Origin of the sequence: Paenibacillus sp. P36 (genome assembly GCF_045866505.1) — a bacterium.
Classification (GTDB): domain Bacteria; phylum Bacillota; class Bacilli; order Paenibacillales; family NBRC-103111; genus Paenibacillus_E; species Paenibacillus_E chondroitinus.
Genome location: NZ_AP038372.1, coordinates 1,817,672 through 1,933,014 on the forward strand (window position 1 = coordinate 1,817,672; position 115,343 = coordinate 1,933,014).

87 protein-coding genes and 1 pseudogene (2 of these 88 running past the window's edge) are annotated in these 115,343 nt (G+C 48.0%); 68 read left to right on the forward strand and 20 right to left on the reverse strand.

Annotated features, from left to right (window positions below; translation table 11 throughout):
* The 3 genes from ACKTT9_RS08385 to ACKTT9_RS08395 form a co-directional block, all read left to right on the forward strand.
* Window positions 1-950, forward strand: the 3' portion of a protein-coding gene (locus ACKTT9_RS08385) for an ABC transporter substrate-binding protein (protein ID WP_407871190.1). Its footprint begins 367 nt before the window's first position; 950 of the gene's 1,317 nt are visible here — the last part of the coding sequence; its start codon lies beyond the left edge, outside the window; it ends in the stop codon at window positions 948-950.
* Window positions 951-1,031: 81 nt separating this feature from the next.
* Window positions 1,032-1,823, forward strand: coding sequence for a Nif3-like dinuclear metal center hexameric protein (locus tag ACKTT9_RS08390; protein WP_407871191.1), 792 nt, complete (start codon window positions 1,032-1,034; stop codon window positions 1,821-1,823).
* Window positions 1,824-1,871: 48 nt separating this feature from the next.
* Window positions 1,872-3,938 carry an alpha-glucuronidase family glycosyl hydrolase gene (locus ACKTT9_RS08395; protein WP_407871192.1) on the forward strand — a complete coding sequence of 689 codons (2,067 nt, stop codon included), beginning with the start codon at window positions 1,872-1,874 and terminating at the stop codon, window positions 3,936-3,938.
* A gap of 82 nt (window positions 3,939-4,020) precedes the next feature.
* On the opposite strand, the gene ACKTT9_RS08400 is transcribed toward ACKTT9_RS08395, so the two are convergent.
* On the reverse strand, window positions 4,021-4,689 hold the full coding sequence (locus tag ACKTT9_RS08400) for a hypothetical protein (protein WP_407871193.1): 669 nt from the start codon (window positions 4,687-4,689) through the stop codon (window positions 4,021-4,023).
* Between the two features lie 526 nt (window positions 4,690-5,215).
* Here ACKTT9_RS08400 and ACKTT9_RS08405 point away from each other — a divergent pair.
* The 7 genes from ACKTT9_RS08405 to ACKTT9_RS08435 all read left to right on the forward strand — a co-directional run bounded on the left by ACKTT9_RS08405 (window position 5,216) and on the right by ACKTT9_RS08435 (window position 15,113).
* Window positions 5,216-6,178: a carbohydrate ABC transporter permease gene (locus ACKTT9_RS08405; RefSeq protein WP_407871194.1), complete on the forward strand. Its 963-nt coding sequence runs from the start codon at window positions 5,216-5,218 to the stop codon at window positions 6,176-6,178.
* Window positions 6,175-7,017 (forward strand): carbohydrate ABC transporter permease, encoded by an 843-nt coding sequence (locus ACKTT9_RS08410; protein WP_407871195.1) that lies wholly within the window; start codon window positions 6,175-6,177, stop codon window positions 7,015-7,017. The genes ACKTT9_RS08405 and ACKTT9_RS08410 overlap by 4 nt, the downstream gene beginning before the upstream one ends.
* 106 nt (window positions 7,018-7,123) lie before the next feature.
* Window positions 7,124-8,881: a sensor histidine kinase gene (locus ACKTT9_RS08415; RefSeq protein ID WP_407871196.1), complete on the forward strand. Its 1,758-nt coding sequence runs from the start codon at window positions 7,124-7,126 to the stop codon at window positions 8,879-8,881.
* 183 nt (window positions 8,882-9,064) lie between these two features.
* Window positions 9,065-10,684: a response regulator gene (locus ACKTT9_RS08420; RefSeq protein WP_407871197.1), complete on the forward strand. Its 1,620-nt coding sequence runs from the start codon at window positions 9,065-9,067 to the stop codon at window positions 10,682-10,684.
* A gap of 21 nt (window positions 10,685-10,705) precedes the next feature.
* The gene (locus ACKTT9_RS08425) at window positions 10,706-11,773 is read left to right on the forward strand and encodes an NAD(P)-dependent alcohol dehydrogenase (protein ID WP_407871198.1); all 1,068 of its coding nucleotides are present in this window, start codon (window positions 10,706-10,708) and stop codon (window positions 11,771-11,773) included.
* A gap of 21 nt (window positions 11,774-11,794) precedes the next feature.
* Window positions 11,795-12,883 carry a Gfo/Idh/MocA family protein gene (locus ACKTT9_RS08430; RefSeq protein ID WP_407871199.1) on the forward strand — a complete coding sequence of 363 codons (1,089 nt, stop codon included), beginning with the start codon at window positions 11,795-11,797 and terminating at the stop codon, window positions 12,881-12,883.
* Between the two features lie 16 nt (window positions 12,884-12,899).
* Complete coding sequence (locus ACKTT9_RS08435) at window positions 12,900-15,113, forward strand: glycoside hydrolase family 105 protein (RefSeq protein WP_407871200.1); 2,214 nt, start codon at window positions 12,900-12,902, stop codon at window positions 15,111-15,113.
* Here ACKTT9_RS08435 and ACKTT9_RS08440 read toward each other — a convergent pair.
* Genes ACKTT9_RS08440 through ACKTT9_RS08450 form a run of 3 tightly spaced genes read right to left on the reverse strand, consistent with a single transcriptional unit; the run spans window position 15,097 to window position 18,405 of the window.
* A complete protein-coding gene (locus ACKTT9_RS08440; protein WP_407871201.1) occupies window positions 15,097-15,960 on the reverse strand; it encodes a transglutaminase domain-containing protein in 864 nt (287 codons plus the stop codon). The genes ACKTT9_RS08435 and ACKTT9_RS08440 overlap by 17 nt on opposite strands.
* Window positions 15,957-16,916 (reverse strand): alpha-E domain-containing protein, encoded by a 960-nt coding sequence (locus ACKTT9_RS08445; RefSeq protein WP_407871202.1) that lies wholly within the window; start codon window positions 16,914-16,916, stop codon window positions 15,957-15,959. The genes ACKTT9_RS08440 and ACKTT9_RS08445 overlap by 4 nt, the downstream gene beginning before the upstream one ends.
* A 31-nt stretch (window positions 16,917-16,947) precedes the next feature.
* Complete coding sequence (locus ACKTT9_RS08450; RefSeq protein ID WP_407871203.1) at window positions 16,948-18,405, reverse strand: circularly permuted type 2 ATP-grasp protein; 1,458 nt, start codon at window positions 18,403-18,405, stop codon at window positions 16,948-16,950.
* A gap of 347 nt (window positions 18,406-18,752) precedes the next feature.
* Here ACKTT9_RS08450 and ACKTT9_RS08455 point away from each other — a divergent pair, with 347 nt between their 5' ends.
* The 7 genes from ACKTT9_RS08455 to ACKTT9_RS08485 all read left to right on the forward strand — a co-directional run bounded on the left by ACKTT9_RS08455 (window position 18,753) and on the right by ACKTT9_RS08485 (window position 32,032).
* Window positions 18,753-20,960, forward strand: a complete 2,208-nt coding sequence (locus tag ACKTT9_RS08455; protein ID WP_407871204.1) for a methyl-accepting chemotaxis protein — start codon at window positions 18,753-18,755, stop codon at window positions 20,958-20,960.
* 135 nt (window positions 20,961-21,095) lie between these two features.
* A complete protein-coding gene (locus tag ACKTT9_RS08460) occupies window positions 21,096-21,626 on the forward strand; it encodes a hemerythrin domain-containing protein (RefSeq protein ID WP_315955264.1) in 531 nt (176 codons plus the stop codon).
* A gap of 204 nt (window positions 21,627-21,830) precedes the next feature.
* Window positions 21,831-24,179 carry an AraC family transcriptional regulator gene (locus ACKTT9_RS08465; RefSeq protein WP_407871205.1) on the forward strand — a complete coding sequence of 783 codons (2,349 nt, stop codon included), beginning with the start codon at window positions 21,831-21,833 and terminating at the stop codon, window positions 24,177-24,179.
* Between the two features lie 225 nt (window positions 24,180-24,404).
* Window positions 24,405-25,325 (forward strand): ABC transporter permease, encoded by a 921-nt coding sequence (locus ACKTT9_RS08470; protein ID WP_407871206.1) that lies wholly within the window; start codon window positions 24,405-24,407, stop codon window positions 25,323-25,325.
* 19 nt (window positions 25,326-25,344) lie between these two features.
* Window positions 25,345-26,232, forward strand: coding sequence for a carbohydrate ABC transporter permease (locus ACKTT9_RS08475; RefSeq protein WP_407871207.1), 888 nt, complete (start codon window positions 25,345-25,347; stop codon window positions 26,230-26,232).
* Between the two features lie 62 nt (window positions 26,233-26,294).
* On the forward strand, window positions 26,295-27,848 hold the full coding sequence (locus ACKTT9_RS08480; RefSeq protein ID WP_407871208.1) for an ABC transporter substrate-binding protein: 1,554 nt from the start codon (window positions 26,295-26,297) through the stop codon (window positions 27,846-27,848).
* A gap of 194 nt (window positions 27,849-28,042) precedes the next feature.
* Entirely contained in the window at window positions 28,043-32,032 is a 3,990-nt protein-coding gene (locus ACKTT9_RS08485; RefSeq protein WP_407871209.1) for a discoidin domain-containing protein, read from the forward strand.
* Between the two features lie 552 nt (window positions 32,033-32,584).
* Here ACKTT9_RS08485 and ACKTT9_RS08490 read toward each other — a convergent pair.
* Both ACKTT9_RS08490 and ACKTT9_RS08495 read right to left on the reverse strand, forming a co-directional pair.
* Window positions 32,585-33,490 carry a rhodanese-related sulfurtransferase gene (locus ACKTT9_RS08490; protein WP_407871210.1) on the reverse strand — a complete coding sequence of 302 codons (906 nt, stop codon included), beginning with the start codon at window positions 33,488-33,490 and terminating at the stop codon, window positions 32,585-32,587.
* Between the two features lie 84 nt (window positions 33,491-33,574).
* Entirely contained in the window at window positions 33,575-37,333 is a 3,759-nt protein-coding gene (locus tag ACKTT9_RS08495; RefSeq protein WP_407871211.1) for a response regulator, read from the reverse strand.
* Between the two features lie 173 nt (window positions 37,334-37,506).
* On the opposite strand from ACKTT9_RS08495, the gene ACKTT9_RS08500 reads away from it, so the two are divergent.
* Entirely contained in the window at window positions 37,507-39,210 is a 1,704-nt protein-coding gene (locus tag ACKTT9_RS08500; protein WP_407871212.1) for a methyl-accepting chemotaxis protein, read from the forward strand.
* A 787-nt stretch (window positions 39,211-39,997) separates the two neighbouring features.
* Here the strand turns inward: ACKTT9_RS08500 and ACKTT9_RS08505 are convergent.
* Window positions 39,998-41,113, reverse strand: coding sequence for an IS110 family transposase (locus ACKTT9_RS08505; RefSeq protein WP_407869224.1), 1,116 nt, complete (start codon window positions 41,111-41,113; stop codon window positions 39,998-40,000).
* Window positions 41,114-41,541: 428 nt separating this feature from the next.
* On the opposite strand from ACKTT9_RS08505, the gene ACKTT9_RS08510 reads away from it, so the two are divergent.
* The 9 genes and pseudogenes from ACKTT9_RS08510 to ACKTT9_RS08550 all read left to right on the forward strand — a co-directional run bounded on the left by ACKTT9_RS08510 (window position 41,542) and on the right by ACKTT9_RS08550 (window position 50,614).
* Window positions 41,542-41,766 carry a hypothetical protein gene (locus ACKTT9_RS08510; RefSeq protein WP_407871213.1) on the forward strand — a complete coding sequence of 75 codons (225 nt, stop codon included), beginning with the start codon at window positions 41,542-41,544 and terminating at the stop codon, window positions 41,764-41,766.
* Between the two features lie 233 nt (window positions 41,767-41,999).
* On the forward strand, window positions 42,000-43,127 hold the full coding sequence (locus ACKTT9_RS08515; protein ID WP_407871214.1) for a stalk domain-containing protein: 1,128 nt from the start codon (window positions 42,000-42,002) through the stop codon (window positions 43,125-43,127).
* Between the two features lie 158 nt (window positions 43,128-43,285).
* The gene (locus tag ACKTT9_RS08520; RefSeq protein WP_127456706.1) at window positions 43,286-43,612 is read left to right on the forward strand and encodes an SPW repeat protein; all 327 of its coding nucleotides are present in this window, start codon (window positions 43,286-43,288) and stop codon (window positions 43,610-43,612) included.
* Window positions 43,613-43,664: 52 nt separating this feature from the next.
* Window positions 43,665-45,843 (forward strand): annotated as a pseudogene (locus ACKTT9_RS08525) (class I SAM-dependent methyltransferase).
* A gap of 113 nt (window positions 45,844-45,956) precedes the next feature.
* Window positions 45,957-46,724, forward strand: coding sequence for an NUDIX domain-containing protein (locus ACKTT9_RS08530; RefSeq protein WP_157323147.1), 768 nt, complete (start codon window positions 45,957-45,959; stop codon window positions 46,722-46,724).
* 70 nt (window positions 46,725-46,794) lie between these two features.
* A complete protein-coding gene (locus ACKTT9_RS08535) occupies window positions 46,795-47,337 on the forward strand; it encodes a cysteine hydrolase family protein (RefSeq protein WP_407871215.1) in 543 nt (180 codons plus the stop codon).
* A 63-nt stretch (window positions 47,338-47,400) separates the two neighbouring features.
* A complete protein-coding gene (nadE, locus tag ACKTT9_RS08540) occupies window positions 47,401-48,234 on the forward strand; it encodes an ammonia-dependent NAD(+) synthetase (RefSeq protein ID WP_407871216.1) in 834 nt (277 codons plus the stop codon).
* Between the two features lie 18 nt (window positions 48,235-48,252).
* Entirely contained in the window at window positions 48,253-49,698 is a 1,446-nt protein-coding gene (locus ACKTT9_RS08545; protein WP_407872990.1) for a nicotinate phosphoribosyltransferase, read from the forward strand.
* An 85-nt stretch (window positions 49,699-49,783) separates the two neighbouring features.
* Window positions 49,784-50,614: an aldo/keto reductase gene (locus ACKTT9_RS08550; protein ID WP_407871217.1), complete on the forward strand. Its 831-nt coding sequence runs from the start codon at window positions 49,784-49,786 to the stop codon at window positions 50,612-50,614.
* A gap of 333 nt (window positions 50,615-50,947) precedes the next feature.
* On the opposite strand, the gene ACKTT9_RS08555 is transcribed toward ACKTT9_RS08550, so the two are convergent.
* Window positions 50,948-51,739, reverse strand: a complete 792-nt coding sequence (locus tag ACKTT9_RS08555; protein ID WP_407871218.1) for a hypothetical protein — start codon at window positions 51,737-51,739, stop codon at window positions 50,948-50,950.
* A gap of 148 nt (window positions 51,740-51,887) precedes the next feature.
* Window positions 51,888-52,100, reverse strand: coding sequence for a hypothetical protein (locus ACKTT9_RS08560; RefSeq protein WP_157323138.1), 213 nt, complete (start codon window positions 52,098-52,100; stop codon window positions 51,888-51,890).
* Window positions 52,101-52,429: 329 nt separating this feature from the next.
* On the opposite strand from ACKTT9_RS08560, the gene ACKTT9_RS08565 reads away from it, so the two are divergent.
* The gene (locus tag ACKTT9_RS08565; RefSeq protein ID WP_407871219.1) at window positions 52,430-52,663 is read left to right on the forward strand and encodes a hypothetical protein; all 234 of its coding nucleotides are present in this window, start codon (window positions 52,430-52,432) and stop codon (window positions 52,661-52,663) included.
* A 76-nt stretch (window positions 52,664-52,739) separates the two neighbouring features.
* Here the strand turns inward: ACKTT9_RS08565 and ACKTT9_RS08570 are convergent, their stop codons facing one another.
* The 4 genes from ACKTT9_RS08570 to yhbH all read right to left on the reverse strand — a co-directional run bounded on the left by ACKTT9_RS08570 (window position 52,740) and on the right by yhbH (window position 56,154).
* Entirely contained in the window at window positions 52,740-53,150 is a 411-nt protein-coding gene (locus ACKTT9_RS08570) for an aspartyl protease family protein (protein WP_407871220.1), read from the reverse strand.
* Window positions 53,140-53,397, reverse strand: coding sequence for a hypothetical protein (locus ACKTT9_RS08575; protein WP_407871221.1), 258 nt, complete (start codon window positions 53,395-53,397; stop codon window positions 53,140-53,142). Before ACKTT9_RS08575 ends, ACKTT9_RS08570 begins: the two co-directional genes overlap by 11 nt.
* A gap of 169 nt (window positions 53,398-53,566) precedes the next feature.
* Window positions 53,567-55,000, reverse strand: coding sequence for a SpoVR family protein (locus ACKTT9_RS08580; RefSeq protein WP_407871222.1), 1,434 nt, complete (start codon window positions 54,998-55,000; stop codon window positions 53,567-53,569).
* The gene (gene yhbH, locus ACKTT9_RS08585; protein ID WP_127456711.1) at window positions 54,997-56,154 is read right to left on the reverse strand and encodes a sporulation protein YhbH; all 1,158 of its coding nucleotides are present in this window, start codon (window positions 56,152-56,154) and stop codon (window positions 54,997-54,999) included. Before yhbH ends, ACKTT9_RS08580 begins: the two co-directional genes overlap by 4 nt.
* 278 nt (window positions 56,155-56,432) lie before the next feature.
* Between yhbH and ACKTT9_RS08590 the strand changes: the two genes are divergently transcribed.
* The 6 genes from ACKTT9_RS08590 to ACKTT9_RS08615 all read left to right on the forward strand — a co-directional run bounded on the left by ACKTT9_RS08590 (window position 56,433) and on the right by ACKTT9_RS08615 (window position 61,059).
* Window positions 56,433-56,690, forward strand: coding sequence for a hypothetical protein (locus ACKTT9_RS08590; protein WP_407871223.1), 258 nt, complete (start codon window positions 56,433-56,435; stop codon window positions 56,688-56,690).
* A gap of 285 nt (window positions 56,691-56,975) precedes the next feature.
* Window positions 56,976-58,019: a FecCD family ABC transporter permease gene (locus tag ACKTT9_RS08595; RefSeq protein WP_407871224.1), complete on the forward strand. Its 1,044-nt coding sequence runs from the start codon at window positions 56,976-56,978 to the stop codon at window positions 58,017-58,019.
* Complete coding sequence (locus ACKTT9_RS08600; protein WP_407871225.1) at window positions 58,019-59,050, forward strand: FecCD family ABC transporter permease; 1,032 nt, start codon at window positions 58,019-58,021, stop codon at window positions 59,048-59,050. The genes ACKTT9_RS08595 and ACKTT9_RS08600 overlap by 1 nt, the downstream gene beginning before the upstream one ends.
* A gap of 29 nt (window positions 59,051-59,079) precedes the next feature.
* On the forward strand, window positions 59,080-59,931 hold the full coding sequence (locus ACKTT9_RS08605) for an ABC transporter ATP-binding protein (protein ID WP_407871226.1): 852 nt from the start codon (window positions 59,080-59,082) through the stop codon (window positions 59,929-59,931).
* Between the two features lie 21 nt (window positions 59,932-59,952).
* Entirely contained in the window at window positions 59,953-60,786 is an 834-nt protein-coding gene (locus ACKTT9_RS08610; RefSeq protein WP_407871227.1) for a hypothetical protein, read from the forward strand.
* Between the two features lie 51 nt (window positions 60,787-60,837).
* Complete coding sequence (locus ACKTT9_RS08615) at window positions 60,838-61,059, forward strand: hypothetical protein (RefSeq protein ID WP_407871228.1); 222 nt, start codon at window positions 60,838-60,840, stop codon at window positions 61,057-61,059.
* 106 nt (window positions 61,060-61,165) lie between these two features.
* Here ACKTT9_RS08615 and ACKTT9_RS08620 read toward each other — a convergent pair whose 3' ends face one another.
* Genes ACKTT9_RS08620 through ACKTT9_RS08630 form a run of 3 tightly spaced genes read right to left on the reverse strand, consistent with a single transcriptional unit; the run spans window position 61,166 to window position 65,054 of the window.
* Window positions 61,166-62,242 carry an aliphatic sulfonate ABC transporter substrate-binding protein gene (locus tag ACKTT9_RS08620; RefSeq protein ID WP_407871229.1) on the reverse strand — a complete coding sequence of 359 codons (1,077 nt, stop codon included), beginning with the start codon at window positions 62,240-62,242 and terminating at the stop codon, window positions 61,166-61,168.
* A 34-nt stretch (window positions 62,243-62,276) separates the two neighbouring features.
* Window positions 62,277-63,641, reverse strand: a complete 1,365-nt coding sequence (locus tag ACKTT9_RS08625; protein WP_407871230.1) for an LLM class flavin-dependent oxidoreductase — start codon at window positions 63,639-63,641, stop codon at window positions 62,277-62,279.
* A gap of 51 nt (window positions 63,642-63,692) precedes the next feature.
* On the reverse strand, window positions 63,693-65,054 hold the full coding sequence (locus ACKTT9_RS08630; protein WP_407871231.1) for an LLM class flavin-dependent oxidoreductase: 1,362 nt from the start codon (window positions 65,052-65,054) through the stop codon (window positions 63,693-63,695).
* A 357-nt stretch (window positions 65,055-65,411) separates the two neighbouring features.
* Between ACKTT9_RS08630 and ACKTT9_RS08635 the strand changes: the two genes are divergently transcribed.
* From ACKTT9_RS08635 to ACKTT9_RS08670, 8 genes are all read left to right on the forward strand, one after another.
* A complete protein-coding gene (locus tag ACKTT9_RS08635; RefSeq protein ID WP_157323111.1) occupies window positions 65,412-66,191 on the forward strand; it encodes an ABC transporter ATP-binding protein in 780 nt (259 codons plus the stop codon).
* 30 nt (window positions 66,192-66,221) lie between these two features.
* On the forward strand, window positions 66,222-67,097 hold the full coding sequence (locus ACKTT9_RS08640; RefSeq protein ID WP_407871232.1) for an ABC transporter permease: 876 nt from the start codon (window positions 66,222-66,224) through the stop codon (window positions 67,095-67,097).
* Window positions 67,098-67,335: 238 nt separating this feature from the next.
* Window positions 67,336-69,666, forward strand: coding sequence for a helix-turn-helix domain-containing protein (locus ACKTT9_RS08645; RefSeq protein ID WP_407872991.1), 2,331 nt, complete (start codon window positions 67,336-67,338; stop codon window positions 69,664-69,666).
* Window positions 69,667-69,779: 113 nt separating this feature from the next.
* On the forward strand, window positions 69,780-72,167 hold the full coding sequence (locus ACKTT9_RS08650) for a glycosyl hydrolase family 95 catalytic domain-containing protein (protein WP_407871233.1): 2,388 nt from the start codon (window positions 69,780-69,782) through the stop codon (window positions 72,165-72,167).
* Window positions 72,168-72,475: 308 nt separating this feature from the next.
* Entirely contained in the window at window positions 72,476-73,330 is an 855-nt protein-coding gene (locus ACKTT9_RS08655) for an ABC transporter permease subunit (RefSeq protein WP_127456771.1), read from the forward strand.
* 23 nt (window positions 73,331-73,353) lie between these two features.
* Entirely contained in the window at window positions 73,354-74,253 is a 900-nt protein-coding gene (locus ACKTT9_RS08660) for a carbohydrate ABC transporter permease (protein ID WP_407871234.1), read from the forward strand.
* Between the two features lie 114 nt (window positions 74,254-74,367).
* Window positions 74,368-76,029, forward strand: coding sequence for an ABC transporter substrate-binding protein (locus tag ACKTT9_RS08665; protein WP_407871235.1), 1,662 nt, complete (start codon window positions 74,368-74,370; stop codon window positions 76,027-76,029).
* Window positions 76,030-76,107: 78 nt separating this feature from the next.
* Complete coding sequence (locus tag ACKTT9_RS08670; protein WP_407871236.1) at window positions 76,108-78,489, forward strand: glycosyl hydrolase family 95 catalytic domain-containing protein; 2,382 nt, start codon at window positions 76,108-76,110, stop codon at window positions 78,487-78,489.
* A 186-nt stretch (window positions 78,490-78,675) separates the two neighbouring features.
* On the opposite strand, the gene ACKTT9_RS08675 is transcribed toward ACKTT9_RS08670, so the two are convergent.
* Complete coding sequence (locus ACKTT9_RS08675; RefSeq protein ID WP_407871237.1) at window positions 78,676-78,873, reverse strand: hypothetical protein; 198 nt, start codon at window positions 78,871-78,873, stop codon at window positions 78,676-78,678.
* A 230-nt stretch (window positions 78,874-79,103) separates the two neighbouring features.
* Here ACKTT9_RS08675 and ACKTT9_RS08680 point away from each other — a divergent pair, with 230 nt between their 5' ends.
* Together ACKTT9_RS08680 and ACKTT9_RS08685 are read left to right on the forward strand one after the other, a co-directional pair.
* A complete protein-coding gene (locus ACKTT9_RS08680) occupies window positions 79,104-80,045 on the forward strand; it encodes an aldo/keto reductase family protein (protein ID WP_407871238.1) in 942 nt (313 codons plus the stop codon).
* Between the two features lie 34 nt (window positions 80,046-80,079).
* On the forward strand, window positions 80,080-80,976 hold the full coding sequence (locus tag ACKTT9_RS08685; RefSeq protein WP_407872992.1) for an aldo/keto reductase: 897 nt from the start codon (window positions 80,080-80,082) through the stop codon (window positions 80,974-80,976).
* 101 nt (window positions 80,977-81,077) lie between these two features.
* Here the strand turns inward: ACKTT9_RS08685 and ACKTT9_RS08690 are convergent, their stop codons facing one another.
* Complete coding sequence (locus ACKTT9_RS08690) at window positions 81,078-81,920, reverse strand: WYL domain-containing protein (protein WP_407871239.1); 843 nt, start codon at window positions 81,918-81,920, stop codon at window positions 81,078-81,080.
* Entirely contained in the window at window positions 81,895-83,214 is a 1,320-nt protein-coding gene (locus ACKTT9_RS08695; RefSeq protein ID WP_407871240.1) for a helix-turn-helix transcriptional regulator, read from the reverse strand. The genes ACKTT9_RS08690 and ACKTT9_RS08695 overlap by 26 nt, the downstream gene beginning before the upstream one ends.
* 163 nt (window positions 83,215-83,377) lie before the next feature.
* Between ACKTT9_RS08695 and ACKTT9_RS08700 the strand changes: the two genes are divergently transcribed.
* The 13 genes from ACKTT9_RS08700 to ACKTT9_RS08760 all read left to right on the forward strand — a co-directional run bounded on the left by ACKTT9_RS08700 (window position 83,378) and on the right by ACKTT9_RS08760 (window position 101,022).
* The gene (locus ACKTT9_RS08700) at window positions 83,378-84,790 is read left to right on the forward strand and encodes an RtcB family protein (RefSeq protein WP_407872993.1); all 1,413 of its coding nucleotides are present in this window, start codon (window positions 83,378-83,380) and stop codon (window positions 84,788-84,790) included.
* Window positions 84,791-85,075: 285 nt separating this feature from the next.
* On the forward strand, window positions 85,076-85,867 hold the full coding sequence (locus ACKTT9_RS08705) for a nucleotidyltransferase domain-containing protein (protein WP_407871241.1): 792 nt from the start codon (window positions 85,076-85,078) through the stop codon (window positions 85,865-85,867).
* A 15-nt stretch (window positions 85,868-85,882) separates the two neighbouring features.
* A complete protein-coding gene (locus ACKTT9_RS08710; RefSeq protein WP_407871242.1) occupies window positions 85,883-87,304 on the forward strand; it encodes an RtcB family protein in 1,422 nt (473 codons plus the stop codon).
* A 14-nt stretch (window positions 87,305-87,318) separates the two neighbouring features.
* Window positions 87,319-88,614, forward strand: coding sequence for an AAA family ATPase (locus ACKTT9_RS08715; RefSeq protein ID WP_407871243.1), 1,296 nt, complete (start codon window positions 87,319-87,321; stop codon window positions 88,612-88,614).
* Between the two features lie 31 nt (window positions 88,615-88,645).
* A complete protein-coding gene (locus ACKTT9_RS08720) occupies window positions 88,646-89,218 on the forward strand; it encodes an RNA 2'-phosphotransferase (RefSeq protein ID WP_407871244.1) in 573 nt (190 codons plus the stop codon).
* On the forward strand, window positions 89,206-90,012 hold the full coding sequence (locus ACKTT9_RS08725) for a TatD family hydrolase (RefSeq protein ID WP_407871245.1): 807 nt from the start codon (window positions 89,206-89,208) through the stop codon (window positions 90,010-90,012). The genes ACKTT9_RS08720 and ACKTT9_RS08725 overlap by 13 nt, the downstream gene beginning before the upstream one ends.
* 373 nt (window positions 90,013-90,385) lie before the next feature.
* A complete protein-coding gene (locus tag ACKTT9_RS08730) occupies window positions 90,386-91,822 on the forward strand; it encodes an SWIM zinc finger family protein (protein ID WP_407871246.1) in 1,437 nt (478 codons plus the stop codon).
* A 24-nt stretch (window positions 91,823-91,846) separates the two neighbouring features.
* Complete coding sequence (locus ACKTT9_RS08735; RefSeq protein WP_407871247.1) at window positions 91,847-93,658, forward strand: HEAT repeat domain-containing protein; 1,812 nt, start codon at window positions 91,847-91,849, stop codon at window positions 93,656-93,658.
* Complete coding sequence (locus ACKTT9_RS08740; RefSeq protein ID WP_407871248.1) at window positions 93,634-94,725, forward strand: ATP-binding protein; 1,092 nt, start codon at window positions 93,634-93,636, stop codon at window positions 94,723-94,725. The genes ACKTT9_RS08735 and ACKTT9_RS08740 overlap by 25 nt, the downstream gene beginning before the upstream one ends.
* A complete protein-coding gene (locus ACKTT9_RS08745) occupies window positions 94,683-97,043 on the forward strand; it encodes a DUF5682 family protein (RefSeq protein ID WP_407871249.1) in 2,361 nt (786 codons plus the stop codon). Before ACKTT9_RS08740 ends, ACKTT9_RS08745 begins: the two co-directional genes overlap by 43 nt.
* Before the next feature lie 3 nt (window positions 97,044-97,046).
* Window positions 97,047-98,252, forward strand: a complete 1,206-nt coding sequence (locus ACKTT9_RS08750) for a VWA domain-containing protein (protein WP_407871250.1) — start codon at window positions 97,047-97,049, stop codon at window positions 98,250-98,252.
* A gap of 123 nt (window positions 98,253-98,375) precedes the next feature.
* Complete coding sequence (locus tag ACKTT9_RS08755) at window positions 98,376-99,332, forward strand: 3'-5' exoribonuclease YhaM family protein (RefSeq protein ID WP_407871251.1); 957 nt, start codon at window positions 98,376-98,378, stop codon at window positions 99,330-99,332.
* Between the two features lie 574 nt (window positions 99,333-99,906).
* Window positions 99,907-101,022, forward strand: coding sequence for an IS110 family transposase (locus tag ACKTT9_RS08760; RefSeq protein WP_407869224.1), 1,116 nt, complete (start codon window positions 99,907-99,909; stop codon window positions 101,020-101,022).
* Window positions 101,023-101,720: 698 nt separating this feature from the next.
* Here ACKTT9_RS08760 and ACKTT9_RS08765 read toward each other — a convergent pair.
* Window positions 101,721-102,182, reverse strand: a complete 462-nt coding sequence (locus tag ACKTT9_RS08765; RefSeq protein WP_407871252.1) for an Lrp/AsnC family transcriptional regulator — start codon at window positions 102,180-102,182, stop codon at window positions 101,721-101,723.
* Between the two features lie 273 nt (window positions 102,183-102,455).
* On the opposite strand from ACKTT9_RS08765, the gene ACKTT9_RS08770 reads away from it, so the two are divergent.
* From ACKTT9_RS08770 to ACKTT9_RS08820, 11 genes are all read left to right on the forward strand, one after another.
* Entirely contained in the window at window positions 102,456-103,841 is a 1,386-nt protein-coding gene (locus ACKTT9_RS08770) for an amidohydrolase family protein (RefSeq protein WP_407871253.1), read from the forward strand.
* A 50-nt stretch (window positions 103,842-103,891) separates the two neighbouring features.
* Window positions 103,892-104,887, forward strand: coding sequence for an aromatic ring-hydroxylating dioxygenase subunit alpha (locus tag ACKTT9_RS08775; RefSeq protein WP_246069242.1), 996 nt, complete (start codon window positions 103,892-103,894; stop codon window positions 104,885-104,887).
* Window positions 104,888-105,091: 204 nt separating this feature from the next.
* Window positions 105,092-106,186, forward strand: coding sequence for an ABC transporter substrate-binding protein (locus tag ACKTT9_RS08780; protein ID WP_407871254.1), 1,095 nt, complete (start codon window positions 105,092-105,094; stop codon window positions 106,184-106,186).
* Between the two features lie 23 nt (window positions 106,187-106,209).
* Window positions 106,210-107,589: an amidohydrolase family protein gene (locus ACKTT9_RS08785; RefSeq protein WP_407871255.1), complete on the forward strand. Its 1,380-nt coding sequence runs from the start codon at window positions 106,210-106,212 to the stop codon at window positions 107,587-107,589.
* A gap of 8 nt (window positions 107,590-107,597) precedes the next feature.
* Window positions 107,598-108,317 carry an NAD(P)H:quinone oxidoreductase gene (gene wrbA, locus ACKTT9_RS08790; protein WP_407871256.1) on the forward strand — a complete coding sequence of 240 codons (720 nt, stop codon included), beginning with the start codon at window positions 107,598-107,600 and terminating at the stop codon, window positions 108,315-108,317.
* A 94-nt stretch (window positions 108,318-108,411) separates the two neighbouring features.
* Window positions 108,412-109,224, forward strand: coding sequence for a creatininase family protein (locus ACKTT9_RS08795; RefSeq protein WP_407871257.1), 813 nt, complete (start codon window positions 108,412-108,414; stop codon window positions 109,222-109,224).
* A 39-nt stretch (window positions 109,225-109,263) separates the two neighbouring features.
* Window positions 109,264-110,067, forward strand: a complete 804-nt coding sequence (locus ACKTT9_RS08800) for an ABC transporter ATP-binding protein (protein ID WP_181646716.1) — start codon at window positions 109,264-109,266, stop codon at window positions 110,065-110,067.
* Window positions 110,068-110,085: 18 nt separating this feature from the next.
* Complete coding sequence (locus tag ACKTT9_RS08805) at window positions 110,086-111,423, forward strand: FAD-binding oxidoreductase (protein WP_407871258.1); 1,338 nt, start codon at window positions 110,086-110,088, stop codon at window positions 111,421-111,423.
* A 136-nt stretch (window positions 111,424-111,559) separates the two neighbouring features.
* Window positions 111,560-112,339 (forward strand): ABC transporter permease, encoded by a 780-nt coding sequence (locus ACKTT9_RS08810; protein ID WP_246239471.1) that lies wholly within the window; start codon window positions 111,560-111,562, stop codon window positions 112,337-112,339.
* Window positions 112,340-112,360: 21 nt separating this feature from the next.
* On the forward strand, window positions 112,361-113,608 hold the full coding sequence (locus ACKTT9_RS08815; RefSeq protein ID WP_407871259.1) for an amidohydrolase family protein: 1,248 nt from the start codon (window positions 112,361-112,363) through the stop codon (window positions 113,606-113,608).
* Between the two features lie 141 nt (window positions 113,609-113,749).
* Window positions 113,750-115,343, forward strand: the 5' portion of a protein-coding gene (locus tag ACKTT9_RS08820; RefSeq protein ID WP_407871260.1) for an ATP-binding protein. 299 nt of this gene lie beyond the right edge of the window; only the first 1,594 of its 1,893 coding nucleotides appear in the window; the start codon lies at window positions 113,750-113,752; its stop codon lies off the right edge, out of view.

The following is a 115,343-nucleotide window of genomic DNA, read 5'->3' on the forward strand; positions in this document are numbered from 1 at the left end:
GCAATCAATTGGCTCCGCTGACAGGTGTTGATGTGAGCAAAATCGATACGAAAGTATTGTCCGGTGGACAAGCTGGGGGCAAGCAGTATGCGATGCCTTTAGGTTCAGTGGCCTACGGGATGATCTTCGATAAAGCTGCAATGGATAAGCTTGGTTTGAAAGCTCCGGAAAACGGCTGGTCATGGGATGATTTCTTCGCGCTTGCAAAAGAAGCAAAAACGAAGCTTCCGGAAGGTCAATACTTCACGAAGGATTACGCCGGTGACTATTTCGCTTACTCCGCCTTCCAATATGCGAAAGGCAAGGGCATGGTCGTATCGGATACAGGGAAATTCAATGTGGACCAGGCTACTTTCTTAGAGTGGACACGTAATTTTGACGAGATGCGTAAGAATGGCATCGTGCCTCCTGCTGATGTGAACTCCTCGGATAAAGAGTTTGATCCGAAAATGGATTTGATGGTTAACGGTAAAATTTTGTTCCGCATGGGCTTTTCCAGCAACTATGGCTCTTGGGATAGCCTGAAAAAAGGAGCTTATGCCCTTGTTACCATGCCTCGTACGGTTGAAGCGGGCGGTTGGTTGAAACCATCCTTGTATTTGGGTGTTTCCGCAACATCGAAGAAAGCGGAAGAGGCGAAAAAATTCGTGGATTGGTTCGTCAACGATCCGGAAGCTGCCAAAATCTTGACAACTGTACGCGGTTTGCCGGTTAACAAAGACATTGCTGCATCCTTGGAGTCCAGTATGAGCGATGTTGATAAAATCGGATCTGCGCTCCTGCACGCAACCGAGAAAGACGGTCAAACCTGGAATCCAGGCGTGAAAGGTTGGACGAACTATATCGATAAAGATTGGCCGCTTGTTCGCGATCAACTGAGCTTTGGGAAATCAACGCCGGAGCAAGCTTTTGAACAACTGAAAGTGGCGGCACAAGCCTACGAAAAATAAGGCAAAAACGAGTCCGGGACATGCCTGTTCCGGCTCTTGTTTTTTTACTGTGTAACTCGGGATAGAAAGGGACTGATGGTTATGGCGATTCGCGTTCAAGATGTCCTGAATCAGTTAATCGAACCGGTTGGACGGCTGGAGGTAACGGTAGATACGCTGAAGTCGGGTGACCCCTCGATGGAAGTGAAGGGTATTGCAACGACGTTCATGGCAACCCAAGATGTCATTCAAAAGGCCATTGACAAAGGTGTGAATTTGCTCATAACGCATGAAGGCACCTTTTACCATCATCATGACCAGATTGGACATCTCGTGGATGATCCGGTTTATCAAGCGAAGCAAAAGCTGATCGAAGATTCCGGGATTGCGATTTTCCGGTTCCACGATTATTGGCATCGATATCGGCCGGATGGTATCATGACGGGCTTAATTCAGAGCTTAGAATGGGCGCCGTTTGTAACGGAAAATAGACCTGCGGCTTCGCTGCTGACGGTTCCGCCAATGACAGTTAAGGAGCTTGCTCTTTATGTGAAAAATAAGCTGGGGATCTCCTTCGTACGAGTTGCCGGCGACGGGTCAATGATTTGCACGCGCGTCGGCCTGCTTGCGGGATATAGAGGCGGGGGCGGCATGACTATTCCTCTCTTTCAGGAAGAGGTGGATGTGATTATCGCGGGGGAAGGCCCCGAATGGGAAACGCCGGAATATGTGCGTGACGCTGTGCATCAAGGCAGGAAGAAAGCTTTTATTGCACTCGGACATGCGGAAAGCGAAGAGCCGGGCATGAAATATTTGGCGGAGATGATGGCGGCATTATATCCGAGTCTACCCGTACATTTCATTTCGGAAAAGCAGGTTTTTCAAGTGATGTAATCACTAAAATACTAAAATAATCATGACAGGGAGAGGAAGATTTTTCTCATGAGCGATACAACAACACAACAAACCGGCTATCAGGCTTGGCTTGAATACCACCCAATTGCACTGAACCAGGTTCAACAATATGCCGGTTACAGCGGAATTGTTTGTACGGAAAAGGAAGAAGCCATTCAATCGGCTGTCCAAGAACTCTCCCGCGGCATCAGCAAGATGCTGGGCAAGGAGCTTGCTGTCTCTGAAAATGGCGAAGACAGAATTGTGATTGCGCTGGGCACATTTGGCGGCGGTAATGCGCTGGTAGATCGCGTTTTTGACGAAGGGACTCGATCAGCTGTTAAACCTGAAGGGTTTGCGATCAAAACGGATCAAGCGAGCGGCAGCCTTGTTATCGGTGCTTCGTCGGCGTCCGGTGTTTTGTATGGCGTCTTTCATTTGCTTCGACTTATTAGCACTTATCAATCCGTGAATAACTTAGATGTTATTGAAAATCCAGCGAACATGCTGCGCATGATAAATCAATGGGATAATATTGATGGTAGTATTGAACGGGGCTACGCAGGAAAGTCGATATTCTTTGAAAATAACCGCATCACAACGGATCTGACACGCGTTCGCGATTATGCAAGATTGCTAGCTTCTTCGGGGCTTAATGCCATTTCCATCAACAATGTGAATGTTCATCACTGGGAAACGAAGTTCTTGACCGGGGAGTACCTGCCGGATGTTGCTAGGGTAGCAGGGGTATTCCGTTCGTACGGCATCAAGCTGTTCTTGAGCGTCAACTATGCCAGTCCGCTTGAAATTGGAGGCCTTTCGACAGCCGATCCTCTTGATCCAGCTGTACGCGAATGGTGGCGTGTTAAAGCAGCTGAAGTATACGCCGCGATTCCGGATTTCGGCGGCTTCCTGGTGAAGGCGGATTCGGAGAACCGCCCAGGACCATTTACGTATGATCGTGATCATGCGGACGGCTCGAATATGCTGGCGGAGGCGCTTAAGCCTTACGGCGGCATTGTGATTTGGCGCTGCTTCGTCTATAACTGCAAGCAGGATTGGCGTGACCGGGCGACCGATCGGGCGCGGGCGGCGTATGATCATTTTAAACCGCTGGATGGAAGATTCATGGATAATGTCATTCTGCAGGTGAAAAATGGCCCGATGGATTTCCAAGTGCGGGAGCCTGTTTCTCCGTTGATTGGCGCCATGGAGGCGACGAATCAAATGATCGAATTCCAGATTACGCAGGAATATACCGGGCAGCAGCGCCATTTGTGCTACCTCGTGCCACAATGGAAAGAAGTCCTTGATTTCGAGACTTACGCGAAAGGGGACGGCTCCAGTATTAAACGTATTGTCGATGGTTCTCTGTATGGCAATCGATTTAGCGGTTTTGCCGCCGTCTCCAATATCGGAAACGACACCAATTGGACAGGCCATTTGTTGGCGCAAGCGAACCTGTATGGCTACGGCCGATTGGCGTGGAATCCAGAGCTGTCCGCGGAAGAGATCGCGGAGGAGTGGATTCGCATGGCGCTTGGCGCGGACGAGAAGCTGGTGAGCGTTGTTATGGGGATGCTCATGGACTCATGGAGCATCTATGAAGCGTATACGTCGCCGCTTGGTGTGGGCTGGATGGTGAATCCAGACCATCACTACGGTCCGAACGTAGACGGCTATGAGTATTCGAAGTGGGGGACGTACCACTTTGCGGATTGCTATGGCATTGGCGTCGATCGGACGAAGGCGACGGGGACGGGGTATGCTGCGCAGTACAAGGGCAAGAACTACGACACCTACGAGTCGGTTGAAAACTGCCCGGATGAGCTGCTGCTGTTTTTCCATCACGTGCCGTATACGCATGTGCTGCACTCGGGCCAAACCGTGATTCAGCATATTTATAACACGCATTTCGAGGGCGTGGAGCGGGCTGAGCAGCTGGTGGCGAAGTGGGCTAGCCTGGAAGGAAGCGTTGGCGAGCTGGTGCATAAGCACGTAGCGGATCGTCTCGCGGAGCAGGCCGCGCATGCACAAGAATGGCGCGATATGATTAACACGTATTTCTTCCGGAAAAGCGGCATTGCGGATGCGCTGGGAAGAAAGATTTATTGAGATTAGTTAAGGAGCAGCGTATTTGGCTGCTTCTTTTTTTTATGCACATGTTGGTTTAGTGGCAAATAGCAGGAGTACAATTTCAAAAGTAATCTATTGCCTCCCTAGCTAGTTCATATCGGACAATTCGTTCCCTGCTTCCTCCATAAGAAGGGCGCAGCAGACCTTTTGCACACATTCGTTTCAGCATAAGCACTGATGTCTTGTGATCGATTTCAAAATGACGCTCAACGTCCTTAGGGCGAAGAGATCGCGACTGCTCTATGGCTAGCCGAATAACCTCCTTTTCAGCAAGCTGTGCGCGTGAAACGGGGTGGTGGCTGGGCTGATATTTGCTTAGCACCATACGAAGCAAGGTGATGCATAGGTCTGGACGCTGCTCAATATCGTCATAAGCAAACGAAATAACATGGAAATCCATGGCATGAAGAAACGTCTCGCGATTCAACTCGTTGCAGTACTTTTGTCTGTCCATATCACGCACATGTGTGGCGTAGCCCTTGATCTCAAAGATCAGCTTCATGTATCCCGGCAGCCAAGCAAAATCTGCAAAGTAAGGTCTTCTCCGCCAATCCAGTACTTCGTATTCAGGGTGAAGATCTTTGAAGTTGCCCCTGAGAGGCCACCAGACGTTCCTTAGAAACAGTATTTCGGCATGCTGGTGCCCTCTTTCCAGTCTGCCCCGGCGCTCGCCCGATCTTTTTTCGGTATGTCGGCGAATAAATGTTGCGTGTGCTTCATCAAAAGTCATGTTCACAACTCCTTTGGCGGAAATAAAAAAACGCCCCGTACCCATTCGTAGGAATGGATCGGGACGTGCTTCGTCGCTTGTTTTCATTATAGAACAAATGTTCGTTATTTGCAAGATGTTTTTGAGATATTGACGGTCCGGTCCGATAAGTTTCCACCGAACTTCTTCGCCATATCTCCCGCAGGTAATATTTAGCGTTAAATGGATATTATACCGCTAATTTAACCGTGGTAGAGGCTAGGAAGGAAATAACAGGAAAAACTACTTCTAAATCGGCGATAATGTGAGTTCAAGCCCCGATTCCCTCATAATAGCAGGAGAAATTCCAGTTACTGGGGCGAAACGTGGACCGGAGGAGGGAATTAGCAGGAGTTATCGGCGTTATTTACAGGGAGATACGACGCCCTCCCCCCTCTTTTCGGGATATTTTAAAAGAATTCGATGATTCCTCTCATTTAGTACCTAGAGATAAGCCTTTATACTTGAGATATACAAGTAAACAGACTAACTGCAGAGGTGAACTTACATGAATCGTTCCACAGCCGTTGCCGTGAAAGCCGCTGCGAGCACGAAGAAACGCCGTTCTTTCCTAAGTCGCTGGGACGCGCCAATTGCGGGATATTTATTTATTTTACCATGGCTGCTCGGATTTTTCGGGCTTACCGCGTATCCCATGTTCTTATCGTTGTATTACTCCTTCACTGACTATACGCTGATGGAACCCATTAGTTGGGTCGGATTTCATAACTATGAGAGAATCTTCACGGCAGACGCGAAGTTTCTGCAATCCGTCAAAATCACGTTTTTCTACGTGCTGGCCTCCGTACCTTTGAAGTTGGTAGCGGCTCTACTAGTCGCTGTACTGCTGAACAAAGCCATGAGAGGAATCTCAGCTTACCGTACGGCGATCTATTTCCCATCCCTGATTGGGGGCAGCATCGCAGTATCCTTGCTGTGGCGGAACATTTTCGGCATCGATGGTATTTTCAATGAAATCCTTGCGAAGTTCGGCATTCAAGGCATTGGTTGGATTACTAATCCGAGCACGGCCTTGTGGACGCTTATTTTATTAACCGTATGGCAATTCGGATCTTCGATGGTTATTTTCTTAGCGGGACTGAAACAAATCCCAAGTGATCTGTATGAAGCTTCCGGCGTGGACGGAGCGAACCGATTTGTACAGTTTTTCAAAATTACACTGCCGATGCTTTCACCAACTTTATATTTCAACTTGATTATGGGCGTTATTAATGCGTTTCAAATGTTCACCTCGGCTTACGTCATCACAAACGGCGGTCCGATGAACTCGACTTACGTCTATGCCATGTACTTATACGAGAGGGCCTTCAGCCGTTACCAATTGGGGTACTCCTCTGCACTGGCCTGGATCATGCTCATTATGATTGTTATCGTGGCGGCTATTATTGCGGGCACCTCCAAATACTGGGTATTTTACGAAACCGATACAGGAGGTAAAAAGAGCAAATGACGATCAAATGGAATCAAGCTGTCCGTCACTTATTCATGATTGCCTTCAGCTTATTGATGGCTTATCCGGTCCTTTGGTGGATCGGCGCTTCGCTTAAATCCAATAGTGAATTAAGTTCGCCGAACTTATTTCCGGCCTCGCCGCAATGGAGCAATTTTGTGAAAGGCTGGAATTCGGTTCCGGGACATTCGTTCACTGACTTTTATCTCAACACGTTCGGATTAGAAATTGCCGTTCTTGCCGTAACTTTGATTTCCAGCACGCTTGTCGCATTCGGTTTCGGCCGTCTGAATTTCCCGCTCAAAACCTTCTGGTTCTCACTGCTTATGGTCACATTGATGCTTCCAGGGCAAGTGCTCATCATTCCGCAGTATGCGATGTTCCATCAGTTAGGTTGGGTGAACACGTACCTGCCGTTTATTGTGCCTCATTTGCTCGCTAGCGGCGCGGGTGGAACGTTTTTCGTCTTCCTGCTCATCCAATTCGTACGCGGTATTCCCAAAGAACTGGATGAATCGGCGAAAATAGATGGCTGTTCCTGGTTTGGCATTTACTGGCGAATTGTTATGCCGCTTACGAAACCGGCAATTGTTACGGTCATGATTTTCTGCTTCCTGTGGAACTGGGACGATTTCCTAGGGCATCTGCTCTATATTAACTCGGTCGACAAGTACACGGTCGGTCTGGCTCTTCGGATGATTAATGATTCCCAGTCCGGCCAAGAGTGGGGCCAGCTGCTGGCGATGTCGCTTGTCTCGATTGTGCCTGCGACACTGGTTTTCATGTTCCTGCAGAAGTACTTTGTCGAAGGGATTGCAACGTCGGGCATTAAAGGATAAGATGAAAAACAAATAAGGAATCCATAGAACGGTAAAGCGACGAAGCAATTTCGTTGTTTTACCGTTTCTTTCGCCTAATCGGATACTTAATGGGAGCGAAGACCGCATGACGAATCCTTTCAAAAAGTTTAGAATCGATCACCTGTTTTTCCGCAGTTTTGCCGGATTTATTATCGTTGTATTGGCTTGCAGCGTATGGGCCAGTTATAGCATTTCGTCCAAAGAGCTTGCCCAAACGACGTTCCAATATCAACAGAAGCTGCTTGATGAGCTGAATAACGAAATCACGACAAGGCTTGTTACCATCGAGCAAATCTCTTTGTCTACATCGCGCGACAACGAGCTCATTACCTTCTTGGCTAATAAGCAAGATGAGTTCGATCGTTATCGGAGATCCATTGGCGTTGAGAAGGCGCTTGCGAACTTGACGTATTCCATTCCGCTCATCCAAGGCATTGATTTGTATATGAACCGACCGCTTGAGGGCGATGCCAAGAGCTACATCCAATTCCGGGACATGGCGGATTTGGATAAGCAGTCATGGTCAACGCTGCTGACAGGCAATGATTTTACATGGTCGATCGAGCATTTAATTCCCAGTTTTCAAGGCGATGTGCCGGTCCTGAGTTTTGCCAGAAAAATTATGTATGACGACAAATACTTAGGTGTGCTGGTCATCCACGTGAAAGCGGATCAGATTAGAAGTGTGCTGGCGGGTCATTCTTCGGAAGCGAACCGGATCATGATTGACTCGCGGGGAGAGCAGTTTCTCAAGATTGGTCAGATCCCGGATCATAACGAATTGTCCAAATGGATGGAAAGTGGTGTGAAACAGAAACAGTCGGGTTATGTGCGCACCAAAGGCAGCAGCGAAGCGGGCGACTCCCTTTTGGTCTACTCGAAGTTGCTCGATTCTACCTGGACGCTGGTTGAAATCACGCCTTGGCAGCAAATTACCGCAGGCAGTATCAGACTGGCCGAAGTCATCGGCATCATTGGTATTGCGGCTGTTCTGCTGACGCTGATTTTGACGCACTTTTTGAGCCGCCAATTCACAAAGCCCATTAAGAAACTTGTGAGCGCAATGGGCGTCTATTCCGTAGGCGGTAATAATGTGGAGCTTCCAGTCGATTATCAAAATGAGTTCGGCTACTTGTTCGCTGGTTACCGCAAACAAAATGAGCGGATCGAGGAGTTATATCTCTCCTTGCAGCGCAGGTACGAACAGCAGCGCAAGGCGGAAATTGAGGCGCTGCAGGCGAACATTAACCCGCACTTCCTCTACAATACGCTTGATCAGCTGAATTGGATGGCGATTGAGGCGGGGCAGGATGAGATTAGCCGTATTTTGGAGCTCATGGGACGTATGTTTCGGATTGGCCTCTCGAACGGGGACAGCTTTATTACGATCGGCGAGGAACTTATGCACATCGAGTGTTATTTGGAAATTCAACAGCTGAGGTGGCGAACAGGGCTCGAGTATGGCATTGAGGCGTCCCCGGACCTCCGCAACCTGTTCATCCCGAAGCTGACATTGCAGCCATTTGTGGAAAATGCGATTGTTCATGGCTTTAATTCACGCCGTCAAGGTCACATTCAAATTCGACTGGTGGACTCTCTGAATAACATTCAGATTATCATTGATGACGATGGCGTTGGGCTTCAACAAGTGGTGGAAAAGAAACATAAACGCCATACGGGCGGTTATGGTATTCGCAATGTCAGAGAGCGAATTGCGGGATATTTCGGTGGCGAGTATGGCATTACGCTGCAGGAACGGCCAGAAGGAGGAACGCGTGTCGTCATCGTGCTTCCCCGTCTGGCTCAGCCACCCGTGAAGGATCAGCTGGAGAAAGCGGAGTAGTTCGTTGTATTTTAAAATAAATCGTTCAATCCTCTCATTTCAAAGATGGGCTTGTATTGATAGTATAAAGATAAGTGATCAAATAGGAATAATGAAGCCTGGAACAAAAGCTTGTTCCGGGCCGATGTTATATGACATAGCAGTTATCATCAAACAAAGGTTGAAGTTAAGGAGGCGGGCATTGTGTGGAAGATCGCGATCATTGACGATGAACGCCAAGTTCTTCAAGGAATGAAACGAGCCATACCTTGGGACGAGCTTGACGCAGATTGGGTTGGCGAAGCGCTCAACGGGCAGGACGGACTGGAGCTCATTCGAACGGCTGCCCCGGATATTGTCATTACGGATATCTATATGCCGGTCATGAATGGCCTTGATATGATTGAGCAGCTAAGAAAAGAAGGCTTCGGTGGGAAGTTTATTATTTTGAGCGGATACTCGGATTTTGAGCATGCGAGGCAGGCGCTTCGGTGCAATGTGAGTGATTATTTATCTAAGCCAATCAGCGTTCCTACGTTAAAAACGATTCTTGGCAAAGCCATTGGAGAGCTGATGGAAGAAGAAGAGAAGCGGATTAAGCAGGACGAGCTTCAACAGAAATTAATGCTGTACGAGCCTTTTATAGAAAAAGAATGGGTGAAATCGGCGGTTGCCGGAACCCTGGACAGCTCCTATCGGAATGAGGATCGGCTGCCAAAGCCTTACCGCTTCTGGTGTGAGAGCAAACATGTGGTCATAGGCATTGACCTGATTCGAGATGTTCGAACATCGGACCTGTCGCTGCCGGATTGGAGCTTGTTCCGTTTTGCGATTAGCAATATCGTCTGCGAGGTGGCACGCGAAACCTTCCCGGCCATTGAATATGTAGAGCTTCATGGATCGCGGGCTGTGCTTATCCTTCATCCTCAAGTAGACAGCTTGCAGCAAGAGCTGGATCAGAAGCTCGGCAAGCTGGGGATCAGGCTCATCGATTGCATCAAAAGTTATTTGAAGTTGGTCATTCGTGTGGGCATCGGGGGCACCAAAGAAGCTTGGACGGAAATGCCGGATTCAACGGAGGAAGCGTTTCGAGCGATTGATTTACGGGATCGCCGTGTTGATTCGGCTTATGATTTGTTCGTGTATAGCGAAGAAATGAGAAAAGATCAGGGGACGCTTGTGATGCGGCCGGCCAAGTTTTATTTTGAATTAGCCGGTGCGATGAAGGCTTCACAGGAATCGCAAGCACAGCAGCTTGTGGCGCAGTATATCGATCAGTTAAAGGAACAAAAAGGGATAACACCGGACTATGTGCAAATGCTGGCGGGGGAGCTATGGGGTATTTTTGCCTATTGCCTCTATGAGGTCGGCATGGTGCTCGATGATATTTTCCCGAATGATCAGATTGTGAAAGAAATGGTTGGATTGACATTGCCCGGGCAATTAAGGGAATGGCTTGCGGCCAAAATATCCGTTATTTTCAACAGCAGGCAATGGAAAGGTAACAGTAAACACAGACAAGCGGTCGATTTCATGACACAATATATCCATGAGCATTACGCAGATGATATGACGCTTGCCGATTTGGCGGATAAGGTGTATATCTCGCGGAATCATCTGTCGATTATTTTCAAAAACATGACCGGTGAAACATTCAATACCTATTTAACGCGCGTACGTATTGAAAAAGCTAGAGAACTGCTGCTGGAAAGAAACATGCTCGTCTATGAAGTGGCGGAGCGTGTGGGCTACAAAAACGTGCCTTATTTCAGCACACTTTTCAAGAAGTTTACCGGCATGAACCCGACAGAACTCATCAAATGATGGCAGAGGGAGAGAGAAGAAATGAATGCACAACTACCTGCAAGAATGAAAGCGGCTGTCATGACGAAGCCGGGAACAATTGTGATGGAGGAGCGCCCAGTCCCGCAAGTCGACGCGAATGAAGTGTTGGTCAAGGTAATGGCTGTTGGGGTATGCGGTTCGGACGTTCATTATTTTGAAAATGGCCGAATTGGCCGCTACGTGGTCGAGAAGCCGATTATTCTCGGGCACGAATGCGCGGGTATCATTGTCGCTGCAGGCGCTTCGGTGACTAACGTGAGTCTTGGCGACCGTGTCGCCATCGAGCCGGGCGTCACTTGCGGACACTGTCAGGCCTGCAAAGAAGGCCGTTATAATCTGTGCCCGGATGTGCAGTTCCTGGCTACGCCGCCAGTGGACGGTGCTTTCGTTCAATATATGAAAATCCGCGCGGACATGGTATTTGCCATTCCGGAGCATTTAACCTTCGAGGCTGCGGCGCTCAACGAGCCCTTCTCCGTCGGCATTCACGCGGCAAAGCGCTGCAACTTGCAGCCGGGTTCGACGGTTGCCATCATGGGCATGGGGCCGGTCGGCTTAATGGCCGTAGCGGCAGCAAAATCATTCGGCGCGAGCCGGATTATCGTCACGGACTTGGAACAGGTCCGCTTGGAGGCCGCCAAACGGTTGGGCGCGACGGACGTCATCAACGTCAAAGATGAGGATGCGGTTCAGCGCATCAAGGAGCTGACGGATGGGCTTGGCGCGGATGCCGCTTGGGAAACGGCCGGCAATCCGAGAGCTTTGCAGTCAGCGCTGTATTCCTTGCGCCGCGGCGGTAAGCTTGTCATCGTGGGCTTGCCTGCCCAGGATGAAATCCCTCTCAATGTCCCTTTCATCGCTGACAATGAGATTGATATTTATGGTGTTTTCCGGTATGCCAATACGTACCCGACAGGCATTAAATTCCTTGCCGGTGGCGGCATAGACACGGAAGCGCTCATTACAGACCGCTATCCGCTTGAACAGACGCAAGACGCGTTGGAACGAGCGATTCATAATAAAAGCGGCAGTTTAAAAGTCATGGTATATCCGAACGAAATCCTGTAAACGCAGAATGGGGAGGTAGTTATGATGAAACCAGTAAAATTCAGCTTGATCGGCGGTGCCGGTTTTCGCGCGCAATATTTCCTACGCATTGCACAGGCGCTGCCTGAGCGGTTTGAAATTAGCGGGATGGTTGTCAGAAGTGAAGACAAAGGCAAGGAAATGGAAGCGAAGTGGGGAACAGCTACATACCGGTCGCTTGAACAGCTGTTGGAAAACGAGCATCCGGATTTTGTCGTCGTTTCCGTCTCGCCTTCACAAAGTCTGGATTACCTTCTGGCCTTGGCGGAGCGGGGAATTCCCGTTCTGTTGGAAACGCCGCCTGCTCCTGATTTGAGCGGACTTCAGCTATTGTATGAGCGATTAACCCTTACGGGTGCGCGTATTCAGGTAGCGGAGCAGTACCATTTTCATCCCGTTCAGCAAGCGCGTTTGGAGCTTATTCGTACGGGTCAGTTGGGTAAAATTACGGAAACGACGGTATCCATCTCCCAAACGTACCACGCCGTTAGCTTAATCCGGAAAATGTTAGGGGTCAATTTCGAAGATGTTCGCATTAGGGCGATGCGTTTCGAGTCCTCGTGGGTTCAGGGGCCAAACCGCAGCGGTCCGCCAACAGAAGATAAGCTCATTCCTTTGCAGAGAGATCTGGCTTGGCTGGATTTTGGTGATCGGCTGGGCATTTATGATTTTACAAAAGACCAGCACCGCTCATGGACACGCTCCAATCATTTATCCGTTAGAGGGCAGCGTGGGGAAATTTTCGATAACCGGGTTCTGATTCAGCAGGAATCATGCACAGAGCTTCGAATGGAGCTGAAGCGCATGAACAGAGGCGAGCTGGAAAACGCGGAAGGGTATTACCTGAAAGGAATTCTCTGCGGTGACAAATGGGTCTACGAGAATCCATTCGCTCCCGCTAGATTATACGATGACGAAATTGCGATTGCCGCATGTCTGCAGAAAATGGCTGAATATGCCTTTGGTGGGCCAAGCTTTTATAGCTTGGAAGAGGCTTCGCAGGATCATTATCTCGGGATGATGATCGAGAAAGCTATTTCAACCGGAGAAACGATCACGACAGAACCGCAGTGTTGGGTGCCCAAATCATAAGTGAGGAGCAGACAGAATGCCAGCCTATTTTCCATATGAAGCGAGCTTAGCTTACAAGTTGCATGACAACATCCCGGATGCGCTCGAGACGGTTGCTAATCGGTATATGGCGAATAATCCGGCTTATCCTTTTCAACTGAGAGCTTTTCATGAGAACGGTTTCATCCAAACGAGGAAAGGTTTATATGATCTGGATTTGAATGCCAAATTCCCGACAGCTAAGCTGGGGCAAATCGGATATGTATATGCCATGTTATGGAGTGACAGTGAGACGGAATGCCATTTAGCCATGAGTGTGCAGTCGCCTACTAATCTTTATATCAACGGAAAGCAAGTCTATCGTTCTAGTATTGGAGAGGAAAGAGACAGCAGCCTCCGCACTACCGTAGTTACCCCATTGCAGCAAGGGTGGAACAGCTTTCTTGTGCAAATAAGAAAGTCCCCGACAGGCTTCGGATGTAAGCTTGGATCGACCAGCAGCAAATGGGCGCCGCTTCATTTCATGTCCCCTTTTGCAGGCAGACGAGGTCAAGCGGGTTGGATTTATTCCGATTTAAGCGATGCAGAGCTGTTCTCGGAAGGAAACGAACCCTCCCTCGATCAAGCTGAGGAAAGATCAGGAGTCAACTGGTATCCTGAGCAAAGTGATGGGCGCACAGCCTCTCCTGATCTTGACGGATATACCCGGCTGTATGGGCGTGATTCGGGCATGGTAGCTTACGCATGGTCCAAGCTGATCATACGTGAAACTGGTGCAGCGGTTTGCACGTTAAAAGGCAGAACATCTGGTGGCATTCGCATATGGATCGACAATCGTGAACTGCTCAACCAGGCTGCAGAAGGTGATCTTCATATTGAGTGGCAAGCCGCTTATGGCTCCTACGATTTGGTTGTGGAGTCACGCGCAGGCGAGCATCAGTGGGGTTTTACACTTGAGCCGCTGACTGGCGAAGAACGTTGCGATCTCCATCTTCCGTATCCAGTTCAAGGGGCTACCGGCAATTGGATGTATCTTGGCCCATTCGACGATTCCTTGCGGGCTGCGCCAAGCGAGATGACGGATCTGCAGAAAGTATTTGCCAATCGTGGGGGCGGCGTATATTGGAAGCTGGGAAGTGCGGGGTGGTGCGCAAGACCGTACTTGGAAAATAAGCTGTTCGGAAGATGGAACTATCATCTTGGCGTTACGTTAAATGGATTGCTGCGCACAAGTAAGCTCCTTGGACGTGAGGATATACGGAAGTATGTGGCAAAGCACATTGATCAATGTGTGAATATGTACGAGTACTCGCTTTTTGATCGAGATAAGTATGGGTATCAATCCCTCAACCAGCAGCTCGTCGAGTTGGATTCTTTGGACGATTGCGGCGCTTTTGGGGCTGCCATTCTAGAACTGTACAATCAGACGCAGGATCAGACCTACTTGCCGCTGCTCAAAATCATTGCGGATTATATGGAAAATGAGCAAATACGAAGAGCAGACGGGGCGTTTTATCGCGGGGATGACACGATGTGGGCGGATGATTTGTACATGAGTACGCCTTTCCTGGCGGGCTATTACAAGCTTACTGGCGATCTCACCTACATCGACGATGCGGCAAGGCAATTCCTTTTGTTCAAAAAGTATCTCTATATGCCGGAGCTTCAAATTATGTCCCATGTGTACGACTTCAAGCATGAGACACCGACGTATGTGCCGTGGGGACGCGGAAACGGATGGGTGCTGTTCTCCCTTGCCGAGGTACTCGAAGCATTGCCTGCCGATCATAAAGATCGGGAATCGCTGCTAGCATTCTATCGAGAGCTATGTGAAGGTTACCTTCGCTTGCAGGGGGTTAACGGCTTGTGGCACCAAGTGCTGACTGATGCTGAATCCTACGAGGAAACCTCTTGTACGGCCATGTTTATTTACGGTTTTGCAAAAGGGGTACGCCATGGCTGGCTGTCAACACCAGAACCCTACACAGCTGCTGTGCAGCTGGCTTGGCAGGGGCTGACCAACCACAGCGTGGACGAGCTGGGTAACGTACACGGTGTATGCCGAGGATCGAACTTCTCCTACTCGGAGGCTTACTACAAACACGATCTCCTCTGGGTCGAAAACGACACGCACGGAACGGGGATTGTGATGCTGGCCGGAGATGAAGTAAGGAAGATGTTCGATCGTCTGGCAAAGGATACGTTTATCTCATCTATCTCTGAGAGGCAGAAGCTTACTCAATCAGTTTGACATCGACAATGACTTCAAGATCTTGCCCGCCGGCTCCGCGATAGACCCCTTTGACAGGAACGATATCGTTATAGTCGCGACCATGGCCTAACTTGATATAACGCCAGTTGACCTCGCAGTCGTTGGTAGGGTCATACCCGAACCAGCCGCTGCCTGGGATCAGGCACTCCACCCAAGCATGGGAAGCTTGCGTAAATTCAGCGCTGCCTCCTTGCAAATCGCCGACAAAGTGATAGCCGCTCACGTATCTGGCTGGGATCCCCTTATCCCGGCAAACGGCGATCATCAGATGCGAATAGTCTTGGCATACGCCTCGTCTAAGCTTCAACATTTCACCAACTGTGGTCTGTACGGACGTAGCAGAAGGATCATAGGTGAAATCGCGATGGATCGTTGTATTGATAATGCTCAGCAAGTCATACAAGGAAATATGTTGGTCGTTAATGGCATCTGAATAGGCCTTAATTTCGTTTGTGAGTCCTGTATAGCTTGTAGGCAGTAAGTATTCCGCGTATTCATTTTGAAAATCATCGCTGAGCCGCAGCGCCTTCTCCTCATAAGGGGAGAGTGCTGCACTCGGGATGTTATCGTTATCGTGCGTCACAACGGTAGACTTCATTTTGATGGTGAGCTCTCGGTGGATTTTATTCACGGTGAAGGCATGCACCCGATTATGAAAGTAATCCGAATACGTAAAGAAAGCAGATACAGGTTCGGTAATCAAACTGTGATGATAGCAGGATTGACGATTGTCGGTCAGCGGTGTTAACCGGACTTCATTGACACTGTCCTGCACCGTATCTGCGTAGGAATAACGTGTGATATGCGTAATCTCCAGCTTCTTCATGCAATGACCTCCTCCCTGGAGGGAAAAAAGACTTTGGACATCCGAGTGCCCATCAGGTTGCACGATTCACGGAGAGCCTGCAGCGCCATTTCCAATTTACCGGATAAAATATCTTCCTCATCCATGCAGGCCAGGTTAGCTTTCACTTTCCCGGCCAGCTTGGCTAGTTTGTGTACCGTCATGTTTAAATCGGGATCTTCAAGCTGGATGCTTTTTAAGGAACGTTCCATCGCTTGAAAAGAGTAGCTGATCGATCTCGGGAAAGCCTCATGCAGCATCAGGAATTTGATGATATTGGTCAGGTTCACCGTATCTGCATATTCTCTGCGGAACGATTCATAACCGCTGACTGATTTGAGAACAGAGAGCATAAGCGGGTAGGAGGACATTTCCTCTTTGGCGTAGTCCTGGCATAAGGATTGCAGCAAGCGAAGCAAATTCTCCGCACGCTCCAGATACCGTCCTGCTTCTATGAAATGCCATTCATTTTGGCGCGGCATGACAGAGGTGGCAGCTCCGTGAAACATCGATAAATGATCGCGGACGTATCGGTAAAATAAATGCGGTGAATCGCTCGTGATATCACGGACATCTTTTTCTTTTAGCCACAAATATAAGCCATTCATAATATCCCATAGTTCAGCCGGCATTTTCTCGCGTATATTGCGCAGATTGGTTCGCGCATGATTGGTGCAAGCGAGCAAAGAGTTCACATTATTTTTATCAAGTGTGATGTATTGAAGGACGTACTGCTCTGTGCAATTGCTATATTGTTCGTTAAAAGCAGCTCTGTCGCCGATCGTATCGATTAACCGGCTCCACATTTGACCGCTGCCGCTTTCCCGTTCCTCGCGGATATGATAATAAACATCAATTAACCTCGCGTGATTCTCTGTTCTTTCTGTGTACCGTCCGATCCAGAATAAAGCTTCCGCTGTTCGTCCCATCATCACCATGTTCCGCTGCCTCCCATCAAAATGTGGATTTCTACGAATTCGTCACCCATGTGTCTTTGCAGCCCCCGCCTTGGGAGGAGTTCACGACAAGTGAACCTTCTTTGAGCGCTACTCGCGTAAGTCCGCCGGGAATAACCTCGATCGTTTCGCCTGCGATAACGAAGGCTCGAAGATCAATATGCCGTGCAGCCATTTGGCCATCCATCATGACAGGCGCTCTCGACAGCTGAATGGTGGGCTGGGCGATATATCGATCAGGGTTCACAATGATTTTCTGCCTGAAATCCGCCAGTTCACTGTCAGAAGCGGTTGGTCCTATGAGCATACCGTAACCGCCCGAGAGGGACGTTTCTTTGACGACCATCGTGCTCAAATGTTGGAGGACATGCTCGCGTTCATCCGGTCTTGAAAGAATGTACGTAGGCACGTTATTGAGAATGGGTTCTTCCTTCAAATAGTAACGAATCATATCGGGAACGTAGGCGTAGATGGCTTTATCGTCCGCGACCCCTGTGCCTGGGGCGTTCACGATGTTGATGTTGCCGGCGCGGTAGGCATTCATGATGCCTGCAACACCTAGCAGTGAATTAGGGTCAAAAGCAAGCGGATCGAGGAAATCGTCATCAATTCTGCGATAAAGCACATCAATTTGGCGAAGTCCTTTGATACTGCGGATGTACACCTTGTGATCGATGACGACGAGATCGTTTCCTTCTACAAGCTCGATTCCCATTTGCTGAGCAAGGAAGGTATGCTCGAAGTAAGCTGAGTTATAGCAACCTGGAGTCAGCAGACCAATAACGGGATCTTTTTTCCCGGCGGGACTGAGTCTGCGCAAAGCGGATAGAAACACGTTCAAACTTTGTTCGATATCTTGGATGGAGTGGCTAAACACGAGCTCGGGGAATAAGTGCGTCATGATGGAACGGCTCTTATATAAGTAGGAAAATCCTGACGGCGATCGGAGGTTGTCTTCGAGAACAAAGTATTCGCCGTGCTCATCGCGGATTAAGTCAATGCCTGAAACGGTTACGTACACATCATTAGGAATGGATAAACGCATCATTTCCGGCCGGAAGTAGCAGTTCGAGAGAACCATTTTTCTTGGAATAATGCCATCCTTGAGGATACATTGGTCATGGTAAATATCTTTGAGAAATAAATTCAGCGCCTTCACGCGCTGCCTAAGTCCTTTCTCAAGCTTCAGCCATTCATCCCTTGGAATGATGCGTGGAATGGGATCGAAAGGAATTGTGCGTTCGAGCGCCTCGGTCTGATCAGGACTGTACAGCGTGAAGGTGATTCCTTCTTCCATCATCCGTTTCATGGTGGCTGTTTGGCGTTTGTTCAAATTGCCGGACTTCATGGTCATGAACTGACGAAACACCGTTTGATAATGCGAACGAACCGAATAGGCGTTCATAAACATTTCATCGTAAAAGGGGTGGGGATTATAAGGTGTGGTGACCAGATTCTCAGGTTTTGACATCGCAGCTTCCTGGTTTCTTAACTATGCATTCGGAAGCTACATGGAGATAAGGGCCCGAAGCAGAAACCAGGCCTCCTTTCTGATCTTCATTCTTAAAATGTGTTAGAAAATATAACGTAAATTGATGGCGATGCCTATATTTTCTTATATTGTAGATTTTTCAGAAAATTATGTCAATATAACTGACGTAAAATTAATATGACGAAAGTACGGTGTAGTTCAAAAGTATTAAAAATTTTCGAAAATTCCTAATTTTGTATTGCGTTACGACAGAAACACCTATAGAATGTCGAATAAGGTAAATGTTAAAAAAATTCACACTCTATGTGAATATAGGGGGACGGGGTATGTTTGATTGGCTAGGTTTTCGGAAAGGGTTGCCGCTTTGGTGGTCATATCGGTTGAATCGTCACCTGAAGGAAGATGTGGAACATATCTTTGAAGGGATCGCTCATACACGGACTGAAATATTGCGAAGCTGGGTGGCAACGTACTGGTCACATCTGGACAGATTGCATGCGATGTTATCCGAGTCAGCTTCAACTGCTTCACCGATTTCTCAAGACTCAGCAGTTATACAGAAAATGCTCACTGCTGCGCTGAAGAGTGGAGCGGATTTTTCGGAAATTTTTATCTTAAATGAAAAAGCAGGTGTGAGTTACTCGACATACCCTGCTCACGTTGGCAAGACGTATGTAGTTGGAAGCGGTCTTATGAAAGGGTTGGAGGAGACGCGAAAAGGGGAGAAATGTTTGTTTGGGCCTTTTTCTGACCCGCTAACCCTGGAGATCGGTCCAAGTACCTCGCCGTTTCATGATGCGATGACAATGGCTTTTATTTTGCCTTTGGTGAAGAACGGGGAGTGGCAAGGGGCTATCTGCGGCCGCGTGCCGAACGATGTGCTCGGGGATTTGATTCAACGGGAATCCGGACATGTCTACCCAGATTCAGGCGATAACTATTTATTCATGGCCAAGCCGGTGTTGAATAAGCAGATTGCGCCAGGAACGGCGTTGTCCCGAAGCCGGTTTGAGGATCTGACTTTCACGCATGGCGATAATTTAAAAGATGGCGTACGCACGGATTTCGGAATCGTTGGCGTTAAGGAACATACGGAGTTGGAGCTGATCTTTACAGATCCGGCAACAGGGCAGCTGCACCCAGGTGTTGCGGGAACGATTGCCAAAGGAAGCAACCTGTTCGTGGAATTTCCGGGTTATTCGGACTATCGGCACATATCGGTTATTGGGAAGGGAGTCACGTTCCAGCTGCCGCATTGCCCTGATATATGGGGAATGATGTGTGAAGGGGATCTGGAAGAGGTATACCGGATTCGCAGCATCGATTGGAAAATGTTCAGCTTACAACTTAAATTTATTGTAGGTTTTATATTACTCTCAGGCGGTGGCTTTTGGCTGTTAAACGGTCATGTCTCAAACGGATTAGGCGCGGCGATTACAGCTGCTGCCAGTGCGATATACGGTTGGATCGGCTCCGGTATCCTCAGACGCAAAGGCAGTAAGCCGGTTGTTAAGCAGCTGGCCCAAATCAATAAGTTCATCCGTTTAAACGCGGAAGGCAGCGGGGATTTGACACAACGGTTGCGCGTACAGGAGTTTGCAGGGGATGAAACCCGGGAATTGGCGAAATGGATCAACAATATGATCGATTCCCTTGAGGGCATTATGCTGCAGGTGAAACAAGCGGCGGCTGAGGTTCAGATCAGTCAAGATCGGCTCAATGAATCGACCGGATCAACAGAGCAATCGACTGGTCGTATGAGCACCCAGATCCATAATATGATCCGTTCCTTGCGCGGACAACTGAAGGATATTGACGTCGCCAAGGATGTTACGCAAAATATGAGCGGCACCCTGCGAGAGCTTGAAGAGAAAGCATCCGATCAAATTGCAGTGGCCCAGGATGAAGTTGGCCGCATCGGGGATAAGATGAATCAGATTTCAGCCAAGGTAGCCGAAACGAATCAGACCATTCAGACGTTTCTGCTTACTACGCAAGAAATCCCGCAGCTGTTGAAAGTCATTGAGGAGATTTCGGCGCAGACGAATCTTCTCTCCCTGAATGCTTCGATCGAGGCGGCCCGGGTTGGCGAGCACGGCAAAGGTTTCGCCGTCGTCGCCGGCGAGATTCGTAAACTGGCCGATCTGACGAAGAAGTCGACGACGGAGATTAACGAGACCATAGAACAGATCGAGCGCCATGCGAATGAGGCCTTCCTCTCGATGGAGGAAGGCACGAAGGTCGTTTTGGAGGGGACGCAAATTGTGGCGGCGGCCTCCGAAATTCTCAGCAGCGCAAGCGCCCATGACACCATGAAAACGCAAGTGGTGGAGGAAGTGGTAGCGCTGATGGAGAAAGTGGCGGGCGTGAGCAAGGAGAACCGTCAAATCTCCGCCGAGGTAGAGCAAACGGTGCATGAGCTGCTGCAGGACATGCTGCATGTGCGCCAAACGACGGGAGATGTCGGGGCGATTACCCAATCGCTGCTCCAGCTCATGAATCAGTTCCAATTAACAGAAAGCCGTATTCGATAAATGTTCTAATCGTTCTTTATTCCTTCGCATGAGAGCTGACCCTACCTGCATAGAATGATAATGCAGATTAGGTCAGCTTTTTTGCGTTTGCTCACGCACGAAGATTTCGGAGGAGACCCCAAAGGAGGATGAAGAATGAAAGACCGTTTGAGCATTCAAACGAATACGGAGTATATCGTGGATCCGAGTTATTTTCCCATACTCGTAGAACGTCTGAAGGAGGAACATTTACAGATGCGCGGGCAGCTTGCCGAAATCCGCACGATGGCTGCTTCCTTGTACTCCCTCGAGGATTGCTCAATAGGCATGTGTAAGCTGATTGAACTCCAAGATCTGATTCTATCTCTGGTGGAAGAGCTGGAGCAGCATTCGGAATGGGAGGAAAGTGAGCTGTTTCCACTCCTGCAATCCTACTTGCCTCCGACGACTGCGCTGTCGGTTTCCCGTTCTGTGACGGTTCTGGAACAGGATCATGACTTGGCTAAAAGGGTTGTGCAAACTTTCGTTGACGGTGTGAATGCAATGAAAGTGCCGATAGATGAGGAGTTCCTGCATGTGATGGCATCGGAGTTGATGACGGCCTGCTTAATCCTGCTCAGGCATTTCACCTTGGAGGAGGAACTTGTGTATCCGCTTGCCGACCGTATCGTGGAGCAATTATCTTAAGTACATAGGAAAAGGGTCTTTCTCAAGTTACAAAACTTGTAGAGAGGTCCTTTTTTTATATATTTTGGATGTCTAACTCTATTTAGAATAAATAGAAAAAAATATTGTAATAGACGAAGTCTGCCGAAATATTTAGAATATTGAATGAAGGGATTGTAAAAGTTTGTAAAGAGATGAGAGCTGACTATGGTGGGGGAGTGCAGATTGAAAATTACCAAAAAGTTGGGTTCCAAAAAATATTTAGCCCGGATCTACTTATGGTTTGCTTCATTGATCTTACTGGTTACAGCTATTTTATCGAGTGTCGTCTATTACAACGTACAAGAAAAAGTCTTTGATAACGAATACAAAAATAGCCGTAAACTTCTTGCCCAAACCAAATACAATATTGAATATTTGGATAATATGGTTCGGAATTTAATTTTGTCAACGTATAACAATAACGATGTGCGGGCGTTAATGTATTTGAATGACGATGAGACGTTTGATTATATGAATGTCATTAATAAGCTGAAAAGTTCCGTCGTTTGGAGCAATTCCTTTGTTCAATCGGTCTACATTTATAACAACAACAAACAGAACTACTACTCCACTTACGGACAATTCATACATAAAGACATAGAGTGGGAGAAGCTGCTGGAAGCGCATGGCGGATCGATCCCGCCGTTAAAGCCGGTTGTTCGTAATATGGATGTAAGCCTCGATGCTTCACATGTTCAAATGGAGAAAGTTCTGACCTATGTGATGTATGAGCTGACCGATGAGCAAGGCCGCATGGATGGCGCCGTCATCCTGAACATTAAACTGGAGTGGCTGTTCAATAATATTAAAGCGATTAACAACGTTGAAATGGAACAGCTCAGTAAAATGTTCATCCTAAGTGATGATCAACAGTTTATGGAAGTAAATGAGTCATTGTCGGAGCAAGGAACGAAGCTGGCGGCTTTATTACAAGAGAAGTACCCAACGCTCGGGGCAGCAGAGAATTATTTCAGTATAAAATTGGAAGGTAACAAATATTTAGCAGCTTATATTACCGTCGATCATACGGGATGGATTTTGTTTAAGACGGTGCCTTATGACGAAGCCTACGTTTATTTAAATAAGCTAAGGACAAGCATTATCATCATCACCGTCATTGTATTGCTAGTGACATTATTAGTTCTCTTTCAAGTGTCCAGAGGGATCTACAGACCTGTGGAGCAACTCGTTTCGCAGCTGCGTTCAAGTCAGTTCCTTGGCGGGGAAACCGCAGCGTCGAGGGATGAATTTGTTTTTTTGCAGGACGTCTACAAGAATTCGGCTGTTCAGCTGGGGCAGTTTCATCAAGAGAAGATCTCCGGCCAACAACGCATGAAGAACCGCTTTTTAAGCAAATGGATATTAAACAGCTTATCGGTCTCCATAGCCGATTTTGAAGGAGCATGCCTGGAGCATAAACTGCCTTTTCGGCAAGAGCAAAATTTTATGATTTGTGTGCTGAAGTTCGATAACTATAAGCATGTGACCGAAAAAAGCTTCGAGGAGAAAGAACTCCTGGTATTCGCGGTCATGAACATCGCTTCGGAATTTCTAAGCCAAGCCTGCCATGCAGAAGCGGTCGATTTACGCAATGATCACGTAGCAGTGATTTTACAATCGGAGACGTCGCTAGAGCTGCTGGAAGCATTAATTTTGCAGCTGCTTAAGGAGTGCCAAACCTATTTGTTCCAATGCTATCATTTATCGATTACCGCTGCTTTAAGTGCCAGTGTCGCAGACCATACGTATGCAACAACGGCTTATCAACAAGCACTGAATGTCTCTATGTATCGCTTCATCGCTGGTAAAATGTCGGTGTTAACGCAAGGTTATATTAAGCAATTAGGTCAGATTCCCTCGATGGATCGGGTACTGGAGCTGGAGAATCAACTGCTTGAGCAGGTGAGGATTGGGAATTACCGAGGATCGGCGGATAAGCTTGCTGCACTTTTGGATGAAGTGAAAAAGCTTGAATATAGCGACATGACGCTGTCCTTGCTGCACGCTGTGAATCAATTCAAGTATCTTGTTTACGATCTCAATAAATCGCGTAAAGAACCCGTTAAAGTAAATACGATTCTGATGAGTAAAGAACTGCTGCAGATTGAAACGATCGGCGAATTCCAAACCAAATGGATGGAGGTCATTGAGGAAATTACGAGTGACACTGAGGTTGAAAGAGATCGAATCTCTGAAGATGTCGTCATTGCGCTGCGTATCCAAGAAATGATCGACGAGCGTTATGCGGATTTGAATCTGGGAGCTTCCGAGATCGCAACGGTGATAGGCATATCCCCGGCCAAGGTCGGAAAGATTTTCAAGTCGCATAAACAAATGTCCATTCCTGATTACATGAATCGAGTTCGGTTGGAGAGGGCTGTGGAGTGGATGGAGAACTCGCAATTGAACATTCAAGATATTATGCGTAAGGTCGGTTTTGAAAATGAGAGCTATTTTTACAAAGTTTTTAAAGCGAAATTTGGGACAACTCCCCGTGAATTTATGGCTAAGCGAATAAAGGAACGCATGTGAGGATAAAGACCGTTAACGTTGACTTAGGCCGCTCAAGCCTTGCTGCGTAACGGTTTTTTCTTGTAGTAACAAAAAAATACAGTCCCTGAGAGGCAACAAATACAAAAAGTGCGGTCGCTGTTTTGGGCGGAAATAAAATGAGCAGTATACGGGTTCTCGCTGTGCGTTTTACAGTTAGGGTGTCGATCAAGGTTAGACATACATTTTACCCGAAGGAGTGGAGCTGTGATTCTACTAAAGAAAGAATTAACGCATTTAAGAAAAAATAAGAGTTTGTTCCTCATCTCGCTTCCGGCACTGTTGTTTGTTTTTGCCTTTTCTTATTTGCCGATGTTCGGCACGGTGCTGGCCTTCAAGGATTTTAATTATGCCAAAGGAATCTGGGGAAGTGATTGGGCAGGGTTGGATAACTTTAAGTTTTTCTTCACTTCCCAGGATGCGCTCAGGGTGACGCGAAATACGCTGCTGCTGAATGCTTTGTTCATTCTTATCGGACTTGCGGCTTCCGTCGTATGTGGAATTCTGCTGGCCGAGATGGGAAGAAAGGCAGTGAGGGTGTTTCAAACCGTTCTCTTTTTCCCTTATTTTTTATCCTGGGTAGTCGTCGGTTATCTCACGTATATCCTTCTCAATCCTACTTACGGTGCCGTCAATAAGCTGCTGGAATGGCTGAATATAGCGCCGGTAGACTGGTATTCGGACCCCAAATATTGGCCTGTCATCCTGGTCATCACCTATCTATGGAAAAATGTCGGCTATACCGCAATCATTTTCTACACAGGATTGATGTCAATTGATCCAAGTTATTATGAAGCCGCCGCCATTGATGGAGCCTCTCGGTTTCAACAGATTTTGCGTATCTCCTATCCGCTAATTGTGCCTCTGGTGCTGCTGCTTTTCATGTTGAATGTGGGCAAAATCTTCTTTTCGGATTTTGGTTTGTTTTACTTCGTGCCTCGCAATGCAGGAGCTTTATATTCGGCTACCGACGTTATCGACACCTACGTGTATCGTTCATTACGAGTTGTCGGCGATATCGGTATGGCATCGGCAGCTGGTCTATACCAATCGTTCGTAGGACTTGTGCTTGTCCTCATCACCAATCGGATTGTCAAAAAAATAGACAGCGAGAGCGCGTTGTTCTAGCCCAAAAGGAGAGAAAGCTATGCCGATTCGAAGTCGGGCTCAGCAATGGTTCCAAGGTGTAAATATCACATTTTTCCTATTCATTTCATTGATTACGGTTATTCCGCTGATCTACGTGCTCTCTGTATCCTTAACCTCCGATTCCAATATTGTTCATTACGGGTACAACCTCATTCCAGAACATCTAACAGGCAAAGCGTATTCGTATTTACTGCAAACGCCGAAGCAACTGCTGAGTGCCTATTTCATTACGATCACCGTCACTGTTTTGGGCACGGTGTTAAGCCTCATTTTGACGACCTCAGTCGCCTACGTTATGACGCGAAGAGATTACAGATATCACCGGATCACATCGTTTTATGTGTTCTTTACGATGATTTTTAATGGAGGACTCGTACCCACCTATATGGTTGTGACTAAAATTCTGCATCTGCAGGATACGATATTTGCCTTATTCCTGCCCTATGGCGTAAGCGCGTGGTTCGCCATGCTTATGCGGGGATTTCTGATGAGTATGCCCTTTGAGATTATAGAGTCGGCCAAGATCGACGGAGCAAGCGAGATCCGAATATTCGCCGGTATCATCGTGCCTTTGTCAAAGCCTGCGCTGGCGACTGTCGGGTTATTTTACGCGCTGGGTTATTGGAACGATTGGTGGCTGGCGATGTTGTACATTTCGGATACAGATCTTGTTCCCCTGCAATACTTGCTGCAGAGTATCATGTCGAATTTGGAGCATTTAACCAGTCATATGCAGGCAGGACTCCAGATCAATTTGGAGCAAATTCCAGGAGAATCGGTTCGCATGGCTATGGCTGTGCTGGCGATAGGTCCTATGATGTTCGTTTTTCCATTCTTCCAGAAATACATCGTAAAAGGTCTCACGTTAGGGGCAGTGAAAGGTTAGATTGTTATGGATTGTTACACTCATTTGAGTGTTCAATAATAAATAATTAGGGAGGTTCTAGAATGAAAACTAGAAAAATGAAATCGATACCGCTCGCATTAACCACGATTCTATTAGGCTCCATGATGTTGGCAGGCTGCAGCAAAACGGGGGTAAACCCTTCAACAGCTTCGCCGGATGCAGCAATGAAAGAGACGGCGGCTCCGAGTGCCGAAGCAAAGAAACTTGATCCGGTAACGCTCAAATGGTATCTCCCTCAAGGTGCATTCCCCGATGCGAAAGCGGTATTCACCGAGATGAACAAAATCACAAAAGAAAAAATTAATGCCGAAATTAATATCGAGTTTGTAGATTGGGGAAATTACGATCAAAAAATGCAAGCTGTATTGGCATCGGGTGAAAACGTAGATCTGATGTTCACATCAAACTGGACGAATGATTATGTTTCCGCTGTGAATAAAGGCGCTTATCTGGATATCACGGATCAGCTCAAGAAGTATGGCACGAACATTTTGAAACAGGTACCTGAAAAAGCATGGGAAGCCCCGAAAATTAACGGAAAATTATATGGCATTATTAATACGCAGGTTCTGGCCAGAACACCAGGTATGCTGATCAATAAAACGTATGCGGATAAATACGGCTTTGATCCGTCGAAAGCTAAGAAACTTGAAGACTTGACCCCTTTCTTGGAAAAAGTAGCTGCTGGCGAGAAAGACAAATATGCTTTTCGTGTGAAAGGCAACGATGACCAGTTGAGTTATATTGGGTCTGCGCTTGGCATTGAGTATTTCGCTGATACGAATCCAGGTGTGCTTCTCATCAATGACAAAGATACGAAGGTCGTCAATCTCTTTGAGACAAAGGAATACGTGAACTTCCTGAAACTGATGCATGAGTGGTATCAAAAAGGCATTATCCGCAAAGACGCATCTACGATTACAGATCTTGATGCCGATGAGAAGGCTGGGAAATATATTACAAGAACAGCTGTTATGAACCCCGATGTACCAGCTAACCAAGCGGATCGTTACGGCAATGGTAAGCCGGAAAACGTACTTACTGTCCAATTTTCTCCTCCCTATATGAGTACGGGTTCTATTATTGGAACTTTGACAGCGATCCCCCGTACTTCGAAGAATCCGGAACGTGCCATGATGTTTTATGATTTGATGTATTCGGATGCTAAACTATTTAATTTAATGAACTATGGGATTGAAGACAAGCATTACAAAAAAACAGGCGAGGATCTAATTGAAATGATCCCAAACAGCGGTTACAACGTTGCTTCGGGTTGGGAGTACGGCAACATGTTTAACTCCTATCGCACAAGCCCGTTACAACCAAAATGGTTCCCGGCAGGCCCGGATATGAACAATGCGGCAATTTCGTCCAAAGTGCTCGGCTTCAGCTTCGACCCTTCTAAAGTGAAAAGTGAGCTGGCGCAATGCGCGTCCGCGATTAGTGAATTTAAAGCAGGTCTGATTACCGGATCGCTTGATCCCGATACGACATTGCCGAAATTAAATGAGAAGTTGAAAAAAGCAGGCATGGACAAGCTGCTGGCTGAAATGCAAACACAAATTGATGCTTGGAAGGCAGCGAATAAAAAGTAGCGGGTGCGTAACCGTGGCGGGGGTGAAATGTACCGCCGCCACGGTTAAAAATAACCATCATAGTGGAAGGAGGGATAATAAACCATACAGGGTACGGTGATGACGATAGGGTTCTGACACAAGGGCTTGGCTTCTGAGACATGCTAGCTTGCGGGTTTAGACTAAGCAAAAATCCAAATAGAGGAGGTTATATTATGTTCATTAGAAAAACAATCGCCGGTGTGTTGGCGGCCTGTATGTTCGCATCTGTGCAAATCCCGATTGGATTTGCTGCACCGAATGAGCCATCCTTGACTAGGCTTCCGGGTGTTGTGGCAACGGCGAGCAGTGAGTGGAATAAAATGTATGCGAGTAGAACGATAGACGGAAGCGTGTCGGGAGACAGCTCTACTTGGACATCCAACCATAATGTGAGGCCACATTGGTTGAAGATTCAGCTTCCCGCGGTAAAAACGATATCCAAGTATGTGCTTCACCATTATGGCGTACACGGTGATAAGATTTTAAATGCTAAAAGTTTCAAAGTTAGCGTAAGCACGGATGATGTCAATTGGACGCAAGTGGATCAAGTAGATAATAACATCTATGATGTCACGCAGCGTACGCTGACATCGCCGGTTACGGCTCGTTATTTTAAAGTGGATTATGTTACACCGGAGCAAGCCGGATCTGAAGGCAGCAGTGAAGCCCGTCTGGCCGAAGTCGAACTCTTCAGCAGCAGCGATGCCGTAAGCACATTGTATAATAAGACGCCAGTGATTACCTTGAATAATCGGACAATCGGCTATACCGGCGAACCGGTCAATTGGTACACGGATGGCGCAAACGTTCCGATCGCCTATAAGGGCGGGGTTGATTATTTGCAAGTTCCATTGAAGTACCTGTATAAAAAACATGGCGTAACAGAAGCTTTTACGGAAACGGCCCCCTCCCAAATAGGCCAGTATGATGTAAAAGCTGTATTTGCTGGAAATGACACGTATAGCAGTGCGGAGAGCAGTGTCGCCGTTCTCACGATAACCAAAGCAACCGTCAACCTGACACTGGAGAGCAAATCTTTCACCTATACGGGTGTAAATGTTCCGATGACAGGGGCTGTATCGTATCCCATTCAAGTACCTTATATTTACAAATATAAAGCGCTTACACCCGGTGCGACATGGAGAAATGCGCCTCCGATAGACGTAGGTACTTACATGGTGAAAGCTGATTTTGCCGGAAATAGTGTTGCGCTTCCTTCGGAAAGCAATGAAACGACAATGAGTATCGTCCCAGCTTCCGCAAATGTGAATTGGCCGGAATTGAACACACTTTTGTCTGGACTTACGGCTAAGCAAACGACTCCAGTTGATACGGTTATTAACGGTAAGTATATGACTTCGGGTATGTTGATGGGCAATGGTACTTTTGGCGTTGTCTCCGATGCCCAAAAAAATCAACAAAGCTATTTCCTGGCCAGCGGTAATGCCTGGGGTGGCAAAAAAATTATGAATGCCCGTTTGACATTTGCAAACGGTGATCCAATTGTTCCAACGCCTCCGAGTCCGCCGGCCCCTTTTACTTTTGACTCTTCCAACTCTGTTTTGGTGAATAACCAGAAAGATAATGAGGCGAATCCACAAAATTATAGTCCAGCCTACGCATTTGATTCCAATGAGGGGACGGAGTGGATATCCTATACGCAAAAAGATTCGCAAACCTTCGGGCCGCGCCCACTGGAAAAGTGGATCAAAGTTCAAGGAAGAGAACCATTTACGTTTAACAAGATTGAACTCAAGCATCATAGCGTGCTTTTTCCAGATGAAGCGAAGTATAACCTCTATAACTACGATATTCAGACTTCAAATAATGGAACGAATTGGACGACAATCAAAAGTGTAACGGGCAGTGTGTATTCGTCTGTTTATACCAATACGTTTGATTTTGCTGCACCGATTACTGCCAAATATTTAAGGGTATACACAACGACACCTGTAGACCCGCAATATGCCACACTGCATTTCCCAAAAGATATGACTTCTGCGCGCATTACGGATATAAATTTGTATAATAACGGCGCTAATGTGATCAATCCCTCTAAGACAGATAATGGACGTTTCTCGCATGAACGCGATATTTTGAATGCTGAAATCCGCAGTAAAATGGAATATAACAGCAATTTGGTCAGTTACAAGACCTGGGTCGCGGACGATCAGAATGCCATGTTTACGAATGTTACCTTGGATAGCAGTGCGGCAGGTCCGCAGAAAGTGAAAATCGAATTGAGCAGTCCGACAACGGATGGAGTCGTCAATGCAACGGGAACTGACGGCAATGCGATTTGGTTGACCCGAGATAACGAAACCGGATTTGTATTCCGCGGAGCAACAGCAACCAAAGTGATTAAGGGTAACTATCAAATGGGAGCGGGCAACGTCATTATGTTGACGCTGAATCCTGGAGAGACGGCAAAAATCGGTACTGTGCTGTATACGCACAGCGGACTGAAAGCGCCGATAGGAACCGGTTCGATCCTCGTCACCAAAGATATAGCGACAGTGAAAAATACCGCTCTACAGAAACTAAATGCGATAACGGAAGCCTCGATCGATACAGCACGCACCTATCATCTGAACTGGTGGAAAAATTATTGGCTCAAATCCTATGTGAAGTTAAGCGATTCGGTCATACAGGACTACTACTACACCACGCTTTATATTTTAGGTTGCGCTATTCGTCAAACGCCGGATTGGGCTGAGCAGCCGAATGTGGTCGGAGGTTTAAACGGCCTGTTCAACACGAATGATAATTCAGCGGCCGATGGGCATGCGGTCTTGAACTATAACTATGAAGCGCCATTCTACGGGGTGCATTCCAGTAACCGGACGGATATGCTTCAGCCCTATTATGCGGATGCTGTGAATTCATTGACCTTTGAGCAGCAAAGAACGGCCGCGAGAGGTTATCAAGGCACTCAGGCCGACAGACATACGTTGCCGATAATGGCCTATTACGGGAAGTTGGATCCTGCGCCGGTTGCAAGCGAGAGAATCCCTCAATTATCAAGTGACCAAAAGACGAACGTCGCTTTGTTCACCCGGGCATTGGAATGGGATTGGCTGTACAACAGAGATGACGAAGATTTGAAGAGGTTTATTTATCCTGCGATTAAACAAGTGGTGCAATTTTACTGTGATTTTGTAGTGAAAAAGGAAGACGGCAAATATTGGGTATATAATAGTGCGAATAACGAGGGGGGATGGAACATCAATGCCTCCATGGATATGGGGTATATCCGCTCAACATTCAGAGATTTTATGGAAATGGCGCAGCACTTGAATGTAGACGCGGACTTGATTGCGAAATGTCAGGAAATACTTGCGAATCTGTCTCCAATTCCTACAAGCACGAACAATCCGACGACTGTAAATCTATTAGCCCAGCTTGGTTTTAACCACAATAAGGAGATTTTTGTAGGCGGTGTTGAGAGCGCAAATCCTATTCAGGTAAAATACTATGATTTACCATGGGCTGCTTACATCTCGAATAACAACCAACCTGTTGTCATGGAAGGCTCGGTTCATCCGAGTGAATTAATCAACAAAGGTTCAGACCCTGCGCTTCTTCAAATTGCGAAAGATACCTTCGATTATGGTGATTTTCTGAATCCGCATTTCAATGGCGGCACACTGAATGGTTTCTCCAAATCATACACCATTGCAGCAAGAATAGGGGTTGATGCAGATCTATTAACTGATCGGTTCCATAAAACGCTGAATATGATCTATAACAGCAAGAAGTTCTACGATAGCGGAGCCTCTTATGAAAACAGCGGTGCGTTGGAAAGTGTCAACAGCATGCTGCTGCAGAACGAATTGAATGACATTTCGGGAGGAACGTACGAAATGCGCCTATTCCCGGCATGGAGCAAAAACGTTGACGCCAAATTCGTCACTTTGCGTGCGAAGAACGCATTCCGTGTTTCCAGTGAACTGAAAAACGGCAAAGTGCTGTCGGCCGAAATCATCAGCGACGCCGGTAAATCGTTAACCTTGGTATCACCATGGCCGAATGGTATCGTTGTCAAGGACCAAAACGGCAATACGGTCGCTGCAACACAAGGTACTACGAGACATACCAATGAGGTTGCCTATACCTTTAACACATCTGTTAATGGCGTTTACACCATTACAGAAAAACCATAATTTCATGCATCTGTTTATGAAGGCGCCTCCGTCTCAACTGAAATGAATGATGTTGGAAGTGTCTTCTTCCAAATTTTAGGAAGTGCAAAAAAAGTACAGTCTGTCAGACGTTAAAACCAAAATGAGCAGTGTACTTCCGTTAAATCTTTTAAGTATATTAGGTTTGCCACAGATCACATCCAATGCCCCTGCTCCCCTCCAAAATGCCAAATTTTCATCCGCTCGGCACTAGTAAAGAGGCTGTTCCCGTAGTCATCCAATGACCGAGGGATATGTCTCTTTTTTTTGGATTAACGGGAAATACTACCGCTATTTCATTGAGTCATGCCGTTAATAGAGTGAATAAATGGAATTTCTCCTGTTAATGCGGACGATTGAGCCAGGAAGTAGGGGAGTTGGACTGGAGTAACGGTATTTTTTCCAGTTATTTGTTGTTTAAAGCTGAAATTTGTTGAAATAACTGGAGTTTTTCCCGCTAACCCAGCAGCTGCAATAAAAAAGAGGCTGTCCCCAGTCATCCAATGACCATGGACATGCCTCATTTTATTCGGATTAAGCCTCTAACGAACTAAGCGTCTTCTCTTCACATTCCTTGGAGCAGAAGCTGTTATGCTCTTCTTCGCAAGCTTCACAGCATACGTGCTTCAGATGGCACAAATCGTTCGCACAGTTGATGTAGCGATCTTCAGGTTTGCCACAGTGGTAGCATTTGCCTACAATGATATCCTCGTCCGTACGGTTGATAGGAACCGAGATTCGCTCATCAAACACGTAACATTTACCGTCAAAAAGACGGCCCTTCACGTCTTCATCTTTCCCGTAAGTGACAATGCCGCCATCGAGCTGGTAAACATCTGTGAAGCCCTCTTGAATCAGAAAACCGGACAACTTCTCGCAACGAATACCGCCAGTGCAATAAGTGAGAATCGGCTTGTTCTTAAATTCTTGAAGATTGTTGCGAATCCATTCCGGGAATTCGCGTGTTGTTTCTACTTCGGGACGAATGGCGCCACGGAAGTGCCCGATTTCGTACTCGTAATGGTTGCGCCCGTCGAGGACGATAACATCTTCTTGTTGAAGCTTTTCATAGAAATCTTTGGGCTTCAAATGCGTGCCCGTCAACTCATTCGGATTCACATCTTCTTCGAGACGGAAGGTGACGAGCTCTTTTTTAGGACGAACGAACAGCTTTTTGAAAGCATGTCCTTCGCTCTCATCAATTTTGTAGACCATATCTTTAAAAAGAGGCATTTGGTTCATCATGGCGATGTAAGCGTCGGTTTGTTCCACGGTTCCGGAGAGGGTGCCGTTGATGCCTTCCGGGGCGATCAGAATACGGCCTTTGACGCCGAGCTTTTTGCAAAAAGCCAGATGCTCTCGAGCTAATGCTTCATGATCTATCACATTAACGAATTTATAATACAACAAAATGCGGTATGGAGCGCTTTGTTCTGTCATGATCTTAAACCACCTATACATATAAAATACATGCTCCTGTCAGCAGGAGCCCTATGCATATAGTGACATAAAACCGCACATTTTTCAATCAAGCAGCAATTTTTGGATGGTGTGAAAGACCTCTTCCAAAGCGATCGCCAGGGATTGCACCTGATTTTGAATCAGGATGGTTTTGGATTCATCCAGAGGAGTGGACTGTTTCAACGTCTCTTCGAGCGCAGTTGCCGCGGCGTACACGCGATTTGCGGACAGGTTGCTTGATGAACCGCGCAATGTATGCAGGAGATGCAGGGCATCCTCATATTTGATTTGTTGGATAGTTGTTGTTAACTGCTCAATCAAATCTTGGGACTGTGCATGAAATTTCCTCAGCATTTGATGATAAATGTCGGTTTTGCCAAGCAGCCGTTCCAGCGCTTCCTCCCTATCGAGTCCGGGTGCCGCCATTTTTCCGCTCAAGCTTAAACAAGTGCTCACAGCGGCAAATAAGCGATCAGGAATGATCGGCTTGGAGATGACCTCATTCATGCCAGCGCGAATGCAAGCTAGACGCTTCTCCAGGGTAGAGTCGGCGGTGACGGCAATAATGGGAATGTGCCGCCATTTGGGCTGAAGCCGAATGCGTTTCGCAGTTTCAATGCCATCAAGATCAGGCATATGGATATCCATCAGGATTAATTGGTAATCCGAGGTTTCCAGGTGCTGCAAAGCTTCGAAACCATTAGAAGCTACTTGAACAACACCATTCATACTTTCCAAAAGGGAGCGAGCCACGGTCTGATTGATGTCATTATCCTCGACAAGCAGAATTCGCGGAAAGGATGGCCAAGCTTCTTCACTTTCAAGTTTTCCGGCTTCAGAAGTCTGGGCGACAACATCGGATGCATAACTGCCTGTGATTGTTTGCAGGGTTTGGTATAGAACGCTCCGGGAAACCGGCTTGACCAAAATCGCGTGCGGTGCGGCCTCCGCAGGCAGCTGCTCCAAGGCATCCCGGCCCGGCAAGGTTGTATAAATAATCGTTTTCAAGTTGTTCCGATTACAGGTCTCCAGCATGTCCAACCACACTTCTTCCCCATACATGTCAAAAGCCTCCATATCAAGCAGAACCAAATCCAGTGGAATAAGCTCGATAGCTTTCCTTGCTTCCTTCCAGGAGTAAACACCTGCCGCTTCCGAACACATAGATGCCAGCGTTTGCAGCAGCACGCGGTGCAGTTCGGGATGATCTTCCACAAGAAAGGCGCGGAGCGGGAAGCGGGTCTGTGACTTCGTCGTTTGCAAGGTTAAAGCAAAAGGAATGCTGACGCGGAATACACTGCCCAAGCCAGGCTCGCTGGAGGCTTCAATGGAGCCGCCCATATTATCAATGATGCTCTTGGAAATGACGAGTCCAAGCCCTGTTCCCCCGAATTTGCGGCTCGTGACTTCATCAGCCTGAACGAAAGGCTGGAACAGTTTGGCGAGCTGTTCATCATTCATGCCAATCCCTGTATCGCTGATCGTAAAACCGATAGAAACTCGATCTTCCTGAAGCTCCTGGACATGGACGCGCAGTGTGACGGTTCCTTGTTCTGTGAATTTAATCGCGTTGCTGGTTAAGTTCAAGAGAACCTGATACAGGCGCAAGGAATCGCCGATGAGGCCAAGCGGCACTCGCTCATCAATATCACAAATAAAATCGACCGACTTATGACCAAGCAGCACACTAAGCGTTTCGCATACGCGGTCAATCGTATCATCCAGCAGGAAGGCATGATGTTCAATGGCCAGCTTGTCCACCTCCAGCTTGGAGAAGTCCAAGATGTCGCTTATGATTTGCGATAAAGAAAGCGAGGATTTGGTGATCTTGGCCATATAATCCTTCTGCAGCGGAGTCATCGCGGTTCGTTCCATCAAATAGGATAATCCGACGATGCCATTGAGCGGTGTTCGAATTTCATGGCTCATCCGCGCAAGGAAAATGCCTTTGGTCAGGTTGGCATCATCAGCCTCCTGTTTCGCCAGGATCAGCTCATCTTTGGCTAACATTTGGTCTGTAATATCCCGCGAGATGGCGGAGAAGTAGCGTTCTCCCTTTTCGGCAGGCGTATGGGGAACGACCGTCACGGAGATGAAAATCCGTCGCTGCTCTTTCGTTAACGCTTCCGCTTCGAATTCCCAGAACCCTTCGCTTATTGCGGTAAGAAGCCCCTCTTCGAGATCGACATCACTTCGGATATCCACGTACTCGCTGAAATGATATTTGGCCGTTTGTTCATTCTCTAAGCCAATTAAATTTTTACCTGCTTGATTCATATAGAAAATGTAGCCTTGCTGATCAAAAGAAAGGATGGCGTCCCGCGCGCTTTCTACAATGGTAAGCAGCCGCATCTTCGTTTCATTGCTTTCTTTAATGTCGCTGATATCGCGGGCAATGATGACGTAACCTTTGAGATCGCCCCCCGGATGCGAAATAGCGCTGACACTCAATTGGACAAATAGGCGGGTTCCATCTTTATGATGCCATATCCATTCGCTATCTTCTTTCAGATGGCGAAGCGAACGAATCACGAGTGCTGTGCAATCGGCAGGCACAAATTCTCCGAGCTCAATCGTGTATTTGGCGGCTCTTTCAACTAGCTGATCGTGATTCAACCATATCAGAGGGGTAGCTTTTTTATGTACATCCGTGAACGTATAGCCAAGAAGTTCGGTCGCCCGGCGGTTCAGGTGATTGATTGTAAAATGAGGGTCCGTGACGATCATTGCATATTGATTGTGCTGAATGAAAGCTTCAAACGGTTCGAAAAGTTCACGCAGATTTTCAATCATACCGTTTACGGAATGCGCAAGAGCGCCTAGCTCATCTTTGCTTTTAAACTGGAGCGGCTTGATATAAAAGTCGCCGGCAGCCACAGATTCTGTGACGCGAAGAATTTGCTGAATCCGTGAAATGATGAGCGAATCCGCCGTTAAGCAAATCAGCAAGAACAAGATCGCGGCGGTTCCAGCGATTAAGCCAACGGTCCACCAAAGCAATGAACTGGCTGGTTGCTGGTAAACCGTCATCGGCATGGAATAACCGAGATGCCAATTTAAATTGGGCACACGGGCATAGAACCATTGCGCTCTTTTACCGTTATCCAAATATTGGTCCAAATAGCCGGCATCCTGCTGAAATGCTTCTTCCAAGACATAAGCCAATGAAGGGTTGTTGCTGAAAATATTCTGTTTTAAAATTTTGCTGGCATCCGTATGGTACAGGATGGTTCCTTCATGGTTCACAATGACGGTCTGAACCCCTTCAAGGGGCGTATGCAGGTGATCGCGAAAGGTAGCTTCCGCGTCTAGTGAAATATCCACGATGCTAGTAACTTCTTTGTTTGCATCGCAAACAGGAGTGGTAATGGTAATAATATATTTGCCTGAAATTTCGCCAATATAGGGATCTGAGATATAAGTTTTGCCTAGCAAAGCCTCTTCAAATCTCCGCTGACCTTTGATATTCAGCTTTTGACCCGTGGTAAGAAGAAGATTTCCATCCGGATCCGCCACCCCCATTGCCAAAAAGCGATTGTTCCCGGCTTGCAGTTCTTGGGTCAGGTATGCCAACCGTTCCTGAACAGTTCCATTCTTCATGACGCTAACACGACTTATCATCTCAACCTCGGCTAGGCGAATGGACAGGAAGTCATATAAATTTTGCGCGGAATTGGCGACAGAAGTGATGGATTGGGCTTTGATTTGCCCAATTAATTTATCTTTTGAAAGCTTGTAATTCGTAAAACCTACAACCGTTAATGAAAAAGTAGTGATGAGAACAAGAAGTGCAACAAGCTTGAAACGTAAAGATAGTGACATCGGAAGCCTCCATAAATCGTCAAGATTCATCAAAATGTTAGGAAAACTTACAATTTTGATAACTGTATTACGTAATTCATTTAACGATTTCGTTTTATGATGATAGGTAACAGGATGATTTGAGTATACATCATTGTGGGGTCATTCATTCATTACTTGGAGGGATTTCAATCATGCGTTTTACTGTAAGATCGAAAATGATGATGGTATTTGCAATTATTTTTCTCATGGTCGCAGGGTTAAGTTTAACTGATATGACGCGGATGGGCGTGCTCAAAGACAACAGTGCGGAGATGGCTACGAATTGGATGGTAGGGGTGCAAATCATTGATGAGATTCATTTTAACTCGGAGCATATTTTAACCCTCTATTATCAGAAAAAATTAGAACCGGATCCCAAAAAACATGAGCCTCTCGATGCAGGCATTGCTCAAGCGATGACAGGAATCGACAAATTGTTAGAAAACTATAAGGGAAGTCTCTCCGGGGACGATGATACCACCAAGTTCAATGAGCTTAACAAAAGCTGGGAAGAGTTCAAAGCAGCCTTCTTGGTAAACAAACAATTATCCGCTGATCCGACGAAAACGAAGGAAGCTGCCGAAAGCCTTCAGGCGTTGTCAACTACATTTGGCAAAGCGCAAAAAACAATGGCCGAGATGGTAACCTTTAACCAGGATGGCGGAAAGCTGGCGGATCAAGAAAATAAAAATCTGTATCAAAAAAGTGTCATGATCTCACTCATCGTATTAGGTGCATTGATCGTCTTCATGCTGGCTGCTTGTTACGCACTTGTTAGCAATATCTCCACACCTGTTCGCAAAACGTCACAGGCTTTAAACCGCATTGCGAACGGCGATCTTACCGTGGAGCCCATTATCGTGAAAAATAAAGATGAAATCGGCGACTTGGCCGGTTCCGTGAATCAAATGGTCGACCATCTGCGCCATTCGGTGCATCATATGCTGCAAGCTGCGGGTAGTGTGGCAGCATCCTCCCAGCAGTTATTTGCCAGTTCGGAGCAAAATACGTCCGCTTCCCAGCACGTGGCGGCAGCTGTGCAGGAATTCGCAACCGGTGCGGATATCCAAGCGCAAAGCTCGATGGAGTGCGGCAGAGCGATGGAGGAAATGTCGGTCGGCATTCAACGGATCGCAGAGACGACCTCGGATGTATCAGAGCTGTCCATTTCCGCAACGCAAATGGCAGAGGAAGGCACACACGCTATGGAGCGGGTTGTTTATAAAATGCAAGCGGTCAGCCATTCGGTTGACTCGGCGAATCAGGTCATACAAGAGCTGGAGAGACACTCCCAGAGCATTGGGCAAATCTCGACGCTGATTGGAAATATCGCTTCCCAAACGAATTTGCTCGCTTTGAACGCGGCAATTGAGGCTGCGCGTGCCGGAGAGAGCGGCAAAGGATTTGCGGTTGTTGCGGGAGAGGTTCGCAAGCTGGCCTCCCAAACGGATGAATCCGTGCGTGACATCTCTGAACTCATCTCCAACATTCAAAGGGATTCTGTTCGCGCTGCGGGGGTTATGAACACTGGACTCCTGGAAGTGCAGGAAGGCTTGAAAGAAGTAGGCAGCGCCGAGATGGCCTTCGGTCAGATCGTAGCAGCTTCGCAGGAAGTAGCGAGCAAAATCCAGGAAACTGCTGCAGCTGCACAACAGATGGCTGCTTCCACGGAGCAGATTGCCGCAACAGTGGCTAATGTCGGTTCTGTCGCACAGCAAACATCAGGAACAGCGCAGTCTGTAGCTGCTGCTACGGAGGAGCAGCTGGCTTCCACCGAGGAGATTACCTCTTCGGCGAGAAACCTATCGACGATTGCTCAGGATCTGCATCAAGTGGTGACGGCTTTCCGTGTTTAGACCTGGATTCATAAGCTAGTTTAATAGAACTTCTCTGAGACTGTCTCAGGGAAGTTTTTTTTATTCAAACAAATATTTTTCGTTGTAAAGATGGCTGTGCAGCAAAGTTGAAGGGCTACGTTGTATTACATACAACGTAATGGTGGGGTCAGACCGCGATCGCGGTCTTTCGTTGCGCAAAATACAACTATTTGTTGCGAAAGGTGAATTGTAAGCGGTTTAAATGCAACAATCGTTGTACAAAGTGCACTATAGAGGCGAAGTGAGGCCCTTTTACGGCTAAATGGTTGCGCAAAATACAACATAGCTGTTACTGTCGCTGCTATCGCTCCAACGGTTCCTCCCTGAGGGGGAACTACAGAGCCCTGATATGAACGCACTCTGTCAAGCCCCCAATTTAGTACGAGAGTAATTGAGTGTTTTTTGTAAGCAAATAACTCGGCACAGGAGCAAAATGCAAGCAACGGCTAGCATCCTGATATTCGCGGGCTGGTTACCGCAGTTAATGACTTTCGTTAAGAAGAGCTTCCTGTAAACTATTGTCGCACGCAGCTATTAGCAAACCTATAGTTGTGCATAAGGCCTCACACGGACTCTCTTCAACCCCTACTTTGCTCCTGGGCCCAATTATTGCTTTTGTTTCACCATACTTAGGTATCTTATTCCTGCTAAAGTATCGACTGTCAAGGCCGCGAAGCGCAACGTTTAGCCTTGACAGCTCGGATGATTTGAAGACTATGTCTTGTCCCAGCCTGTCGGCTGGGCACTCTAAACCCTGTTGTCGGTTTTAGGCCGTTACAGATCGTTCGACTTTACACGCGATTTCCCAGATGAATCCGACTAGTTCTCGCGCAACTGCTGTTACAGCTACATTAGATTCTTTTCCACGGTACACAAGTTTACAGTATTTGCTGTTCAGCCGTATTTGCGCTCTCCATGAGACAGCCAGAAGTTCGCCTTCCTGACCTTCCATTCGTTTTCTAAGTTCCCTGCCTATCGATGGCTTATGACGATAACTCCAACTTGATTCAACCAAAGTGCGACGAACTCCACGATTACCCGCCTTGGTAATACTTCCTCTTCGCGTACTAAGTCCTGTAGAATGCTCTCGTGGGACCAAGCCAAGGTAAGCCATGAGCATGGCAGGATTTCGGAAACGTGTAAAACAACCTATTTCAGCAACAAGCGTAAGCGCCGAGATGATGGCTACCCCTTTTAATACCTGAAGTGCTTTAACGACTGGACCCAAAGCCCCTTTTTGAGCATATTGAATAATGCTCGCTTCCAGACGTTGAAGGCGACTTTCGGATTCATGAATCGCCTGCAAATATTCTTGAAACATGAGCTGATCAGATTCTCTTTCCCATTTCAAGCTGGTCAACCACTCTCTGTAATTTCGTGTCCAACGATTTTTGATGGCAGGTGGATGAGAAATTTGACGCCGCAGAAGTAACTTTAATACCCGCTGGCGATCTCGATGGAGATCCTCTTTCGCATCCTCTCTTGAGCGAACAAGATCGCGAAGAGCTTCTTGTTCAGGAGTTGGTACGTGCACAGCTGTTAGTTCTCCCGCGCGAAACAGTGTAGCAAGACGAAGGGCATCTCGTTTATCTGTCTTAATTTGATCGCCTGTCCGGACTGGAATGAGGGAAGGGGCGATAACTTTACAAGTAATACCGAGCGCAGTTAGCCAGTGAAAGAGTACATAACCCGTTGGGCCAGCTTCGTAACAAACTTCTAAGTTTTCAGCATTGCCGAGTTGTCTCATTATTTTCTTTACGAACTCCAGTTTATGAGGGAAGTGCCCAACGAAGCGAGGTTCGTCGCGTCCAGCGTCTGCAACAGCAACAGAAATCTTGTCTTTAGATACGTCTAAACCTATGAATTTTGTGGTATGCTTCATATTAACAGCTCCTATTTTGCTTATTAGCTCTGGATTGGTATGGATTGATTGTTCATTACCAGTTTAGCCTACGATTCAGCAAATATTAGGGGCTGTTGTGCGTTCATCATAACTATTTCATCGAAATAGTCTCTTCTTCACGTGGAGGGGAACTGACGTCCTCTATTTGTCCGTTTTCTTGAAGGAATCGGGATTAGCCGGTCAAATAGGGCTCTGCAGTTCCACTTGAACGCGGAAACGGGCTTAATTTGTTAGAATAGCGCCCTGTAGTTCCTCTAGGTGGCCAGCCAGCTTAGCTCTCCTATGAGGATGCCCCCTCCGCCAAATGTCTCAGTAACGCTGGATTTTTAGCGGCGTTGGGTGTTCTCCATCGCCAAAATACGTTGTATTAAAACAAAACAATTCCATCAACTAGGAGGTGCACTTCTGTGAGTCTAGTTAACAGTTCAAAATCACAATTCTCTTTTATCAAGAAAGAAAATCAAGATGACTTGGCCATTACGATTAACAACTCTTCGAAAGAAGCGCGTACTCTCTCTTTGGTTGTAAGAGATGCCGACACAGGAAACAGGCTGCCCGCGACAATAAATGGAGAGTATCTGGCAGATGAGGTACAAATTCCCCCGGGAAACTCTGCGAGTTCTGCACATTGATGTGACTCATGCAGGTCGTCAGGTAGTTGTTGAGTTCACACGCAGCTCATCAGGAAGCGGAATGTCGATTAGGCAAAAAAACAGTTCAATGAATGGCAAGGTCGTGGATTTTATTGAATTGCTTTTAAAATGATAAAACGTTCAGACTTTTTCATTCGCTCGTGCGTCTTGTTATCGTGAAGGTAAGAACAAACACAGATGACTAGACCATAATGAATGAGGAGTGACGTGAAATGAGAAAAAATCCTTTTAACATGTTGAAAATGAGTGTGCTCGGATGTGCGGTGCTGGTTGGCGTAAGCGGTGCTGTACTAACCGCTGGATCAGCTTCAGCAGAAACAGTGACGGCTGTTCCTATCAGTGCGAAGGTGACACCGATTGCCATCAAAGCCGCAGCGGTTCAGTTGAAAGAGGTAGTGCTTTCCTCCAAAACGGAAAATTTGAAGACGAATGTCAAAGTTCCTCAGCTTACCGGGATGCTGGATACGAAATATCAGGAGCAGTTGAACGATATTCTTTTGTCCCATGCCAATGAAGATTTGACGAACTGGGAGAAAGAGGCGGATGAAGCTGCAGCTGATGCTAAAACCAAAGGTTTTACGTATCGTCCCTATGAACTCACGATTATTTATGAGTTGAAGTCGGATGGCACGGGTTCCCCGGCGGGGCTTGTCTCCCTGCAAATTACGACGTACGGAGCCACTGGAGGAACTGGCATGCCGCGCGTTGACACCTACAATGTGTTAAACCGTGAAGAAGCTCAGCGCGTTACCTTGCAGGATGTGCTTGGTGACAGTTACAAAGAAACCGTAGATGCTGGAGTTCGAGCGGCCATGGATGAGCATCCGGAGAACTATTTTAAGGACGATTTCAAGGGCATTGAAGAGTCACAGGGCTTTTATGTGGAAAAGGGAGAAGCGGTCGTCGTATTCCCGAAATATGCGATCGCACCGGGCGTGATGGGTTCACCGGAATTCCGGTTTCCACTAGCTGCGGATTTGACCATTCCTGTTAAACCGGAGCCGGCTCCCAAAATGGCTTTGGATTTGGCTGCCGGTGACCAAATAACGAGTGCAGAAGGCGTAAGCTTGGTGCCATTCCGTAAGGTAGCAGAAGGTCTTGGTTACGAAGTAACTTGGAACCAAGCCACGTATGCGGCTGAGCTTCATAAAGGAGCGCAATGGACGAGTGTGACCGTGGGTAAAGACAGCTATTTTTATGCGAAAATGGCACCTGTGTCCTTGGGCGCAGCCCCGGTCATTCAGAATGATACCTTGTATGTGCCGCTCAAGTTTGTGTCAGACATTCTGAAAGCTGAAGTGAAAACAGGAGATGCCGGCGTTTTACACATTGAACAGTAATTCATTCATAAGCTCATAACCACGAAGCCTCTAGTCCGCCCAAATAAATGGGTGAGCTGGAGGCTTTTCTATATCACATATTTGAAAGCGTTTGCGTATACTATATTATCTCGTAAAAGATCTCCTTTTACGTTGCCAAAACTTGTAGGAGGTGGAAGATGACCATGTATTTGAAAAATGGATTGTCGGCGTGCATGGGACTCTGGTTTTTGGTCAGCCCCTGGGTGTTTGGATTTGAGGCTCAAACGAATGCGTTTTTTGTCTGTGTGCTGCTTGGAAGTGTGCAATTCGTGGGATCGCTGCTCGCTCTAGGGAAGTCAGGGAAGCGGGTCTGGCAGAACTGGCTGTGCCTGTTGATTGGTGCCATTTTTATTCTCTTTCCGAATGTGTTCTATGTAGAGTTGATGGCCTATTTCTTGTTTGTCGTGCTTGGTTTCTTGACCATTCTCATCAATTACGCGAATTTGTATGCCGACGAGCAATGATCGATTATACTGTTGTTAAGTACCAACTTCCTATAGGAGGAAACACATAGATATGCTCCGTTCATTAGAACTGATACACAACTATCGAACAGGGGACACCGCAGCAGCTTCTGAGCATAAATGGCTATCCTACATGGTTTCGGCGGAAGAGCGCATCGTGAACTTCGAGCGCATTCAGTCGATCCAGGAGCTGGCTCAGGCGAACCCTGTTCTTGATTATGTCCAGCGGACCTTGCTCAGGTTGGACGAGCTTGGGTTGTCTTTTTGGAAGAAGGAAGTGTTGGAAGAAGTATTGATCTGGTCTGAGGTCTCTAAAGGAGGTACTCTGAGGGATCGCTTCACGTGGCAGAATCAAGGGATTCATCTCTATGTACATAATCAAGGCTCCGCCCAACTGTACAAGCTTCATGCTGGGAATTCAAGTGATAAATCGGCTGTGATACATACGTTAATCTATACGCACGGGCTCATTGGACAGACGATTCGAGGGGAAGTCCCACTGCGGGAACACGCTCCGTTAACCCAATTAGTGGAAGATCGCTTGTTATCGGCAGATGAGTTAAGGGATTTGCTTCTGGCGCTGAACGAGTGCATCATTGCGGCTGTTTCGGAAGAGCTTTGGCTTTCGGTCAGCAGTCAAGTAAGGTCGTTGATTGAGAAGATTTTATTAGGAGCATTGAAACCAGAGATTTCATTGAAAGACAGGTTGGCTAAATTACGCGGCAACTCTATCCGAAAAGGTGAAAATTTCGAGCGGGACTATCAGAGGATTTTGGATGAAGCACCTGATCTGCTAGATGGTTTAGGGGCTTTTTTGGAAGCGACAACCTTATGGTATGTAGAAGCGGCTTTTCAGGATTTTACATTAAGGCAGATGGTTCGTGTATTTCTGATTATCCAAGAGGCCTGCCGTGAAGGGGGTTCAGTCCGCCATATCAGCTTTGAGCCCTTCATGAATATCTTGTATTACGATTACAAAGGCAGTAAGAAAGTCAACGTCTACAAGAAACGGATGATCGAAAAATATGTGGATGAGATGACGTGGGAAGAAATAGCCGAAGGAAATCTTGTATTACGATTACAAAGGCAGTAAGAAAGTCAACGTCTACAAGAAACGGATGATCGAAAAATATGTGGATGAGATGACGTGGGAAGAAATAGCCGAAGGAAAACTGGCGTGGAGCAACGGCCACTTGAAGCACCTCATTGAGCGGAAATCTCAGCTTGCGGATACCGTGTTTTTTACATGCCAATTTTCCCCTGCTGCTGAGAAGCTGATTGAATTCTGCGTAGAAGCCGAGAAGTCCCCGTTATATGAAAAGGCTGTACTGCTGCTATTCGATCTGTTTGAATTGCGGCGAGATGCCTACGACCGTTTTCACAATGAAGAAGATTATTTGACCACAATGAATCAGACGGCAGATTATAAGAAGTTGATGCTGGACTACGTCGTTGGGAAGCGTGTTGTCGATATCGGTCCGGGCGGTGGCGTCATGCTCGATCTGATTGAACAGTATTTGCCGGACAAGCATCCCATTGGGATTGATATTTCCTCAAACGTGATCGAGGCGCTGGAGCGCAAGAAGCAGCTGGAAGGTCATCAATGGACGGTTCTAAAAGGGGACGCGCTTGATCTGAAGCAGTATGTTGAACAAGGAACCATTGATACGGTCATCTTTTCCTCCATCCTACATGAACTTTACTCCTACATCCCTTATGATGGGAGAAAATTCAACCATGCGACCATTGCGGCGGCACTGCGCAGCGCTTACGATGTTCTTTCGCCTGGCGGGAGAATCGTGATTCGCGATGGGATTATGACAGAGCCTGTCGAGCAAAAGCGAACAATTCACTTTTTGCAGAACGGGGATATGGCGTATCTCGAACGGTATGCAAAGGATTTTGCCGGACGAGAGATTAAGTATGAGGTTGTTGAGGCGGATAAAGTGGTTATGCCAGTCAATGATGCGATGGAGTTTCTCTATACCTATACTTGGGGCGAGGAAGCGTATGTGCATGAAGTGCAGGAACAATTCGGTTACTTTACACCGAGTGAATACATAGCTTTTATCCATCGTACGCTGGGACCTGGGGCCAAAATTATTGAGAACCGGCATTTCCTGCAGGAAGGATACACGGAAGCGCTGAAGGGTAAAGTAAAACTGCTGGATGAAAGTGGAACCGCGGTTGCGCTGCCGGACAGCACCTGTTTAATAGTCATCGAAAAATAGGCTGTTACGATTTGTCATTCTGGAAAAAAACTGTTGCGCGCGTCATTTTAATATGTCATAATGAAAATATCAAAACGACAATATGATTAATCGCATCCAAGCAGGTGATCGCCTTGAACGCAGAAAATGAAAGCAATTATCAAGCCAGCAAATATCGCACGCCAGATGGTGCGCCTGCCGACATCGTGATCTTCACCATCACTTCCGAAGGCAAGGATTCTACGAAGAAGTCGCTCCCGCATAGAGAGCTGCAAGTGCTGCTCATTCAAAGAAAGCAGTGGCCTTTCGAAGGACAATGGGCGCTGCCAGGCGGATTCTCGTCCGAAAACGAAACGATTCAGGAGAGCGCGCGGCGCGAGCTGACGGAGGAAACGGGAGTTTCCGATGTCCACCTTGCCTACTTCAACGTGTACAGCACGCCGAAACGCGATCCTCGGGGGTGGATCATCTCTCACGCATTCTTCGCGTTAGTGCATGAGCGCTTTCTGGAAAAGCGCCAAGCCGCAGATGATGCCGCAGATGTCCGGTTGTTTCCTGTGGAGGAAGCGCTCGCGATGGATCTTGCGTTTGACCACGAAATCATCGTTCGTGATGCGCTTGCCCAAATTCAGACAAAGATGCTCACGACAACGATCGCCAAAGAGTTTTTGTCCGAGGAATTCACAATCAGTGAATTGTATCAAGTGATTCAGACGGTCGTCCCGACCTTCAACGAGCGGAATTTTATCCGTAAAATTACATCTACACAGAGCCGCAAAGGGATTATTGAAGAGGTTCTGGACCACAACGGACAAGGGAAAATGTCAAATCGGTATTCCCAACGTGCGGCTCAGCTCTACCGTTTCACTGATTATGTGCCTCAGCTGTCCATTTACAGCTAGGCCTCTCTTTTACCCTTTGATATTGTCTTATTAATACTATCAAATATACTGAATCAAGGAGTTGGTTAAGATGAAAGCATTGATTATTATTGATTATACGGTCGATTTTGTTGACGGGAAGCTTCCTTGCGGGGAACCTGGTATTGCCATAGAAACTCGAATTTCCGAGATCACGGAGGCATTCGTAGAGCAGCAGGATTTCGTCGTTATGGCGGTGGATCTGCATGATGAACAAGATCCGTATCATCCAGAGACGAAGCTGTTCCCTCCGCACAATATCCGAGGCACAGCGGGCCGCGATTTATATGGCCGGTTGAAAACCGTGTATGAACAGCATAAAAACGATATGTATTGGATGGATAAAACGAGATACAGCGCCTTCTGCGGTACGGATTTGGAGCTGAAGCTCAGAGCCAGAGGCATTCAGGAACTTCATCTGATTGGCGTTTGCACAGATATTTGCGTGTTGCACACAGCGGTGGATGCTTACAATAAAGGCTTTGACATCGTGGTGCATGAGGACGCGGTTGCCAGCTTTAACAGCCAAGGCCATGCGTGGGCATTGCAGCATTTTGAAAGCACACTTGGGGCTAAAGTTGTTCGCGGTTGGTAGTATGAAACAGCAGCATTAACAGGAATGCTAGGATCATCCAATATAATGAAGGAGATGTTCCCAATGCCACATACGACACAAGCGGAAATTCAAACTATATTGCATGTAGAAAGCGAAATTAACCCGGAGAACGAAATTCAACGCCGCATCCAGTTCCTTAAAGAATATCTTCGCTATACAGGAGCCAAAGGTTACGTATTGGGTATGTCCGGAGGCCAAGACTCCACATTAGCAGGCAAGCTGGCTCAAATGGCGATCGATGAAATGAATGCGGAAAGCGGCAAGGATGCTTATCAGTTTATGGCGGTTAGATTGCCCTATGGCATCCAAAAAGATGAAGAAGACGCGCAAGCAGCCATTCAGTTCATTGCGGCAAGCCGAGTTATCACGGTCAATATTCAACCGGCGGTTGATGCATCGGTGAAGCAATTTGCGGAAGCGACAGGCGAAACGCTGGGTGATTTTCATAAAGGGAACGTTAAAGCTCGCGAGCGTATGAAGGTGCAGTATGATTTAGCTGCGCATTATGGGCTTTTGGTGCTAGGGACGGATCACGCCGCTGAGGCTATTACGGGCTTTTATACGAAACATGGGGATGGCGCCTGCGATGTGGCTCCCCTCTATGGGCTCGATAAGGGGCAAGGCAAGGAACTACTCAAGCGGCTTGGATGTCCGGAGCATTTGTATTTGAAAAAGCCTACGGCTGACTTGGAGGATTTGAAGCCGGGTCTTCCGGATGAAGAAGCCCTTGGTGTTAGCTACGTGCAATTGGATACCTATTTGGAGGGCCGCCCCGTTCCTGCTGATATCGCTCAGAAAATTGAGGAACGATATACGATTACGGAACATAAACGCAGAGGACCGGTGACTTGCTACGACACTTGGTGGAAAGGATGATTTTATATGAACTACGAAATGAATTATGAAAATTTGACGCTTCACACAGATAAATATCAAATCAATATGATGTACGCGCATTGGTTAAAAGGCACATATCAAGAGAAAGCCGTTTTCGAAGTGTATTTCCGCAAGCTGCCGTTTGACGGCGGATACGCTGTTTTTGCCGGCTTGGAGCGGCTCGTTCATTATATCAAGCACCTGCGTTTCGGGGATGACGAAATTGCTTATCTGCGCGAACAGGAAGAAAATTACCGCGAAGACTTTCTTGAAGCGCTGCGCGCGTTCAAGTTCAGCGGCGATCTGCAATGCGTACCGGAAGGTACGCTCGTTTTCCCGAACGTGCCGCTTGTGCGCGTAGTCGCCAGCATCTTTGAGGCGCAGTTTGTCGAGACGGCGATTCTCAACTTCGTGAACTACCAGACGCTTATCGCGACGAAAGCTTCGCGGATCAAACAGGTCGTCCCGAACGAGGTGCTGCTCGAGTTCGGGACGAGGCGCGCCCAAGAGGCTGACGCAGCGATCTGGGGCGCAAGAGCCGCTTACATCGCGGGCTTCCACGCGACGTCGAACTTGCGGGCCGGGATGCTGTTCGGCATCCCGACCAAGGGCACCCACGCGCACGCATGGGTGCAGGCCTTCGACACGGAAGAGGAAGCTTTCCGTGTGTATGCTGAAGCGCTGCCGGAGCAAGTGACGCTGCTCGTGGACACGTACGACACGCTGCGCAGCGGCGTGCCGAACGCCATTAAGATCGCGCGCATGCTGCAGCAGCAAGGCAAGCGCATGAACGCCATTCGCCTCGACAGCGGCGATTTGGCGTATTTATCCCAGCAAGCGAGGCTTATGCTGGATGAGGCGGGCTTTCCCGAGGTGGCGATCGTCGCCTCGAATGATCTCGATGAGAATATCATCGAGGGGCTGAAAGCCCAAGGGGCCAAAATCGATGTCTGGGGCGTTGGCACCCAGCTCATTACTGCTGCCGATCAGCCTGCGCTCGGCGGGGTTTACAAGCTTGTTGCCCTGGAGAAAAACGGCTCGTTCGAGCCGGTTATCAAAATCTCGGGCAACCCCGAGAAAGTGTCCAATCCCGGCTTCAAGGAAGCCTACCGGATTATCAACAAAAAAACCGGTAAAGCGGAAGCCGATTACCTGGCTATGGAGCACGAGGTCGATATTCAGCGCGGCGAACGAGTGAAGTTGTTCGATCCCACGCATACGTATATCTACAAGTATATCGAGGACTACGAAGCGGTTCCGCTGCTTAAACCGATTTTTACGGGAGGCGAGCTTGTCTATGAGCTGCCTACGTTGGATGAGATTCGGGCGTATCATAAGGAGCAAATCCGCACGTTTTGGCCGCAATATTTACGCAAACTCAACCCGGAAGGCTATCGTGTTAACTTAAGCACAGAGCTATGGGAGCTGAAAATGAATTTGATCCATGCGCATACCATTATGTGATTGGATACTCCGAGTGATATGATAGGGATTGTGCGTACTCTTTCAAGAGCCGTCATATCCTATGAACTGATGGAGGGATTATCCAATGTCGACGCAAGCATTTACTCAAGGAGTTCAACTCAATAAAGGCGTGCATATGCCATGGTTGGGACTAGGTGTTTGGAAAAGCAAAGAAGGCCAGGAAGTCATTAGCGCTGTAAAAACGGCCCTTCAACTGGGCTACCGAAGTATTGATACGGCCGCAATCTATCAGAATGAAGAAGGTGTTGGTCAGGGGCTGCGTGAAAGCGGTGTGCCGCGCGACGAGATTTTCGTCACCACCAAAGTGTGGAACTCGGATCAGGGCTATGAGTCCACCCTGCGGGCCTTTGAAGCAAGCCGCAAACGGCTCGGCCTCGAGACGATTGATCTGTATTTAGTTCACTGGGCTAAACCGGCGACGTATCGGGAAACTTGGAAAGCCCTTGTTCATTTGTACAAAGAAGGCCATGTGCGCGCGATTGGCGTTAGCAATTTTCAAATTCATCATTTGCAGCATGTGATTGAAGATACAGGTGTCGTGCCTGCGGTGAACCAAGTCGAATACCACCCGCAGCTGGCGCAAAAAGAACTGCTCGCCTTCACTCGCGAGAATAACATTCAGCTGGAAGCTTGGAGTCCGCTGATGCAGGGGAATCTCGATCATCCGGTGCTGTCGCAGCTCGCGGCCAAGCATGGGAAATCAGCGGCACAAATTGTGCTGCGTTGGGACATACAGAACGGTGTCGTCACGATTCCGAAATCGGTGACAGCGCATCGGATTCGCGAGAATGCGAATATTTTTGATTTTGAGCTGAGCGCTGAGGATATGGCTCTCGTGGATTCGTTGAACCAGAACAAACGAATTGGGGCGGATCCGGACAACGTGCCGTTCTAAAAATGTGGAATTCCCGCGGTTTGTTGGCGGGAGTTCTTTTTTTTGTCTCCCTCTAGCCACTAATACCGCCAAGAGTAACTGAATCCTTCTTAGTTCCACTTAAGTAGCCACTGCTCTGTTACGGACTCAGAAGCCGTTATTTTACCAATTTCGGCTAGATTTGAGGTTGCTATCGGACTGAGGTGACGTTATTTATGGATTTTGACGCTGTTTTAGGTGTTTTTAGGACCTATAACAGCTCCTGAGTCCGTTAGATGCATTTTCTATCCCAAAAGCGGCAAATAGAGTCATCTCAGTCCGTTAGCTGATAGCAACCACTCCCTCCGACTCTACTTACTTCCGCAGCGTAATCATCTGATACACCTCGCGATGATCGCCGGGCAGCACGTAGTCCGCAACCTTGAGCTGCGAGGAACCGTCGCCGTCCAGAAAAAGCCCGTCTACGAGCTGACCGCTCCCCACTTGCTCCAATATGGCTGTGCGGAATTGTTCACCCGTGCATGGTGTAGGAGCTACGACCAGGTATACGTTATTGTTCCGGTCATACACGATACCTGAGCGCATGCGCTTCTCGTCAATGACCGGCATCTCTTCCGAAACCGCTTGGGCCGCCCAACCGTCTGGGTTCGTCAGTCCCATGCTCACACCGCCCTGCGCCCAGTACTGGTTGCGATCCATGACTTTCAGTTCATTGGCGTTTTCGACCACTTGAATCGTGAAAGTTTGCGCCTTTTCATCCCAGACCAACGTCCCTCGTTTGCGGTCGATATTAAACCAGCCGGAGCCGTAATCGCCGGGCTGTCCTTTGACCGGGAGGTCGTTAATGACGGCAATGCTTAGCAGATAACCCTGCCAAAAGAACCCGCCGTTGATCCCATTGTCGCTCAGGTCCGTGATATTCGCGGTGATAGCCTTGAGTCCTATATTTTGCGGCGGAGTTCGAATCGTGTGGAGGGTAACGCCATTGCTTGCCTGATCGACGCGATACTCGGAAATGGGGAGGTTCGGCGGTCGGACATGTCCATGAGTCCCCCAGACGATGGTCCATATGAAACTAGTTATCATAATCAGGAGATAGATAAGTAGGGAGGCTGCTTTATTTTTGGCTAGACGGATCGTATACATAAGGCAACTCCTATCATTTCAATCATTTCATTTCTATCAGTCTATGAAACTCAGAACTAAATTATGCTAAGTCGCACGAAAAAAGCCCATCCGTAAAGTGAAGGAGTCACTCTAGCGAATAGGCTTTTCTTGTATGTACCAATCCTGATTAAAAAATTGGAATTCTCGCTTTATTTCCATCCTTTGCGTATAAAATGGCTTCGGAGCTGAATAAGTCTACATGCTCTAAAGTATGACCAAGATTCGTCGTTGTAAATTTGTTATAACGAAGAGCGTTGATCAGAGAGGGAATTAGTTTGTGGTCCGTGCCGATAAAGTTCACAGAAATTGGTCTCTTGTTAAATAAAATATTCATTCTCACTTTCAACTCATCTCCTGACATGAAAATTATTATCAATTAACTGAGTTTTAAGCGTAACATCCCTTGAATAGGATGTCCGTCGATTACCGTTGTCGGAATAGCACTACTTTTGTCGGTTGGAAAATAGCTCTTGATCGTTTGTTTTTGCTTATTAACAATGGTTCGTTTGAACATGATACACTTAATAATGTCACCGGTACAGGAGTATTGGTAGAATAGAACTTAAATTCAAAAACCTCCAAAGCCACAAGGTTCGGAGGTTTTTTGCTCTACACTACAGAAATACGGTTCAATATTGGTATAATTCAAACAAAAAGGAGGCGAAGCTCTTGAATTTTAGTCTCAAAGCTCCAGACGGCACAGTTATTAATTCGTATTTGAAAGATCACAAAGTGTTCATCCGAATTGCAGGCATGGAATATGAGGTCTACTGTCTTGTGGACGAGTTTGATTCCGATCCGGAAGTTAGACAAATGATTGAGGCTTCCGAGAAAGACTTAAAGCAAGGGAAAGTTTATTCTACAGAGGAGATGGTTGAAGCTATAAAGCGTGGTGAACTATAGTTATTAGAGGTTGCTATTCACGAATCAAAGTTTCATTGATATAGATGGGGAAGTTGGCTTAGCTAATCGTGACAGATCAATTCCAACTGTGGTCATTGTGTTCTCTTAATTTTGTGTACATACTAAAATTAGATAAGTCCAGTACGATATTCGCCGCCATAAGTAGATCCAATCCTAATAGCCCATTAATCTCAAGTTTTTCATGCATAGCACCAACATCGAGCTTGAAACTATCAATCTTGAAGTCACCCAGCGTGACAAAATCAAACGCTTTTCTAAAACAGTTCTCTTCATCGCCGATGCCGAAAGCACTGATAATTTCGTCTCCAGTCTCAAAATAAACGCCGATATCAGCCACAGCATCGGCGGAAAGGAGTGTGTGGGAAGCACCGGCATCAATGACCATCTTGTCTATCGTGAGTGCTTGTCCCTTGTAATTTATCGTAATCGAGGTCTGCAGCAATCCATCCACAAGATTAACTTTCATGCTGTACAACTCCTCGTAAGCCTCTAAGTGCGCGGAGCTCAATCTTCAGCTCTTCATTCGAAGTGTGAGACACAACGATACCGTCCTTTGAACGGAGCAGTTCCAAAGTTGCAACCTTGGGATCCTGAATAGCAGTAATCAAAGCAACTTCGTCTACATATTTGGTATTGCCTTCGATATGGGATGCAAGGATTTGCAGCTTAACGTATTGGTCAGGATAAATCTTACGAACTTCTTCCCATTGCATAGCTGGCACACCTCCACTAGGTTCTTATAACTCCATTTTATCACAAAACAGGTAACAACCAAGCTCTCACAAAAATCCGTGATCGTTCTTTGAGAGCTTATTTGCGCTGTTCAAATTCAAAAACCTCCAAAGCCACAAGGCTTGGAGGTTTTTATCTTTCCGCTCTACACTACAGAAATCTGCGATGATGCTTCTTACCGTCAAAAGAGAACAAAACTGGCTTCTCTTCCACGACCGTATGCATATGGATGGACTTACCCCAGAGCTTGTAAATATAGGGAAGGGTCCGTTCGACGTATTTGAGATCCAGCTCGACGCCTTCGTAACAATGCTTCAAATACAGTTCGCCATTGCGCTGATAGTCGCCATCTTCCACGACAATATACGGGAACCCTCCGTTGACACGCGATGCGAATAGCTGATCCCGCGTATTCTCCCATGTTTTATCCGTGATTTTCCACTCAGGACCTTTCTTCTCAAAAACGTATAAATCCAGTTCCTCCACTAACGGTTTGTTCAAATAGTTCCGGATGAAGGAGGTATCGGATTCGTACTCGCGCACCTCGAACATTTTGCTCCGGCCTTCGCCTTTTTTACGGCCTTGCGTCCGTATTTCCTCTTCGGTCGGATTATCCCAGTGCTTTTCGATGTCTTCGAAAATTTTCACGCCCAAATAATACGGGTTCAGCGTATGACGGGAGGGCACAACGACAGACGAATTGAGTTTGGAGTATTCAATCGTCTCTTCTTCGGTCAAATCAAGCTCGCGCAAAATGCGTTGATGCCAGTAAGAAGCCCAGCCTTCGTTCATGATTTTGGTCTCCAACTGCGGCCAGAAGTACAGCATTTCATCGCGCAGCATAGTCAAAATATCCCGCTGCCAATTCTCCATATAGGGCGCATTCTCTTCAATAAAGAGCAGGATATCCTTCTCGGGCTTTGGCGGGAAGCGCTTGACTTCCTCTTTATCCGTTGAAGGAGCGGGTTTACTTTTAGCATCCAAACTCCATAAATCCTCATAACCGTAAGTCGCTTCCGACTTCGCAGCGGGGGTTGAGGCTTTGTTGGTTTCTTGGCGATCGCGCGTCTGCCTGTAAGAAAGGGTGAGCACAGGATCAATATGTTCCTGAATGGCGAGTACCGCGTCAATGAATTGCTCGACTTCGTCAATACCGTACTCGATTTCATATTGTCGGATACGTTCGGCGGTGGCGGACATGCTTTCGACCATGTTGCGGTTCGTTTTGGAGAAGCGGACGTTATTTTTGAAAAAATCACAGTGCGCCAGCACGTGAGCGACGATGAGTTTGTTTTGAATGAGCGAGTTGCCATCCAGTAGAAAAGCATAGCAAGGGTCGGAGTTGATGACCAGCTCGTAAATTTTACTTAACCCCAGGTCGTATTGCGTCTTCATGCGGTGAAAATTTTTCCCGAAGCTCCAATGGCTATAACGGGTTGGCATTCCATAAGCCCCAAACGTATAGATAATTTCGGCGGGACATATTTCGTACCTCATGGGATAGAAGTCGAGCCCAAACCCTTTGGCAATCTCCGTTATCTCATCAATGGCGTATTCAAGCTGCTGAATTTCGGATTTACTCACGGAACAGCCACTCCCTCCTGCTTGGTAAAAAAGGTTTTCAACGCTTTGTAAACTTCGCCTTTTTCGCGAATGACATAATGCAGAAATTTAGGATCGTGAATATGGCGAAAAGCGGACATCAGCGTGGAGCTGCGGTTATATTGGTTGACCTCTCCGTAACCAAACATGTTGCAGCGCTCCATTAATTGGGAGATGAGCTTCACACAGCGTTCGTTATCCGACGTTAAGTTGTCTCCATCGGAGAAATGGAACGGATAAATATTAAACTGAGAAGGCGGGTACCTTTTATCAATAATATCGATGGCGGTTTGGTACGCGGAGGAGCAGATCGTACCGCCACTTTCGCCTTTTGTGAAAAATTCTTCTTCCGTAACCTCTTTGGCTTCCGTATGGTGAGCAATGAACACAATTTCCACGTTTTCGTATTTGGTACGCAGAAACCGCGTCATCCAGAAGAAGAAACTGCGTGCAATATATTTCTCAAAGGACCCCATGGAGCCTGACGTATCCATCATGGCGATGATGAGGGCATTCGAGTGCGGCTTCTCGACCTCATCCCACGTTTTGAAACGAAGGTCATCGGGGCTTATATGGTGAATACCCGGCGAATTCGAGCGTGAATTCCGGCGTAAATTCTCAATGATGGTGCGCTTTTTATCGATGTTGGACATGATGCCTTTTTTGCGGATATCATTGAAAATCACTTCTGTGGTCGTCATGTTGCGCTTCTCTTTTTTCTGCAGATTCGGCAGCTCCAGCTCAGAGAACAGCATCGCTTGCAGCTCCTCCATGCTGACTTCGGCCTCATAATAATCTTCACCGGCCTGATCGCCCGCGCCTTCGCCTTTCCCAGGTCCTTGAGCTGGCTGAGGGTCGGTTCCAAGCACATCACCCACTTGCGAGTCGCCGTCGCCCTGTCCGACATGTTTCCCTTTGTTAAAGTTATACCGAAAACGGTACTCATCCAGACTCTTAATAGGTACCTTCACAACCTGCTTCCCGTTGGACATTACAATGCTTTCATCTGTAACCAAATCAGGGAGGTTCTGTTTAATGGCATCTTTGACCTTCTCTTGGTGTCGGGTTTGATCTTGGTACCCTTTACGGTGCAATGACCAATCCTCACGGGAAACGGTAAATAGGGGTTCTGTCATGTTGACACCTCCTTGGGGGTGATCTTCCTAGGCAAGTAGCAGCTTACCCTTATCGTATGGCATGCACAAAGCAATGATTTAGATGTGAAAAAAAGCTTGTTACTAAATATATTCAAGAGCGTGGGGGATATGTGGTGAATGTAGTTGTAATTTATCTAAAAAGAAAGTGAGCTTTGTAATAGCCGTACTAACAGGAGCACGAATTCATAAATTACGTACTACTATAGATTTATGTTATTATTAAGCTAAGAGTTAATATAAATTGGTGGTGATAAATAATGGAGAAAGTAAATAACTCCGAAGAGCTTATGGAAGCCATTATCAATATGGATAGCGAGCATTCAGTTCGTCAATTTCATATACCTGGAAAAGGAAAATTTACCGTTGTTCTTCAAGAGGAAGATCACCTCTCCATTAGTTCTGAAGTTAAGTCTAATTCAGATCTTAAGCGCATGATTGATGAAAGTCGTGAAGAATATAAACAAGGTAAGGGAATGTCCACTACTGAGCTTTTGAAATCATTGTCTCCTAGATGACATATTTACCATTGTTGCTGTTTTATTTCCTGGTGAAAAGTAAATGACCCATTGAATTAATAAAAAAAGCCTGCTTGATCTCCTGCAGCGACTTCGCGTCGGAGATCAAGCAGGTTTTTTAGTTATTTCCGAAATACCCATAGAACCTGACGTATCTACACCAAATAAAGAATGAAGTCAATTTAACAATGATAATCATTATCATCTGTGCTATAATGTTTTTCATGAGTAAGATGAAGCTGATTTCATCTTGATTGGGGTACATATCGGAAGGGGATTATGTTCATGCGTTCAACTGCAGCATCAACCGATGCTCCACGTCCTAAGCTGCGAAGCCGACCGCTTGTAGCTTCATTTATTATTTTCGGAGGGTTGGCTGCTTTACTGCTCGGTCTTGCTGTGTCCGTATCGGTAGGAGCGGCTGATATTAAGCTGTCTACCGTTTGGGAAGCCGTATTTCGTTTCAACCCGGATTTAACCCAGCATCAAATCATTAAGGAGTTGAGACTGCCTAGGGCGTTGGCCGGAGCGCTGGTTGGCATTGGATTTGCTGTTTCTGGCGCAATTATGCAAGGAATGACACGGAATCCGCTTGCTGATCCGGGTTTGCTCGGGATTAATGCTGGAGCAGGCTTTGTGCTTGCGCTTTGTTTTGCTTTTTTCCCGGGGCTGCCCTTTCATTATTTGATTTTGTTCTCCTTCGCAGGTGCTGCTATCGGTGCTGGGCTTGTTTATGGCGTAAGCTCCATGTCAAAAGGCGGTTTATCCCCCGTACGGCTTGCTTTGGCCGGCGCTGCGGTGAGCGCCTTGCTTTTAGCGCTCAGCGAGGGAATTGCGATTTATTTTCACATTTCGCAGGACTTGGCGTTCTGGTATGCCGGTGGCGTAGCTGGAACGAAATGGCTGCAAATCAAAATCGTCTGGCCATGGATTCTCGGCGGCATCATCGGTGCGCTTGTAATAGCCAGATCGATTACGGTGCTGAGTCTGGGTGATGAAATTGCTGCAGGACTAGGGCAGCGCACGGGCTGGGTGAAAGCGGCTGGCATGCTGCTGTCTCTTGTGCTCGCAGGAACATCGGTATCGGCTGTTGGTTCTATTGGCTTCGTGGGGCTGGTTATCCCGCATATGGCAAGGGCATTAGTCGGCGTCGATTATCGCTGGATTATTCCCTGCTCGGGCATACTGGGCGCGCTGCTTATGGTGATCGCCGATATTGGCGCAAGGATGATTAACCCGCCATTTGAGACACCAATTGGTGCTTTGATCGCGCTGATTGGCGTGCCGTTTTTCCTCTATTTGGCTCGTAAGGAAAGGAGAGAACTGTAATGGCCTCTCTGGTAGAAATTACAACACGCAAGCGATCAGTCAAAGCCTATACCATGTTAACTATTTTGCTTGTGGCGATCGTGCTTGTTTTTATCATCAGTATGAATACAGGATTCATTCGTTTGTCTCCGATGGATGTGCTTCGCACGTTGTTCGGCCAAGGAACGGATAAACAGGAACTGATTCTTTTCGAATTTCGCCTGCCTCGCATTATTATTTCGGTGCTGGTTGGTGCAGGACTTGCCTTATCAGGTGCTATTCTGCAGGGGCTCTCGCGCAATCCGCTCGCAGATCCAGGGATTCTCGGCATTAACGCCGGCGCGGGGCTTGCGGTTGTGCTGTTCATTTCTTTCTTCCCTGTTAAGCAGGCTGCACCCGTCTACATGATGCCGCTTCTCGCCATGCTTGGGGCCGGAGCTGCAGCAGCATTGATTTATGTTTTGGCCTATAAAAAAGGGTTCGGCATTTCACCGACGAGGCTCGTTCTGGTAGGTATTGCGGTCGCAGCTGGAATCAATGCAGCGATGCTTGTGCTTACGATCAAAATGGATCCTCAAAACTACCAGTTTGTTGCCATTTGGTTGGCAGGCAGCATCTGGGGAACGAATTGGAAGTTTGTGATGGCTTTGCTGCCATGGCTTATTATTTTTATTCCCTATGTCCTATATAAAGCGCAGACCTTGAACGTGCTGCATTTGGGAGATCAGTTGGCAAGTGGGCTTGGGACGTCTGTCGAAAAGGAACGGCTTGGCCTGCTTGCATCGGCTGTTGCTCTTGCAGGAGCTTGCGTTGCTGTTGGCGGCGGCATTGGTTTTGTAGGCTTAATTGGTCCTCATCTTGCCAAACAATTGGTTGGCCCCAAGCATCAGTATTTGCTTCCGGCTTCCATGTTAACGGGAGGTCTCCTGCTGATAGTGGCAGATACGCTGGCCCGCTGGATTCTACAGCCAAGTGAAATTCCAACCGGCATTGTCGTAGCTGTCATCGGCGCTCCTTATTTTTTATTTTTGCTTGCGAAATCCAAAGCTTAAAAAAGCTTATTTTGAGAGGAGACATCCCCATGACTCGTTTGTATACACAGCAAGTAGACATTGCTTACGACGATCGTTTGATTGTCAGCAACTTGAATTTATCCATACCTGATGCCAAAATCACAGCACTTGTTGGCGCCAATGGCTCAGGCAAGTCCACGATTTTGAAATCACTTGCGCGTATTATGAAAATAAAAGGCGGCCAGGTGTACCTCGACGGGAAATCGATCCACCAACGGACGACGAAGGAAGTCGCACGGGAACTGGCGATTTTGCCGCAGAATCCGACTGCGCCTGAGGGCTTGACGGTGAGCGAATTGGTTTCCTACGGAAGATTCCCGCATCAGAAAGGCTTCGGCTCTATGACGAAGGAAGATAAGGAAACGATTAGCTGGGCAATCGAGGTTACCGGTATGATGCCATTTGCCGATCGGCCGGTAGATCAACTGTCCGGCGGTCAACGCCAGCGGGCGTGGATTGCCATGGCACTGGCGCAGCAGACCGACATTCTTTTCCTGGATGAGCCGACGACGTTCCTGGATATGGCGCATCAGCTTGAGGTACTGAAGCTGCTTCAAAAGCTGAATAAGGAAGAAGGAAGGACCATTATCATGGTCGTTCATGACCTGAACCATGCGACTCATTATGCGCATCACATGGTCGCGATTATGCAGGGCAAGGTCGTAAGCGAAGGGACGCCGGAGGAGGTAGTGACGCAGCCGGTGCTTCGCGAAGTTTTCGGCATTGAGGCGGATATCGTGAAGGATCCGCGCACGGGTGTGCCGCTTTGTATTCCTTATGATCTGGTGGGTACAGAGAAAAAGGAAAAATCGGAGCCAGAATTAGCTAGAGCCACGGTGGCGGCTGGCGAATCTCGCTAAAAAGTTGAAGGAGGCCAGATCATGCATTTATCTTTACAACATGTTCTCGCGGAGCAGTTCGGGGTTACTACGGAGTCGCATCCACAACCGTTATTTACGATAGCAGGCAGCCGCCTCTCTACAGTGGACGGTATGCGGGAATTAATTAGCGCTTACTCACCGCTAATGAAGGCGCTTGAGCCTGCGGCGGCTTGTGTGTATTTTATGAGCAGGCTAGGTATTTTGAACATGGCTGTGCATGGCATGATGTTGAAGGATGAGTTGATCGATTTGGCTCCGGAGCTTTGGACGCTGCAAATCTACATGCACAAACAAGGATATGCAGAGTTTCGCTATGTGCTTGATGATATTCGGCAGCTGGAAGGACCGCGAGAGGGAGAACGCAGTGCATGGCGCAAAGAGCACTTAAGCCACTGGTATGGTACTCACATTCGACCCATTGTTGAAGCGGCTTCCTTGGCTGCCGATATGGATATCACCCATTTGTGGAAGTTGTTTCCGACACGGATGCGTTATATGTTCGACCGTTTGAAAGAGCAGGCCGGTTCGGAGCAGGAGCAGCTGCGCATCGAGGAGGAATGGACGTTTGTTTCGCGAGAGCTAAACGGCCAGGTTTTCGGACGTGCGGGAAATCCGCTGAACGTTAAGTTCGTCTACCTGGATTACCCGAGCGCTCCCGGTGAACCGGATACTCAGGTGCGGATGAAGTCGGGCTGTTGCATGTTTTACTGCACGGAAGGCGGCTACTATTGCTACACATGTCCTCGGCTGAAACCGAGTGAACGCGAAGAGCGCAAGGTGCAGATCAGGGAGAAGATGGCACTGGAAGCTGCGTCTAAGGCGGCTGCGAAATAGCACAGTAGATTGGAGGTTATCTGATTTAGTCAGAAGTAATGACGGAATCAGATGGCCTCTTTTGTTTGGCTGCAGCTGTCCGCGGAAAATAAGGGAATCTGCGGCCGTTATTTTGGCGAAATCAGCCGTTTCCGCGTTTTTGCGGAACTACAGGGCTTTATTTGCCTGCCAATCTCCGTTTTCCTTGCGAAACCGGAGAAATACTGGACGCTAGTTCCCTTCAGCTCCGAAATGGCCACTTTTCGGCGAAATAGCGGCCTGCAGTGGCGTTAATTATAAGTAGTATGCCCGACGGGACAATCCGAAGAAGGCGCCTCAGTTAATACACAAAACAAAAGGCCACCCGCAAGTAGAGTATCTACTTTAGGCAGCCTTAAGCTTACTTTTTCAACGCTTGATCTATGAATTTGCTCTCAAGGACCTGTGACGTGTCGAGCTTCTTATTAATGGCGCCGACAGATTGCAGGAAGTCAGCCTGCTCCTGATGCGCTTTGGCGAATTCCGGTGTAATCGAAGAGAGGATCGGGAATGTGTTTTTCAAAACATCGACAATGATGGCTTTGTCCAGCTTCTGGGATTTGGACAGTTCATCCGCGATTTCATCCTGATGGTCGACGTAATATTTACGTGCTTCTTCATACGTTTTGAGGAAAAGCACGGTCAGATCCGGATGCTCCTGTGTAAATTTGGTGCGGGCAATCAGGAAAGAGGGAGCGTTGATATTGAGATTTTCGCCGGTGACCAAAATCGTTGCTCCCGTTTGGTACACGGCCGTAGTCGCATAAGGCTCCCAAATGGACCACGCGTCGATGGCGCCGCTGTCAAGAGCGGGTCTCGCTTCATCGGGTTGAAGCTGAATAACTTTGACGTCATCGCCCTTTAACCCGGCCTTATCGATGGCCATATACAGGAAGTTATAGGCGCTGCTGCCTTTGGCTACGGCGACTTTTTTGCCTTTCAAATCTTTTAGTTCCTTGATGGGACTATTTTTCGGCACGATAATCATGTTGCCTTTTTTGCCGTCGCTTGTCACCGCGATGCCTTTGAAATCAACCCCGCCGACTTGCCCCGAAATGAGGGGAGTTCCGCCGGTGGCGCCAAAATCGAGTCTGCCTGCCGCAATCGCCTCGAAGTGCGGAGGACCGCTGGCGAATTCGTTCCATTTGACTTCAGCGCCGGCAGCCTGGAATGCTTTTTCGAAGTATCCCTTCTCACGAGCGAAGTTCAGGACGCCTGTTTTACCTTGGATGCCAATGTTTACAACGACCTTCTCTTTCGAAGCAGTCGAGGGAGTAGCTGCCGCACTGCTGCTTTGCGCAGCGGAGGTTCCGCTTGGAGCGGCAGTTCCGCCGTTTGTCGGAGCGCCCGCCGTTTTGGCGCCGCATGCGGACAAAAGTACTAACGTAACAATGGTCAGGAAGGATAAGCTTTTATTATAAAATGATTTCTGTTTCATACGGACATGACCCCTCTCGTGGTAACGCTATAATTTAGTGAACAGATGTGGCCGAGCGCTGAGCAAAGCGATTCGCAGGCTCAGTCAAACCGAGATGATCGCGCAGCGTAGTTCCCGCGTAATCTGAGCGGAATAAGCCGCGCCGCTGCAATTCGGGAATGACCAGATCGACGAATTCATCCAGTCCGCCAGGCAAATAAGGCGGCATAATGTTGAAGCCGTCGCAGGCTTTATTCACGAACCATTCTTCCAATTGGTCCGCAATTTGGACCGGCGTTCCAGCGATGGTTCGATGTCCGCGGGCCCCGGTCACCCGATGGATGAGCTGGCGAATCGTGAGCTGCTCTCTGCGCGCCATATCCAGCAGCAGCTGGTAGCGGCTTTTGCCGCCATTAATCTCGGTGGCATCCGGCAATTCAGGCAGCGGTCCGTCCAGCGGATAGCCGGAAAGATCGACTCTCAGGATGTTCTGCACCATCCCCAGCCCAACGGCAGGGAGGACAAGATCCTGAAATTCGGCTTCCTTCGCTTTCGCTTCTTCTTCTGTCGCGCCGATGAAGGGCAGGACGCCAGGCAATATTTTCAGTTCGTCCGGCGAACGTCCATAAGCGGGAAGCTGCCCTTTAAGGGAGGCGTAAAAGCTTTGTGCTTCTTCCAGTGTCTGCCAAGCTGTGAATACGACCTCTGCCGTCTGAGCAGCAAAGGCTTGACCCGTCGTGGAAGAACCGGCCTGCACGACAACGGGACGTCCCTGCACTGAACGGTGAACGTTCAAGGGACCGCGCACGGAAAAATGTTCACCAACATGATTGATCTCATGAACTTTATCCGGATCAGCGAATTGGCCGGTTGCTTTATCGATAACGAGCGCGCCTTCTTCCCAGCTATCCCAGAGAGCGGTTACGACATCAACGAATTCCTTGGCCCGCTCGTAACGGAGGGAGTGATCCAAATGATGGTCGCGCCCGAAGTTCTTGGCGGTATTTTCCATGCTGGTTGTGACGGCATTCCAGCCTGCCCGCCCTCCGCTTAAATGATCGAGGGAAGCGAACTTACGCGCCACGTGAAAGGGCTCGCTGTAGGTCGTCGATACGTTTCCGACTAGCCCGATCTTCTTGGTGACCGAAGCCAGTGCAGATAGCAGGGTCAAAGGTTCCGCCCGGACCGGCAGCGTATACTGGACAGCTCGGTTCAGCGGCTCAGGCAGTACGGGGATATCTTCGATAAAAACAAGATCGAATTTCCCTCGCTCTGCTGTTTGGGCAAATCGCTTGTAGAAATCAAGCTTCAAAAGCCCGCCTGTATCTGTAAAAGGATAACGCCAAGCCGCGATATGATGCCCAACGCCAAATATAAAAGCCCCCAGATGAAGCTGTCTTTGCCCATGGTTAGTTCCCATTGATACATTCCCCCAATTCTCAATGCTTACGTATCACTTATCATTTATTACTTAATATCTACTTACGGATTCAGCCTTCTGAAAACGGCTCTGCGGTCTAGTCAGCCCTAGATGATCGCGCAAGGTTGTTCCTTCATATTCGGTACGGAACAGCCCTCTTCGCTGAAGCTCAGGAATGACGAGTTCTACGAATTCTTCCAAACCTCCCGGCAAATAAGGCGGCATGATATTAAAGCCGTCGCAAGCGCCACCTTTGAACCATTCTTCCAGCTGATCGGCGATTTGGACCGGCGTGCCATAAATGGTGCGGTGACCACGAGCGCCCGTCACTCGGTACATCAATTGGCGGATCGTCAAGCCTTCCCGGCGCGCCATATCGGAGACGAGCTGGAAGCGGCTTTTGCCGCCATTCACCTGCTGCAGCTCCGGAAGATCAGGCAGCGGGCCATCCAGCGGATAGCCGGTCAAGTCAACATTGAGCGATGCAGAAAGCATGGATAGTCCGACGGCAGGCAGCACTTGGGATTGGAGCAGCGCTTCCTTCTCACGCGCCTCTTCTTCGGTTGCTCCGATGACCGGGAAAATGCCCGGCATGATGAGGATGTCGTCCGGCGATCTGCCGTAAGTGACAGCCAGCTCCTTGACGCTGCGGTAAAAGAGCTGCGCCTCTTCTAGCGTTTGCCAAGCGGTGAAGACAACTTCCGCCGTCTCGGCAGCAAGGTGTTTCCCTGTCTCCGATGCTCCCGCTTGAATGACAACGGGTCTGCCTTGCGGTGAGCGCGGCAAGTTCAAAGGACCACGTACAGCGAAAAACTCGCCGCGATGATTCAACTCATGCACTTTGTTGGGATCAGCGAAAATGCCATTTTCTTTGTCTGCCACAATAGCGTCATCTTCCCAGCTGTCCCAGAGGGAGGTGACGACATCAACGAATTCACGGGCTCGTTCATATCTTTTATCATGGGCGAGGTGACGGTCTTGACTGAAATTATGAGCTTCTTCATCGCGGCCTGAGGTCACGACATTCCACGCTGCGCGCCCTCCGCTCAAGTGATCCAAGCAGGAGAACTCACGCGCCAAATTGTACGGTTCATGATACGAAGTAGATACAGTTGCCGCTAATCCGATATGTTCCGTAACACCTGCCAAATAGGAAAGCAACGTGATGGGTTCAGGCCGAACGGTTACGGTATGCTTGATGTTCGTTTTAAATCGATCCACGACCGCAAGTGTGTCTGCGAGGAAAATCATATCGAATTTGCCGCGCTCCGCTGTCTGGGCAAAATGCTCGTAAAACGCATGCTGCAAAATGCCTTGGGCATCTGTATCCGGATAACGCCAAGACGCCACGTGGTGGCCTACTTGAAATAGAAATGCTCCTAAACGCAGTTGTCTCTGCTCAGGTGTACTCATCTTTCATCCCTCCCGAATAATGTCCTTACATATAAGCCCCCGAGTATGCAAAAAGGCTCTCACAAGCTAGCCGCTGATGAGCGGTGCTTGGAGAGCCTTTGGTGGACCAATGGGCTGCATGGGTTATTGATTAGTTATGCTAGCATATTAATTCCGATAAAACAAGTGGGTTATATAAGGATTATAGGATTGACTTCCATTTTTTGTAGTGATATGATCCCCTTATATCCAAGTTAATCACTATGAATTAAATCGTGTCGACCAGATATCTGGAGACTTCCCACCTTCCCCGTAATGGGGTTCTTATGGGAGTCTCTTTTTTTATATTCGAATAAATGACTAAAGGGGGAAAACTTGATGAGCGTACTATCATTAGATATTGATTTGCCAAGCAAATGGTTTCAGACGCCCCAAGGGCACCGGGTTGAAGCACTTCATAACATTCAATTACAAATTAAAGAAGGTGAATTTATAACTATCATCGGTCCAAGCGGCTGCGGTAAAAGCACACTGCTCAAGATCATCGCCGGGCTGGATACCGAACATAACGGAAAAGTACTGCTCGAACAGAAACAGGTAGAAAAGCCTGGTATTGATAAAGGATTTATTTTTCAGGAGCATCGCTTATTCCCTTGGTTGACCGTCGAAAAGAACATCGCCGCCGACCTTAGCTTAAAAGACCCTGACGTCCGGGCACGCGTAGATCGCCTGATTGAGCTAGTGAGGCTGAAAGGTTTTGAGAAATCGTACCCGAGGGAGTTATCGGGAGGGATGTCGCAGCGCGTTGCCATTGCAAGAGCTTTGCTCAGGAATCCGAAGGTGCTTTTGCTCGATGAGCCGTTTGGGGCCTTGGACGCCTTCACGCGTTCACACTTGCAAGAGGTTGCGCTCGACATCTGGGAGAAGAACCGGACAACGATGATCCTTGTCACGCATGATATCGATGAAGCTGTGTTTCTGGCTACCCGAGTCGTCGTGATGGATGCTCGTCCGGGCACGATCCGTAATATCATTTCAGTCGATTTGCCCTATCCGCGAAAAAAGACAACTGTCTCGTTCCAAGAGCTGCGCAAGCTGGTACTGAGTGAATTTGAACCTATTGATGAATTAGAGCTGATCGACAGCTCGGGTATTTAACTAAATGAGAATGAAAGTGAGGGAGCAGCGATGAGTCAAGCCGAAGTTATTGTTGCAAAAAATCAGCCCATATCCCGGACGAAGGCAGCGGAACCACCCGTTTCGACGGAACAGCCCAGCCTTTCAAAGCCGCAAAGGAAAGAAGCCAAATGGGAGCTTGTTGTGCGAGGGAGTATTTTGCCCCTGACCGTCTTAATCCTATGGCAGATTTTCGGGTCATTAGGCATCGTTTCCAAAACCTTGCTGCCCACGCCGTATGCGATAGGCCAGGCTTTTTATGACTTACTCATTAGCGGTGAACTTTTCAGACACGTGAGAATTAGTATTTGGCGTGCGGCTGTCGGCTTTCTGATTGGCGGCAGTTTAGGGCTGGCCTTTGGCCTGCTGGTGGGTTTGTTCCGCAAGTTCGAGCAGACGGTTGATCCTTCTGTGCAGATGCTGCGGACGATCCCGCATTTGGCCATCACGCCGCTCTTTATTCTCTGGTTTGGATTTGGTGAGTTCTCCAAGGTGCTGCTTATTGCGAAAGGGGCGTTTTTCCCGCTGTATGTGCAGACTTTCCTGGGGATTCGGAACGTAGATTCCAAGCTGTTCGATGTCGCTCGGGTGCTGGAATTCAGTAAGTTTAAACAAATTACGAAGTTGGTCTTGCCAGCGGCGCTGCCTAATATTTTGCTTGGCTTACGGCTGTCGATCGGCGTTGCGTGGTTAGGTTTGGTCGTAGCTGAGCTCATGGGCTCAAGCGAGGGAGTTGGCTATTTGATTCTGGATGCCAGACAGTTCTCGCAGACGGCGATTGTGTTTGTTGGGATTTTGATCTTTGCTTTCGTAGGCAAAGGTTCCGATTCCTTGGTACGGATTCTGGAGAAAAAACTATTGAAGTGGCGCGACAGCTTTAACGGGTAATCATATAAAAATCGGGAAAAAAAGAGCCCCAGAGACACCTATCTCAGTCGAAAAGTACCATTTTCGTCAGATAAAAGTCTCCGGAGGCTCTTTTTGGCGTCGGAACCGGCCCGTCTTGGATTTTAGCCGGCCGCCTAATTTCGACAGACAAAATCCAGCTTTTATTTTATGATAGAAGGCGAAATGAAAACGCTTACTCTAATGAGCTCCTACAAATAGATGAGGTGAACAAGTTGTGATGAAGCTGACTTTCAACCTGAAGCTGGAGCATTCCCCCATTTTCAGAAGTTTTCTTGTTTCCTATGTGCTCATTCTGTTTATTCCGATGGTGACGGGGTTCATCTCCTATTATGTTTCTTCGGACATTATTAAGTCCAGTTCGCTTGAAGCAAGCGCAATGATGCTGAACCAAAGTAAAGACGTCTTGGATCGCAGAATGGAAGAGGTTGAGAACATTACAAGACAACTGTCGTTGGACCAGGAACTGAACTATGTGCTGAATCAGCAAGTGGATGTCGATCACTACGACGTTTATGCACTATGGAAGTCATGGCGTAATACGGCGGCTTACAGCTTGACGAACACTTTTCTGGAGGATTTCTACATTTATCTGAACAATTATCATGCTATTTTTACGCCATCCGGTGTGTATGTACGTCCTGATGATTACTTCGACCTGTACCATTACGAGGATGTGGATCCGGTCCAGTGGAAGCAGGGTCTGCTAGGCAATATTCATCGCAGGGAGACGCTGCCTTCAAAGCCTTTTATCGGGAATGGAAAGAAAAGCAACGTCATTACCTATTTGCAGTCGATTCCTTTCGATAGCTTTCAGCATTCGCTCGGTACGGCCGTGATTTTGATTGATGAAAATGAAATCGCCAAAATGCTGGAACGCATTCCGCAGCAGTATGGGGGCTGGGCCTATATCAGCGATAAGGACGGTCATCCGATTGCCAGAGTCGGCATTGATGATGCCCAAATTCGAGCGATGAATATCCCGCAGATGATCGGTCAACAACCTGGGAACATCGTTGAAGGCGAAACGCTGCTTATTTCCTCGAAATCGACCTATAACGGCTGGGTGTATGTTGTCGGCTTGCCCAAAAGCGTCGTTTTGAAGCAGTCGGTGTTCATTGCCAAGGTAACTTGGACGATCACAATTTCAACGTTATTGTTAGGAATTATTGCGGCCTTATTATTTGCCTACAGGAACAGTGCGCCCATCAATCGGATCGTTTCGGTTTTCCGGGAGCAAATTGGCCAAGGCGGGTACAAAGGGAAAAATGCGTTCGATTTTCTGCAAGGAAATATTTCCGACTTATTAGCAAGTCAGCGTTCTTTGGAAGAGGAGCTGAAGCGCCAGCTGCCTTTGTTAGAAGATGCTTTTGTAAAGCGGCTATTGAAAGGGGAATTTGATTCTCTGCAGGAAGTTCAAACATTGATGCATTCCCTGCCAAGCATGAATTTGAAAAATGAAACCGGCCATGTAGCCATCATTCGGATTAACGGTTACAGCGGTTTGGTCAGTCAGGAAATTATTCACGAGCTGAATGCGGCAAGGCTTTTGATCAAAAAATGTCTCGTTGATTTGAGCCGTGTTTTTCAACTCAATGTAACGGATATCGACTCGGATAAAATTGCCATGCTGATGACGCTGAAGGAAGAGGACGCCGAATTGGAAGGGGAGGACATGACGGCTAATTTGTCTGGATTGTTTGAACAACTGAGAGAATATGTGAAAGAGGAGTACCGGATTCAAATGACGGTGGCCATTGGCGGCAGCTTCCAGTCCCTTTCCGACAGCAGCCGCTCCTTTGAGGAAGCGAGGGGTGCGCTTGATTATTCGGTTTTTATGGAAGAGGCGGAAACGATCTGGTACCGGGATGTGATCAAGGAATCAACGAGCTACTACTACCCGATTGATATGGAGCTGCGGATGCTGAATGCGGTCAAGATCGGCGAGCTGCAAGAGGTTCATCGCATTTTTGAACAGCTGCTGGCACAGAACTTCACAGAACGGCAGCTATCGGCGGAGATGGTTCAGCAATTATTCGGCGAGTTGAAAGGGACGTTCTTTAAGCTGCTGCAGCACAGTCCCTTCACGGATCAAGCTGTGTCGCAAGGGCTGAAAACGCGGATTGAGCATTTGCAGCTCTCCGCCAGCCTCGATCGATTCCGCAATGACATTCTTGAGCTGCTCGAAGCGTTCTGCAGTAGAGTGCTTAAGAAAAAAGAGGATAGTACGGGGGAAATGATCAACAAAATTGTGGATTTCCTGGATCAACATTACTCAGATTCCGATTTGAATCTGTATAAGATTTCGGTTGACGTCGAGCTGCCGGAGAAGTACATTTCCCAGTTATTTAAGGATCACACCGGTGAAAATTTATCGGACTATTTAGAGAAGATTCGGATTAAAAAAGCGACGGATCTTCTGTTTAATAGCCAACATACGATCGATGAAATTTCGCAATATGTCGGCTATAATAGCGCGCATGCGTTCCGGCGAGCTTTCAAGCGCGTATCAGGCGTTTCCCCGAGCTTTTACCGAAAAACGGTCAATTAAGGCGGTTTTTGCATAGGCGTACCCTTGTGATAGAAGTGTACCTATACAGGAGGTCCGTTTTGTGATTAAGTGGGGGAGTTCATGATTTCATTCGTAAAAAGGAGCTGTTAACTTTGAAATTACGTTATCAAAGCTACGCCAAAGCATGGACGGAAGCGCTTCCTATCGGGAACGGCCGACTCGGGGCCATGGTTTTCGGCGAACCGGAAGTCGAGCATTTGCAGCTGAATGAAGATACGCTTTGGTCAGGCCGTGGGCCTGTTGACGGAAACAATCCGAATGCGAAAAACGTTCTAGCGGAAGTTCGCGAACTCCTTGCAGAAGGTCGCTACGAGGAAGCGGACAAGAAGAGCAAGGGGATGATGGGGCCATATAACCAATCCTATATGCCGCTTGGCGATCTTTATTTGAAATTTCTCCACGGGGGCGTGGTTCGAGCCTATGAGCGCAATTTGGATTTGACGAGTGCCATCACCAGGGTGGAGTATCGCATTGGGGAAATCGTGTATAAACGCGAAATGTTCGCTTCATATCCGGATGGAGTCATTGTAATTCGTCTTGAAGCAAGCGCTCCAGGTGCTTTGAATTTCACAGCTCGGCTGGATAGTCCTCATCCGTATCGAACGATCCAAACGGCCGAGCATCTCTTCTTGCAAGGCATCTGCCCGGAGCACGTTGATCCTAACTATTACAACCGCGATGAGCCCGTCCTATATGGAGATCCTGAGACAACGGAGGCCATGCGCTTTGAAGGGCGACTTGGCGTTCGTCTGGAAGATGGTACTGCTACCCTTGATCATGATGGCTTGCATATTAGAAAAGCCAGTGCTGTAACGCTGATCTTCAGCGCGGAAACGAGCTTTCAGGGATACGATAAACCTCCAGCAAGGGAGATCGGTGATATGTCCGCCACGAATGAGTTACGCCTGGAACAGGCGCTCAGCAAATCCTATGAGCAATTGCGGCAAGCTCATATTCAGGATTACACCACGCTCTTCAATCGTGTGGAGCTGAACCTTGGCGCTTCTGAGGCACCTGAGGAGATGCCAACGGATCGACGAATTAAGCAGTATGGGGCGAAGGATGCCGGCCTCGTCGAGCTGCTGTTTCAATATGGCAGGTATTTGCTGATAGCAAGCTCACGCGCCGGATCGCAGCCAGCCAATCTCCAGGGCATATGGAACAAAGAATTGAGACCGCCATGGAGCAGTAATTTGACGTTGAACATTAACGCGGAGATGAACTACTGGCTTGCAGAAACGTGCCATTTATCTGAATGCCATGAACCACTGCTCGGCTACATACAGAACTTGTCCACCAATGGGCGGAAAACGGCTGAAACGAATTATGGCTGCCGTGGTTGGGTGGCGCATCATAACGGAGACATCTGGTGCCAGTCAGCGCCAGTCGGGGATTATGGACAAGGTGATCCAGTATGGGCGTTGTGGCCGATGTCAGGGGCATGGCTTAGCCAGCATCTTTGGGAGCATTATGCGTTCACGAAGGATGAGACCTATTTGCGTGAGCACGCTTATCCGATCATGAGAGAAGCAGCGCTTTTCTGTCTGGATTGGCTTCATATGGACGAAAATGGCCATTTGATCACTTCGCCTTCCACCTCGCCGGAGCACAAGTTTGTGACCGCAGATGGGCAAAAGGCTGGTGTGAGCCAAGCAACGACGATGGATATGTCGTTAATTTGGGATTTGTTTACGAATAGCATCGAGGCTGTCGATGTGCTGAAGCGGGCGGAGGATGAGTCCCTTAGAAACGAGATAGCGGCAGCTTTAGAGAAGTTGAAGCCGATGCAAATCGGCAAGCACGGCCAGCTTCAGGAATGGTCGGTGGATTGGGAGGATGAGGATGTCCATCATCGTCATGTGTCGCACTTGTTCGGCATTTATCCTGGACGTCAATTGACGGAGCAGGGAACGCCGGAGCTGTATCAGGCTGCGCGAAATTCCTTGGAGCGGCGCGGGGATGGCGGCACAGGGTGGAGCTTGGCTTGGAAAATCTGCTTATGGGCGCGTTTCCAGGATGGAAACCGCACGCTGCAGCTGATTTCCAATCTGCTTCAGCTAGTGGAGGAAGATGCTACGAACTATCATCGTGGTGGCGTTTATGCCAACTTGTTCGATGCGCATCCGCCTTTCCAAATTGACGGCAACTTCGGATTTACCGCCGGTGTGGCGGAAATGCTCGTCCAATCGCATGCCGGCGAGATTGCCTTGCTGCCTGCTTTGCCAGAAGCGTGGCCGAATGGCTATGTGAAGGGACTTCGAGCAAGAGGAGCAATAGGCGTTAGTCTCTCATGGGAGGGCGGCGCTCTTAAAGAAGCGGAGATCGAAGTGCAGGTAGGTGGCAGCTGCCACATTCGCACCAAGGAAACTTCGCTCATGGTTGAATCGAATGGCAAGCCAGTACCTTTTGAACGTGTGACGGAGGGAGTCATCCGTTTCGATACGGAGGCAGGTCAAACGTACATGCTGCGCAGTGTATAAAGGCTAATAACAGAACGGCGGGTTCCATCAGGACCTGCCGTTTGGCATTCTTCTGAGAAATGTACCTGTCAGATGCAAGTGTACCTTTTCAATTTTTGGCGGATGTACGCATCATTTTGAGATGTACCTTTACGCTGATGGGGAAAATGTGGTCTTGTATAGATAGAAAGCGCTACCAAACAGGAGGGATTGATCTGGATACCGTATCCGTCAGAGAAACACGCGCTCCGAGTGTGACCAAGAAGAAGTCCAGGCTGTGGATGGAGGCGAGCAAGAGCTTTCGGAAGCACTGGCAGTTCTATTTACTTATTATACCGGCTGTTCTGTACTTCCTTATCTTTAAGTATATTCCAATGGTGAACGCCGTCATCGCTTTCAAGGATTACAGCGTTGTCAAAGGAATTTGGCACAGCCCTTGGGCCGGGCTCAAGCATTTCCATCTCTTCTTCAATAACCCGCAATTTTGGGTGTTGATCAAAAACACGTTATTCCTTAGTTTATATCAGATCGCAATCGGATTTCCCGTTCCGATCTTACTCGCTTTGGCGCTAAACGAAATCCGTAATGGTTTTTTCAAAAGAGCCGTGCAACTCGTCACCTACGCGCCTTACTTCATTTCAACCGTTGTTATGGTTTCCATGATTATGCTGCTTCTCTCCCCGAGATTAGGCGTGATCAATATCATTTTGCAAAGCTTTGGCATAGAATCGATTAACTTTCTTGGCATCCCGAGCATGTTCCGTAGTGTTTACGTATGGTCTGATGTATGGCAAGGCGCAGGGTACTCAGCCGTGATTTATTTGGCCGCATTGGCCGGGGTAGACCCGTCGCTGTACGAAGCGGCAAAAGTGGATGGAGCTTCTCGATTTCAGAAAATCATCCATATTGATATACCTGGCATTATGCCCACAGCCGTCATCATTTTGATATTAAGTGTGGGTAACATCATGTCCGTCGGATTTGAAAAAATCTATTTGCTGCAAAATCCGCTGAATCTCGAAACCGCTGAAATTATCGCTACTTATGTCTATAAAATCGGGTTATTGAATGCGAATTTCAGCTTCGCAACGGCAGTTGGTTTGTTCAATTCGGTAGTTAATTTGATTCTGCTTTTGCTGGTTAATGCGATAGCCAAAAGAATTTCTAGTACAAGTCTCTGGTAAAAAGAAAGGAGAGGAGCCGCCAAATGATCAAGATGGGGCGTCGCATTCGTGAATCGACGGGGGACCGGCTGTTCCTGACGGGTGTGTATCTATTTCTGGGGATCGCACTGATCGTCGTTCTTTATCCGCTAGTCTTCATTGTCAGCTCATCCTTAAGCAGCCCCCTCGCCGTTTCATCCGGACGTGTGTGGTTATGGCCCGTGGACCTGACATTCGTGGGATACAAGGTTGTATTAAGCAATCCGCAGGTACTTCAGGGCTATGGAAACTCGTTATTTTATGCGTTCTTCGGCACATTAATTAGCGTAACGTTAACGATTGTTTTGGCTTATCCGCTGTCGCGAAGGACCTTTTTTGGGCGCAGCGCACTGATGATGTTCATTACCTTTACAATGCTTTTCTCCGGTGGTCTGATTCCGACGTATTTGGTCGTCAAACAGCTGGGTCTGCTCGATACGAGGTGGGCGCTGCTTATCCCGCAAGCCATTTGGGTATGGCAAATCATTATTGCCAGGACGTTTTTTCAGTCTTCCATACCGGATGAATTGGCGGAAGCCAGTGAAATGGATGGTTGCAGCGATTTTCGTTTTCTATGGAGTGTTGTGCTTCCTTTGTCTAAACCGATCATCGCTGTGCTGATTTTGATGTATGCCATCGGACAGTGGAACGCTTACTTTGATGCTTTGATCTATTTGAAAACACAAAGTTTATACCCCTTGCAGTTGATTCTTCGAGGTATTCTAATTCTCAATTCGGCGGCGTCAGGCAATATTGATGCGGCGGAGCAGCTGAGAAGACAGCAGTTTGCTGATTTGACCAAATACTCGCTCATTGTCATAGCAAGCTTACCTGTTTTGGTCATTTATCCTTTTGTACAGCGATATTTCGTCAAAGGGATGCTGATTGGTTCTGTGAAAGGTTAGGAGACACCTAGGAGAGGTGGTGGTGCGGCTCGGGAATACATGAGAAAGAGCTTGAAAGCTTGGATAAAACACATGCAGGGGTTACCATTTGACAACGAAAGGGAGAGGGCGCATTTGAAAAAAACAGTTTCAACCTTATGGATAATGCTGCTTACGATCAGCTTGGTTCTCACAGCTTGTACATCCCCAACTGCTTCTGATACCAGTACACCTGGCGCAACGGGCGCGGCAAAACCAGTGGAGGGCACGGGCGCTCCGGTTCCAATTAAGATTTTTGCGCAACAAGACGCGAATGTCGATCTGGCGACAAACAGCTTTTCCAAATTGGCGGAGCAGAAATTCAACATTAAGTTTTCATGGCAAACCGTTCCTTTCGATGGTGCGGCTGAGAAAAGACAAATCTCACTGGCCAGCGGCGATTATCCGGATCTGTACATGCTGATTCCTTGGGTGGATAAATTTTCACAAACCGATATTCTTCGTTACTCGCAGCAGGGCGTGATTCTTCCGCTGGACGATCTCATTAAACAATATGCACCAAATGTACAAAAGGCTTTGGATAAATACCCTTACTTCAAGGCGATGAACACAGCTCCCGATGGCAAAATATATGGCTTAACGCAACTGGTCGAATGTTATCACTGCTCGTATCCGAATAAAATGTGGATCAATTCGTCCTGGCTGAAAAAGCTGAATCTGACGATGCCCAAAACACTGGATGAATATAAGCAAGTTTTGGAAGCTTTTAAAACCAAGGACCCGAACGGCAATGGCAAAGCGGACGAAGTGCCGCTAAGCGGATCTATTGAGGACTACGGGGTTCACATCATCCCTTACTTTATGAACGGTTTTATCTATGACGACGATCGTACCTACCTCTTGCTGAACAATGGCAAAGTGGATGTAGCAGCGAACAAAGATGAATGGAAGCAGGGCTTGCAGTTCGTGAAGTCCATGTATGACGCTGGCTTAATTGACAAAGGAGCATTCACGCAAAATGCAACCGCATACAAGAAGATTGGCGACAATGCGGATGCGCAAATTCTAGGCGCTGGTGCTGCTATGCACCCGTACATTTTTGTTACGGGCGGATCGGATAATTCCAAAACGTATGATCCAGTTCCACCGCTGACAGGGCCGAATGGGGCGTTTGCAACATATAACTACCCGAGCGATCCAGGAGCAACCTTCGTACTTACAAATAAAGCAAGCAAGGAAGCTCAAATCGCTGCTATCAAATTAGTCGATTACATGTTTACACAGGAAGGTCAAATCCGTGGTCACTTTGGTGAAGAAGGGAAAGACTGGCGGAAACCAAAGGATGGAGATTCTCCTGTAGAGAAATCAGCGACTCCGCTTCTGGCTACGATTCCAACGCCGACAGGGGAAACTCCGCACAACTCGTCTTGGGGCGCGATGGCGCAATATTTCCAACCGAAAGAGTTCCGGGACAGCTGGGTAGCCGCTACGGATATTTATGATACAACGGGTTATGAGCGTAGATTGCAAGAAGCTACGCATCTGTATGACGGTAAGCAGCCAAAAGATGTATTCCCGCATTGGGCGATCTGGATCGATCCGTCAACAGCTGACGAAGCCGCTATGCTGAAGACAAATATTAAAAACTACATCGATCAGAACTCGCTGCAGTTCGTCACAGGATCCAAAGATTTGAACAAGGATTGGGATGCCTATGTAGCCGGTTTAAATAAATTAAACCTCAAACGTTACACGGAAATCATGCAGCAATCCTACGACAAGTCATTCAAAAAATAACGCAGGGGTCCTGTACGGCCCGGAGGGTCGTACAGGATTTTTACGCTGCCAAACGATAGGTAAAGGGAGAGGATCGTCATGAACAGGATTGAGCAAGCGAAGCGACACCCCATTAGCTATGAGAAGCCGGCGCCGGATTTTTTTGAAGGCGCATTGATGGGAAACGGCGGCCTTGGCGCCGTGGTTACAACTCGTCCGGATGCGATTGTCATCCATTTTGGACATAACAATGTGTGGGACATTCGAATTGCAGAGAATAATCAAGAGAAGATCGGCACGTTTCAAGACGTATTCGAGCAATTGAAGCAGATACCGCAAGATCTGGACACGTTCCGAGAGAACGAATGGTATCGCGAATACTGTGACATGACGGCGGAGAATTACAGCAAGCCGTATCCTCGCCCTATGCCGTGCGGCTCTCTTCTCCTCGGCTATGACCGGCGCAAGGCGGAAGTGCTGGGCCATAAAATACATATTCACAATGGTCTCTGTGAAGTATATTTCAAGCTGGAAGCGGGAGAAGAGGCTACCCTGCAATTGTTTATTGAGCCTGAGGCGGATCGGATGTGGATGCAGCTTGTATCACCGGAAGGCGCCGTCGGCGGACTATTCGATCGGGTCAAGCTCATCCCCGATCCCGATACGCCGAAGGAGCTGCCGCTTGCGCAGCTGGCTGTTGAGGCTGAGCAGAGCCAACTCAGTTTCAGGCAGACGCTCCCTTGGGCGCCAGAAGGGAATAAGCGTGATGTCAAGGACAAAGCATTCCGCTTGGATGTTCGTGTTGCCGAGGATATCGAGGCTATGGATACCAAAGGCGGCGTACAAGCCAAGCTGCTCCAAACGGCGCCGTTCCTTGCTTGTGTGGAACTGACAGAAGGCTTGGATGCTGCCGTTGCGGCAGGGCTTCAGGAGCTGGAGGTGCCTGCGGAGCAAGGGGTTGCCGCCGCTTTCGCTGCTTGCGAGAACAATTGGACATCGTACTGGAATTGTTCGGGTGTAAGTCTCGGCGATGAATTTCTAGAGCAGATCTGGTATTGGAATTTATATTTCTATCACTGCTCGGTCAAACCCGAAGCGACCTGTCCGGGGTTGTTCGCGAATTGGAGCTACCGTTCCATAGGCTCGGAGTGGCATGGCGACTACCACATGAACTACAACACGCAGCAGCCGTTCTGGCTTGCTTTTTCCAGCAACCATGTCGACAAACATCTGGCTTACGTCAACATGGTCGATCATATTCTTCCTGTGAGCCGGAAATGGGCGAGTGAATATTACGGCATGCGAGGAGCCTATTATCCGCATTCCGCCTACCCTGTCGAAATGAATATCATGCCTTATCCAGTGCCGCATTGGGGCTGGGAAGTCTGTGAAACCCCATGGACGGTACAGAGTCTCTGGTGGCACTACCTGTACACGATGGACCGGGACTTCCTGGCGAATCGCGCTTTTGTACCTATCAAGGAAGCCGTGTTGTTTTTGACGGATTATATGCGCAGGCCGGATACACACGGGGAGGCGTGGGGTGATGACCGTTATCACATTTTCCCTACTGTTGTTCCTGAACTGTATGAGTTGACACCTGGTTTTAAGAAAAATTATGACTGCCTTGTTGATTTGACGTTGACCAAATTTGTGTTTCACGCTTTTAAGGAGGCTTGTGAAACACTTGGAATTGAGCAGCAAGAGGAAGAGCTTCTGGGCAGCGTGCAAGAAATTTTAAGCAAATTTCCTGAATATGCAACGGCCGAATCTCAGCGTGGTACTGTATTCGTATCTGTGCCAGGGGAGGATGCCGAGGTTGTCTATAACACGCCGAACGGCATTATGACGATTTTTCCGGGAGAGGAGCATGGTCTTCACTCAACGGGTGAAGCGTACCAAACCGCGCTCAATTCCTATCTGAATCATCGGAACGAGGGCGGCAACGAGCTTGTTTTCTACCATCTTGCCGGAGCGCGAATGGGCCATCTGGACCTGGAAAAATTCAAACGGCAAATAAGCTACTGCCTGCTGCCTAATGGCACATGCACAGACCGTGTTCTGCTGTCCGGGGGCAGGTACAGTGACACGCTAAGCTTTGATTTTATGCGCAGGGTCGGCATTTGGTTCGAAAACTTCGCGCTGCCAGTCGTCATTAATGAGTGTCTGCTGCAAAGCTATAACGGCATTCTGCGCCTGTTCCCGAACTGGCCTGGCGAGCAGGATGCTGAATTTGCCACGCTGAGGGCGGTCGGAGCTTTTCTGGTGAGCGCATCGTTTTCGGGCGGTGAAGTGCAATGGGTGGAGATTGAAAGCGAAGCCGGTGCTGAGCTGAGGTTCTACAATCCATGGGAGCACGGGGCTGTATGCAAGCAAGCTAGTGGAGATGTAACCGTCTATGAGGACATCGTTCACTTATCGACAAGCCCGGGCGAGAGAATTCGGTTGGTGAAAGCGAATGCTCAAGTAGCGGCAAGTTGAGCGGATAATGGCCTGATCTCTAAGCCGAGGGGCTGGGGATCAGGTTTTCTTTCTTTTAGACCGCCACCTTAACTCATTCATGAGGCTGAGCGCGACGCTTCTCTTGACCACTGATTGGAACTACAGGGCGCTATTTCTGCGAAATGCGCCCATTTACACACAGAAGGGGAACTGTGGGCCTTTATTTCAAGGTATTCGGCGAAAATTCCGCCAAATACTGTGAAATAGCGCCCTGTAGTTCTCCAGCGTCAATCCCAGCGCCGCTTTCTGCGAAATAGCGGCCTGTAGTTCCTTAAAGGTGGAGGAGAGCTCCACCTTAACCCATTCATGAGGCCGAGCGCCCCCACGCCGCTTCCCTCGATCGCTGATTTCATCAGCGTTCACACGCTCAACCCTCCAAAGTCGCACATAGCTTGCTCTTAAACTAGCCATCCCACCCCGCACCAGCGCAACCACATGTCTCCACACGGCAAGGGGTAACAACTAGTTACCAACAAGTAACTAACTTACTAATTTGATATTATGTAAGAAACTTTTCACTACTTCTAATCCTTAATCAACTATTGATATAATAGTAGAGCCTGTAATTGAAAATATTAGGAGGTTAGCATGAAATGAAATATCGTAAATTAGGGCTTTCAGGATTAAAGGTAAGTGAAATTAGTTTAGGCAGTTGGTTGACATATGGTGGATACGTTGAGCGTGAGAATGCAGTCAACTCCATTCATAAAGCTTATGAATTGGGGATTAATTTTTTTGATACAGCGAATGTGTATGAGCGTGGAGAAGCTGAGAAGGTCGTAGGCGAGGTTTTGAAAAATTACCCGCGTCATTCCTATGTGCTTGCTACCAAGGTGTTCGGTAGTATGGGCGATGGACCGAATGACAGAGGACTCTCTCGCAAACATATTTTTGAACAGCTGCATGCGAGTTTACAGCGCCTTGGCACGGATTATGTGGATGTGTATTACTGCCATCGCTATGATAAGGAAACGCCGATTGAGGAAACGCTGCGTGCACTGGATGATCTTGTTACACAAGGCAAAGTGCTGTATGTCGGCGTAAGTGAATGGACAGCGGCTCAAATGGCGCAAGCTCTAGCGGTAGCTGATAAGTACTTGCTGGATAGAATTATCGTCAATCAGCCTATCTATAATCTTTTTAATCGGTATATCGAAAAAGAAGTGATTCCTTTAGGCGAACAGCAGGGGATTGGTCAGGTGGTCTTCTCGCCATTGGCGCAGGGCTTGCTGACGGGCAAATACAAGTCTGTATCTGATATTCCTCAAGATAGCCGAGCAGCGAAGCTGGATAATTTCCGCAAAGGATTGACGGAGGAAAATATCGCAAAAGTTCAGCAGCTTGAAGCGGTTGCGTCAGATCTGAACATGACGATCGGGAACTTGGCGCTTGCTTGGATCTTGCGTCAGTCGAATGTTTCCAGCGCCTTAGTAGGTGCGAGCCGTCCAGCACAGGTTGAGGACAATGCGAAAGCTTCAGAGATTACATTATCCTCTGACGTTCTAGAGCGCGTAGAAGCGATAATGACGAAGTAATCAGACGAAATTTCTTCAAAGGAGACAAGCGATGATGGAAAAGCGTCTTTATGGCAAAACAGGCATGCAGGTTAGCGTTCTAGGTTTTGGTGGCGCTGAAATCGGGTTTTCTTCGGCTTCACCAGAAGATGTAGATAAGCTTCTAGGCAGTGCGCTGGATGCTGGTTTAAATGTGATTGATACAGCTGAATGCTATAACGTTAGCGAAGAGTTAATCGGTAAAACGGTATCGCACCGCCGAGATGACTACTATTTATTCACCAAATGCGGCCATGCCTCCGGGTTTGATCTCCCTGACTGGGATCCGAAGCTGCTGGAATTGAGCATCGACCGCAGCTTAAAACGTCTGAACACAGACTATATCGACGTCATTCACTTGCACAGCTGCTCGGAAGAATTGCTTCGGCGAGGGGAAGTTATTGAGGTTTTACAGCGTGCGAAGGAGCAAGGGAAAACGCGGTTCATCGGCTACAGCGGTGATCATAAAGCGGCTCAGTATGCGGTGCAATCCGGCTTATTCGACTCGTTGGAGACATCGATCAATATTGCCGATCAGGAAGCTATCGAGCTTACGATTCCGGTTGCTATTGAGAGAGGCATGGGTGTGGTTGTGAAGCGCCCGATTGCGAATGCAGCGTGGAAAACGGGTCAGAAGCCGGAAAGCGCCTATCATCATGCCTATTGGGATCGTCTACAGCAGTTGAAATACGATTTCCTGGAAACGGAACTTCAGGAATCTATTGAAGTTGCTCTGCGTTTCACGCTGACTGTACCAGGCGTTCATACCGCTATTGTCGGCACGGCGAATCCAGCGCGCTGGTTGGAAAACGCGAAGCTGCTGGAACGAGGCAATTTACCCGAAGAAGCTTATACTACGATCCGCAAAAGATGGCAGGAAATCGCCGAAGCCGATTGGATCGGCAAAGGTTAACAGGTTTACCTGCAAAAAGGAGGCTGTCCCAAAGAATTTGGGACAGCCTCTCCGCAATTTTGCGCCTATAGCATCAGCACGGTCTTCCTCCCATTCAACCCTCACATACTACTACCCGTTGCCCCCTCAGCAGACTCCACGCCAGCCGGCCCCTCGTACCTGGCCAAAGCCTTTTGCGCGGACTCTAGCATCCTCTTTTGTAAATACTCGCCTCGCACGACGCGCACCCGCTTGCCAAGGAAACGAAGCTTGCTTAACACATATTCGGCTTCATTGTTGAGATAGGTGAGCTGGATAGTGTACGTACCCTCTTTTTCGTCGTAGTCGACCTGTTTCTCGAAGCAAGAGAACGCATAAAGAATCCGGGACAATTCTCGATTGTATATTTTGACGACGGCGATGGTTGCCTGAATGTGACGTTTGTGCAGCAGCTTTTCGATTTGAATTTGCACTTGGGCTGCCCGTTCGGGGGAGAAAGGCAGATCGTGAACGGCTTCAATGTTGTCCAGTTTCGTGCTCATGATGGCCCGGTGTCTGAGATGATACCAGAGCAAATACCAGTCTTTTTTGACCTGAGAATATTCGAGTTTGTATGGAAAAGCCATTTCATTAACAAAAGTACGCTCATCTTTCACGCGGTAAGTAAGTCTGATGGCGCCTTGTCGTGTAATCACTCGGCGGAGCGTGCGCAGCTGCGGATGAAACACCTGCTTCTCTTTACTGCGCGCCTTCTCCATGAAGGCGTCGGACAAATCCAGGGCAGGTTCTGCATCAAGTACCCTCTGAAGTTTCTCCATAGCGGCTGGTGTGAAAGCATGCAAAGCAGCAGGATGATTCAGCATGGTTTTTAACCATGAGCGCTCAACGGAAGTCACCATGAACGTCCCTGCATTTTCCAATTTCGTAACCATATCATAGTTAAATATTTTCTCGAACAGGTTCATAATAGCCTGACAGCTCCTTCCACTCCGCAATCATCTCCTGCCGGAATTCGCTTGGTTCAAGCACTTCACAGCTCGATCCAAAACTTCGAATCCAAGGCTTTATTTCCGTAGTCCCATTGACGGTGATCTCGTAAACGAACGAATCTTCCAGCTCCTCCGTGATTTCTCCCCATTGTCCTTGAAGGAGCACGCGCTCTTTAATGAAATTAGGACCCGTTCGGCCAGGATTGAAGAAGCGCACTTTTACCGTCACCGCATTCCCAGTGTCTATGACCCAGCTTAGCTTGATTCGCTTTTCTAAATCCAACTTTTGCTCGTTGAAAAAAGAAGGATCAACCGGCTCGTCATGCTCAATCTGTGTCATCCCTTCGACCCGGAATTTACGGATGCCATGCCGCGAATCATGGGCCAGCAAATACCACCGCCCGTACTGGTGATCATACACGATTTGCAGTGGCAGTGCCTTCTGCAGCTTCCCTTCCATTTCCCGTTCGAATAAGGGATTCGTATTTTTTGAAGCGTAAGACTGGCCGGCTTTGGGTGAAAAATATAGGAATTGGACCTTGCGGCGCTGGGTGATCGCAGACAGCAATCCGGACAGATGGGCTTCGTCCAAAATCCGGGAGTAATACTGATATTTATACAGAAATGGTTCTACTAATTCGGCAGAGTTCCGATTCATATGCTTTTTAAGCCCGTCACGCAGTAAATAACCTTGTACCGAAGGCACCTGTGTATTGGACATAACGTCTATGAAATCATAAAGATCAATAAGCTCATCCTGCGAAAGCTCGTCGATGAACGCATTATGTATACGGTACCGATAGGGGCGTGACCCGGAAGTTTTCATGATGACACCGACTTCTTCCAGATACTTCAGATCGTTACGAATGGTTTTCTCATCCGGTAGAGCCATCTCGCTGGGGATGCCTTTACTGCAAGCGTCAAGCAGCTCAATTGCGGTTAAAGGCTGCTCATTCAAAGCGACCAGCAGCGCAGCGATTCGATGGCTTTCCGACTCTTTCAGCGATTTGGCCCGAAATAAGAACAGCAGCATGGGCTCTGTTGAATCGAAATAGCTGTAGCGCAGCATATCGGCAAATTCTTTCTGCTGTGCGTCCGGTGCTTGCTGGTACATCGTGGCGATGATTTCTTTTAACCGGCGCAGCGTTTTATCAAAGGTATGTACCGAAATGCCAAGCCTCTCCGCAAATTGCTGACGGCTATACGCCCCGCTTGTCAGCACGAACATCCGCAGAAACTGGACTTCTTTATCAAAGCTTTCCCTAGCCACACAATCCCCTCACTCTTCCTCTATCCTGATCTTATTGTAGCAGGGGTGGGTTTTGGAGAAAATGGAAAACTTTTCAGATGTCGTCATACTTTCGCCATGTTCGCCTCATCCTAAATAAGCGAAGATAGGTGTAGAAGACAAATGGAGGAGAAACGTTATGGAAATGAAAATGAAAAACCACGGTAACAATCATTACGAAATGGAGCTGGACCATGGCCGCCTTCACGTTTTTGCTAACGACGAGGTGTTCCAATCTTTTGAACAACGTGTTTATGAAATGGCAGACAATAATCTGCGGATTCCCCGCAATTTGCATATGAGCTACACGCCGGATGCCCACGTGGGGATCGGAACTTGCATTGGAACAACAGCTGTTTGGAGTCTAAAAGACGGCTTCGTGTCCCCTTCCATTGTAGGTGTGGACATCGGCTGCGGTATGCGCGTTCATACGACGTCGCTGCACAAAAAGGATATTCAAGATAAAGGTGTGCGCAGGGAGTTAATCAAAGCGATTGAAAAGAATGTGCCGACCAATGAGCGTACGAACACGAATTACGCAGACATTGATATTATGGAAGTCGTGAAACATGGGTTGAAGGGACTTCCAGAATCATATATCCCGAGCGAACGGTGGTTGACGCATGTCGAGGAAGCTACGTTCCAGTTCGACCATACTTATCTTGAAAAATTGCCTGCAAAAATCGGCAAATATGCACATGGCCAACTGGGGACGTTAGGCGGTGGAAATCATTTTATCGAGATACAATATTTAGAAATAGCCGAAAAGCACCAACAGTTGGCAGCACAGTGGGGACTGTTCGATGGTCAGGTGGTCGTTATGATCCACTCCGGCTCACGCGCTTGGGGGGCCAGATTAGGCCAAGAATTTACCAAAGTTTTCAGAGAAGCGATGCATAGTTGGGGGATTGAAAACCCTGACCGCAATCTCATGTACGCTCCGGTTTCAAGCGTTGAAGGCCAGACTTACTTGAATCTGATGTATTCAGCCTTAAACTTTGCGGTGAGCAACCGGCATATGATTGCCTTCGGGGTACGTGAAGCGTTCCGGGAAGTTTTTGGTGAAAAGGAAGAGCTGCCTGTGCTTTACGATCTTATGCATAACTATGCGCTAAAGGAATTTCATCGCAATCAGCCGATGCTTGTTCACCGTAAGGGGGCGACAAGGGCGCTGCCCGCTGGTCATTTTCTAAATACCGCTGCTTACAAAGCTACCGGCCATCCGGCCTTGATTCCGGGCTCGATGGGAACCTCGTCTTTTATCATGGTGGGGAGAGAGGAAGGGCTCAAGAATTTTTATTCCATCTGCCATGGTGCCGGTAGAGCAAGATCACGGAAAGCAACGAAAGAGTTGGTCACGGTCGATGAATTTGCGCAATCGCTCAAAGTAGGAACGGAGGAAGAGATATTGGTGAACCATCGTTCTCTGCAAACGATCCTGGATGAGTGCCCGCAAGCCTATAAGGATGTGGATCAGATTATTGACAGCGTAGTGGGTGCTTCCCTTGCGGATGTGGTGGCGGTTTGTAAGCCTATGGTTGCAATCAAAGGGATTTAGACAAATCAGTATAACGATTTTTTCCGCCGCAGGGTGATTGACGTGATGCAGGTTTCGCTCGTATGATGTTTGTAAATGAATGGAAAGGAGGCCGACGATATGATTCGCAATCAAAATTCTATCCGTAATTTGACAATTAAATTCAGCAGATTACCTTCGGTCTCAGCCGGGTTTGTGACGAATACGTAAGTCCTCTGTGGAGTGGCTTCGTTTACATTTGACATGAAAAGCCGTAGACCTTGTTGGTCTATGGCTTTTTTGTATGCGGATTTTGAAGAAGAAAGGGTGAGTCCAGTGACGTTGGATGTTAGAAAAATAGAGGCAGAGCTTAAACAAATTGAACAAGAGGAAGGCGTTCGGATCTTATATGCCTGTGAATCTGGCAGCAGAGCGTGGGGATTTCCGTCCAAGGATAGCGATTACGATGTGAGGTTTATCTATGTAAGACCCGTGAATTGGTATTTGTCTATCTTGGAGAAACGAGATGTGATTGAGCGCCCGATCAGCGATCTTCTTGACATCAACGGTTGGGATTTGAAGAAGGCTTTGAATTTGTTTCGCAAATCGAACCCGCCTTTGCTAGAGTGGCTACAATCGCCGATACCCTATTTGGAGCAGTTCAGCGTAACAGAGAAAATTCGCCAGCTCTCTCCGCTGACTTTTTCTCCGCGATCCACTATGTATCACTACCTGCACATGGCTAAAGGGAACTTAAGGGCATATTTGCAAGGCGATTTCGTTAAAATCAAAAAATATTTCTATGTGCTGCGGCCTATACTCGCATGCGGATGGATTGAGAAATACGGCTCGATGCCGCCGATAGAATTCGAGGAGCTGGTGGAGCGGATGCTTCCAGACTCGATATTGAAAAAAGAAATATACACCTTGTTAGCTCGGAAAAAGGCTGGCGTCGAACTCGACTTAGAGCCGAAAATCTCGGTGATCAACGACTTTTTAGAGCGGCAAATCGCTTATTTTGAAGAAACCGCCAAACACATTTCAGTCTCTGGAGAACAGCAGGATCAGGCTTTAGATGATTTGTTCCGGGATGCGCTGAAGGAGGTTTGGGGTTCATAGAGAGGATACAATTAAATGAAAGAAAATTATGTTCAACACGTTCAGCTCCCTTCGGGGGTTGTCCATGTTTATGCAGCGCCTGAGCTGTTTAAAACGTTAGATTATCAAATTTTTCAGATGGCGAACAACAATTTGCAGATTCCAAATCAAAAATTTATGAGCTACACGCCAGACGTACATGTCGGTGTAGGTACTTGTATCGGTACAACGGCTGCGTGGCAAACCCATGACGGTTATGTGTCTCCGTCGATTGTCGGCAGCGATATCGGATGCGGCATGAGGGTGCATATGACCAATGTGCATAAAGATGAGCTCAAAGATGTGAAGCTGCGCCGCAAGCTCGTGAAGACCATCGAGAAATATTTGCCTGTGGAAGATCACGCGCGCGGCCATTTCTCCGATGTTCGTTTGGAGCACGTTGTGACGAAAGGACTGCACGGCTTGCCGAAAAAGTATATCCCGGATGGCTACACGCCAAGGAAAGCGACCTCCCTTACACATGTCGAGTGCAGCAAATTTACACTGGATGAAAATGTGTTGAATCGGTTCCCGAATGCCGTCTGGCATCGTTCGCACCGTCAGCTCGGTACGCTGGGCAATGGGAACCATTTTGCCGAAATTCAAGCGATTGAGATCGCAGAAGAGAACCGCGAAGTGGCGGAAGCATGGGGCCTGTTCGACGGCCAAGTCGTTGTGATGATCCATTCCGGATCACGCGCTTGGGGCGGCTCCGTCAGCCAAGTCAGCAGCAGCGATATGGTGAAAGTCATGCGGACACTGGGATTGGGAACCGCAGATCCTAAACTGCTTTTTGTTCCACTCGAGCACCAGGCAGCGCAGACTTATGTTCATTTGATGTACTCAGCGCTGAATTATGCCGTTGTGAATCGCCATCTCATTGCTTACGCCATTCGTGAGGCTGGCAAAGATGTATTTGGTTCAAAGTTTGAAATGACGACCTTGTACGATCTCATGCATAACTATGCCTGGGAGGAGAAACAGGAGGGCGAGTCCTATTTTGTCCATCGCAAAGGGGCGACGCGTTCGCTTCCTGCGGGGCATCCTGATAATCCGCAGCCCTATATGCACACGGGCCACCCTGCGCTGATTCCGGGCTCGATGGGAACAGCATCCTATATCATGGTTGGTGCGCCGGGCGGCAAGGCTAACTTTCACTCAATCTGTCATGGTGCAGGCCGCATCCGCTCGCGTAGTGCAACGAAAAAGCTGATTACGTTGAACGAATTCGCCGCCTCCATGCGTGTAGGAACTGACGAGGAAATCGTTGTAAATCAAAAGTCATTAGAGGCGATTCTTGATGAATCTCCGCAAGCTTATAAAGATGTCGATCAAATTATAGAGAGTGTCGTCGGGGCGGATCTGGCACAGGTTGTAGCAAAGTGCAAACCTATGGCGGCAGTAAAAGGTGCCAAATGAAGAGGAATTCCAATTTGAAAATAAGAGAAGTAACTGCGGCGGCTGTATCCGCTAAGATCGGGTCAGGAGGCAGCCCGCTGGCCGCGTATGGAGATTATGCTTATGTGCTGGGTAGCATTCAAAGCGTGTTGAGCGACTTGTTCGGCGAGTATTTTGAACCCTATGTAAGCGACGATGGGAAAGAAGAATACTGGGAAATGTTGGAGCAGGATGTCAAAGTGGGTAGTCCTCAAGTTCAGCATGTTACTAAAATTTTTGATCTTATGGAATCTCGCGCATTTGGCATCCAAGGGGATGAGGAATCTTCGGCATACGGTATATTTCCGACCTTGCGCAATAACGTTTTTGCCTATCCCGACTGGGGGATCGCACTAGCGAGGGTACCGATTTTCCGAATGCATGGCATTGGCGCTGAGGATTTTGTTTTTGCCGTAGATGATGCCAGCCTTAAACGGTTTCTGGAGCACGCGCGGCAGCGGCGAAGAGATTTGGATCGGCGGCAAGTGACGATTTTTACAGATGGACCGCATGGGATGGAAAAAGAGCTGGCACCGATTACCCGCATGGTCGAACGCTCCGAAGTCATTATGAAGGATGAAGTGAAGCGGGACATTTACAGAGCCATCGATCAGTTTTTTGATGAGGATCGGACCTTTTTCAAGGAATATGAGCTTCCTTATAAAAGAGGCATTCTGCTCTATGGCAAACCGGGGAATGGGAAAACAACGCTCGTGAAGTCCATCGCCGGCAGCGTGAAAGCCCCTGTTGCTTATTGGCAAATCACAGAAAATACGTGCAGCGACTCCATTCAGGAGGTATTTCATGCGGCGGCGAATCTGGCGCCTATGATCCTTGTGATTGAGGATATCGATGCGATGCCCCAGCGGGCCCGGTCTTATTTTTTAAATATTTTGGACGGCGCCACATCGAAAGAGGGAATCTTCCTCATTGGAACGACGAATTATCCAGAGCAAATTGATCCGGCGTTAATGAATCGTGCAGGGCGTTTTGATCGCGCTTATGAAATTAAGCTTCCTGATTTGGCGCTTAGGCAGACCTATTTGGAGCAAAAAGGGTTGGGCAAGCTGCTGACCGATGATTTACTAAAGGTAACTGCGAAGCAAACGGAAGGATTTACTTTTGCCCAGTTAAATGAATTGTACGCAGCCGCGGCGCTTCAGTGGCATTACGAGATGAGTGTGGATATAGAAAAGCTGGTGAAGTCCATGAAATCGGATTTGCAAAAGGGGCAATCGATGTCGTGGCTGAAGGAAGATTCGGAGGTTCGGGTTGGATTTTTGGTGGGTTGAGATGATGGATAAGAGAGGAGTATGATTCGGAATGTTAACTAAACAAGTACAAACAAGATTAAGCAAATTGATGAGTAAAATACTGCGGCATTCTCCGGAACAATTCGGGCTGATGCTCGACTCGGCTGATGGTTCCTGTGCGGTTGCTGATTTATTGCAAGTACTTCGTGGCCAGTCAGGGTGGTCGGAACTTAGCTTGCCTGATTTGGAGGAAGTGGTCGAGCGCTGTGAAAAGCAGCGTTTTGAAATCATTGGCGATCGCATCAGGGCAAGGTATGGGCATAGCCATGACAAAGTCAGTTATCCGATCGGAGTGCCGCCGATGGTGCTCTATCATGGTACGAATGTGCAAGCTGCGCCAAAGATACTGGAGCAAGGATTGCGCCCCATGCAGCGTCAATATGTTCATATGTCTGAAGGGCTGCATTTTGCGACATTGGCTGGTAAGCGTAGAGGGGAACTTGTCATTCTCAACATTGATACGGTAAAAGCTAGCCGTGCGGGGATCAAATTCTATTATGCAGGCAATGAAGTTTGGCTTGCTGATGCTGTTCCTGCGGAGTTTTGCAGCATTTATGAACACAAAGAGGAGTGGTCGGAGTGAATAAGCAGCTTATTGACATAGGTGTTAACTTGATGCATCGATCTTTTGAGGGGGATCGTGATGAGGTCGTCGCAAGGGCGATTGAGGTTGGTGTATCGCCTCTGATCCTGACGGGCACAAGCGAGAGGAATAGCGATACAGCAACGCGGTATGCTGCGAAATTTCCCGGTCAGCTGTTCACGACAGCCGGTATTCATCCGCATGATGCGCGGAATTGTACAGGGCAAACGCTGGATACATTGCGGCGATTAGCCACGAAACCGCAGGTTGTTGCGATTGGAGAATGCGGCTTGGATTACAACCGTGACTTTTCGCCTCGTGATATCCAGCGCAAGTGGTTTGAGGAACAGATTCAGCTTGCCTGCGAATTGGAAAAGCCGCTTTTTCTGCACGAGCGTGAAGCACATCTCGATTTCGTGCGAATTCTGAAGCCTTACTTGGGCAAAGGGAATGTTAAAGCTGTTGTCCATTGCTTCACGGGCTCAGCTCAGGAGCTTGAAGTTTATTTGCGGCTCGGCCTGCATATTGGGATTACCGGCTGGATTTGCGATGAACGTAGAGGGCGGCATCTGCGCGAGCTGGTGAAGCGAATCCCTCTGGATCGCCTGATGCTGGAAACCGACGCCCCTTTCCTGACGCCACGCGATTTGCCCGTTAAGCCGCAGGATGGACGGAATGAACCGATGTTTCTTCCTCATGTGGCGGCTGCCGTTGCTAGTTGTTTAGGTGCAACGGTGGAGGAGGTTGCGGAGGCGACGACGAGTACGGCGAGGTCGTTTTTTGGGCTTCGGTAGGCTGCGCCTGCCTTGTAAGGCACCTCTCTCCCCCGCGAGAGGAACTACAGGGCGCTATTTCTTCGAAATGCGGCCTTATGCTCGCGGGAGGAAACTGTGGGCCGCTAATTTTTCGTTTTCGTAAAGAAAACGAGGTTTGGCGGGCAAATAACGCCCTGTTGTTCCGCTTGTACGCGGCAACGGGCTGAATTTGCAGGAATAGCGCACGCAGAGGGCGCTATTTCCAAGAGTAAGAGCCTATAGGGCTCTTTTTTCATTATGAGCGCTTCAGTTATTTTCGTTCTAATCAATGGGGAAAAGCCATACCCTTGAAACAGGAAATTTAGGCGCAATGTGGAAACAGTTTATATAACCATGTTATGAGGAGTACGAGATGAATCATTTAACTGAAGCTTATGTCGATAGTTTGGCGCAAAACAGCAGTGCAATTAAGAATGGCAAAGATTTGGTGAAGAAAAATAGTTTTCCCCTGCTCTGTCAGTCTGATGATGGGACAATCATTTTCGGGGAGTGCAAAGGAAGCGGAAAGGAACCTTATCGCTGTTCGATTGATTGGCAGCAAGAAGGGAATCCCGTATTTCGCTGCACCTGTCCGAGCCGTCAGTTCCCGTGCAAGCACAATCTCGGGTTGATGTATGCATTTACCTCAGGAAAAACATTCATCCATTCCCCCATTCCTCCAGATATCTTGGACAAAAGGGAAAAGGCGGAGAAGCGGGAAGAGAAGAAGAAAGCCGCCGATCCTGAGGCACCAACCGCGAAGCGTAAGACGAATAAGTCGGCTTTGTTGAAAAAAATAGCGGCACAGCTGGAAGGGATCAGCATCGCGGAGAAGCTCATCCTTCAGCTTGTTTCTTCGGGGCTTGGCAGTTTGGATAAAAAGGCATTGCAAACCGCAGACGAACAAGCAAAGCAGTTAGGTAACTACTACATCCCGGGAATCCAATCGGCGTTGAAAGATCTGACACTTCAATTTCGAGTTGAGGAAAATCGGGAATCCGTCTATGCCGTCGTGATTGAGCAGCTAACTACCCTGCAGTCGCTGATCAAGAAGAGCAGGGAATATCTGAACGGTAGATTGGAAAACCCTGATCTTCCAATGGATGCGGAATCGACATTGGAGGAATGGATCGGGCATGCTTGGCAAATGGCAGAACTTAGAGAACTAGGTCGTGTCCGCGCGAAGGCTGAACTGCTGCAGCTTGCTTTCCGATCCTATACGGATCAAGCAAGAGGAGAGTTCATCGATGAGGGATATTGGTCCGATCTCCAAAGCGGGCAGATTCACCTTACAAGGACGTACCGTCCCTTTCGTGCAGCCAAACATATACGCGAAGAGGATTCCATCTTTCAGGTCGTGCAAACAAAGGAGCTCGCGCAATACCCGGGTGAGTTAAACAGAAGAGTGCGGTGGGAGGATGCAACGTTTCGCACGGCTGATTCGCAAGATTTTAACAAAATCTGTGCCAGTGCTCAGAGCTCATTCCCGGAAGTGATCAAGCAGGTGAAGAATGTAATCAAAAATCCGCTATCTGATAAACATCCTGTCATGCTGCTTCGTTTTGCTGAGATTAGAAAAACGGATGCTGATTCTTATGTGCTGTTGGATGAACAGGGCAAGCAGCTCCCTCTTGCGGACATCCAGTATCTCCATGAAACTACGACCAATCTGCTGCCAATGCTGAATAAGGCGTTACTGACGAATCAAGTTATATTGGTTATGTTTGAGCAAAATTGGAAATTTAACAGGCTCGAAGCGCAGCCTTTAAGCATTGTAACCGCCAATGAAGTAGTTCGCTTACTGTATTGATGAAAAGAATTAGGAGACGATTCTATGAGTATAGATGTTTTGTTTGAGCTGCAGCACGAGATACGCCGCTTGTTTATTGCGGGGAGCGGGATGGCCGCAGGCGATTTGCGATTGCAGAAAATGCTGCCTCAACTGCAAAAGCTGGGCGAATCGGTGCCGATTTTTAATCGAATGGCACAGGCAGTCAGCCAAGTGTTAGAGGCGGAAGTGAGCAGTTCGGCCGGGAAACTGTTGGAACTGGGTACGCTGCTGAACTCGGTGCTGTACACACAAGGGAAAACAGAAACGAAGGAAGAGCTTTTCCCCGTTGACGGGGCAGAAGCCACCCTTGTATCCCCCATTCCTTACCGCAAGCTGCAACCTCTAATTGAAGCGTTAACTCAAAAGGGACAGGGCAGAATGGAACAGCTTCGGCTTGGGCACGAAGAGAATTTGTTTCAAGATTTCCGTGTCATATCCGCAGCTGTAACGGCCTTGGATGACAGCTATGCGGAAATTCCTGATTTTCTGCACCGCAAGGTGCTACCTTCACTGGGTCAAGCGGCGCTGCCAGCTTTGAAGCAGCAGTTTAGGCAGGATGGCGGGAAGGGGGATGCCCGTCGACTAGAGCTAATTCATCCGTTGCTTCCCGAACCGGAAGCTTTGGATTGGCTTCTCCAAGCGGCGACGAAAGGTTCGACAGATGTTCGTTCAACAGCTATTGAACGCTTAGGCGACTATCCCGAGCAAGAAGAATTTATTTTGGATCAGGCAGATGATAAGAAAAAAGAGATCCGCAAAGCGGCACTATTCACCTTGTCGCGTCTTGGAACCGAGCAAGCGATTGCTCGATTATACAAAGCTCTTAATTCGAAGGATCAGGATATCGCTATTGAACCTGTTCAATTGTGTAGAGCCAATGATTTGACACTTCGCGTCATCCATCATGCCAATACCATGTTGGAACAAATCGTACAGCGCATAAATGTTGCAGAATCCGCCCAGATGCTAATGGCGGACATTCGCAGCTTATATGGTAAGCGAGTGCCTGAGGTCGTTAATTTGCTGGAAACATTGTTGTCAACAGCCGATTTTATCGTGCCGGAAACAGAAGTTGTTCAAGAGGCCGCTGCGGATCTTCTGCTTCAATTGGATTTGCCCGAAGCAGACCATTTTGCGGTTAAGCTGCATGAGGCATACAATCGCAATTTTATTGGATACAGCTTGAGAGCAGCTATCAAAATCCTGCCGCCAGAGGATGTTTATGATCGTTTTTATCCTGATTTCAAAGATAAAAAGCAGCCTGCAGCCAAGGAATTGCTGCGTGTTATGTATGACGTAACTCCCTCGCTGCATGCGCAGGTGTTTGATCAGATGAATGCGCCGATTCGCACACAATGGGACCCGAGATGGGTGCATCTGTTTGTTAAACTGGATGAGGAAGAATTGGTATGCCGGTTCGCCGGCGAGCCAGATCCTAAAATTACAGATTATCTCGTTAAAAAGTGTGAGGAACGGCCTAATTTTAATGCAAATAAGACAACGTTGATATTAGCCGTTTTGTTTAAGCAAAATTACGCAAAAGCACCAGCTCTCCTGATGGATATTTTGGAGAAACCCGGCAACAAGCAGTTTTATTACTTGGACCGCCTCCAACTTACGTTGTTGTCATTGCTTCCGAAATCCTATGCCGAGAGGCTGAGCAAATTCGCAGAGGGGCTCTCTTATCAGGGGATGAAAAGTCAATTGCTGGACATCGCGGAAACAGTAGCCGCTAAGCCAGAACAAGCCAATCACTTAGAAACAGATGAGAAAGGACAGGGATTATGGGGATGGATCAGAAGCAAGATGTCGTAAGATTGCCCTCTGAAAGACTTTATCTGGAGGAGCTGGAAGCATTAAAGAAATGGGATGAAGATGCCAAGCCGGTTGGATGGCAGCTTTCTCCAAAGGCTGTACTGATGTTTCTGACGGGCGGGAAGGTGAAAGGAGTCCCTATTACGCCTAAGTACATTGGGAACAAAAGGCTTGTGGAAATGGCGATAGCGACGTTGTTAACCGACCGTGCACTTATGTTGATCGGGGAACCGGGGACAGCGAAGTCATGGCTTTCGGAAAATTTGACGGCTGCGATTACCGGCGACTCCGGCAAAGTGATCCAAGGCACGGCAGGGACGAGTGAAGAGCATATCCGCTATTCCTGGAACTACGCGATGCTGCTTGCACAAGGACCTTCGGATACGGCCATTATTAAAAGTCCGATATTCCGAGCGATGGAAACCGGCGGTATTGCGCGTTTCGAGGAGATATCTCGCTGCGCATCGGAAGTGCAAGACGCAATGATTTCGATTTTATCGGAAAAGACGATTTCGATTCCTGAGCTGGGTAGAGAAGTATTCGCGTCCAGAGGATTCTCAATCATCGCAACGGCCAACACACGCGATCGCGGCGTGAACGAGATGTCTGCAGCTTTGAAACGGCGCTTTAACATCATCGTGCTTCCTTCGCCGTCGGATATCGAAACGGAAGTCGAAATTGTCCGTAAGCGGGTCGGTGAAATATCGGCCAGCTATGAACTGAAAGCTTCGCTGCCGGATGAGGAATCGGTGCGGAAGGTTGTGACGATTTTCCGTGAGCTGCGCAGCGGAATGACGCTCGATGGCAAAGAGAAGGTGAAAGGGCCGAGCGGAGTTATTTCCACGGCCGAGGCGATTTCGCTGCTGACGGGAAGTATGGCGCTTGCGGGCAGCTTTGGAAGCGGCAAGATTAGTGAAGAGGATATTGCGGCAGGGCTGCAAGGGGCAATTGTAAAAGATGAAGAGAAGGATCGCGTTGTATGGAAGGAATATCTTGATAATGTGATGAAAAAGCGAGGATCGACATGGAGAAATCTGTACTTCGCATGCTCGGAGATGAACAACTAGCTCAAGATTCGGGATTTCACGTTTTCGGTATTCGGCATCTATCTCCTGCAGGTGCTCATCATCTGCTCGCTTTCTTGGATGAGATAAGGCCCACAGCTGTGCTCGTAGAAGGACCGAGCGATGCAAGTCCATATATCGAAGAGTTATCATCGTCCGGCGTTGTTCCGCCAATTGCTATTTTAGCCTATACCAATGAACTGCCTGTAAGAACCTTGCTGTATCCATATGCGGCTTACTCACCGGAATATCAGGCTTTTCAATGGGCGAGTCGAAATTCGGCACTGGCAGCGTTCATTGATTTGCCTTCTGAGCACGCTTTGGCGTTGTATGAGCAAAGACAACGAACGTCATTTATTTCTGAAGCCGCAAAGGCAGAAGAATTTCAGACGTATGTTCATCAGCAGAGAATGCTGTATCAGCAGCTTGCTGAACTCTCGGAGGAGCCGGATTATGAGGCTTATTGGGAGCGGCATTTTGAGCATAATCTTCAAAAAAACGCCTACCGGATGAGCATACATCAATTTTCATTACAAATGCGGGAGCTGACCGCTCGACAAGAGATGAAGTTCGCACCTCAGGAAACGGCTTATAACGAGATTCGCGAAGCATACATGCGGCGTAAAATTCAAGAAACTATCGCATCCGGTCATGCACCTGAGAAAATCGTTGTCGTCACCGGTGCGCACCATGCCTCGGCTTTGGATTTCCGGTTCCCTTCTATGACGGATCAAGAGTTGAATGGGCTGCCAAAGACAGCAACGAAGTTAACACTAATGCCCTATTCCTACTATAAGCTTTCTTCGCATTCCGGCTACGGAGCTGGGAATCAGGCACCTGCTTATTTCGAACTCCTCTGGCAGTGTTTGCAAAAAGGGGATCTTAAGCGACTACCCGCTTTGTATTTCTCACAGGTAGCCGTTCATCTCAGAGAGCAGGGGACACACCGATCTACAGCTTCGCTTATCGAGGCGGTAAGGCTCTCCGAAGCTCTTGCTGCGATGCATGAAGGCAGCCAGCCGACGTGGAGGGATATGCGCGATGCGGCGATGGTATGTCTTGGTTACGGAGAACTTTCGACCATTTCCGAAGCCCTGGCAAGAACAGATATCGGGACAGCGATCGGCAGATTGCCCGAAGGCGTCAGTCAAACGCCTATTCAAGACGATCTGAACAGAGAGCTTAATAGGCTTAAGCTTGGCAAGTTTAAGTCAGCGGTTGCGACAACGTTAGAACTGGATTTACGTGAAAACCGCAGGGTGAAGTCGGAGGAAGCCGCTTTTCTGGATTTAAAACGTTCAATTTTCTTACAGCGGTTGGAGCTTCTGGGCATTAGCTTCGCCAAGAAACAAAGAGTTAATCAAGCATCAGCTTCGTGGGCAGAGGTATGGGTGCTGCAATGGACGCCGGAAGCTGAAATCCAGGCGGTGGAGTCAACCCTCAAGGGGGAGACTATCGAATTGGCGGCGGCATATGCGCTGAAAGAAAGACTCGATAACTGTGTAGATATTGCTGAAGCTTCACGCATCATTCGAATCGCTTGTGATTGTGATTTGACAGAGCTGATGGACCAAGCCACATCCGCGCTGCAAGGGCTTGCTGTGGATGCCGGCAGCTTTGAACAAGTCGCTGCTGCGGCTTATGAGCTATCAGTCTTGATCCGATATGGATCAATCCGCCGAATTGAAACCAACAGCCTGCTTCCGTTGCTCCGGCAATTGTTCCTACGAGGAACACTGCTGCTGATGGACGCTTCGAGCTGTAACGACGATGCCGCTCACGGCATGGTCCGTGCGATGCAATCTTTGAACACGATAGCTCAAGATGAGTTTGAAGTGGTGGATGATCTTTTATGGTTCAGTAAACTGCAGGAGCTGGCTTCGCGGGATGATCGCAATGCGAAGCTCTCAGGCTTCTCCTTCGCAATTTTGCTTGAACGTAACGAGATAACGGATGAACGTGTTGCACAGGAGGTTTCGCGACGGCTCTCACCGGGGATTCCCGTTGATCTTGGGGCAGGCTGGTTCGAAGGGATGTCCATGCGCAATCGGTATGCGTTATTGTCACGAGTAACACTATGGCAGCAGCTTGATACTTATATCGGATCACTAGAAAAAGAGGCGTTCCATCGTTCGCTTGTTTTTCTGCGCCGGGCTTTTGGCTCGTTTGAGCCACGGGAGAAGGCGGCAGTTGCTGAAATGATGGGCGACATTTGGGGCGTTGGCGCAGATCGAACAGGAGCTGCTTTGCAGCAGCCTCTTAGTGAAGAAGAGAAGGGGAAGCTGGATGAGCTCAATGATTTTGACTTTGGGGATTTGTAGCCTATGACAATGATTGATCAAGAACAATTGAACCGTTGGCGGTTGATTCTAGGCGCAGCTTCCGAAGAAAAGCTGCAGTCTTTCGGTACAGGCGGAGTTCATCTTGACGAGGAGTCGAGGCTTATGGATGAGGCTCTGGCTGCGATCTATGACGACACTTCTGCCAGCAGTGCAGAGTCCGATACCGGCGGCTCCCGCAAAGCCGGGCTCGGGGCATCTGCTCCTAAGCTCGCCAAATGGCTTGGCGATATTCGTACTTTTTTTCCACCGGATGTCGTATCCGTCATTCAAGCAGACGCCATCGAGCGCAAAGGATTACATCAACTGCTATATGAGCCGGAGCTTCTGTCCCAAGTCAAGCCGGATATTCAGATGGTTGCCACGCTAATGGCGCTAAAAGGTAAAATTCCGGAGAGGACCAAAGAAACAGCAAGGCAGCTGGTCAAAGCCGTTGTCGATGAAATCGTAAAACGGCTTTCCCAGGATTTGCGCCGTGCAGTTACAGGCGCGCTAAACCGAAGGCAGCATTCGCCACTGCCATCTGCTACAGGGCTGGACTGGAACACAACCATTCGCAAAAATCTCAAGCATTACGACAAGGAACGCGGACTTCTGCTGCCGGAAAAGGTTTATTTCTTCGATCGTGCTCGCCGAAGTAAGGAGTGGACGGTCATCCTGGACATTGACCAAAGTGGTTCGATGGCGGGGTCTGTCATCTATGCCTCGATTATTGGCTCGATTTTCGCCAGTATGCCAGCACTGGATACACGTGTGGTTGCTTTCGACACCGAGGTCGTTGATTTGAGCGAGCAGTGTGCAGAGGATCCCGTTGATATGCTATTTGGGATTCAGCTCGGCGGAGGGACCGACATTAACAAGTCGATCTCCTACTGCTCCTCTTTCATCACGGAACCGAAGAAAACATTGTTTATCTTGGTCTCGGATCTCTTTGAAGGCGGCAATCGTACGGAAATGCTGCAAAGGCTTATCGACATGCACCAAGCCGGCGTGAAAACCATATGCTTGCTCGCTTTATCCGATGAGGGAGTGCCTTCCTATGACGAAGCGGTTGCCAAAAAGCTGTCCCAATACGGCATTCCTTGCTTTGGTTGTTCACCGGATAAGCTGCCCGAGTTGATTGAAGGGGCTCTGAAAGGGTACGATCTTTCATTGCTTGCGGAGAAAGTGAAGCAGGGACAGGGGAAATAGGGAGCTGGATGAAGTGCGGCGGCTAGTCGCTCCCGACCTCCGCCGCCGAATCTATGAATGAATTCAGCCATTTTTGTCATTTTCATAGTATAATAGTTCCTAATGACATGTGGAGGAACTAAAATGACATTAATTAAACAGCTTCAAGCACCAGAAGAATTTGTTGGATTTTATCTCATTAAAGAATTGGAAATTAAGCAAACGAACACGACGCCTGCGAAGGATTTCATGGATATTGTACTGTGTGACGCCAGCGGGCAGATTTCGGCGAAAATGTGGGACGTCAGCGCTGCCGATAAGGAAACCTTTTTTCCGATGACATTGGTGAAGGTTCAGGGGCTGGTTCAAACCTATCGCGATAGATTGCAAGTGAAAGTTGGTAGAATACGCAAGGTATTGCCGGAAGATGGCGTACAAATGACTGATTTCATTCGGTCGGCTCCTGTCAGTCCAGTCGATCTTATTCATACCATAAATGGTGTTCTGGAAAGCATTGAGAATTCCGACATTAAATCAATCGTTTCTTTCTGTGTGGCGAAGGTTGGGGAGAAGCTTAATCACTATCCTGCTGCCAAAACACACCATCATGCCTATTTCGCCGGGTTAGCTTATCACATCGTGCGGATGCTGGAAATTGGCGAATTCATCTGCAAGCAGCGCCCGTTTCTTAATCCGGATTTGATCAAAGCGGGCATCATTTTGCATGATATCGCGAAGCCGGAGGAGATGATTGCGCAGCTGGGCATCGTTACGGAGTACAGCGTGCAGGGCAAGCTGCTCGGTCATATTTCGATGGCGTCGAATTGGATTACGGAGGCGGCTTTGCACCATGCGCTAGATCTGCAATCCGATGTCGTGATCGGTCTGCAGCATATCGTGTTGTCGCATCATAATTTGCCGGAATGGGGAAGCCCGGTGCTGCCGCAAATTCCCGAGGCTGTTGCTTTGCACTATATCGATTCGATGGATGCGAAGCTGCAGATGGTCGAGGATACGCTGCAAGTGACTCCGGAGACGGACGCTTGGACGCCTATGATTCGCGGATTAGAAAATAAGGCGATGTATCGTTTGAATTTATAAAAAAACCGTTAGGGCATTTATCATGCTCTGACGGTTTTTTTTTTGAAAGTTAAGAGTTTATCTACTCAAACAAATATTTTTCGTTGTAAAGACGGCTGTGCAGCAAAGTTGAAGGGCTACGATGCATTACATACAACGTAATGATGTGATCAGACCGCGATTGCGGTCTTTCGTTGCACATCATAAAACCATTTGTTGCAAAAGGTGAATTATAAGCGGTTTAAATGCAACAATTGTTGTATGAAGTGCAATATAGAGGCGAAGTGAGGCCCCTTTACGGCCAAATGGTTGCGCAAAATACAACATAGCTGTCACAGTCGCTGCTATCGCTCCATCGGTTCCTCCCTGAGGGGAACTACAGGGCGCTATTCCATCGAAATAGGCTCCTCTTCAAGTGGAGGGGAACTGACGTCCTCTATTTGTCCGTTTTCTTGAAGAAATCGGGGTTAGGCGGTCAAATAGTTATGATGAACGCACAACAGCCCCTAATATTTGCTGAATCGTAGGCTAAACTGGTAATGAACAATCAATCCATACCAATCCAGAGCTAATAAGCAAAATAGGAGCTGTTAATATGAAGCATACCACAAAATTCATAGGTTTAGACGTATCTAAAGACAAGATTTCTGTTGCTGTTGCAGACGCTGGACGCGACGAACCTCGCTTCGTTGGGCACTTCCCTCATAAACTGGAGTTCGTAAAAAAAATAATGAGACAACTCGGCAATGCTGAAAACTTAGAAGTTTGTTACGAAGCTGGCCCAACGGGTTATGTACTCTTTCACTGGCTAACTGCGCTCGGTATTACTTGTAAAGTTATCGCCCCTTCCCTCATTCCAGTCCGGACAGGCGATCAAATTAAGACAGATAAACGAGATGCCCTTCGTCTTGCTACACTGTTTCGCGCGGGAGAACTAACAGCTGTGCACGTACCAACTCCTGAACAAGAAGCTCTTCGCGATCTTGTTCGCTCAAGAGAGGATGCGAAAGAGGATCTCCATCGAGATCGCCAGCGGGTATTAAAGTTACTTCTGCGGCGTCAAATTTCTCATCCACCTGCCATCAAAAATCGTTGGACACGAAATTACAGAGAGTGGTTGACCAGCTTGAAATGGGAAAGAGAATCTGATCAGCTCATGTTTCAAGAATATTTGCAGGCGATTCATGAATCCGAAAGTCGCCTTCAACGTCTGGAAGCGAGCATTATTCAATATGCTCAAAAAGGGGCTTTGGGTCCAGTCGTTAAAGCACTTCAGGTATTAAAAGGAGTAGCCATCATCTCGGCGCTTACGCTTGTTGCTGAAATAGGTTGTTTTACACGTTTCCGAAATCCTGCCATGCTCATGGCTTACCTTGGCCTGGTCCCACGAGAGCATTCTACAGGACTTAGTACGCGAAGAGGAAGTATTACCAAGGCGGGTAATCGTGGAGTTCGTCGCACTTTGGTCGAATCAAGTTGGAGTTATCGTCATAAGCCATCGATAGGCAGGGAACTTAGAAAACGAATGGAAGGTCAGGAAGGCGAACTTCTGGCTGTCTCATGGAGAGCGCAAATACGGCTGAACAGCAAATACTGTAAACTTGTGTACCGTGGAAAAGAATCTAATGTAGCTGTAACAGCAGTTGCGCGAGAACTAGTCGGATTCATCTGGGAAATCGCGTGTAAAGTCGAACGATCTGTAACGGCCTAAAACCGACAACAGGGTTTAGAGTGCCCAGCCGACAGGCTGGGACAAGACATAGTCTTCAAATCATCCGAGCTGTCAAGGCTAAACGTTGCGCTTCGCGGCCTTGACAGTCGATACTTTAGCAGGAATAAGATACCTAAGTATGGTGAAACAAAAGCAATAATTGGGCCCAGGAGCAAAGTAGGGGTTGAAGAGAGTCCGTGTGAGGCCTTATGCACAACTATAGGTTTGCTAATAGCTGCGTGCGACAATAGTTTACAGGAAGCTCTTCTTAACGAAAGTCATTAACTGCGGTAACCAGCCCGCGAATATCAGGATGCTAGCCGTTGCTTGCATTTTGCTCCTGTGCCGAGTTATTTGCTTACAAAAAACACTCAATTACTCTCGTACTAAAATGGGGGCTTGACAGAGTGCGTTCATATCAAGGCCCTGCAGTTCCCCTTGATCACGGAAACGGGCTTAATTTGTTAGAATAGCGCCCCGTAGTTCCTCCAAGTAGCCCGCCCGCCAGCTTACCACTCCTAAGTGGATGCCCCCCTCCGCCAAATGTCTCAGTAACACTGGATTGTTAGCGGCACTGGGTATTCTCCACCGCCAAAATTCGCTCCCACTGCGCTCTTAACAAGCTAAACTACGGAGGGGAATTAACTCTACGCGCTCGTCCTAAAAGGACGACAAAGTCGTTTATTCTTGGTTACTAATTAAAGCTCCAGCCCAGTCCCCTGCTTAAAACGCTTAATCACCACTTGCGTATTCACGCGAACAACGCCACCCAGTTTGTAGATGTTCTGATACAAAAATGCCTCTAACGCGGCTTCATCCTTCAACAGAGCATGCATATGCAGCGAACTGCTTCCTGTCATTTGATAAATCGAGATGACATTGGGATCCGCCGATAGTTGATTGCCTACCTCTTCAGCAAAACGCGGTTCAACCTCCACTTCGAAAAAAGCACTGACGACCTTGCCTAGCTTTGTTGCATTCAATCGAATAGTGAAGTTCTCGATGACCTCATTGTCGATCAGGTTTTCGACCCGTTTTTGAATCGCTACACGCGACAGATTAAGGATTTCGCCAATTTTGGCGTAAGAAAGGCGGCCATTCTCATGCAGCAGCCTGATAATTTCTTGATCCACTTGATCGAGATGTGGAAGATCCATCATGACACAACTCCTTACACAGAAAAATATATACAGTTGATTATAAAAAACATATTTTCACGAAAAAACAGCACTAATGCCTTCGAAAATCAAAGAATGTTAACCAATTTTACGATGATCCACTAAAAAACGTTACAAACTGTTTGGTTTTCATTTACAAGTGACGTTGACGGAAAAGATTGCCGCTCCTATAATCGTGTTAATAAACATAACACATAATCATAAAATTTTAAACGGTGTAATAAAAGTTAACGCAAGAAAGGTGGCGGCAATCGAATGTCCAAGAAGCTGATTTACAACGGTACGATTATGACCATGAATGCCACCAATCAGATATTCAAGCCAGGTTACGTCTATCTGGAGCACGATGTCATCGTGGAAGTGGGTGCATGGAGCGAAGATGGAAGAATGGATGACCTTAAGGCGGAGGCGGCATATGTCTACGATGCAAAAGGGAAAGTTGTGATACCTGGCATCATCAACGGGCATACGCATTTGTTTCAGACGTTTATGCGAGGCGTTTCCGATCACTCTCCGCTTGCGCAGTGGCTGAAGGAGATCATTTGGCCGATGAGCTTGGCGATGGAGCCAGAAGATTTCTATTTAGCTGCATTGATTGGATGCATTGAAAATCTGAAATCGGGCGCCACTTATATCATGGATCATCATTATATTCATACCTACCCGGAGAATGACGCGAGTGTGCTGCGAGCCATGGTCGATTCCGGCATTCGCGGGCATTTGGCCCGAGGAGGATCGGATTTGGCCGGAGAAGTCCGATTGCGGGAGACCGAGGAACAAATCTTTGGCGCTACGGACCGCTTGCTTGATGAATGGGAAGGAGCAGCTTCAGGACGAATCCGCATCGCGCTTGGGCCGCTCAATTTATATGGCTGTTCGCGTGGCTATCTGGAGCGGGCGGCGGTTTTCAGCCGGGATCGCCATCTCATTTCACACGTGCATGTGGCGGAAACGAGCGAGCAAATCGATACAACGATGGCACGTTATGGATTGCGTAACTTGGAGCTCCTGAATGAAGTTGGACTTCTGGGCGAGCAAACGCAGGTTGTGCACGGGGTTTGGCTGGATGACGGCGAGCTGGCCATGATTCGCGATCAAGGGGCATCGGTTATTCACTGCCCTGTTTCCAACATGTATTTGGCATCCGGCGTGGCCCGAGTGCCTGAGATGCTGCGCATGGGTATAAATGTCGCTTTGGGGACGGACGGTCCCGGCAGCAATAACTGCCAAGACAACCTAGAGGTTCTAAAGTTCACGGCTTGCTTGCACAAGGTAAATGAGCTGGATGCCACCTTATTGCCTCCGATAGATGTGCTGCGTATGGCGACGGTGAATGGCGCGAAGGCGGTTGGAAGGAGCAATGAGTTGGGCAGTCTGGAACCTGGCAAGAAGGCAGACCTGGTAGCGGTAGATATGATGAAGGCACATATCAGCCCCGTCCATCGCGCATCTTCTGCTTTGGTATACAACGCGAACGGCAATGACGTAGATCTTGTCATCGTAGGCGGCAACGTCGTTGTCGATAAAGGCGTATGCACCTGGGTGGATGAGCAGGAGATTTTACAGAGAGCACAAGCAAGGATCAACGTCCTGCGTGCCAAATTAGCTGGAAAATATCCTGTTTTCGCAGACAACGAGTAGTTTTTTACAGGCTCAAATATGTTCATATATTTCGTAGGAGGATGATAGTTATGGCCTTACAACGTCTACATGATCCCGTTCTGGAAAATGATTGGCATGCGGTGTATCTCGCATCAGAATTGAAGGAGCAGCCTGTTGGTGTCATTATTTTAGGCGAAAGAGTGGCGCTTTACCGTTCCAGCAAAGGGGTTCATGCCATGCAGGACCTATGCGTTCATCGTGGAGCGATGCTTTCCAAAGGCTGGGTGCAAAACGATGCGTTAGTCTGCCCTTACCACGGTTGGCAATATGATTCTTCCGGCCAATGTGTCTGTATTCCGGCACAGCCCAAGGGGGAGAAAATCCCGCCAAGAGCCAAAGCTCAGCTTTTCCACTGCGAAGAAAAATACGGTTTTATTTGGGTGTGTATCGGTGAGCCGACAGCACCGCTGCCTCATTTCGACGAGTTTGCCAATCCGGAGTTTCGTCCACTGCCATGCGGCCCTTATAAGGTGGCGGCAGCGGGGACAAGAGTGATCGAGAACTTTACGGATTTCGCCCATCTGATGTTCGTTCACCAGAATTTACTGGGACACCCGGACTATGCGGAGCTGCCTGACTTCGAGGTCATCAAAGAAAAAGAACGGATTTATATTGAACATATTCCGATTTTTCAGCCTGTAGCCCATTCCGGTTCAGATAAAAGTGAAGGAACGACTTACGTGTATAGGAAGGAAGTGTACCGGCCTTTATCGGCTCGGCTAAGCAAAGCGGATCCGAGCAACGGCCAAACCTTGTGGATCATGCTGACAGTCCTCCCTGTGGCCGCAGAAGAATGTATTGTCCACATGATGGTGTCACGTAATTATGCCTTTGATGTGGATGATGCGAATTTCATCCGGTTTCAGGATATCGTCTTTGATCAAGATGCCAAGGTGATTGAAACGCAGAAACCGGAGCTGCTCCCGCTTGATCTGCAAGTGGAGCTTAATCACAAGGTAGACAGGTTTTCTATCGCCTATCGCCGTTGGTTACGGGAGCTCGGAGTTAAGGTTGGCGTCGTATAAATCCGTTTAATGTTCGTTTTTAAGTGTATATTATAGCTTGTCACTCACTATATTCTTGAAAATATAATAAAAAGACGTACTTTTATTGTAATTAAACACAAAACGTTAGTATCTTCGTTGACGCGCATAGACGATCAATTCTATATTTGACTAAAGGTCGATAAGTACTTTGTAGAGATAACCAAATATGGAGGGGATGTTCAAATGAAACGATTCAATGATACGAATCCGCTAGTCGCCAAACGCCCGGTACTCTTGTCAATTAGCTTTATTGCAATCTCAAGTATGCTTGCCGCATGCGGTAGTGGAAGCACCTCAGTTTCATCATCGCCAAGCGCACCACCTTCCACAGCGCCGGCGGCTTCCACAGCTCCCGCTGCATCAACAGCGGCTGCGACGGCGCCAAAAGCTATCGTTCCAGCAACGGTTGTTTTGAACTGGTTCGCTGAGCCGGAGCATGGCGGCAACTTTGCGGCGTTAGCCAAAGGTTACTACAAAGATGCAGGCTTGGATATGACGCTGATGCCAGGTGGACCTCAGGTATCGTCTACACAGATTGTCGCCTCAGGCAAAGCGCAATTCGGGATGGCTAACGGCGACGATATTTTGGTGGCCAGACAAGAGGGTATTCCAATTGTAGCGATCGCAACCTCGTTGCAGAAGAGCCCGCAAGCTTTGTTTTACCATAAAGATTCAGGAGTGAAAGACTTTGCTGATCTCAATGGTCACAAAGTGTATGTGGCTTCCACGGCAAGCTTCTGGCAGTTCATTAAGAAGAAATACAAATTAGACTCTGCCCAAGAAATGAAATACACTGGCCAATTAGTCAATTTTGTTAATGATAAAACATCGCTCACACAAGGATACGTGACTAGCGAGCCTTTCACCCTTGATCAGCAAAAAGTGGAGTATGGCACACTGCTGAATGCCGATTCCGGATACAACATTTATGGCGGAGTTTACTTCACGACGGAGAAGATGATTGCCGAACATCCGGATCAAGTGAAAGCTTTCGTGGAAGCCACGGTCAAAGGATGGGATTACTACAAAGATCATTCGGAAGAGATTAACCCGAGCATTCAACAAAAGAACCCCGATATGGGCTTAGATATGATGAAATTTAGTGCTGCAAAAGAAATGGATTTCGTGTTTGGCGGCGATGCTGCAACCAAAGGGACCGGCGTCATGACCAAGGAACGCTGGGAGGAAGTTCAGAAGCAATTAGTGGATGTTGGTGTGCTAAAAACAGCTGAAAGTATTGATAAGGTGTTTACAACGCAATTTTTATCTAAAAAATAATAACGGTTCAGGAGGTGGCGGCAGTGGCTTCTGTTACGAATTTGGATTTCATCAATGTTCGATTACCCATGGAAGATGAGGGGCATTTGTTTCGCCTATCGATTCGTGATGGAGTTTGGACACAGATTCTCAAGCAAGAAGGAGATGCCGCCCCGCCTGGCGCTGTTTCTTTGGAAACGTGGAATCCGACGCAGGCTTTTCTGGACTCCAACAGGCCAATCATTGATTTGGAAGGTAAAATCATGCTGCCTGGCTTTGTGGATGCACACATGCATCTGGACAAAGCTTTCTCCTTAACTTCGGTTGAGAATCGAAGCGGGACGTTAGAAGAAGCTGTGCAGAATTACTCACAAGCATCGCCTTCTTTTAGCAAGCAGGAAATTAAATCTAGAATAATTCGTTCGGCTATGCAAGCATTATCGTTTGGTACGACACGGATTCGGACGCATTTGGATTTTAACCTCCGAGTTTCCAGGGAAGTTGCCTTACGTACAATTGAAGCTGCGCTGGAAGCAAAAGAAGCACTGGCCCCTTATCTAACGTTGCAGCTGTTTCCAATGTGTCCTTACAACTTTATGTCAATGGACGTAGACGCCATCGAGGAAGCATTGCGGATGGGTGTTGACGGAATTGGGGGAGCACCTCATTTATCCATGACCCCGAAAGAAGATATTGATTATGTATTCAAATTAGCGGAGAAATACGACGTGCCGATTGATCTGCATTGTGATGAAACCGACAATCCGGCTATTCGCACGATTGAGCATATCGCCTATCGAACGAAGGCGGAAGGCTACGAAGGACGAGTGACCGTTGATCATTTATGCGCGCTGGCATCCATGACCGATCAAGATGCGCACAGCATCATCGCTCAAATGGCGGATGCGGGGCTCAAAGCCGTTTCGTTACCTGCGGTGAATCTGTATTTGCAAGGCAGACATGACAGCTTTCCGGTTCGGCGTGGGGTAACCAGACTGAAAGAAATATGGGAGGCAGGCATTCCTATTGCGGTAGCTTCCGATAATATTCACGATCCTTTTCATCCATTCGGGCGAGGTGATTTGCTGCAAATTGCTTTAATCAGCTCGTACGCCGCTCATATGGGAAGGCCGGACGATCTTCGTACGTTGCTGCGCATGATGACGGATGTTCCCGCTAATGTGCTGGGACTTACCGATGATGCCATCAAGGCGGGCAATGAAGCGAACTTTGTCGTCATAGACGGCAGTACACCGGAAGAGATCTTCACCATGCTGCCGGAACGGCGTTGGGTGTACAGCGGGGGAAGGTGGGTGCGCATGGCCGCAGCCAAAACCAAATGGCAGGACAACACGTTAGCCCGCTATTGGGATGAGGCTTCACGGGAAATATCCTTCCATAAACATGAATTCGCGAAAGGGTGAAAGTGAGGGTGGCTAACCTATTGGTCGTTTATTACAGTGCATTCGGTCATGTCTTTCAGATGGCACAAGCTGTGGCCGATGGGGCCAGCCATTCAGGGGCTCATCAGGTAAAAATCGTGCGTATTCCCGAAATGGCCGCTCCTCAGAATCGCGTCATCCAGCCAGATAAGGAGAAGCCGGCAAACAGCAGAAGAAGCTTATCCAATCAATTTCGGCTGACAGATCGCTATAGTATATATGAAGCAGCAGGTGTGTTACAGGAGAATATTCCCTATGCAACTAATGATGATTTGCGGTGGGCTGACGGTATATTGTGGGGTTTTCCCACTTATTATGGCACGATGCCCGCTCAAGTTAAGTTGTTTCTAGAAATGGCTGGAGAGTTATGTGTGGAAGGGGCTTTGGAAGGGAAACCAACGGGCATTTTTAACTCGACGGCTTCCATTCATACGGGTCATGAGGCAGCCATTTTGACGGCTATGGTGCCATTCTTTCATTTCGGCATGATTTTTGTGGGTCTTCCATACTCCGAGAATCCAGAATATTTAACTGCAGACGCGATTGGCTGCTCGCCTTATGGCGCTTCCACGTTGGCTGGACCAGACAGCTCGTTGTCTCCTGATCCGAGGGAACTGCTGATGGCTGCCCGGTTAGGGTGCGGGTTGCGGATGTTGCCGCAGCTTTGCAGCTTTTTCGGTCAAGAGAAGCTTCCGGTTAAAACGTTGTGACATTGAAAGCTAGGATCCGTTCTTATCAATGAGATTGGGTCTTTTTTCATACAGGTGAAAAACAAATCATACGACGCATAAGGAGGCGCTCATTGTGACATTCAGTCGCTATACAGGAAAAGCATGGGATCGCCACTTTTTCCCTCGATTAAGTAAGCTGGAGGTAGATCAGCTACCAAAAGATGACGCGCTGATCGTTCTGCCGGTGGGCGCGGTTGAGCAGCATGGTCCGCATATGCCGGTGTTTACGGACACGTTGATCTCCGAGGTGCTGCTCACAGAAGCGTTCCATCTGCTTCCGGATGATGCGAACATTTGGCTGCTGCCGGCGATCCCCTATGGCAAAAGTACCGAGCATCTCGGCCATCCCGGAACGATCACCTTATCTGCAACCACGTTGATGGCCGTCGTCATGGATATCGCCAAAAGCCTCTCTAGAAGTGGCTTTCAAAAGTTAGTCATGGTGAATTCGCATGGCGGCAACACAGATCTGCTCAATATGATGGCTCGTGAAATCCGCATTGAGACTGGATTGGCCGTCTTCCGGTTAGACCCTGGCGGACTTGGCGGCGCTGATGAATGGATTACCCCGCTGGAAAAGCAGGCGGGAATCCATGCGGGTGATATGGAAACGTCGCTCGTGATGTCGGCAGTTCCACATTGGGTGCACATGGAAGCAGCACCTACGGAGTTTCCAAATTATCCAAGCTCTCGCTATCTAGGGCTGCGCAATCGTGCTTTTGCATGGGTGATGGACGATTTATCCCACTCCGGCATCTCCGGGGACGCTACGCAAGCTACGATTCAAAAAGGCGAAGCGATGACGGCTACTTATGGTGCGATGATCGCCGAAGCGCTGCTCGAATTTCAAGCTTTTGACATGAAATCACTGAAACAGTACCGATAGATCAGCTGAATCCAAAAACAAGTATAGGAGATGATCGATATGGCCCTGAATTCCCCCCTCATCCATGATCCAAGCAAGCTCGGAACAAGTCCTACATTTGTAAGTATGGAAAATCTGTCTAAAACGTACCCAAACGGAACGATTGCCTTGCAGGATGTGAATCTATCTATTCAAGAAGGGGAGTTCCTATGCTTCGTGGGTCCTTCTGGCTGCGGGAAATCTACGATTTTCAAAATGATTACAGGGCTGGCCAAACCGAGCAGCGGCAAGCTGGATGTATTTGGGACGACGCCGAAGGAAGCGCGTAAGCAAAGCGATATCGCTTTCGTCTTTCAGGATCATACGCTGCTGCCTTGGTCGACGGTCGAAGCGAATGTTAGATTGCCGCTGGAATTGCGGGGAGTAGACAAGAAGACGCAAAAAGATGAGGCACAGCGCGTACTCGAGCTTGTCGGCTTGAAGGATTATATGAAGGTGCTGCCAAGGCAGCTTTCCGGTGGTATGAAAATGCGTGTCTCGATCGCCCGCGCGCTGATCTCCAGGCCTAAACTGCTGCTCATGGATGAGCCGTTTGGCGCTTTGGACGAAATTACTCGCCAAACGCTGCAGATGGAACTCCTTAATATTTGGCAGCAGGATAAATCAATGACGGTGCTGTTCGTGACGCACAATGTGTTTGAATCCGTGTTTTTATCCACAAGTGTTGTTGTGATGACACCGCGTCCTGGCAAAATATCGGCGCGATTGGATATTCCAGTGCCTTTTCCACGGGATGAAAGCTTCCGGACCACGGCGCAGTTCAGCGATTTGGTGCGGGAAGTATCCGCAGCGTTAGAGCATTAAGACGAGAGGATGACGCAGATGGCGATGCAAATGAACTGGGAGCAAATCATGCAGGAACAGCTCGGGGATGAGATCGTGCATGTAGATGGTGCAACGAGAGAAAAACTTTCGAAAGATTATTACTGGTATTCTCCTGTCCTTAATCGGCAATTGCAGCATATGAAAGCAGCGGATGTCATTGCTATACCGCGTTCTGAGGCTGAAGTGGCTGATATTATCGCCTTCGGTTATCACCACAACATTCCGGTGACGGTGCGTGGAGCCGGAACAGGTAATTACGGTCAGGCGGTTCCACTACAGGGCGGTATTGTCCTTGATTTAAGCCGTATGGATGAAATTCTCGAAATCGGACCTGGCTATGCAAGGCTTCAATGCGGTGTGCGTCTGGGTGTCATGGATAAAAAGGCGCGCGAGGCTGGGCAGGAGATTCGCATTTATCCGAGCACTTATGTCAAAGCAACGGTGGGCGGTTTTGTCAGCGGAGGTTCCGGGGGAATCGGTTCTATCACCCATGGCAACCTGTGGGACGGCAATGTGCTTGAAGCTGTGATCTATACAATGGAAGAGACACCGCAACGCCTCGTGATTCAAGGCCGTGATTTATTTGATTATATTCACAATTATGGAACGACCGGCATTTTAACCGAGGTGACGATTCCGCTTTCTCCGCGCACGGAGTGGGCTCAGGTTATTGTAAGCTTTGATACGCTGCAGCAGTCCATGAGGTTCGGGGAGGCTTTGGCGAGAGAGGCTGCAATTCCGAAGAGGCTTATTGCACCGATGGAGTGGCCGATTCCGTCCTATTTTGTTCCATTTGCCAAAGTGATCAAAGCTGGCAAGGCGGCCGTTATGCTTGAGATTGCGGAGGAAAGTATGGACTCCGTTGAAGCGCTGGTTGATGGCTATGGCGGATGCATTGACCATTTTATAGAAGCCAAGCAATATCGGAAAACGATTGGCGTGTCGGATTTTACATGGAATCATACGACATTATGGGCAATGAAGACGGATTCCTCTATGACTTATTTGCAGGCAGGCTTTGAATTGGGGCGCTATGAGGAACAAATCGAGCTGCTGAAAGCGAAATGGGGCGACGAAGTTTACTTGCATTTCGAATGGGTGCGTAGCGGTGGAGAACTCGCGCTAAATGCGCTTCCGCTAGTTCGCTTTCAAAGTGAAGAGAGATTGTACGAGATCGTTGCTTTTTGCGAATCCATCAGGGTTAAGATCTTCGATCCGCACACATGGGTGCTCGAACAAGGCGGACGTGGTGAGGTTGGCAGCATGGCGCGCAAGAAACGCGAGAATGACCCCAGAGGACTTCTGAATCCTGGCAAAATGAAGGTTGAGCCTTAAATGAAGGGAGACACGACAAATGGCTGTTGATTCTAACTATCTTAAAATGCTGCCCGACGAAATATTTCCTGCCCGTGAGCGTTCCGCTTGGGCTAACCGACTTGATGAAGGCGCCTCACCAGGCTATCGCTTCCTCATGTTGTTGAAGCACATGCTGCCTCCCTTGGTTGCCTTTGTCGTTTTCATTGGTGGCTGGGAACTCATTGCTTATTTAGCTAAGGCGCCTGTTTATCTGGTACCTAAGCCTTCTGACATCGTGGCTGCCGCCGTGGAAAACAAACATGCGTTATGGGTGTCAGTCACAACGACGACGCTTGAAGCTGTGCTCGGATTTTTCCTCAGCATCATCATGGGGGTAGCGGGTGCGATTCTACTTGCCAGTTCCAAGTGGATCGAGAAAAGTGTGTATCCGTACGCCATCATTTTGCAAACCATTCCGATTGTTGCAATTGCGCCATTAATTGTCATCTGGTTCGATGCGGGCATGAATGCCATCGTCATCATTACGTTCTTGATCGGGTTTTTCCCCATGCTCTCAAATACCTTAATCGGTTTAAATTCTACGGATCAAAATATGAGTAACTTGTTTTACCTGTATAATGCCAATGCCTTTCAAACGATGTGGAGACTTCGCATCCCGGCTGCTCTTCCTTATATTATTGCTGGACTGAAAATCTCCTGTACCTTATCCGTTGTCGGCGCCATCGTCGGTGAGTATATCGCTGGCATCGGCGGTGGAGCTGGTGGGCTTGGTTATGCGATTACGTATGCAGCTGCCCGGTTAAAAACGGCGTATTTATTCGCTTGCGGGCTGTCGGCTTCAGCGCTGGGCATTTCCTTTTTCCTCTTAGTCAATGCGTTCTCCAAATGGGTGTTGAGCTCCTGGCATGAATCCGAAATGAAAAAAGACAGCTAATGAACACACATAAGGAAGAGGGTGATCGCACTGCTTGATTTAATCATTCGACAGGTACGTCTGCTGGATGACCCGGGAGTTGTCGATGTTGGCGTGAAGGACGGCAGGATCGTCGGAATTGGCGTTATCGATAGTGGAGCCGGACGAGAAATTGATGGCAGCGGGCATCTGCTGCTCCCTCCATTCGTGGAGTCGCATATCCATTTGGACACGGTTTTAACGGCGGGGGAACCTGCTTGGAACGAAAGCGGCACGCTGTTTGAAGGCATCGGGTTATGGCAAAAGCGCAAGCAATCGCTCACCTATGACGATGTCTGGAAGCGAGCGGAGAAAGTGCTGCAGCTGCAAATGGCCGCCGGCATTCTCCATGTTCGCACGCAGGCGGACATATCGGACCCGAACCTGACGGCGCTGCGGGCGCTTCTTGACCTGCGCGAGCGCGTGAAGCCGCACATGCAGCTGCAGGTCATCGCTTTCCCGCAGGACGGGATTCGCGCCTGCCCGGAGAATGAGCGCCGGCTGGAGGAGGCGCTCAAGCTTGGCGCTGATGGGATCGGCGCCATTCCGCATCTTGAACCTACGCGTGAGGAAGGCCTCGTGTCGCTCGACATCGTGTTCCGTCTAGCCGAGAAGTATGGCTGCTTCGTCCATGTGTTCTGCGATGAAATGGACGATGAGCATTCCACCTTCCTTGAGAGCACGGCTCACTTGGCCATTCGTTATGGCCTAAGGGAGCGTGTTACCGCAGCGCATGCGAATGCTTCCGCGTACTATAGTGACGCCTACTTTCTGAAAGTAGTAGGCATCACGGCTCGATCCGGCGTGAACGTCGTCTGCTGCCCACTCATCAACAGTGCTATGCAAGGCCGCTTTGATCGCTTTCCCAAAGGGCGTGGAATCGCCAGGATCAAGGAGATGCGGGCGGCCGGTGTGAATGTTAGTATCGCGCACGATGACATTCAGACGCCTTTTTATCCGCTCGGCACTGGAAATATGCTGGCAGCAGCTCATATGGCAGCCCATCTCGCGCATATGACTGGGCGTGAAGAAATTGCTGAGCTTGTGCGCATGGTGACGGTGCGCGCTGCGAAAGTGCTGCAGCTGTACGACTATGGGCTGGAAGTTGGCCAGCCGGCATCCTTTATTCTGCTGCCTGGCCGGGATGCCATGGATCTTGTACGGGTTCAGCCGGATTGCCGGTATGTGATTAGCCATGGCCGTGTTGTAGCTGAAACGGAGCCTGCACGTAGCCGCTTATATGGTATGTAATAGCCACCCCCTAATTGGCAGGGGGTGGCTATATTTGTTTGACTATTGTTTACTTGGTAAAAGAAGGGAAAGTGTGCCTCCTGTCGAATTTGATTTATTGTTAAACATTGTAAGTTAAGTTTTGACGGGGATGGTGAACACATGAAGCGGTTTTCTCCAACGCTTTGGTTAGTGGTACTTGTTGCTGTGTTGAGCAGTTCGTTTTTAATGCCGCGAGTATTTGCCAATGATGTTCCAGAAGAAATGAAAACGATTTCAGAATATTCGATCCTGTGGGGGGATCCATCAGAGAGTCTGGAAAGTGTTAGGGCTGCCTCGCCTGAGCGTTGGAAGGTGGTGAAGATTGGTGATGTCATTCCAGAGAAACCGAAGGATGTTACTACGGCGTGGATCAGGCTTCAACTGCCCTCGCAAATTCCTAAAGACTACGGCCTGTACATACAAGGGATATACGCACAGCACCTTTCGGTGTACATTGACCAACAATTAGTCAAGGAAACTAAGTTTGATTTCAATTATGATCAACAAAGCAGTCTATTCCCAATTAGCAGTGAGGACGAAGGACACATGGTTTTAATGAAGTCGGAGACTTCAATGGGGCGTTTAGGCATAACTTCCATTATAAAACTAGACCATTATGATGTCTTATTAAGAAGCTTTGTGCTTGGGGATTTACAGAACATTATTATAGGCAGTGCTCTTCTGTTTATTGCTGTAATCGTGTTGATAGGTTCAATATTCATAAAAAGAGTTCAACGTACAGACTGGGTTTTAGTTAGTACATTATTTATTTCGCTTGGCATTATTTTTATTACCTACACCCCATTCATGTATGAAAGCCTCACGAAATATGGAGCGTTGTATAGTGCTCTGTTTGATATTTCACTTGTTGTATTTTTGCCGGCACTTACGTTTTATTTTGAACGCATTTTTGGAAAGGGTAAGTATAAGGTCATTTATTGGCTTAGAAAAAGTCAAACGGTCTATTCCGTCTTTGTAATCATATGTTTGTTCATTAACATATTGAGTAATTACGGGTTTAATAAGTTTTACTTCTTTGTAGCTGTTACCATAATGGGGTTTATTATGATCCTTCAGTTTAGTTTGCTTATCGGATCATCCATTTTGCTTATGTTTAAAGGGAATAAAGAAGCTGTCATTTTTTCAGTTGGTTTTGCCTCACTGGCTTTTATGAGTACGTTGGACCTTATCCTTTACTATATGAATTCACAGAATAAGCAGATTTTCTTATGGAAATGGGGTATTTTAGGATTTATTGTTGCTCTTATTGTTATACTTGGCAGGCGCTTTGCGATCAATCAGGAAAGGATTATTAATTATTCTAGAGAACTGGAATTTTATAATCATCAGCTTCAGCAATCCGAAAAAATGGAAATTATAAGTCAATTGGCGGCATCGATTGCTCATGAGGTGAGAAATCCACTTCAAGTGACAAGAGGTTTTTTACAGCTCGTTGCTTCTCGATCGGATAAGAAGAATCAGGAATATATGATGATTGCCATTGAGGAGTTGGATCGAGCCTCCGTCATTATTTCGGATTTTTTAACCTTCTCCAAGCCACAGGGAGAAGAAACTAAGAAATTAAATCTTTTCGAGGAGTTCAGGCAAATTGAGGGTATCATCTTTCCCTTGGTTGCGCTGCACAGTGGAAGGATAACCGTCGATGTTCTCGAGCATTTGATTATCCAAGGTAATTCATCAAAATTGAAACAAG

Coding starts and splice junctions, on each gene's coding strand:
- ACKTT9_RS08390 (WP_407871191.1), top strand. CDS start 1,032: ATGGCGATTCGCGTTCAAGATGTCCTGAATCAGTTAATCGAACCGGTT.
- ACKTT9_RS08395 (WP_407871192.1), top strand. CDS start 1,872: ATGAGCGATACAACAACACAACAAACCGGCTATCAGGCTTGGCTTGAA.
- ACKTT9_RS08400 (WP_407871193.1), bottom strand. CDS start 4,689: ATGACTTTTGATGAAGCACACGCAACATTTATTCGCCGACATACCGAA.
- ACKTT9_RS08405 (WP_407871194.1), top strand. CDS start 5,216: ATGAATCGTTCCACAGCCGTTGCCGTGAAAGCCGCTGCGAGCACGAAG.
- ACKTT9_RS08410 (WP_407871195.1), top strand. CDS start 6,175: ATGACGATCAAATGGAATCAAGCTGTCCGTCACTTATTCATGATTGCC.
- ACKTT9_RS08415 (WP_407871196.1), top strand. CDS start 7,124: ATGACGAATCCTTTCAAAAAGTTTAGAATCGATCACCTGTTTTTCCGC.
- ACKTT9_RS08425 (WP_407871198.1), top strand. CDS start 10,706: ATGAATGCACAACTACCTGCAAGAATGAAAGCGGCTGTCATGACGAAG.
- ACKTT9_RS08430 (WP_407871199.1), top strand. CDS start 11,795: ATGATGAAACCAGTAAAATTCAGCTTGATCGGCGGTGCCGGTTTTCGC.
- ACKTT9_RS08435 (WP_407871200.1), top strand. CDS start 12,900: ATGCCAGCCTATTTTCCATATGAAGCGAGCTTAGCTTACAAGTTGCAT.
- ACKTT9_RS08440 (WP_407871201.1), bottom strand. CDS start 15,960: ATGAAGAAGCTGGAGATTACGCATATCACACGTTATTCCTACGCAGAT.
- ACKTT9_RS08445 (WP_407871202.1), bottom strand. CDS start 16,916: ATGGTGATGATGGGACGAACAGCGGAAGCTTTATTCTGGATCGGACGG.
- ACKTT9_RS08450 (WP_407871203.1), bottom strand. CDS start 18,405: ATGTCAAAACCTGAGAATCTGGTCACCACACCTTATAATCCCCACCCC.
- ACKTT9_RS08455 (WP_407871204.1), top strand. CDS start 18,753: ATGTTTGATTGGCTAGGTTTTCGGAAAGGGTTGCCGCTTTGGTGGTCA.
- ACKTT9_RS08460 (WP_315955264.1), top strand. CDS start 21,096: ATGAAAGACCGTTTGAGCATTCAAACGAATACGGAGTATATCGTGGAT.
- ACKTT9_RS08475 (WP_407871207.1), top strand. CDS start 25,345: ATGCCGATTCGAAGTCGGGCTCAGCAATGGTTCCAAGGTGTAAATATC.
- ACKTT9_RS08480 (WP_407871208.1), top strand. CDS start 26,295: ATGAAAACTAGAAAAATGAAATCGATACCGCTCGCATTAACCACGATT.
- ACKTT9_RS08485 (WP_407871209.1), top strand. CDS start 28,043: ATGTTCATTAGAAAAACAATCGCCGGTGTGTTGGCGGCCTGTATGTTC.
- ACKTT9_RS08490 (WP_407871210.1), bottom strand. CDS start 33,490: ATGACAGAACAAAGCGCTCCATACCGCATTTTGTTGTATTATAAATTC.
- ACKTT9_RS08495 (WP_407871211.1), bottom strand. CDS start 37,333: ATGTCACTATCTTTACGTTTCAAGCTTGTTGCACTTCTTGTTCTCATC.
- ACKTT9_RS08500 (WP_407871212.1), top strand. CDS start 37,507: ATGCGTTTTACTGTAAGATCGAAAATGATGATGGTATTTGCAATTATT.
- ACKTT9_RS08505 (WP_407869224.1), bottom strand. CDS start 41,113: ATGAAGCATACCACAAAATTCATAGGTTTAGACGTATCTAAAGACAAG.
- ACKTT9_RS08515 (WP_407871214.1), top strand. CDS start 42,000: ATGAGAAAAAATCCTTTTAACATGTTGAAAATGAGTGTGCTCGGATGT.
- ACKTT9_RS08520 (WP_127456706.1), top strand. CDS start 43,286: ATGACCATGTATTTGAAAAATGGATTGTCGGCGTGCATGGGACTCTGG.
- ACKTT9_RS08535 (WP_407871215.1), top strand. CDS start 46,795: ATGAAAGCATTGATTATTATTGATTATACGGTCGATTTTGTTGACGGG.
- nadE (WP_407871216.1), top strand. CDS start 47,401: ATGCCACATACGACACAAGCGGAAATTCAAACTATATTGCATGTAGAA.
- ACKTT9_RS08545 (WP_407872990.1), top strand. CDS start 48,253: ATGAATTATGAAAATTTGACGCTTCACACAGATAAATATCAAATCAAT.
- ACKTT9_RS08550 (WP_407871217.1), top strand. CDS start 49,784: ATGTCGACGCAAGCATTTACTCAAGGAGTTCAACTCAATAAAGGCGTG.
- ACKTT9_RS08555 (WP_407871218.1), bottom strand. CDS start 51,739: ATGTATACGATCCGTCTAGCCAAAAATAAAGCAGCCTCCCTACTTATC.
- ACKTT9_RS08570 (WP_407871220.1), bottom strand. CDS start 53,150: ATGAAAGTTAATCTTGTGGATGGATTGCTGCAGACCTCGATTACGATA.
- ACKTT9_RS08575 (WP_407871221.1), bottom strand. CDS start 53,397: ATGCAATGGGAAGAAGTTCGTAAGATTTATCCTGACCAATACGTTAAG.
- yhbH (WP_127456711.1), bottom strand. CDS start 56,154: ATGACAGAACCCCTATTTACCGTTTCCCGTGAGGATTGGTCATTGCAC.
- ACKTT9_RS08590 (WP_407871223.1), top strand. CDS start 56,433: ATGGAGAAAGTAAATAACTCCGAAGAGCTTATGGAAGCCATTATCAAT.
- ACKTT9_RS08595 (WP_407871224.1), top strand. CDS start 56,976: ATGCGTTCAACTGCAGCATCAACCGATGCTCCACGTCCTAAGCTGCGA.
- ACKTT9_RS08600 (WP_407871225.1), top strand. CDS start 58,019: ATGGCCTCTCTGGTAGAAATTACAACACGCAAGCGATCAGTCAAAGCC.
- ACKTT9_RS08605 (WP_407871226.1), top strand. CDS start 59,080: ATGACTCGTTTGTATACACAGCAAGTAGACATTGCTTACGACGATCGT.
- ACKTT9_RS08610 (WP_407871227.1), top strand. CDS start 59,953: ATGCATTTATCTTTACAACATGTTCTCGCGGAGCAGTTCGGGGTTACT.
- ACKTT9_RS08615 (WP_407871228.1), top strand. CDS start 60,838: ATGGCCTCTTTTGTTTGGCTGCAGCTGTCCGCGGAAAATAAGGGAATC.
- ACKTT9_RS08620 (WP_407871229.1), bottom strand. CDS start 62,242: ATGAAACAGAAATCATTTTATAATAAAAGCTTATCCTTCCTGACCATT.
- ACKTT9_RS08625 (WP_407871230.1), bottom strand. CDS start 63,641: ATGGGAACTAACCATGGGCAAAGACAGCTTCATCTGGGGGCTTTTATA.
- ACKTT9_RS08630 (WP_407871231.1), bottom strand. CDS start 65,054: ATGAGTACACCTGAGCAGAGACAACTGCGTTTAGGAGCATTTCTATTT.
- ACKTT9_RS08635 (WP_157323111.1), top strand. CDS start 65,412: ATGAGCGTACTATCATTAGATATTGATTTGCCAAGCAAATGGTTTCAG.
- ACKTT9_RS08640 (WP_407871232.1), top strand. CDS start 66,222: ATGAGTCAAGCCGAAGTTATTGTTGCAAAAAATCAGCCCATATCCCGG.
- ACKTT9_RS08645 (WP_407872991.1), top strand. CDS start 67,336: ATGAAGCTGACTTTCAACCTGAAGCTGGAGCATTCCCCCATTTTCAGA.
- ACKTT9_RS08660 (WP_407871234.1), top strand. CDS start 73,354: ATGATCAAGATGGGGCGTCGCATTCGTGAATCGACGGGGGACCGGCTG.
- ACKTT9_RS08670 (WP_407871236.1), top strand. CDS start 76,108: ATGAACAGGATTGAGCAAGCGAAGCGACACCCCATTAGCTATGAGAAG.
- ACKTT9_RS08680 (WP_407871238.1), top strand. CDS start 79,104: ATGAAATATCGTAAATTAGGGCTTTCAGGATTAAAGGTAAGTGAAATT.
- ACKTT9_RS08685 (WP_407872992.1), top strand. CDS start 80,080: ATGGAAAAGCGTCTTTATGGCAAAACAGGCATGCAGGTTAGCGTTCTA.
- ACKTT9_RS08690 (WP_407871239.1), bottom strand. CDS start 81,920: ATGAACCTGTTCGAGAAAATATTTAACTATGATATGGTTACGAAATTG.
- ACKTT9_RS08700 (WP_407872993.1), top strand. CDS start 83,378: ATGAAAATGAAAAACCACGGTAACAATCATTACGAAATGGAGCTGGAC.
- ACKTT9_RS08710 (WP_407871242.1), top strand. CDS start 85,883: ATGAAAGAAAATTATGTTCAACACGTTCAGCTCCCTTCGGGGGTTGTC.
- ACKTT9_RS08720 (WP_407871244.1), top strand. CDS start 88,646: ATGTTAACTAAACAAGTACAAACAAGATTAAGCAAATTGATGAGTAAA.
- ACKTT9_RS08730 (WP_407871246.1), top strand. CDS start 90,386: ATGAATCATTTAACTGAAGCTTATGTCGATAGTTTGGCGCAAAACAGC.
- ACKTT9_RS08735 (WP_407871247.1), top strand. CDS start 91,847: ATGAGTATAGATGTTTTGTTTGAGCTGCAGCACGAGATACGCCGCTTG.
- ACKTT9_RS08740 (WP_407871248.1), top strand. CDS start 93,634: ATGGATCAGAAGCAAGATGTCGTAAGATTGCCCTCTGAAAGACTTTAT.
- ACKTT9_RS08745 (WP_407871249.1), top strand. CDS start 94,683: ATGGAGAAATCTGTACTTCGCATGCTCGGAGATGAACAACTAGCTCAA.
- ACKTT9_RS08750 (WP_407871250.1), top strand. CDS start 97,047: ATGACAATGATTGATCAAGAACAATTGAACCGTTGGCGGTTGATTCTA.
- ACKTT9_RS08755 (WP_407871251.1), top strand. CDS start 98,376: ATGACATTAATTAAACAGCTTCAAGCACCAGAAGAATTTGTTGGATTT.
- ACKTT9_RS08760 (WP_407869224.1), top strand. CDS start 99,907: ATGAAGCATACCACAAAATTCATAGGTTTAGACGTATCTAAAGACAAG.
- ACKTT9_RS08765 (WP_407871252.1), bottom strand. CDS start 102,182: ATGATGGATCTTCCACATCTCGATCAAGTGGATCAAGAAATTATCAGG.
- ACKTT9_RS08770 (WP_407871253.1), top strand. CDS start 102,456: ATGTCCAAGAAGCTGATTTACAACGGTACGATTATGACCATGAATGCC.
- ACKTT9_RS08775 (WP_246069242.1), top strand. CDS start 103,892: ATGGCCTTACAACGTCTACATGATCCCGTTCTGGAAAATGATTGGCAT.
- ACKTT9_RS08780 (WP_407871254.1), top strand. CDS start 105,092: ATGAAACGATTCAATGATACGAATCCGCTAGTCGCCAAACGCCCGGTA.
- ACKTT9_RS08800 (WP_181646716.1), top strand. CDS start 109,264: ATGGCCCTGAATTCCCCCCTCATCCATGATCCAAGCAAGCTCGGAACA.
- ACKTT9_RS08805 (WP_407871258.1), top strand. CDS start 110,086: ATGGCGATGCAAATGAACTGGGAGCAAATCATGCAGGAACAGCTCGGG.
- ACKTT9_RS08810 (WP_246239471.1), top strand. CDS start 111,560: ATGTTGTTGAAGCACATGCTGCCTCCCTTGGTTGCCTTTGTCGTTTTC.